Annotated in this window: 100 protein-coding genes, 3 tRNA genes and 12 pseudogenes (2 of these 115 cut by a window edge); 52 read left to right on the top strand and 63 right to left on the bottom strand. The window is 35.7% G+C overall.

All coding sequences use genetic code 11. The features are described 5' to 3' along the window. Positions 1-424, bottom strand: the 5' portion of a protein-coding gene (locus tag AAGD90_RS06900) for a rhodanese-related sulfurtransferase (protein WP_341821900.1). 404 nt of this gene lie to the left of the window's left edge; the window shows 424 of its 828 coding nt (coding positions 1-424); the start codon lies at positions 422-424; its stop codon lies beyond the left edge, outside the window. Between the two features lie 129 nt (positions 425-553). On the opposite strand from AAGD90_RS06900, the gene AAGD90_RS06895 reads away from it, so the two are divergent. Then, a complete protein-coding gene (locus AAGD90_RS06895) occupies positions 554-2152 on the top strand; it encodes an ABC transporter permease (protein ID WP_341821899.1) in 1599 nt (532 codons plus the stop codon). A gap of 10 nt (positions 2153-2162) precedes the next feature. On the opposite strand, the gene AAGD90_RS06890 is transcribed toward AAGD90_RS06895, so the two are convergent. From AAGD90_RS06890 to AAGD90_RS06860, 7 genes and pseudogenes are all read right to left on the bottom strand, one after another. After that, positions 2163-2921 carry an Rpn family recombination-promoting nuclease/putative transposase gene (locus AAGD90_RS06890; RefSeq protein ID WP_341821898.1) on the bottom strand — a complete coding sequence of 253 codons (759 nt, stop codon included), beginning with the start codon at positions 2919-2921 and terminating at the stop codon, positions 2163-2165. Continuing rightward, positions 2918-4465 (bottom strand): group II intron reverse transcriptase/maturase, encoded by a 1548-nt coding sequence (gene ltrA, locus AAGD90_RS06885; protein ID WP_341821897.1) that lies wholly within the window; start codon positions 4463-4465, stop codon positions 2918-2920. Before ltrA ends, AAGD90_RS06890 begins: the two co-directional genes overlap by 4 nt. Before the next feature lie 633 nt (positions 4466-5098). Next, positions 5099-5344 (bottom strand): annotated as a pseudogene (locus tag AAGD90_RS06880) (PD-(D/E)XK nuclease family transposase); the annotation flags it as partial. Positions 5345-5621: 277 nt separating this feature from the next. Further along, positions 5622-6785, bottom strand: coding sequence for a 1-deoxy-D-xylulose-5-phosphate reductoisomerase (gene dxr, locus AAGD90_RS06875; protein WP_341821896.1), 1164 nt, complete (start codon positions 6783-6785; stop codon positions 5622-5624). Between the two features lie 82 nt (positions 6786-6867). Continuing rightward, positions 6868-7365, bottom strand: coding sequence for a hypothetical protein (locus tag AAGD90_RS06870; protein WP_182367341.1), 498 nt, complete (start codon positions 7363-7365; stop codon positions 6868-6870). A gap of 320 nt (positions 7366-7685) precedes the next feature. Further along, positions 7686-8387: an ABC transporter ATP-binding protein gene (locus tag AAGD90_RS06865; protein WP_006279859.1), complete on the bottom strand. Its 702-nt coding sequence runs from the start codon at positions 8385-8387 to the stop codon at positions 7686-7688. Then, complete coding sequence (locus AAGD90_RS06860; protein WP_015589313.1) at positions 8380-9162, bottom strand: MlaE family ABC transporter permease; 783 nt, start codon at positions 9160-9162, stop codon at positions 8380-8382. The genes AAGD90_RS06865 and AAGD90_RS06860 overlap by 8 nt, the downstream gene beginning before the upstream one ends. A gap of 553 nt (positions 9163-9715) precedes the next feature. Here AAGD90_RS06860 and rpmF point away from each other — a divergent pair. The 3 genes from rpmF to AAGD90_RS06845 are packed head-to-tail and all read left to right on the top strand — an operon-like array spanning position 9716 to position 11895. Continuing rightward, positions 9716-9898, top strand: a complete 183-nt coding sequence (gene rpmF, locus AAGD90_RS06855) for a 50S ribosomal protein L32 (RefSeq protein WP_082860917.1) — start codon at positions 9716-9718, stop codon at positions 9896-9898. 10 nt (positions 9899-9908) lie between these two features. Continuing rightward, the gene (gene plsX, locus AAGD90_RS06850; RefSeq protein ID WP_341822199.1) at positions 9909-10946 is read left to right on the top strand and encodes a phosphate acyltransferase PlsX; all 1038 of its coding nucleotides are present in this window, start codon (positions 9909-9911) and stop codon (positions 10944-10946) included. Beyond that, the gene (locus AAGD90_RS06845) at positions 10939-11895 is read left to right on the top strand and encodes a beta-ketoacyl-ACP synthase III (protein WP_341821895.1); all 957 of its coding nucleotides are present in this window, start codon (positions 10939-10941) and stop codon (positions 11893-11895) included. Before plsX ends, AAGD90_RS06845 begins: the two co-directional genes overlap by 8 nt. Here the strand turns inward: AAGD90_RS06845 and AAGD90_RS06840 are convergent. Then, positions 11863-12039, bottom strand: coding sequence for a hypothetical protein (locus AAGD90_RS06840; RefSeq protein WP_341821894.1), 177 nt, complete (start codon positions 12037-12039; stop codon positions 11863-11865). The genes AAGD90_RS06845 and AAGD90_RS06840 overlap by 33 nt on opposite strands. A 520-nt stretch (positions 12040-12559) precedes the next feature. Here AAGD90_RS06840 and AAGD90_RS06835 point away from each other — a divergent pair. Next, positions 12560-12736, top strand: coding sequence for a hypothetical protein (locus tag AAGD90_RS06835; protein WP_179945717.1), 177 nt, complete (start codon positions 12560-12562; stop codon positions 12734-12736). A 251-nt stretch (positions 12737-12987) separates the two neighbouring features. On the opposite strand, the gene AAGD90_RS06830 is transcribed toward AAGD90_RS06835, so the two are convergent. From AAGD90_RS06830 to mnmE, 3 genes are all read right to left on the bottom strand, one after another. After that, positions 12988-14004 carry an NAD(P)/FAD-dependent oxidoreductase gene (locus tag AAGD90_RS06830; protein WP_341821893.1) on the bottom strand — a complete coding sequence of 339 codons (1017 nt, stop codon included), beginning with the start codon at positions 14002-14004 and terminating at the stop codon, positions 12988-12990. 168 nt (positions 14005-14172) lie between these two features. Then, positions 14173-14260, bottom strand: a tRNA-Ser gene (locus AAGD90_RS06825). A gap of 47 nt (positions 14261-14307) precedes the next feature. Then, positions 14308-15636: a tRNA uridine-5-carboxymethylaminomethyl(34) synthesis GTPase MnmE gene (gene mnmE / locus AAGD90_RS06820; RefSeq protein ID WP_341821892.1), complete on the bottom strand. Its 1329-nt coding sequence runs from the start codon at positions 15634-15636 to the stop codon at positions 14308-14310. 131 nt (positions 15637-15767) lie between these two features. On the opposite strand from mnmE, the gene nuoI reads away from it, so the two are divergent. From nuoI to infC, 4 genes are read left to right on the top strand one after another with little or no spacing between them, the layout of a single operon-like run. Then, positions 15768-16250 carry an NADH-quinone oxidoreductase subunit NuoI gene (gene nuoI / locus AAGD90_RS06815; protein ID WP_038199316.1) on the top strand — a complete coding sequence of 161 codons (483 nt, stop codon included), beginning with the start codon at positions 15768-15770 and terminating at the stop codon, positions 16248-16250. 60 nt (positions 16251-16310) lie between these two features. Next, positions 16311-16559 (top strand): hypothetical protein, encoded by a 249-nt coding sequence (locus tag AAGD90_RS06810; RefSeq protein WP_341821891.1) that lies wholly within the window; start codon positions 16311-16313, stop codon positions 16557-16559. Beyond that, on the top strand, positions 16552-18453 hold the full coding sequence (gene thrS / locus AAGD90_RS06805) for a threonine--tRNA ligase (protein ID WP_341821890.1): 1902 nt from the start codon (positions 16552-16554) through the stop codon (positions 18451-18453). The genes AAGD90_RS06810 and thrS overlap by 8 nt, the downstream gene beginning before the upstream one ends. Before the next feature lie 12 nt (positions 18454-18465). Beyond that, positions 18466-18984, top strand: coding sequence for a translation initiation factor IF-3 (gene infC, locus AAGD90_RS06800; RefSeq protein ID WP_006279610.1), 519 nt, complete (start codon positions 18466-18468; stop codon positions 18982-18984). Between the two features lie 28 nt (positions 18985-19012). Here the strand turns inward: infC and nuoF are convergent, their stop codons facing one another. Continuing rightward, positions 19013-20266 (bottom strand): NADH-quinone oxidoreductase subunit NuoF, encoded by a 1254-nt coding sequence (gene nuoF / locus AAGD90_RS06795; protein ID WP_010962959.1) that lies wholly within the window; start codon positions 20264-20266, stop codon positions 19013-19015. 19 nt (positions 20267-20285) lie between these two features. Beyond that, positions 20286-20358, bottom strand: a tRNA-Lys gene (locus tag AAGD90_RS06790). Between the two features lie 341 nt (positions 20359-20699). Here AAGD90_RS06790 and AAGD90_RS06785 point away from each other — a divergent pair. The 3 genes from AAGD90_RS06785 (at position 20700) to AAGD90_RS06775 (ending at position 23516) form a co-directional block, all read left to right on the top strand. Then, positions 20700-20775 (top strand) — tRNA-Ala (locus AAGD90_RS06785). 212 nt (positions 20776-20987) lie between these two features. Then, the gene (locus AAGD90_RS06780) at positions 20988-22490 is read left to right on the top strand and encodes a magnesium transporter MgtE N-terminal domain-containing protein (RefSeq protein WP_341810263.1); all 1503 of its coding nucleotides are present in this window, start codon (positions 20988-20990) and stop codon (positions 22488-22490) included. A 591-nt stretch (positions 22491-23081) separates the two neighbouring features. After that, complete coding sequence (locus AAGD90_RS06775) at positions 23082-23516, top strand: hypothetical protein (protein WP_209472434.1); 435 nt, start codon at positions 23082-23084, stop codon at positions 23514-23516. 70 nt (positions 23517-23586) lie between these two features. Here the strand turns inward: AAGD90_RS06775 and ccmE are convergent, their stop codons facing one another. The 8 genes from ccmE to AAGD90_RS06735 are packed head-to-tail and all read right to left on the bottom strand — an operon-like array spanning position 23587 to position 30540. Continuing rightward, complete coding sequence (gene ccmE / locus AAGD90_RS06770) at positions 23587-23979, bottom strand: cytochrome c maturation protein CcmE (RefSeq protein WP_174515681.1); 393 nt, start codon at positions 23977-23979, stop codon at positions 23587-23589. Beyond that, positions 23963-24100 carry a hypothetical protein gene (locus AAGD90_RS06765; protein ID WP_209472432.1) on the bottom strand — a complete coding sequence of 46 codons (138 nt, stop codon included), beginning with the start codon at positions 24098-24100 and terminating at the stop codon, positions 23963-23965. The genes ccmE and AAGD90_RS06765 overlap by 17 nt, the downstream gene beginning before the upstream one ends. Then, the gene (locus tag AAGD90_RS06760; RefSeq protein WP_209472430.1) at positions 24097-24969 is read right to left on the bottom strand and encodes a biotin--[acetyl-CoA-carboxylase] ligase; all 873 of its coding nucleotides are present in this window, start codon (positions 24967-24969) and stop codon (positions 24097-24099) included. The genes AAGD90_RS06765 and AAGD90_RS06760 overlap by 4 nt, the downstream gene beginning before the upstream one ends. 4 nt (positions 24970-24973) lie before the next feature. Then, positions 24974-26359 (bottom strand): NADH-quinone oxidoreductase subunit N, encoded by a 1386-nt coding sequence (locus AAGD90_RS06755; RefSeq protein ID WP_341821889.1) that lies wholly within the window; start codon positions 26357-26359, stop codon positions 24974-24976. Further along, positions 26356-27798 carry a NuoM family protein gene (locus tag AAGD90_RS06750; RefSeq protein WP_010962955.1) on the bottom strand — a complete coding sequence of 481 codons (1443 nt, stop codon included), beginning with the start codon at positions 27796-27798 and terminating at the stop codon, positions 26356-26358. Before AAGD90_RS06750 ends, AAGD90_RS06755 begins: the two co-directional genes overlap by 4 nt. A gap of 3 nt (positions 27799-27801) precedes the next feature. Next, positions 27802-29649, bottom strand: a complete 1848-nt coding sequence (gene nuoL / locus AAGD90_RS06745; protein ID WP_022626390.1) for an NADH-quinone oxidoreductase subunit L — start codon at positions 29647-29649, stop codon at positions 27802-27804. Positions 29650-29653: 4 nt separating this feature from the next. Further along, on the bottom strand, positions 29654-29962 hold the full coding sequence (nuoK, locus tag AAGD90_RS06740; RefSeq protein WP_264373713.1) for an NADH-quinone oxidoreductase subunit NuoK: 309 nt from the start codon (positions 29960-29962) through the stop codon (positions 29654-29656). Beyond that, entirely contained in the window at positions 29953-30540 is a 588-nt protein-coding gene (locus AAGD90_RS06735) for an NADH-quinone oxidoreductase subunit J (protein WP_341821888.1), read from the bottom strand. Before AAGD90_RS06735 ends, nuoK begins: the two co-directional genes overlap by 10 nt. Before the next feature lie 212 nt (positions 30541-30752). Here AAGD90_RS06735 and AAGD90_RS06730 point away from each other — a divergent pair, with 212 nt between their 5' ends. Both AAGD90_RS06730 and AAGD90_RS06725 read left to right on the top strand, forming a co-directional pair. Beyond that, a complete protein-coding gene (locus tag AAGD90_RS06730; protein WP_010082321.1) occupies positions 30753-31181 on the top strand; it encodes a hypothetical protein in 429 nt (142 codons plus the stop codon). A 127-nt stretch (positions 31182-31308) separates the two neighbouring features. Next, positions 31309-33225 (top strand): ATP-dependent helicase, encoded by a 1917-nt coding sequence (locus AAGD90_RS06725; protein ID WP_264338041.1) that lies wholly within the window; start codon positions 31309-31311, stop codon positions 33223-33225. A 223-nt stretch (positions 33226-33448) separates the two neighbouring features. Here the strand turns inward: AAGD90_RS06725 and AAGD90_RS06720 are convergent, their stop codons facing one another. From AAGD90_RS06720 to AAGD90_RS06685, 8 genes are all read right to left on the bottom strand, one after another. After that, entirely contained in the window at positions 33449-33592 is a 144-nt protein-coding gene (locus AAGD90_RS06720) for a Putative reverse transcriptase (RefSeq protein WP_022626389.1), read from the bottom strand. Positions 33593-33754: 162 nt separating this feature from the next. Beyond that, positions 33755-33991, bottom strand: coding sequence for a hypothetical protein (locus AAGD90_RS06715; RefSeq protein WP_238513961.1), 237 nt, complete (start codon positions 33989-33991; stop codon positions 33755-33757). Between the two features lie 17 nt (positions 33992-34008). After that, the gene (locus AAGD90_RS06710) at positions 34009-34137 is read right to left on the bottom strand and encodes a hypothetical protein (protein ID WP_255317429.1); all 129 of its coding nucleotides are present in this window, start codon (positions 34135-34137) and stop codon (positions 34009-34011) included. 33 nt (positions 34138-34170) lie between these two features. Beyond that, the gene (locus tag AAGD90_RS06705; RefSeq protein WP_007549940.1) at positions 34171-34374 is read right to left on the bottom strand and encodes an IS5 family transposase; all 204 of its coding nucleotides are present in this window, start codon (positions 34372-34374) and stop codon (positions 34171-34173) included. 91 nt (positions 34375-34465) lie between these two features. Beyond that, the gene (locus AAGD90_RS06700; RefSeq protein ID WP_341821886.1) at positions 34466-35632 is read right to left on the bottom strand and encodes an aspartate kinase; all 1167 of its coding nucleotides are present in this window, start codon (positions 35630-35632) and stop codon (positions 34466-34468) included. A 92-nt stretch (positions 35633-35724) separates the two neighbouring features. Continuing rightward, positions 35725-35925, bottom strand: coding sequence for a hypothetical protein (locus tag AAGD90_RS07275; protein WP_010962949.1), 201 nt, complete (start codon positions 35923-35925; stop codon positions 35725-35727). A 133-nt stretch (positions 35926-36058) separates the two neighbouring features. Further along, the gene (locus AAGD90_RS06690) at positions 36059-37525 is read right to left on the bottom strand and encodes a hypothetical protein (RefSeq protein WP_341821885.1); all 1467 of its coding nucleotides are present in this window, start codon (positions 37523-37525) and stop codon (positions 36059-36061) included. 65 nt (positions 37526-37590) lie between these two features. After that, the gene (locus AAGD90_RS06685) at positions 37591-37713 is read right to left on the bottom strand and encodes a hypothetical protein (protein WP_341821884.1); all 123 of its coding nucleotides are present in this window, start codon (positions 37711-37713) and stop codon (positions 37591-37593) included. A gap of 155 nt (positions 37714-37868) precedes the next feature. Here AAGD90_RS06685 and AAGD90_RS06680 point away from each other — a divergent pair, with 155 nt between their 5' ends. Together AAGD90_RS06680 and AAGD90_RS06675 are read left to right on the top strand one after the other, a co-directional pair. After that, on the top strand, positions 37869-39215 hold the full coding sequence (locus AAGD90_RS06680; protein WP_341821667.1) for an IS110 family transposase: 1347 nt from the start codon (positions 37869-37871) through the stop codon (positions 39213-39215). 72 nt (positions 39216-39287) lie between these two features. After that, complete coding sequence (locus AAGD90_RS06675; protein WP_010082345.1) at positions 39288-40562, top strand: APC family permease; 1275 nt, start codon at positions 39288-39290, stop codon at positions 40560-40562. Positions 40563-40825: 263 nt separating this feature from the next. On the opposite strand, the gene AAGD90_RS06670 is transcribed toward AAGD90_RS06675, so the two are convergent. Both AAGD90_RS06670 and AAGD90_RS06665 read right to left on the bottom strand, forming a co-directional pair. After that, positions 40826-41685, bottom strand: a protein-coding gene (locus tag AAGD90_RS06670; protein ID WP_156518142.1) for an IS630 family transposase whose coding sequence is annotated in 2 segments (ribosomal slippage) — positions 40826-41361 and positions 41361-41685 — 861 coding nt in all. Because the reading frame shifts where the segments join, the coding sequence is not laid out codon by codon here. A 236-nt stretch (positions 41686-41921) separates the two neighbouring features. Further along, positions 41922-42956, bottom strand: a complete 1035-nt coding sequence (locus tag AAGD90_RS06665; protein WP_010962945.1) for an aspartate-semialdehyde dehydrogenase — start codon at positions 42954-42956, stop codon at positions 41922-41924. Positions 42957-43096: 140 nt separating this feature from the next. On the opposite strand from AAGD90_RS06665, the gene AAGD90_RS06660 reads away from it, so the two are divergent. From AAGD90_RS06660 to AAGD90_RS06640, 5 genes and pseudogenes are all read left to right on the top strand, one after another. Beyond that, positions 43097-43549, top strand: coding sequence for a hypothetical protein (locus tag AAGD90_RS06660; protein WP_015589289.1), 453 nt, complete (start codon positions 43097-43099; stop codon positions 43547-43549). 424 nt (positions 43550-43973) lie between these two features. Beyond that, a pseudogene (locus AAGD90_RS06655) lies at positions 43974-44358 on the top strand (IS110 family transposase); the annotation flags it as partial. A 69-nt stretch (positions 44359-44427) separates the two neighbouring features. Next, positions 44428-45048: a transposase gene (locus tag AAGD90_RS06650; RefSeq protein WP_341822198.1), complete on the top strand. Its 621-nt coding sequence runs from the start codon at positions 44428-44430 to the stop codon at positions 45046-45048. Beyond that, positions 44970-46024: pseudogene (locus tag AAGD90_RS06645) on the top strand (IS481 family transposase). Before AAGD90_RS06650 ends, AAGD90_RS06645 begins: the two are co-directional and overlap by 79 nt. Position 46025: 1 nt before the next feature. After that, positions 46026-46628, top strand: coding sequence for a transposase (locus AAGD90_RS06640; RefSeq protein WP_209472971.1), 603 nt, complete (start codon positions 46026-46028; stop codon positions 46626-46628). Positions 46629-46753: 125 nt separating this feature from the next. On the opposite strand, the gene AAGD90_RS06635 is transcribed toward AAGD90_RS06640, so the two are convergent. Continuing rightward, positions 46754-49552 (bottom strand): WPE palindromic element domain-containing protein, encoded by a 2799-nt coding sequence (locus AAGD90_RS06635; RefSeq protein ID WP_341822197.1) that lies wholly within the window; start codon positions 49550-49552, stop codon positions 46754-46756. A gap of 99 nt (positions 49553-49651) precedes the next feature. Here AAGD90_RS06635 and AAGD90_RS06630 point away from each other — a divergent pair, with 99 nt between their 5' ends. The 7 genes and pseudogenes from AAGD90_RS06630 to AAGD90_RS06600 all read left to right on the top strand — a co-directional run bounded on the left by AAGD90_RS06630 (position 49652) and on the right by AAGD90_RS06600 (position 58640). Continuing rightward, on the top strand, positions 49652-52651 hold the full coding sequence (locus AAGD90_RS06630) for an AIR synthase-related protein (protein WP_341821883.1): 3000 nt from the start codon (positions 49652-49654) through the stop codon (positions 52649-52651). A gap of 95 nt (positions 52652-52746) precedes the next feature. Beyond that, positions 52747-53259, top strand: coding sequence for a hypothetical protein (locus AAGD90_RS06625; RefSeq protein WP_006279733.1), 513 nt, complete (start codon positions 52747-52749; stop codon positions 53257-53259). Positions 53260-53893: 634 nt separating this feature from the next. Next, positions 53894-56689 (top strand): excinuclease ABC subunit UvrA, encoded by a 2796-nt coding sequence (uvrA, locus tag AAGD90_RS06620; protein WP_341821882.1) that lies wholly within the window; start codon positions 53894-53896, stop codon positions 56687-56689. A 27-nt stretch (positions 56690-56716) separates the two neighbouring features. After that, on the top strand, positions 56717-57079 hold the full coding sequence (locus AAGD90_RS06615; RefSeq protein WP_341820091.1) for a hypothetical protein: 363 nt from the start codon (positions 56717-56719) through the stop codon (positions 57077-57079). Further along, positions 57080-57346, top strand: a complete 267-nt coding sequence (locus AAGD90_RS06610; RefSeq protein WP_244663111.1) for a hypothetical protein — start codon at positions 57080-57082, stop codon at positions 57344-57346. It abuts the gene before it with no gap. A gap of 121 nt (positions 57347-57467) precedes the next feature. Next, a pseudogene (locus AAGD90_RS06605) lies at positions 57468-57716 on the top strand (double zinc ribbon domain-containing protein); the annotation flags it as partial. A 64-nt stretch (positions 57717-57780) separates the two neighbouring features. Beyond that, positions 57781-58640, top strand: a protein-coding gene (locus AAGD90_RS06600) for an IS630 family transposase (protein ID WP_341821861.1) whose coding sequence is annotated in 2 segments (ribosomal slippage) — positions 57781-58105 and positions 58105-58640 — 861 coding nt in all. Because the reading frame shifts where the segments join, the coding sequence is not laid out codon by codon here. Between the two features lie 85 nt (positions 58641-58725). On the opposite strand, the pseudogene AAGD90_RS06595 reads toward AAGD90_RS06600, so the two are convergent. Continuing rightward, a pseudogene (locus tag AAGD90_RS06595) lies at positions 58726-58998 on the bottom strand (transposase); the annotation flags it as partial. 133 nt (positions 58999-59131) lie between these two features. On the opposite strand from AAGD90_RS06595, the pseudogene AAGD90_RS06590 reads away from it, so the two are divergent. Next, a pseudogene (locus AAGD90_RS06590) lies at positions 59132-59953 on the top strand (IS982 family transposase). Positions 59954-59994: 41 nt separating this feature from the next. Further along, entirely contained in the window at positions 59995-60234 is a 240-nt protein-coding gene (locus AAGD90_RS06585; protein ID WP_341821881.1) for a transposase, read from the top strand. Between the two features lie 344 nt (positions 60235-60578). Here AAGD90_RS06585 and AAGD90_RS06580 read toward each other — a convergent pair whose 3' ends face one another. The 4 genes from AAGD90_RS06580 to AAGD90_RS06565 form a co-directional block, all read right to left on the bottom strand. Next, the gene (locus tag AAGD90_RS06580) at positions 60579-60965 is read right to left on the bottom strand and encodes a cytochrome c-type biogenesis protein CcmH (RefSeq protein WP_015589263.1); all 387 of its coding nucleotides are present in this window, start codon (positions 60963-60965) and stop codon (positions 60579-60581) included. Next, positions 60949-61989 carry a hypothetical protein gene (locus AAGD90_RS06575; RefSeq protein ID WP_341821880.1) on the bottom strand — a complete coding sequence of 347 codons (1041 nt, stop codon included), beginning with the start codon at positions 61987-61989 and terminating at the stop codon, positions 60949-60951. Before AAGD90_RS06575 ends, AAGD90_RS06580 begins: the two co-directional genes overlap by 17 nt. After that, entirely contained in the window at positions 61982-62347 is a 366-nt protein-coding gene (locus AAGD90_RS06570; RefSeq protein ID WP_341821879.1) for a ferredoxin family 2Fe-2S iron-sulfur cluster binding protein, read from the bottom strand. Before AAGD90_RS06570 ends, AAGD90_RS06575 begins: the two co-directional genes overlap by 8 nt. A 96-nt stretch (positions 62348-62443) precedes the next feature. Beyond that, positions 62444-62566: a hypothetical protein gene (locus AAGD90_RS06565; RefSeq protein ID WP_007549233.1), complete on the bottom strand. Its 123-nt coding sequence runs from the start codon at positions 62564-62566 to the stop codon at positions 62444-62446. Positions 62567-63340: 774 nt separating this feature from the next. Here AAGD90_RS06565 and AAGD90_RS06560 point away from each other — a divergent pair. The 4 genes from AAGD90_RS06560 to AAGD90_RS06545 all read left to right on the top strand — a co-directional run bounded on the left by AAGD90_RS06560 (position 63341) and on the right by AAGD90_RS06545 (position 66850). Then, positions 63341-64894, top strand: coding sequence for a UDP-N-acetylmuramoyl-L-alanine--D-glutamate ligase (locus AAGD90_RS06560; protein WP_341821878.1), 1554 nt, complete (start codon positions 63341-63343; stop codon positions 64892-64894). A gap of 6 nt (positions 64895-64900) precedes the next feature. Further along, the gene (locus AAGD90_RS06555; RefSeq protein WP_264373704.1) at positions 64901-65491 is read left to right on the top strand and encodes a COQ9 family protein; all 591 of its coding nucleotides are present in this window, start codon (positions 64901-64903) and stop codon (positions 65489-65491) included. A gap of 223 nt (positions 65492-65714) precedes the next feature. After that, positions 65715-66574 (top strand): IS630 family transposase gene (locus AAGD90_RS06550; RefSeq protein WP_156518142.1). Its coding sequence is split into 2 segments (ribosomal slippage): positions 65715-66039 and positions 66039-66574, totalling 861 coding nucleotides; the frame shifts between segments, so codons are not numbered across the junction. A 15-nt stretch (positions 66575-66589) separates the two neighbouring features. Continuing rightward, positions 66590-66850 carry a hypothetical protein gene (locus tag AAGD90_RS06545; RefSeq protein WP_341821877.1) on the top strand — a complete coding sequence of 87 codons (261 nt, stop codon included), beginning with the start codon at positions 66590-66592 and terminating at the stop codon, positions 66848-66850. On the opposite strand, the gene rsmD is transcribed toward AAGD90_RS06545, so the two are convergent. From rsmD to AAGD90_RS06505, 8 genes are all read right to left on the bottom strand, one after another. Beyond that, positions 66808-67356 (bottom strand): 16S rRNA (guanine(966)-N(2))-methyltransferase RsmD, encoded by a 549-nt coding sequence (gene rsmD / locus AAGD90_RS06540; protein ID WP_182319544.1) that lies wholly within the window; start codon positions 67354-67356, stop codon positions 66808-66810. The two genes, AAGD90_RS06545 and rsmD, sit on opposite strands and share 43 nt — an antisense overlap. A gap of 122 nt (positions 67357-67478) precedes the next feature. Then, on the bottom strand, positions 67479-68111 hold the full coding sequence (locus AAGD90_RS06535) for a hypothetical protein (protein WP_010082417.1): 633 nt from the start codon (positions 68109-68111) through the stop codon (positions 67479-67481). Continuing rightward, positions 68101-71829, bottom strand: coding sequence for a type IV secretion system protein (locus AAGD90_RS06530; protein ID WP_341821876.1), 3729 nt, complete (start codon positions 71827-71829; stop codon positions 68101-68103). Before AAGD90_RS06530 ends, AAGD90_RS06535 begins: the two co-directional genes overlap by 11 nt. An 89-nt stretch (positions 71830-71918) precedes the next feature. Next, complete coding sequence (locus AAGD90_RS06525; RefSeq protein ID WP_341821875.1) at positions 71919-74897, bottom strand: type IV secretion system protein; 2979 nt, start codon at positions 74895-74897, stop codon at positions 71919-71921. Further along, complete coding sequence (locus AAGD90_RS06520; RefSeq protein WP_341821873.1) at positions 74894-77281, bottom strand: type IV secretion system protein; 2388 nt, start codon at positions 77279-77281, stop codon at positions 74894-74896. The genes AAGD90_RS06525 and AAGD90_RS06520 overlap by 4 nt, the downstream gene beginning before the upstream one ends. A gap of 9 nt (positions 77282-77290) precedes the next feature. Then, complete coding sequence (locus tag AAGD90_RS06515; RefSeq protein ID WP_341821872.1) at positions 77291-79855, bottom strand: type IV secretion system protein; 2565 nt, start codon at positions 79853-79855, stop codon at positions 77291-77293. Next, on the bottom strand, positions 79848-82253 hold the full coding sequence (locus AAGD90_RS06510; RefSeq protein WP_010962886.1) for a VirB4 family type IV secretion/conjugal transfer ATPase: 2406 nt from the start codon (positions 82251-82253) through the stop codon (positions 79848-79850). The genes AAGD90_RS06515 and AAGD90_RS06510 overlap by 8 nt, the downstream gene beginning before the upstream one ends. A gap of 9 nt (positions 82254-82262) precedes the next feature. Continuing rightward, positions 82263-82559 (bottom strand): type IV secretion system protein VirB3, encoded by a 297-nt coding sequence (locus tag AAGD90_RS06505; protein ID WP_341821871.1) that lies wholly within the window; start codon positions 82557-82559, stop codon positions 82263-82265. 108 nt (positions 82560-82667) lie between these two features. On the opposite strand from AAGD90_RS06505, the gene AAGD90_RS06500 reads away from it, so the two are divergent. Together AAGD90_RS06500 and AAGD90_RS07270 are read left to right on the top strand one after the other, a co-directional pair. Next, positions 82668-84203: a lysine--tRNA ligase gene (locus AAGD90_RS06500; RefSeq protein ID WP_010082403.1), complete on the top strand. Its 1536-nt coding sequence runs from the start codon at positions 82668-82670 to the stop codon at positions 84201-84203. A gap of 618 nt (positions 84204-84821) precedes the next feature. Then, a complete protein-coding gene (locus tag AAGD90_RS07270) occupies positions 84822-84983 on the top strand; it encodes a hypothetical protein (RefSeq protein WP_410529978.1) in 162 nt (53 codons plus the stop codon). A gap of 280 nt (positions 84984-85263) precedes the next feature. Here the strand turns inward: AAGD90_RS07270 and alaS are convergent, their stop codons facing one another. Continuing rightward, positions 85264-87897 carry an alanine--tRNA ligase gene (gene alaS, locus AAGD90_RS06490; RefSeq protein WP_341821870.1) on the bottom strand — a complete coding sequence of 878 codons (2634 nt, stop codon included), beginning with the start codon at positions 87895-87897 and terminating at the stop codon, positions 85264-85266. A 165-nt stretch (positions 87898-88062) separates the two neighbouring features. Between alaS and AAGD90_RS06485 the strand changes: the two genes are divergently transcribed. The 5 genes from AAGD90_RS06485 (at position 88063) to purH (ending at position 91701) form a co-directional block, all read left to right on the top strand. Further along, complete coding sequence (locus AAGD90_RS06485) at positions 88063-88506, top strand: PAS domain-containing protein (protein WP_341821869.1); 444 nt, start codon at positions 88063-88065, stop codon at positions 88504-88506. 98 nt (positions 88507-88604) lie between these two features. Beyond that, the gene (rpmI, locus tag AAGD90_RS06480; RefSeq protein WP_007548610.1) at positions 88605-88811 is read left to right on the top strand and encodes a 50S ribosomal protein L35; all 207 of its coding nucleotides are present in this window, start codon (positions 88605-88607) and stop codon (positions 88809-88811) included. Positions 88812-88831: 20 nt separating this feature from the next. Continuing rightward, positions 88832-89197, top strand: a complete 366-nt coding sequence (gene rplT / locus AAGD90_RS06475) for a 50S ribosomal protein L20 (RefSeq protein WP_006279340.1) — start codon at positions 88832-88834, stop codon at positions 89195-89197. Positions 89198-89209: 12 nt separating this feature from the next. Continuing rightward, complete coding sequence (gene fmt, locus AAGD90_RS06470) at positions 89210-90109, top strand: methionyl-tRNA formyltransferase (protein WP_341821868.1); 900 nt, start codon at positions 89210-89212, stop codon at positions 90107-90109. Between the two features lie 80 nt (positions 90110-90189). After that, entirely contained in the window at positions 90190-91701 is a 1512-nt protein-coding gene (gene purH / locus AAGD90_RS06465; protein WP_341821867.1) for a bifunctional phosphoribosylaminoimidazolecarboxamide formyltransferase/IMP cyclohydrolase, read from the top strand. A 246-nt stretch (positions 91702-91947) separates the two neighbouring features. On the opposite strand, the gene AAGD90_RS06460 is transcribed toward purH, so the two are convergent. From AAGD90_RS06460 to AAGD90_RS06425, 8 genes and pseudogenes are all read right to left on the bottom strand, one after another. Continuing rightward, positions 91948-92085: a hypothetical protein gene (locus tag AAGD90_RS06460; RefSeq protein ID WP_341821866.1), complete on the bottom strand. Its 138-nt coding sequence runs from the start codon at positions 92083-92085 to the stop codon at positions 91948-91950. Between the two features lie 195 nt (positions 92086-92280). Next, on the bottom strand, positions 92281-92688 hold the full coding sequence (locus AAGD90_RS06455) for a transposase (protein ID WP_264329790.1): 408 nt from the start codon (positions 92686-92688) through the stop codon (positions 92281-92283). Between the two features lie 19 nt (positions 92689-92707). Further along, positions 92708-93229 carry a transposase gene (locus AAGD90_RS06450; protein ID WP_341821865.1) on the bottom strand — a complete coding sequence of 174 codons (522 nt, stop codon included), beginning with the start codon at positions 93227-93229 and terminating at the stop codon, positions 92708-92710. Positions 93230-93394: 165 nt separating this feature from the next. Then, positions 93395-94942, bottom strand: a complete 1548-nt coding sequence (locus AAGD90_RS06445; RefSeq protein ID WP_341821864.1) for a UDP-N-acetylmuramoyl-L-alanyl-D-glutamate--2,6-diaminopimelate ligase — start codon at positions 94940-94942, stop codon at positions 93395-93397. After that, positions 94917-96150: pseudogene (gene metC / locus AAGD90_RS06440) on the bottom strand (cystathionine beta-lyase). The gene AAGD90_RS06445 and the pseudogene metC overlap by 26 nt, the downstream one beginning before the upstream one ends. Positions 96151-96157: 7 nt before the next feature. After that, positions 96158-96442, bottom strand: a complete 285-nt coding sequence (locus AAGD90_RS06435; RefSeq protein WP_077188332.1) for a BolA family protein — start codon at positions 96440-96442, stop codon at positions 96158-96160. Between the two features lie 70 nt (positions 96443-96512). Next, entirely contained in the window at positions 96513-98435 is a 1923-nt protein-coding gene (gene dnaK / locus AAGD90_RS06430; RefSeq protein ID WP_341820438.1) for a molecular chaperone DnaK, read from the bottom strand. A gap of 86 nt (positions 98436-98521) precedes the next feature. Beyond that, on the bottom strand, positions 98522-100285 hold the full coding sequence (locus AAGD90_RS06425) for an Rne/Rng family ribonuclease (protein WP_341821862.1): 1764 nt from the start codon (positions 100283-100285) through the stop codon (positions 98522-98524). A 149-nt stretch (positions 100286-100434) separates the two neighbouring features. Here AAGD90_RS06425 and rpmG point away from each other — a divergent pair, with 149 nt between their 5' ends. From rpmG to AAGD90_RS06410, 3 genes are all read left to right on the top strand, one after another. Then, a complete protein-coding gene (gene rpmG / locus AAGD90_RS06420; RefSeq protein WP_010082633.1) occupies positions 100435-100635 on the top strand; it encodes a 50S ribosomal protein L33 in 201 nt (66 codons plus the stop codon). A gap of 25 nt (positions 100636-100660) precedes the next feature. Beyond that, positions 100661-100936 carry a helix-turn-helix domain-containing protein gene (locus AAGD90_RS06415; protein WP_010082632.1) on the top strand — a complete coding sequence of 92 codons (276 nt, stop codon included), beginning with the start codon at positions 100661-100663 and terminating at the stop codon, positions 100934-100936. A gap of 308 nt (positions 100937-101244) precedes the next feature. Beyond that, entirely contained in the window at positions 101245-102186 is a 942-nt protein-coding gene (locus AAGD90_RS06410; protein ID WP_264373782.1) for an IS5 family transposase, read from the top strand. A 232-nt stretch (positions 102187-102418) separates the two neighbouring features. Here AAGD90_RS06410 and AAGD90_RS06405 read toward each other — a convergent pair whose 3' ends face one another. Further along, a complete protein-coding gene (locus AAGD90_RS06405; protein WP_010962934.1) occupies positions 102419-103300 on the bottom strand; it encodes a zinc ABC transporter substrate-binding protein in 882 nt (293 codons plus the stop codon). Here AAGD90_RS06405 and AAGD90_RS06400 point away from each other — a divergent pair. The 3 genes from AAGD90_RS06400 (at position 103292) to AAGD90_RS06390 (ending at position 106682) form a co-directional block, all read left to right on the top strand. Continuing rightward, positions 103292-104032: a metal ABC transporter ATP-binding protein gene (locus AAGD90_RS06400; RefSeq protein WP_038199232.1), complete on the top strand. Its 741-nt coding sequence runs from the start codon at positions 103292-103294 to the stop codon at positions 104030-104032. The two genes, AAGD90_RS06405 and AAGD90_RS06400, sit on opposite strands and share 9 nt — an antisense overlap. After that, on the top strand, positions 104029-105459 hold the full coding sequence (ubiB, locus tag AAGD90_RS06395) for a 2-polyprenylphenol 6-hydroxylase (RefSeq protein ID WP_070356945.1): 1431 nt from the start codon (positions 104029-104031) through the stop codon (positions 105457-105459). The genes AAGD90_RS06400 and ubiB overlap by 4 nt, the downstream gene beginning before the upstream one ends. Before the next feature lie 363 nt (positions 105460-105822). Further along, a protein-coding gene (locus AAGD90_RS06390; RefSeq protein WP_341821861.1) for an IS630 family transposase occupies positions 105823-106682 on the top strand; the annotation gives its coding sequence in 2 pieces (ribosomal slippage) (positions 105823-106147 and positions 106147-106682; 861 coding nt in all). A gap of 55 nt (positions 106683-106737) precedes the next feature. Here AAGD90_RS06390 and AAGD90_RS06385 read toward each other — a convergent pair. The 6 genes and pseudogenes from AAGD90_RS06385 to AAGD90_RS06365 all read right to left on the bottom strand — a co-directional run. Further along, positions 106738-107570 (bottom strand): annotated as a pseudogene (locus AAGD90_RS06385) (IS5 family transposase). 177 nt (positions 107571-107747) lie between these two features. Further along, positions 107748-108059, bottom strand: coding sequence for a transposase (locus AAGD90_RS07265; protein ID WP_022626381.1), 312 nt, complete (start codon positions 108057-108059; stop codon positions 107748-107750). Between the two features lie 191 nt (positions 108060-108250). Continuing rightward, a complete protein-coding gene (locus AAGD90_RS06380; RefSeq protein WP_341821860.1) occupies positions 108251-108559 on the bottom strand; it encodes an IS630 transposase-related protein in 309 nt (102 codons plus the stop codon). 216 nt (positions 108560-108775) lie between these two features. Then, the gene (locus tag AAGD90_RS06375) at positions 108776-109276 is read right to left on the bottom strand and encodes a hypothetical protein (protein WP_341821858.1); all 501 of its coding nucleotides are present in this window, start codon (positions 109274-109276) and stop codon (positions 108776-108778) included. 32 nt (positions 109277-109308) lie between these two features. Then, the gene (locus AAGD90_RS06370) at positions 109309-110493 is read right to left on the bottom strand and encodes a hypothetical protein (RefSeq protein ID WP_341821857.1); all 1185 of its coding nucleotides are present in this window, start codon (positions 110491-110493) and stop codon (positions 109309-109311) included. Between the two features lie 157 nt (positions 110494-110650). After that, positions 110651-111058, bottom strand: a pseudogene (locus tag AAGD90_RS06365) (IS4 family transposase); the annotation flags it as partial. 216 nt (positions 111059-111274) lie between these two features. On the opposite strand from AAGD90_RS06365, the pseudogene AAGD90_RS06360 reads away from it, so the two are divergent. The 3 genes and pseudogenes from AAGD90_RS06360 to AAGD90_RS06350 all read left to right on the top strand — a co-directional run. Continuing rightward, positions 111275-112141: pseudogene (locus AAGD90_RS06360) on the top strand (IS110 family transposase); the annotation flags it as partial. 211 nt (positions 112142-112352) lie between these two features. Beyond that, positions 112353-113297 carry an IS110 family transposase gene (locus AAGD90_RS06355; RefSeq protein WP_265022222.1) on the top strand — a complete coding sequence of 315 codons (945 nt, stop codon included), beginning with the start codon at positions 112353-112355 and terminating at the stop codon, positions 113295-113297. Positions 113298-113507: 210 nt separating this feature from the next. Beyond that, positions 113508-113618 (top strand): annotated as a pseudogene (locus AAGD90_RS06350) (IS110 family transposase); the annotation flags it as partial. A gap of 193 nt (positions 113619-113811) precedes the next feature. Here the strand turns inward: AAGD90_RS06350 and AAGD90_RS06345 are convergent. After that, positions 113812-114794 (bottom strand): annotated as a pseudogene (locus tag AAGD90_RS06345) (IS4 family transposase); the annotation flags it as partial. Between the two features lie 122 nt (positions 114795-114916). On the opposite strand from AAGD90_RS06345, the gene AAGD90_RS06340 reads away from it, so the two are divergent. Beyond that, positions 114917-115054 (top strand): hypothetical protein, encoded by a 138-nt coding sequence (locus AAGD90_RS06340; protein WP_209452472.1) that lies wholly within the window; start codon positions 114917-114919, stop codon positions 115052-115054. Then, a protein-coding gene (locus AAGD90_RS06335; protein ID WP_341821856.1) for an IS5 family transposase crosses the window boundary here: on the top strand, positions 115039-115343 show its beginning. It continues 586 nt past the right edge of the window; the window shows 305 of its 891 coding nt (coding positions 1-305); the start codon lies at positions 115039-115041; its stop codon lies beyond the right edge, outside the window. Before AAGD90_RS06340 ends, AAGD90_RS06335 begins: the two co-directional genes overlap by 16 nt.

The raw sequence follows: 115343 nt of genomic DNA, 5'->3' as shown, positions 1-115343 counted from the left end.
TAAACTTGCCTAATTTCACTTCATACTCATTTCGTGCATCTATTACTAAAACGTCAGGTTGAGAAGTAAAATCATCCCAATGCTCTGGATCAACATATTTACCCTTAAGGGAAATATCAAGATTGCTTACACCAAGATTCACAATCTCTCTTTTTAATTTTACCTTCATCTTGCTAAATGGTTGATATTCTGCTGCACTCTCTTTCCATGTAAGGTCCCTTAGCCTATAATCAGAACGTAGAAAATCGAATATTTTATCAATTGCGTTTCTTTCACCAGATATTGTTGCATTAACACCCTCTTCTGCAAGGAGTATAGTGCCCTTTAACTCAACGTTGTTGCATGTAGCTTTTATTTCGTCTTTCATGTCATAATAATTAGAAAGTTCTACAAAATGATAGAAAGTTGCAATGACGAAGCTCATGATTATTCACTTATCAACTAAAAACATGATATACAAAATTATAAAGATATTCAATAGTACGGCTGTTAATTACTGGATATCTTCAGTTTTTACATATAACATTTTAATATAAAATATAGATTCAAATTAATGTTTTTAAGAGTATTTAAAAATATATTCTTATTTCTAGTAAGTATATTATTCGTCTGTCCAATATTATCATTAATATCAATTCTATTTACAGATACAGCAAATTCCGGATGGGTAATCAGCACACTTTTCCCTGAATATATACTGAGTACGTTAATTTTGATGGTAGGAGTAGGGGGAATATCTTTCATATTTGGAGTAATTCCAGCTTGGCTCACCACATTTTTTTCATTTCCTGGAAGTAAAATTTTTGAGATTGCTTTGTTCTTTCCGATATCGATTCCTGGATATATAGTAGCGTTCGTCTATGTAAATACGCTAGAGTTTTCAGGTCCGGTGCAGAGCTTATTAAGAGACATTTTAGATTGGAGCAAAGGTGACTATTGGTTTCCTGAAATAAAATCCCTAGGTGGTGGAATATTAGTAATGGGATTCAGCCTATATCCATACGTTTATATGTTAGTCCGCTCAAGTCTAAAGAATGTTAGTAACTCAGTCACTATTGCGTCAACACTTGGGTTCTCCTCATTGAAGAGCCTGTTTTCTGTCATCATACCCTCCATACGCCCATCAATTATAGCTGGGTTGTCTTTGGTACTAATGGAAGTAATTACAGATTTCGGCACACCACAGTTTCTTGCTATCGATACTTTCACAACAGGAATATATCGCACCTGGTTTTTACTGCATGACAAATATTCAACTACTGTTTTAGCAGTTGCAGAATTGATTTTCGTTGTAACACTAATAGCTATCGAAAAAAAACTACAAAAAAAAGGAATATCTTACTCTTCAATCAACACTAATGCAGATTATCACAACAAACGGGGTGTAAGTGGTGCTATACCGTTAATTTGCACTTATATTATGTGTGCATTACCAATATTGATAGGTTTTGCTTTGCCAGTGATCCCACTTATATATTGGAGCATAGAGAAGGGGTTGTTCATATACGAAGCAAGATTCTATAACATAATAGCAAATAGCATTAGTTTATCAGTTATTACCGCACTAATCTCAATTAGCATTGCAATAATGATTGGATATACGGCGCGTAAAAATAAGGTAATCAATAATGTAGCACGTCTCATTTCTTTAGGCTACGCAATTCCAAATGCAATTATCGCAATTAGCATAATAATATTTTTAAGCAGAATATCCTCTTTCATTACTCAATATATTGTGGAAATTAGCTTGGTAGGAACTATTGGCGCATTAGTTTACTCATATTTATTTCGTTTTTTTGCTATATCTTTCAAGGCGGTAGAGTCAGGGCTCAAAAAAACACCAAATGAAATTGAGTGGACTGCATATACTATGGGTCATGGACCTATTTCCACATGTTTGAATGTTCATATCCCTCTCATCAAGAAGAGTATATTATCGGGATTTTTGCTCGTATTTATGGATACTATCAAAGAGCTCACAGCAACACTTATTATAAGACCATTTAATTTTGAAACTATATCAACTAGAATATATGAACTTGTAAGCGATGAGCGCTATAGAGAAGCTGCCCCATTTTCGTTAATAATAGTTATAATAGGCTTAATCTCTACAATAACCTTATTTACACTTGATGATAAGGATAAAAAATAAACGTAACCGTTCACAGATTTCCACTTAATTCTTCAATCTCACTAATAGAAAGGCCAGTAAACTTGACAATAGTGTTGACATCAACATTATTAGCCAGCATTGCTTTTGCGACTTCAATTTTCCCTTCCTCTTTACCAATTTTTTTGCCTTTTTCAGTAGCAAGATCAAGTCTGTATTCAAGAATGGCTTCTTCTTTCCGTAGATCCATTATCCTTTCTTCGTAAGCTACTAAATCTTTTTCGTTCCAACGAAACTTGTCTAATTCATCATATGCTAGCTTTATTATTGGCGCTTTTTCTGCTATCTCTTTTAAGTCCTCTTCTGTTGTTTCTTCTGCGTATTTAAAAAAGAAACACCACCTTTCTACTATACTTTCTAACTGCTCTACTTTATTTTTTGCGAATTTAGGCAACTCAATAAAGACAAACTGAAAATCTTTTAAGTAATGGCCGTTAGTTTTTATATCACGTATATTGTGAGTAGAAATATAATCAACTTCTTCAGGAAGTAAGTTACAATTTGATATAGCAATAAAGAAGACTTTCTTTAAATCAATGTAGTTGCCAGATTTATCTAATTGTCTTGAGTAGGCTTTAGCGGCATATAATTGAGCGCGTTTTTCGAAGCCCTTGTCTCTAGCGAGCTGGTCAGGTAAGGAAGCAGTATTACTACTACCCCCTCCCTTAGAAACGCAGCATGCAGGTTTCCCAACACTACGCTTGAGCCCCTTATCTAAGTTCTTCTTTTCTAGAACCGGCTTGTCCTTCATGATTCCTCAGGAAACATCATTCTTAATGGTGACACCAACAGTAGAGAACCTTCTCTTGAGAAAGAGCTTGCTAACATTCTTGTTCGTTTCACTCTCTCATCAAAATACTTTTTCCATTTTAAGTCAAGGGGATTTGCATCCGCTCTGATTTTAACATGTCGTCTGATAGGTATATCAATCAGCTTAAGCAGTCTTAAATACCGTATCTCTTTTGGTTTGTTCTTGCATAGGGGTGCAGCAAAAACCCATTGGCGTTGACCCATTACTTTGAAGTAACGATTCTTTATCCAACGTAATCCTTTACGAGGATGTCTTTTCTTTGCCCATTTCCATAAACTATGCCAAATTTCATTGTCGATCTTTCTAAACGCTTTTTTAGCACACACATGGTGATAGTAATTTCCCCATCCTCTCAGTAGAGAGCTGAGTGACTTAATTACTATAGCCTGAGTGTTCGCTATATTTGCTTTTATCAATGTACGTGCTTTATTAAGAAGTCTTTTAATACTTTCTTTCGAAGGTTTAATAATTAACTTCTTATTATATCTACGTACATTACAACCAAGAAAGTCAAACCCTGTTGTGATAGATGTAATCTTTGTCTTCTCTTCTGACAGAATTAAACCTCGCTCATGAAGAAAAGATGATACTAAAGGCTTAACTTCCTTTTCCAGTACTTCATGTGTGAAACCTGAAATAATAAAGTCGTCTGCGTATCTGATTACATTCACTCCACTTCTGATTTTGTTTCTTTTTCTACTGCCGAGTTTACCAAATCGACTTTCCAATAACTTTTCAAGTCCGTTTAAGGCTAAATTGGCTAGTATTGGAGAAATTATACCACCTTGCGGGGTACCTGCAGTTGTGGGATACAGAGTTTTTGATTCTAGGAAGCCAGCTTTTAACCAACTATGCAGAATTTTTTTCTCCATAGGAATATGCTTCATAAGCCATTCATGATTAATGTTGTCAAAGCATCCTTTGATATCACCTTCAAGTATCCATTGTAGTTGATTACGACTTGCCAGTAACAAATGACAAGCTACTGTAGCATCTGCACAGGATCTTTTAGGTCTAAAGCCATAGGAGTGACGATCACTGATCGTTTCAGCTATCGGTTCCAGAGCAAACAGATATAATGCTTGCATGGCTCTATCTTTTATCGTGGGTATTCCAAGAGGTCTTCTTTTGCCATTAGATTTACTGATATAAATCCGTTTTAGCGGAGAAGGTTTATATCCTCTTTGCTTTAACTGCTTTATTCCTTGAAATTTAGCATTGCAAGTTGACCATAGTTGACGATCTACACCCGCTGTGTTTTTTCCTTGGTTTTCAGTTACTCTCTTAACAGCCAAAGCTTTTCCGCTAAAAGAGCGTGTGAGAAGATGTTGTAAAGTTTTTACCTTACCCCATCTTCCTTCTTGGACAGCCTTAACAATACGTCTTTGTAGCCTCACAATAACTTTCTGGCATTTCTTCCATGGCAACTGCTTCCATGCTTCAAAGCTTTTGGTAGATGCACTTACAGGTTTACTTGTAATCATCTGCTTTCCTACCTTAAGTGGTTAACAAAGTTTCTTGTCACGAGGGACCAAACGGAAGTCTGCTCGTTTTCACGCGAATTAATGTTACAAATTCTATCCATTTCGTTACAAAATGGCATTCGCTTTCTCCATTCTCCTTTACCTGCACTTCCATCAGCATTCCTTGCGGTTTGCTTGCCATGTAGGCGAAAATACAGGCTTACCCTGTTTCTCCAGTCATACAATAGTGGGTTAGGTGGCTTCTCTATACCGGTGGAGTTATTATTTGCGTACATCTAGAAATGAAAAATGTAACTTATCCACATTACCTTTTGGTCAGAGCTTATCAGCATCTTTAGCTCTTTCATCGTATCGGTACTTATAAAGCTTCACTTACGTTCACCATACCACTAGCCTAGCCCTCCAACCACATGATGCTTGCAGTTTATGCCCCTCTCACGATTGAGCATCTTCTTTTTCAAGAGGAGGTTCATTGTCCGCATCGCTTGGCACCAACCGGTTGCCCGATTCGCACTGATGCGTAGACTCAGACGGCAAAACATCTGGTTTAATAAGTTTTAGAATCCTTTCAGTTTCTTTCTGAATGAATTCCTCTCCTTTTAAACAATATGACCGAAGACTTTCAGGTCGCACCATTTCAATCACATACCTAGCCCCACTAGAGTCCCTGCAAAGAACATCAACTATACTTTGCTTATCAGAGGCAATTTCAGGATCCATTATAGTACTGAGGAATTCCACTTCTTGTATAGTATTTATCTCGGTAAACCCTAAAATATCATTCAAAAAATGTATGAGAATATTCTTATTTTTTTCAGTGCCAAATATTTTTTTGAAGGTTAAATCCAGCTTAGGGTCGAGAAACTTAGATAAAGCCATAGCCAAAGTGCTTAAAAATATTAATAATTATACACTATTATTAACAATTATTCAACCATATTTTTGAAGATAGCTATACCGCCGCGGTATCTCAGCCGCTAACAAGAGATCCCGCTAACAAGCAGCGGGATGACGAGCTTATCGTCATGCCGCCGCGAACCGTCATACCGCGATTCATTCGCGGTATCTCGGCATAGATTCCGCTAACTAGTAGCGGAATGACGATTGTGTATCGTGTTTTGCTAAAAATCACAGAATGCAGTCTGGTTACATTACTCTAGCTATACGCAACAACTTTACTTTCAACAATTTTGTGAGCAATAATACGACTTTCATAATCAATATTTATTATATCAGATAGTGAATTAATATCAGTATAACTACCAAAACTTTCCATTGTTGATTCCACTACCTCTACTATTTTTAAAAAGCCGATTCGTGACTTCAAAAATTCATTAACAGCTATTTCATTTGCAGCATTGAGCACAATACTGTTTGTTTGTGGAGCAGAAGAGTTTAACACTGCCATGCTAAGCTTTAGAGCAGGAAAACGCTTATGGTCTGGTTCTTGAAAGGTCAATTTTCCTTGCTTTGTTAAATCTAATTTACGATTTAAAGCTGATCTTTCCGGCCAAGATAGAGCATATGAAATAGGAATTGCCATGTCAGTTTCTGCAAGCACAGCAAAGTTGAACCCATCCTTATAAGTTACAATTCCATGTACTATTGACTCAGGATGCACTATTGCTTCAATTTTATCCGGGCTGATATTAAACAAGTTATGTGCTTCTATTATCTCTAGTGCCTTATTCATCATTGTTGCGCTATCAACCGAGGTTTTCTTTCCCATATTCCAAGTGGGGTGACTAAGCGCCTTATCTACCATAACATTTCTTAATTGCTCAAGGCTATAATTTAAGAATGGTCCACCAGAAGCAGTAAGTATGATCTTTTCTACGCATTTGTCGTCATTTTGCAAAATTTGAAAAATTGCATTGTGCTCAGAGTCAATAGGGATTATTTGTACATTTTTTTCTTTAGCTTTTTTGAGTAATAACTTTCCACCGCAAACAATGCTTTCTTTGTTTGCCAATGCAATGACTTTGGTACCGCTTTCTATAACTTCCATAACTGGCCCAAGGCCTGCAATGCCAACTATTGCAACAACTGAGAGATCAACAGGTATGGTAGCAATATTTGTAGCACCAATTGCTATTTTTACATCTGTACCAAGTAAACTTTCTTTCAAATCTTTGTAAAGCCTTTCATCGGAGATAGCAACATATTTTGCATTTAGCAGTTTTGCTTGGTGTGCCAGTAGAGCAAAGTTCGAATGGGCACTTAGTGCTTCCACTTGGTATTCTTCTTTTCTCTTTGAGAGCAAATCTACAGTCTTTTTTCCAACACTTCCTGTTGACCCTAAAACTGAAACCTTTTTCACTAAGACAAACTCATGTTAATTATAACAACAGCAACTTTTCTTATTAGGCCTTCTCGCATACTATTCAGCAGTTTTTAAGCGTTTAACCAAGTTCATGCCCGTGGTCATCACCAACAGATGGTGAAGGACCAGGTGAAAAAGATTGACCATGGTGATCACCTGCATCATGCATGTCTTGCAAACCATCAGCATTATGAGCCATTTCATTATTGGCATGAGGGTAATCATCTGAGTGAGGTCCCTCATCACCATGAGCCATATCCATTCCTTCTGATGGCATATCTTCCCCACCTCCACCTGAAAAATATTCTGCAAGGCCTTCAAGAAATTTTATGCCAAACATATTACCTGATTTTCCAAACAGCGTTACTAGACTACTACCACTCACCAAACCTTCAAACACGTTACTATAAGCAGCAATTGCTCCTTCATGAAAGTTGAACAACCATTTCATTCCATCCACGACTGTTGAAACAGAGTCACTATGACCAAGACCAAAACCACTTTTCTCACCAGCAGCCTCTTGGTGTTGCTGCTGCGCTTGCCATTCTGCAATATTTGGACCTTGAGCTTCACTCATAAATTTTTACTCTCAACCTTAAGCTATTATTTTATCACAAATATTGCAAAATATCAATAGAGCTTTTGAATATAGCTAATACAAACAATTTCTGTCATCCTATATATAGCTAAACTGACTTACGACAATTTGAAAAACGACAAATTCGTCATTCCGCTACTAGTTAGCGGAATCTATGCCGAGATACCGCGAATGAATCGCGGTATGACGTGTTAGCTATAGGATCCAGTTTGAAAAAAATCTGAATTCCAATGTCCACTACCTTTTACAAAGTTAAAACTTAAAAATATGACTGTTAGCAATAGTGTATATATCTTTAGCTATATATAATGAATGAATTTTTTTATATATTCGTTATTAGTATTTTGTATTTCCTGAACAGTTCCATGGGAAATGATCTCCCCTTCATATAATACTGCTATTTTATCAGCTATTTTAAATGCGCTATGAATATCATGTGTAATCGTGATAATTGTAGGGTTAAGATCTCTAGATAATTTTATTATTATCTCGTTTACTATATCTGACATAATTGGGTCCAATCCTGAAGTTGGTTCATCCAAAATAATGATTTCTGGATTGTGTGCAATCGCCCTTGCAAGTGCCACTCTTTTTTTCATTCCACCTGATAGCTCTATTGGAAACATATCTGCTATGCTTTCCTCCAGTCCAACATCATTTAACTTCTCGATTGCTAGCTGTTTTGCCTCTTTTTTGCTGATATTAAAGCGCTTTTTATAATTAAAAGATATATTTTCCCACACTGTAACGTAGTCAAATAAAGCGGAATTTTGAAATAAAACCCCAAATTTATTTTTGCTTTTACTATTTATTTTAACAGACCCTGAGTCTGGAGCAAGCAAGCCGATAATTGTTTTTGTTAATACAGATTTGCCGCTTCCTGAGCCACCAAGTATGACTAATGATTCCCCTTTTAATATATCAAAATTTAGATCCTTTAGTACTGTCCTATCATCAAAAGATAAGCTTAAGTTCAATATTGATATTATGGGGTTACGCATGTATCAAAGTAATCATGTAGTTTGCTAAAATGATCAGTATGGACGATAAAACAACAGTTGATGTTGTAGCAACACCTACTCCTCGTGCACCTTCTTTGCAATGGTAACCGTAATAGCAGCTTGAGACAGAAATTATGGCGCCAAATACAGTTGCTTTTATTAGCCCAGTTATAAAATCATACGTATTAAAGAACTGAGCTGTGTGTTTAATGTATATATTTAAATTGTGGTTAAATTCGAAGACTGCAGTGATACATCCTCCAAATATTCCTATTAAATCTGCACATACTGTAAGTATGGGAAATACTATGATTGACGCTAAAATCCTTGGTGCAATTAAATATTTAAAAGGGTTGATGTTCAAGGTTGTAAGTGCATCTATTTGCTCGGTGATGCGCATTGTACCAATTTCTGCTGCAACTGATGATCCAACCTTTCCTACCATTATTAAGCTGATCAAAACTGGTCCTAACTCTTTAATGATAGTGATCGTAACAAGTTTGGGTATTATCTGTTCTTGGTTAATTAATGGGTCACTCAAGCTACTTTGTAAAACTATTGCCGCTCCTATAAAAACTCCAGTGAGCCCAACAATTGGCAGAGAGAAAAAGCCTATCTCTATAATTTGTCTTGCTATGTTGCTAAAATAATATGGTGGCACAAGGCAGTGGTATAGAGATTGAATAAAAAATATGAATGCACTACCAAGCCTTAACAAAAAATTGATAAAGTACCTACCAATTATTCTAACACTATTTATATCAAAAAAGCTCACTTTGTATTCATTTTAGCTAGAGTTACTGATTTTATTAAAATTTTTATTAACTTTATCGCAAAGTATAGCTGAGATATGTTTTAAGTTCAATATACTTGATGTTTTAATTTAAAGCTTAACCCAAGAAAGGTTTCCCTACGTCATACCGCCACGGTATCCACAACTGTACGAACGTTGTAGTTTGGGCCACCAGTGGGCCAGTGCCCAGACACTGGTTCTATGCAACTTAATTAAAAACGTTTGTTTTAGCGTAAGACAACTACCTTTAGCTCATCAGCTCAGTTATAAGCAAAATTTCTGGATTCCAGACTGGAATGACATCATCTGTTGTGCAATTTACCTTCAAAAATGAATGTTCGTACAGCTATGCGCGGTATAGATTCCGCTAACGAGTAGCGGAATGACGGTTTTTCAAATTGTAGGTAAACCTAAGCCACTTTAGCTATAGAACTCAATTACATAAGCAAACCTTACTTATTTTACTATCCCTGTTTACTTCCTGTAAAAAACATGTTACTAATGTATTGTATTTTGTAGTAGAATGGAGGAAGTTTTGGCAGTTCCAAAAAGAAAAAAGTCAAAGTCAAGGCGTAATATGCATCGTTCTCATCATGCTATTCAGCCTAAGAATGTTGTGGTGTGTTCAACAACTGGGGAATTCATGTTGCCTCATAACGTAGCAGTTGATGGCAGTTACAAAGGAAAACGGGTTTTCATTAAGCAACAGGCAGAATGACTATTATGATATGTTATCTACGGTCAATAATAATATAGTTATTGCACTTGACGCTATGGGGGGCGATTTTGCGCCTCTTTCCGTAATTCAGGGTGCTGGTTTTTTTTTAGACAACCTTGTTGACCCAGGCATTAAAGTTTTTTTTCATATTTATGGAGATAAGGAAGAAGTATCTCCTTTGCTTTCAAAATACAAAAAAGTAAGTAACAATTCTGAGTTTACTCATTGTTCTGACAATGTCCTTGCAAATGATAAGCCATCTTTTGCACTGAGACATCGTAAAGACTCAAGTATGAAAGCTGCAATTGTTGCAGTGAAAGAAGGTAAAGCTTTCGGAGTGGTATCTTCAGGCAACACCGGAGCATTGATGGCAATTTCCAGATTTATTTTAGGAACATTACCAAATATTTATCGTCCTGCTATTGCCTCTATCTGTCCAACTAAGACAAAAAGCTTTGCTTTGCTTGACCTTGGTGCAAATGTTGATTGTAATGCCGACTCATTATTTCAATTTGCGTTAATGGGTAGTATATTTGCAAAAATAGCATTAAAAATTGACAATCCTGAAGTTGCTTTGCTAAATATCGGCACAGAAGAAGTTAAAGGTAATGACTCAGTGCGCGGCGCTTTTGAGTTGCTTAAAAACGCTCCAGGCATTAATTTCAAAGGGTATATAGAGGCAAGTGAATTTTTAGAGGGTAATATAGATGTGATTGTTGCTGATGGTTTTGTTGGCAATGTAATGCTCAAAACGGCTGAGGCAACCGCTAGTACCTTTATCAATCTAATAAAGCAGGAAGTATTCAACTCGTGGATAGCGAAAATGCTTGTTGGTATATTGTTAAAATCCAAACTAAATAAAGCATTAACGCGTTTTAATCCCCAAATGAGAAGTGGAGCTATGTTTTTAGGGCTGAATGGTATCATCATTAAAAGTCATGGAAATTCTGATGCTATTTCTTTTGCCCATGCCATAAAATTTGCAGTAAATGCAATTAGTGAAAATTTAAATCAAAAGATAATTAACGGGGTAAGTCATATTGAATAAAAGTTTCATATTAAGCACTGGATCTTACCTACCAAGAAAAATGTTGAGTAACAACGAAATTGCATCGATAGTTGAGACGAGCGATGAATGGATAAGGCAGAGAACAGGAATAGTTCAAAGGCATATAGCAGATGAAGGAGAGTTAACATCAGACTTAGCTGTAAATGCAGCAAGAAATGCTATAGAAAAAGCTAAAATTTCAGTAGATGAAATTGATTTAATCATAGTTGCCACAACAACGCCTGATAAAACTTTTCCTAGCTGTGCAACGATTGTACAAAGTAAGTTAAAATGTAAAAACGCATTTGCTTTTGATGTACAAGCAGCATGCTCTGGTTTTATATATGCAGTTACAGTTGCTGATTCGCTCATAAAATCTAACAATAGAATTAAATATGCGCTCGTTATTGGTGCTGAAATAATGTCTAGGATTGTTGACTGGGAAGATAGGTCAACTTGTGTACTCTTTGGTGATGGTGCTGGTGCAGTGATAATAAAATCAGAAATGGGTAGCAGCGGCATCATATCAACAAACTTATACTCTGACGGCAATGTGGACATACTATGTACGAACGGAGGGATATCCTCAACTGGTGATTCTGGAAAAATATACATGAATGGAAGAGAAGTGTTTAAACATGCAGTGGATAAGTTAATAGCCTTAATAGAGGAAACTCTGAAATGCAATAATTTGAAAATTACTGATATTGACTGGCTAATTCCCCATCAAGCAAACATTCGTATTATTGAAGCAGTAGTAAAGAAGTTAGATTTCCCTATAGAGAAAGTGATTAATACCGTTGATCAACATGCAAATACTTCAGCGGCATCAATCCCACTAGCACTTGATTATGCAATACAAAAATCAAAAATAAAATTAGGAAACCTGGCACTGCTGATTTCAATAGGTGCAGGCCTAACCTGGGGTTCTGTGTTGCTGCGTTATTAGACTTCCTGCATTACCTCCTGTCACCCAAGTACCCTCTCTTGTCATTCCAGTACCTCTTTCTCCTGTCATCCCAGTGCCCCCTTTTGTCATCCCAGTAGCCCCTTCGGTGTCATTCCAGTCTGGAATCCAGTTCTTATTGTACATTCACCTGGTGTAAAGTTAAGTTTCCTGGATCCCAGTGGGCTTTGTTGCATCGCTAGCTATGATGGATTAAAGATAAAAAAGGTGGAGAATATCAGTAGCTTATTATTCTGGTATTTATAACAAGAACGGTCAGTGAATACCTAAATTTGAGTAAAAGAAATTTCACTACCACTCACTAATCTGGCTAAAATTCAAGAATTTCAATGCTTTAGCTATTTTCAATAGAATTAAATTTATTAATATAAATAACAAATTACTATTCTTAAATTTGATCAGATTGATTGCAAAAAAACAAGATTTTCAATAAGTTGCTTATAATCCTAATTATAGTTAGCCTTTCATAAGTAGCGATGCAACAAAGCCATCCCAGTGTCAGCTACTCGGATGACAAAAAAAGGAGCACTGGAATGACAGCAGTCCTACGTCATACCGCGATTCATTCGCGGTATCTCTAGATCCCGCTAACAAGCAGCGGGATGACGGTTGTCGTTTAGCCACAAATATTTAAGAAATTTACCAAATGAAAAAAAAGGCAAAAGAAGCCCTGGGGTTATTATCCGCTTTAAAATATTGGCGTTTTTTATGTTTTAAACGCTTGACAAGCGAGATTAAGCTGCTTTTAATTGCAACTAACTTACGCTGCAAACGTTTAAGAAATTTACTAAGCAGAAAAAAAGACAAAGAATCCCCGAGTTAGCTAGTCTTTTACTATCTCTGTCGAGTATTGGCATTTTTTGATGTCTTGTAACGCTTTGTAAGCGCGTTCAGCTTATTTAGATAAAAATCTAGATGTAGATGAAGTTTTGTAAAGACATACAGTATCTATATACTGCAAAAAATTGAACATAAGACGCCGATACATTAAGTAATCCTTACCTTTTAATCTGCAGATTGGCGAAAGCAAATACAATAGCTTCAGTTTCATGATAAGGGAGCTGGCGAGGTTTGTCAAGGAAGTTTTTCTTTCCCGTGAATTCCCTTTGAAGTTGAATATTGAAAATTGACTGGAGAGTTGTGGATTACTTTGTATATGTCATAACAAGCCATGGCGCTCTCAGCAAAACCATTTAGTATTAATTTTAGTTTGCCTGAATAAATAGCTATATCTCCGATTGCATATATCCTATCTCTACTGGTTTTAAGTGTAGCTGGGTCGACAACTATGCGGCTATGTTCTAACTGTATACCCCAATTGTTTATTGGACCAAGATTCATTGACAATCCAAAAAATGGCAGCAAAAAATCAGCGGATATTTCTTTTTCTTCCTTAGAGGCAATGTTTTTTACTATCACTGCGCTCAACTGCCCATTACTTCCTGCTAGTTCGTGTAATTGATATGGCACTACCAGTTCTATTTTTCCATCAATTTCAAGTGATTCTAATTTATTTCTAGTTTCAGGAGTGCAGCGAAATTCCTTTCTCCTATGTATCACATAAATTTTCTTTGCAACTTTAGAAAGTTCTACAGTCCAATCAGCCGCAGAATCACCCCCACCTGCAATGACTATAGTTTTATCCTGAAAATCAGAAATTTTATTTACACTGTAAAATACAGATTTATTTTCATATTCTAATATACCACTTAAGGGTGGACGGTTAGGTTCAAACATTCCATTACCTGCAGCAATGATAACAGCTTTGCATTTTACCTCTGTACCTATGTTCATTATGATAGTAAAGTTTTCACCTTCGTTATTTGAAATCTTTTCTACTTTTTGACTTAAATGGTAAATAGGCTTAAATGGCGAAGCTTGCTCCATTAGCTGCTCAATTAATTTTTGGGCAGTAATTACAGGATAACCAGGTATATCGTATATTGGCTTTTCTGGGTAAAGAGCTGTGCATTGTCCTCCTGCTTGATCCAAAACATCTATTATATGACATCTCATATCAAGCATTCCCGCTTGAAAAGCAGTGAATATTCCAACAGGTCCTGCACCTATTATTACTATATCGGTTTTCATATTCAGATGGTGATCTATTTATAGATATTAGCTTTCTTTGCTAACAAGGTCAATTTACAAAGGGATGTATTTTTAAAAGATGTGGCTAGATTAGACAAGATTTCCAGCGTTATGAACCACATAGTCCAAATAAGCTCTAAAAATCAGCTAGCATAGCGAGATGCTGTGCGGACGGAATGGGATTCGAACCCATGGTACGCTCATCACGTACGTCAGTTTTCAAGACTGGTGCCTTAAACCGCTCGGCCATCCGTCCATTTCTTTTCTATCACAACATTTGATTTTAAGCAATCTATAAAAGCTTTACTTGCCCACGCAAAAGTTGCTAAACACACTACTCAATATTTCCTCAACATTAATAATTCCAATCACCGCACCAAGTTCAAATGCAGCAAGCCTCAAATCTTCAGATATCAACTCAATTGGATTATCGATATTAAAACGTTGTAAATGTTCCAGTGCTTTCTTCATGTGATTCCTATGTCTTTGCCGAGTGATTACAGGAGTTTCTCTATCATGCCCAAATTTTTCCTCTGCCTTCTCTTTTATGAGAGAGATCAATTTGTTTGTACCTATTCCCTTTAAAATAGAAATAGGTAGAAAATCTATGCCATTAATTTTTATATTGTGATTATTGATAACATCGTCAGCTTTGCTCAATACATAAATAGTATCGCTATTTACAACGTTGCAATTGATATTATGACGCTGTTCAAAAGGAAATAGTTCTATTCTTAAATCAGCTTCAAAAGACCTCTTTTTCGCTCGACTTATACCTTCTGATTCTATTGGATCTGAACTCTCACGAATTCCAGCAGTATCAGAGAGAATGATTGGGTATCCGCCAATGTCAATATGAGCTTCAAGTATATCTCTTGTTGTGCCTGCATATTCAGAAACAATAGCAATATCACGCTTGGCTAAGAAATTAAACAGAGTTGATTTACCGACATTTGGTTCACCAGTTATTACAATATGTAAACCCTCACGCAACCTTTCGCCCCGTCTATTATCATTTAAATGCTCTTGTATCAACTGCACGAGAGATTGCACTTCATTATTAATTTTTTCCAATTCACTTTTTTCTGCCCAAATGTCCTCTGGAAAGTCTATATATGCTTCGATTTTGGATTGTATCGTTATTAATCTTTGCCTCCAATTGCTGTATAGTCTCTCCAATTCTCCTGATATCTGCTTAATCGCTTGTTTAGCTTGCATTTTCGTCTCAGCGTCAATTAAGTCTGCAATTCCTTCTATTTGAGTTAAGTCAAATTTACCATTTAGAAAAGCCCTAAGTGAGAATTCTCCAGGCCTGGCCATAACGAAAATTTTTGATAATTCCTCCAAGATGATTTTTATGACTGCCTTACTTCCATGCACTTGTAACTCTATAACATTCTCGCCAGTGAAACTGTTTGGAGCAGGGAAATAGATGATTATTCCATTATCTATCAATTGATTGAAATCATCATATAGATCAACTAAAGTAGCAAATCTTGGTTTAATTTCTTTCTTAATATGAAAATGATTTAAAGCTTTAAGCGCATAGTTGCCTGAAATTCTAATTACTGCAACTCCTGACTTACCAAATACGGTCGATAAAGCGAAAATAGTTTCATTTGTGTTTGTCATTATTTATATAAACTACTTAGCAATATTACACTTAAGAAACCAAAATACCTAAAAAGTCACCCAGGTGAAAATATTTATTTTGAAAACTGATAATATGATTTATAATGACTGACACAAGTTTTAAATATTTTATGCTCAAGAAATTAGCTTGGTACTGGTCTTTTGTAGAGTTAATTAAAGGGTTTGTTATTACATTAAAATATATGTTTAAGCCAAAGGTTACTTTGAGGTATCCTATGGAGAAGGGCCCTTTAAGTCCAAGGTTTCGTGGTGAGCATGCGTTGCGTAGGTATCCAAACGGTGAAGAACGATGCATAGCTTGTAAATTATGTGAAGTTATCTGCCCTGCTCAAGCAATAGTTATTGAAGCAGAGGAAAGAGAAGACGGTAGTCGCCGCACCACGCGCTATGATATTGATATGACAAAATGCATATACTGCGGACTTTGCCAAGAGGCATGTCCAGTTGATGCAATTGTTGAAGGTCCTAACTTTGAATTTGCTACTGAAACAAGAGAGGAGCTAATGTACAATAAAGAAAAGTTATTGCGTAATGGTGAAGTTTGGGAAGACGCAATTGCACTCAGGTTAAAAAAGAATAGGCCTTATTATTAATGTTCAGAGCTTATAACCCTGTTATCCATTATGATTTAGGGGCAGTGCCCACTAGGGGTGGTGTCATCCCAGTGCTTGACACTGGGATCCAGTAAAATTGATTGTGAACAAGCACACTATGCAACATTTTCAATGAAATTACAAAAAAGCTGGATTCCAGTGTCAAGCACTGGGATGACACCATTTGCTGTGCAATTTACCTTCGAAAATGAATGTTCGTATGGCTATGTGCGTGACACTGGGATGACACCGTTGGAAGAAGCAAACCGCCTTCAAGCTACATGTCCGTATAGGTTTATTTATGGTTAGGGTTACTTTTTCAACCGAACAAAAAGTAAAAGAATACAGTGGTAAAGTCACTGGCTTTGATATATTACAACCGGATGCTTTGAAAGAAGTAGTTGCATTGAAAGTAAATGGTGAGCTATATGACCTCTCACGTGAAATTGAAGCTGATGCAGAGATAGAGGTGATACAACTGAGTGACGAAGTGGGTTTAGATATAATAAGGCATGATGCTGCTCATATAATGGCGCAGGCAGTGAAAGAGCTATTTCCTAATACTCAGATTACTATCGGCCCAACAATTCAGGACGGTTTTTACTATGATTTTGCTACAGATCGTACCTTCACTACGGACGATCTTACCGCAATAGAAAAGAAAATGAAAGAGATTGTAAAAAGTAACCACAGATTTGTTCGAGAAGTTTGGACTCGCAAGCAGTCAGTTGATTTCTTTAGTGGTATAGGCGAAAAATATAAGGTTGATATTATCTCATCCATACCAGAGGGTGAAAACCTAACTGTTTATAGGCAAGGTGATTTTGTTGACCTATGCCGTGGTCCGCACTCACCATCAACCGGTAGAGTTAAAGCGTTTAAACTTATGAAAGTAGCGGGTGCATACTGGCGTGGTGATTCTAAGGGCCCAATGTTGCAGCGAATATATGGCACAGCATGGGGAAATAAGGATGAATTAAACGCTTACCTTGAGTGCCTCAAAGAAGCAGAAAAACGTGATCACCGCAAAATTGCTAAGGATATGGATTTATTTCACATTCAAGAGGAAGCTGTTGGGCAGGTTTTTTGGCATGAACAAGGATATATTCTATATAATGTTCTTGAGTCTTACATCAGAAAGAAGCTAATAAATAATGGCTATTTTGAGGTAAAAACTCCTATTTTAGTAAGTAAAGAGCTGTGGGAAAGATCTGGACATTGGGATAAGTTTCGTGAAAATATGTTTATTGTTGACGAATCTGAGAATAAAAAGTTAGCAATAAAACCCATGAATTGTCCTTGTCATGTGCAGATTTTTAATTCTCACACCAGGAGCTACCGTGATTTACCAATACGTATGGCAGAGTTTGGCACATGCCATAGAAATGAAAGCTCAGGCTCATTGCACGGACTGATGCGAGTGCGTGGTTTTACGCAAGACGATGCACACATTTTTTGTATGGAAGAACAAGTGAATTCTGAGACTATAAAGTTTTGTGACCTTTTAAAAGAAGTATATTCAGAGCTTGGATTTAATGAAATTTCTGTGAAATTTTCAGACCGTCCAGATATTAGAGCAGGTAATGATGAAGTGTGGGATAGAGCTGAAAAAGCGCTGCTTGAAGCCGTTAAAGAAGCGGGCTTGAGTTATAAACTTAACCCTGGTGAAGGTGCATTTTATGGTCCAAAGTTAGAGTTCGTTTTGAAAGACGCAATAGGCAGAAATTGGCAATGTGGAACATTACAAGTTGATTTCATTTTACCAGAACGTCTGGGAGCTTTTTATATAGGGGCAGATGGGCACAAGCATCACCCTGTCATGTTACATAGGGCAATTCTTGGGACTTTTGAGCGTTTTATCGGAATTTTGATAGAAAATTATGCAGGAAAATTTCCAGTTTGGCTTGCTCCAACGCAACTTGCTATTCTGACCATTACAAATGAAGCTGACGGTTACGCCACAGAAATTAGCAATATTTTAAAAGAACAAGGTGTGAGAGTCAAGACTGATTTGACCAATGAAAAAATTAGTTATAAGATACGTTTGCATAGTTCAAACAAGGTTCTTATATTGTGGATTGTAGGCAAAAATGAAGTTACAAGTAAAACTGTGTCAGTAAGAAATTTAGGATCGGAAAGACAGGAGTCTTTTTCTTTGGAAAAGGCTAATGAATCGCTGTTAAAAAGTATTAATTTGAATTAAGGGAGTTAAAGTTTGCAAGTTAAAAAGAACAATAAAAACAGAATTAATGGATTTATCACAGCTAAGGAGGTACGCTTAGTTGATCATAGTGGTGAAATGGTCGGAATCGTGCCAATAGAACGAGCTTTGGAATTTGCACAGGGTGTTGGTTTAGACTTGGTGGAAATTGCACCTGATTCAACCCCTCCAGTATGTAAAATTCTGGATTATAGCAAGCAAAAGTATGATATAAAAAAGAAAGCAAGTGAAGCAAAAAAGAAACAAAAAACATTAACTATAAAAGAAATTAAACTGGGTCCCAATATTGGTGATCACGATTACGGAACAAAATTGCGTCAAGCAAGAGACTTACTTGCCCACGGACATAAAATTAAAGTCACAATGAGATTTAGAGGGAGAGAGCTTATAAACACTGAAGTTGGACTGGAAAAATTAGAACGGCTAATTCGAGACACTGAAGATATCGCAAAGGTAGAATTGGCACCTAAAAGAGAAGGGAATCAATATTTTTTAGCTCTGGTTGCTAAGTAGCAAAACGGCTTAAGAAGTATAAGTAAAGTTAAATTATCGCTCTCTCTTTGATAACATGGCGAAAATGTCTTATTAATCCTTGAATCGGCCAAGCTGCAGCATCGCCAAGTGCGCAAATTGTATGTCCTTCTATTTGAGTTGTAAGGTCAAGCAGCTTATCTATTTCATCAGGCTTAATATCTCCTGCCACCATCCTCTTCATAATCCTCCACATCCATCCAGTACCTTCACGGCATGGTGTGCATTGTCCACAGGACTCATGCATATAAAAGTGTGATAACCTCTCTATTGCAGCTATTATATCAGTTGATTTATTCATCACTATTACAGCAGCAGTACCAAGCCCTGATTGTGCAGTTCTTAATGAATCAAAATCCATTTCAATAGTATCACATATAGATTTTGGAATTAATGGCACTGAAGACCCACCAGGTATTACAGCAAGTAAATTATCCCAACCTCCTCGCACTCCACCTGCGTATTTTTCAATTAATTCACGTAATGGAATTCCGAGCTCTTCTTCAACATTACACGGGTTGTTTACGTGCCCTGAAATACAAAAGACCTTGGTACCAGTATTATTTGGTTTACCAAGAGATGCAAACCATTCTCCTCCGCGATTCAGAATATCTGGAACCATGGCTATAGTTTCAACGTTGTTTATTGTGGTTGGGCAGCCAAAAAGTCCAACACCTGCGGGAAATGGAGGCTTCATGCGAGGAAAGCCCTTTTTTCCTTCAATTGATTCGAGTTGAGCTGTTTCTTCCCCACATATGTAAGCTCCTGCGCCCCTATGGATAAACACATCAAGATCATAACCTGATTTGCAGGCATTTTTTCCAATTAAACCTTCTTTATAGGCTTCCTCAAGTGCTTTTTTTAGAACTAAATATTCATTATAAAATTCACCCCTGATATAAATATATGCAACTGATGCGCTGATCGCTTTGCCGGCCAGGAGAATTCCCTCAAGTAACTTATGTGGCTCATATCGCAATATATCTCTATCTTTACATGTACCAGGTTCTGACTCATCTGCATTGACTACTAAATATGCTTTTGGGAGATTTTTGGGCATAAAGCTCCACTTAAGGCCGGTGGAAAATCCTGCACCCCCTCGACCTCTCAAACCAGATTTCTTTACTTCATCAATGATCTTTTCTGATCCTAAATCCAGTAATTCCTTTGTTTTTTGCCAGCTACCACGTTTTTTTGCACCCTCAAGTAGTGGAGTTCCTTTACCATTTAGGTTGGTGAATATTTTGTCTTGTTCTTTTAGCATGTTTTTCAAAATTTGTGAGTGATCCCGACGCGATTCGAACGCGTGACCCACTGATTAAAAGTCAGTTGCTCTACCGGCTGAGCTACGGGATCATTTCATTTTTCAGCTATACTAAACATCAATACAGTTTTTATCCGTTTTAATCAAACTAAAATTTTCATGTGTGGTTAAATAAATTATATAATATACTGCGTTAGTGATAATTTAGTTAAAAAATCTATGAATAATTTAAAAAAATTTCCAAAGGAAAACTTCTTGTTAATTTTCAGTTCACAGATTTATTTGGATGGTGTGACGTATAACGCTAAGGAGACAAAAAAATAGAGAAGTGTGTACACCCTGCAGAATTTGTACACTATTTAGCAATAGCCTAATAGATAAATATTTCTTGCATTTCAGCCTGAGTGATTTATGCTTTAAGCAAGAATTACCTGGGGGTATAGCTCAGCTGGTAGAGCATCTGTTTTGCACGCAGAAGGTCAGCGGTTCGATCCCGCTTGCCTCCACCAGTCTATACAGCTCTAGCCGCCACAAAACCTGTCAAAGCAGCTTATTTTAATCTATGAGGATTTTATACTATTTCCCTGAAAATCTCTATTTCTTTTCGTAACTTTTCTCTACACAAGTAATGTTGGTTATTACAATTGTAATATATACTAACTTAACAATAAATTAATCAATAAATGTTAGAATACTAACAATTAATTTATTGGTAACGCCTATGAGTGGAAAAAAGCATGTTTTTAAGATGATACCTGGAAAAGAGGTGTTTAGAAAAACCCCGACTACAAGGATAAAGTGGCCTGAAGGTAATGATCCTACAATGCCTATTAAAAAAGTTGAGCTTGTATCGCTGGATGATAAAAACGATGTAGTACTAGGCTTATTGCCTATAAAACTTTGCAGCAGTTCTTGCCTAGACAGTTACATATGTCTGGAGGAAGAAAATGAAGGAAATCTGGTAGCCAAAGATTATAAAAGTGATTCTAACTTAGATTATGTAAAAAGTAACCATACATTTGTATATTACGGTAATGAGTTGGCTAAGTTATCATATACAAGAGAGCTTGTGCAGCCTTTCAAAACTATGTGTAGCAGTTCTATTAAATCAAAAAAATTGGAATACAAATATGTAACATGGGAAGATTCAGATACTGGCAACAATAAATATTATTTTTCAGACGAGGCAGGAAATATAATCGATTCACCTGACAATGAGGTATTACAAGACATTATGTTATACTACGGTGAGAGACATATAAGAGATGTGCTACTGTTGCTATCAAACGCGTTTACTAAAGTTTTTATTCAGGGCCTAACAGACGGCCAACTAAAAACTCTTGCCAATACTCTTAGTAACGAGCAACTGCAAAAAATAATTCCTGAACTGAGCTCAAGCCAGTTGCAGGCCTTAGCAGAGAACTTAACAGATGAACAACTCCAAGCTTTAGTGGATCATCTAACCAATCACCAGCTAAAAACCCTCGCTCAGGAACTAAATCCAGAAAAGTTACAAATAATTGTTCCTATTTTAAATGATACTCAGCTTGAAGCTCTAGTGAGAAAATTAAATTCAGAGCAAGTAAAAGAAATTTTACCTCACTTAAAAGTGGATCAGTTCAAAGCACTTATTAAAACTTTAAATGACGAGCAATTTACAGTGCTTGCAAAAGACTTGGCTGAGCACCACTTGACAATACTCTCCAAAGAATTAGAAGGTGATCAGTTGAAAGCTTTAGTAAATAGTCTGCAAGAAGACCAACTGAAAGACTTAGTTAATAAGCTTGATCCTGAGAAACTCGAAGCAATTGCTCAGGATTTAACTGATTCTAATAGGATCCAGATTATCATTAAGTCTTTAGTTGATAACCCAGACAAACTTCAAGCTTTTGCTCGCAATATGTCTAATGAGCAGTTTAAAGAACTTTTGGATAACGTAGGTGCAGAAGAGCTTAAAGAGATTATTCACAAACTGCCTTATGAGAAAGTGACAGCTGTGATTGGTGATCTCAGCAATCAAGATCAGTCTAAAGCTATTATTGATGCATTAAAAGGGAAACTTGATGAACAAAATGAAAAACAAAAGGAAATCCTTGAGCTGATTAAGAAACTTGGAGATTCTGCTGATGAACCTAAATGGGAGGGCCCTCTTCAAAACGCCAATGCTGAACTAATGGTAATGGAAGAGTACTTTCAGACTGGATACGAAGTATTGTTGAGCTAAATATTTATGGGTTTGAAAAGAGCTTTTTATATTTCTATAGTTGATTTTATTTGAAATTTTAAATTTTAATGAGGTAGTTTATATGGCCAATGAACCAAAAATTATAAGTAAAGTTACCCTTGCAAAACCGACAAATTACGAAACGAATAAAGATAAAAATGCGAAAGTTAGTTATACTCATAGTGTTATTGATAAACTGATTGAAAGTATGAATGACGGACTTGTTGTGCAAGTATAGCCTTTCTTATAATAGTCCGAATGCGATAAGATATGTGTTTATGGCTATAGCAGGCCAGTAGCATATTACGGTCTGTTCGGATTATTGTAAAAAGAGCTATAAATACTAACTTGCATGGAGAACAAGAAAAAGTCAATCAACTGATTGAAGACGTTGGTAATGTAGATAGTGGTTTAGTACAGAGCCTGAATAACTTACAGACAAGAGTAAAAGAATTAGAAGACAATACCACTAGTGAACCAGATTGGGGTTAAACTGGAAAGAGTAATAGTCTCTAGGCTATTACTTTCTCCACATACCATTTCAATGTAGCTGAGTTGATTTTAAAAGTATAATTTTTTATAGAAGTTAATATGAGTAATTACAGTGTAAAAGAAAGCGAAAGCAACTTTGAATTAATAAGCGAAATAGGCGGAGATAACCCTAGAGTAATAGACGACATAGAGGTCAAAATTAAGCCTAAATCTTTTGAGAGCGATAAAGAAAAGAATGCATCGGTCAATTACGTTCACAAAATTCTAGATAAACTAATCGCAGATTTAAACGACACATTTGTTCCTAAATTGAATAATGAGCTGAAGGATCGTCAAGATGAAGTGGATCTATTGTATAAAGATTTAGATAGGCTTGAGATGATAGCTATAGAGGCTGAGAAGGATTATAAAATTTTGGAAGGAAACCTTAACAACCTAAAAGAAGAGGTTGAAAAATTAAAAACAGGAACAATTGGTGGTGATAATATGATGAATGGGAAGCACCAACTCACTCTGATATATTGTAGTAGTTAGGAAAGTCACAGCTTGCTAGCAGGCTGTTACTCTCTCTACATACTATTTCAATATAGCCAGATTAGGGAATCTATTTTAAAACTTTCGGCATATAGTTCTCATCATGTTTTGCAAACACCGTATCTGCAAGAAAGGTATTATTATCAGACATTTTACCTTGCACAACAACACCACTTTTTTCTGAAAACATCGGTGGAAGTATTCCCTGGTATTTTACCACAACGCTTTTGTTAAAATCTGTCATTTGAAAAACTACTTCACTTTCGCTCCGTATCACACTATCTTCAACAACCATTCCACCAACACGGATTGGCTTTTGACTATTTGGTAAAACTATTGCCTCACTTACTGTATAGAAAAATGAGATATTTTCTTTGAGCGTTGTTAAAATAAAAAAGACTATGCAGCTTAAAAAGCAGAAAATTCCTGAAGTTATAAGTAATCGCTTATGTTTCTTCTTCATTATTATCTTTCAGGCTTTCTAGAATTTTTTTACTTTTAGTATAGCAAGAAATGGTAAAAATTAGCTCTCCAACAATCAGCGTGAAACTAATAAGGTAAGCAAAAATTACATATGTATTCATAATGCACTGCCAATAAATAACTCACCTGCATCAAAATAAATTAAGCTTCCATCCTTTTGCTGCAACACCAATTTACCACTTTTATCTATATCAGCAAAAATTCCTTCATACAATTTGTCAGCTAACTTTACACTGATTTGCTCATTCATTTTGAATGCTTTTTTTAACCACATTTCTCTTATAGCATAAAACCCATCAAATAGCCATTGCTTTCTTAGCTTATTAAAATTTATTATTAATTCCTTTAACAGATCTATGTTAGACACAGACTCACCGTAATTGCTAATGCACGTTGTTCCTGGAAGTGGTGCATGACTGACATTAATTCCAATTCCTATAATGAGCCAATTCGAATTGGATCTTTTTTCAAGCAATATTCCACTTATTTTCTTGCCATCAATAAGGGCATCATTTGGCCACTTATACTGGAGATTTAGACCATTTATAAATGACAGTATAGTATTTCCAACAGCAAGAGCAGTAACAAAAGTCAATTCTGTTAATTTGCTAACATCCGCAATTTTATTCACCAAACCCTTCTCTGTCATCCCAATGCCCTCTGATGTCATCCCAGTGCTTGACACTGGGATCCATTCTTCTTTTTTTCTAGATTCCAGCGTCACGCGCTGGAATGACACCGAAAGCTGGCTTTCATTCAGATAATCGTTAAAGAGGTTTATCACCAAACTCGCATAAAAATTACCCTCTGGAGAAACCCAACTTTTTCCGGTGCGCCCCCTGCCTTCTGTTTGTTTATCGGCAATAATAACGGTTTCATTTGATATTCCTTTATCAATTAAATCCAACGCTTCTTTATTAGTGCTTGAAACTTCTTTGTAATGATGAATATGAAAGCCCTCAGGAATCACCTTGTCAGCCCTTTAGTTCAATGAGTGAGTAAAGATCTTCTACATACAAGAAAAGAACGAGGTTGATCAGTGAAGCCACTGAAGTGATAATGAATAGACCCTTAGAATAAGCAACCTTATTACCACTAGCTTTATCAAAATACATAACTTTCATGATATTTAAATAATAGTAGCATGATATCACACTCGCTATTACAAGGATCAAGGACAGGCTGATAAAGCCAGAATTTATTAAACTTTTGAATATAAAAAATTTAGCGAAAAACCCAGCAAGTGGAGGTATTCCCGACATTGAGAGTAACAGCACAGAAAGATGAAATGCTACAATTGGGCGTTTCTTCCCTATACCAGATAAATTTGCAATATCACAATCGTCATCGTCAATTTGTACGAGATATGAGAATAGCCCTATGCTTGTGATGATATATATCACCAGATACATTAAGGCACTATCTGTTCCTGCTTGTGTAAAAATAGAAAGTGAAGCAAATATAAAACCAATGTGACCAATTGAACTGTAAGCAAGCAGCCTTTTTAAGTTTTGCTGACGTAAGGCCCCAAAAGCTGAGATAAGCACAGACAATGCTGAAACGTATAAGAAAATAGGCTGAACATAACTTTTTACATTTACTAACTCTTCATTCATCAATCGAATTAAAAATGTTACAAGTGCAGCTTTTGGGGCCGTAGAAAAAAACGCAGTTACTATGGTAGGTGCACCTTGATAGACATCTGGAGCCCACATATGAAAAGGAGCAATAGCAAGCTTGAAACACAAACCAATTAGGACAAAGACTAACCCAAAAACTATTCCATAAGTTATCTGATGGTTTTGCAAGAATGAACCGAGCTCAGAGAAATTGACTTGTCCTGTATATCCATAAAGCAGCGACATTCCATATAGCATAATGCAGGAATATAATGCACTGAGTGTAAAATATTTCACTCCTGCTTCACATGAATAAATCGAATCTTTATTAAAGCTCGCAAGAACATACAAAGATATACTCATCAACTCAAAAGCTAAATAAAAAGAAATCAGACTATTTGCTGAAACCAAAGTTATCATGCCAAATAGCGCAAAAAGAATCAGCATTGAAAATTCATACTTATAGTCATATTTTGATAAATTCAGCATCAAAAGTATTAAAATTCCTGTGCTGAGAATTAACCCTTGGGCTGACCTGATGTATAAATTGAGTTTTAACAACGAATTAAAGAGAAAAATTTCATTGTTTTCTGCCGAAAGAATTAAAATAATCAAAGTTACCACTGTGCAGCCAAGTGCTAATAAGCTGATAGTTCTGCGGTTAAATATAATCCCAAGCAGCAGCAACACTAACGAGGAGATAATAGAGAACGTTTCCGGCAATATCTGTATATAATTCATAGCGCATTATATTTGACTAACAAATTTGCCATACATGGCTTCAAATAATTCAGTGCAAGGGTTGGGTAAAATCCAAGCAAAATAACAAACACTGCAAGCAGAATTAAGACAGAAAATTCTATGCTATCCAAACGGTTATTTAATAATTTAGAATAGCTAACCCCCCATATTATTTGCTTACATAAATTCAGCATATAAACTGCGCTTAAAATAGTGCCAAGTGCGATAAATCCTGTAAAAAACCCTATGCTCTTAAACATTCCAACCATAGCCAAAAACTCACCTGCGAACCCAGATGTTCCAGGTAGCCCTATTGAAGCCATTGAAAATAAAATGAACATAAAACCAAATTTTGGCATTGTGTTTACTATGCCAAAATATTTTGCAATCTCCAAAGTTCCAGTTCGAGTATATAGCATTCCAACACATAAAAATAAAGCAGCAGAAATAAGGCCATGACTAATCATTTGAAATATGCTACCCAGTACTCCTTCCTCACAAAATGAAAAGAGGCCAGCAGTAACGATCCCCATATGTGCTATTGAAGAATAAGCTATTAACTTCTTTATATCATCTTGAGCAAACGCAACTAGAGAAGCATATATCACCGCAATAATGCTCAGCACAACAACGAAATTTGAAAAATACAAACTTGCCTGAGGAAGCATTGGAATAGAAAACCTTAAAAATCCATATCCCCCCATTTTAATAAGCAAGCCAGCTAAAATCACAGATCCAGAAGTTGGTGATTGCACATGTGCATCAGGAAGCCAAGTGTGAAATGGAAACATCGGTACTTTTATTGCAAAAGAAATAAAAAATGCAATCCACAGCAATGACTGCACTTCAAGATCAAGGCTTGGCACTAATGTAGCTAATTTTTGTATATTAAACGTTCCAAAAATGTTATAGATGTAAACCAATCCAAGTAGAAATAATAATGAGCCAGTTAATGTATAAAGAAACAACTTAAACGTTGCATATACCCTGTGTTTTCCTCCCCAGATGCCAATAATAAAGAACATTGGTATTAAAACAGCTTCAAAAAACACATAAAAGCTTATAGCATTCAGTGAAACGAAAAAACCGACTACAAAACTCTCAAGCAGTAGAAACAATGCCATATAGGCTTTTAGGGTCGTATAACTCATTTTGCAGTTGTAGAGTATACAAATTACAAACAAGAAAGTTGTAAGCAGAAGGAAAAGCAACGATATACCATCTATCCCTATTCCAACATTTCTAATTGGGTAGCTGACAAACTGAAAGTCCGCATTGTTATAATCAAATTCTATACAAGCTACAATGCTAAGCAAAAATGGAAGTACAGCAAAAAATAGAGCAAGGAATCTTAAGTGTATAGATTGATGATTAATCCTGATTAAGGATAAAATCAACGCTCCTATCAGTGGAAGCAAGAATATACTAAGTAACAACACCTTCTATTTAATTCCAATAATATATAAAGCACCGATTATTAGAGTAACAAACATAATAAATGCATAATCAAATATATAACCAGTTTGTAACTTTATAGAACTTTTTGAACATTCATTAACCAACCTTACAACACCATTTGGTCCAAATGAATCAATAGCCTTAACATCAAACTTCCATAGAAGCCTAGATATAAACCTTATCGGTGCAATTATAACAAACTCATACACCTCATCAAAGTACCATTTATTCTGCAAAAACTTAAGTAAAAATTTACTCTTAATTTGCCTAATTACTTGATATTGGTAAATTAGGTACGCAAGTGCTATTCCACTTAGGCTTGCTAAGGTTGGCAGTAGTTTTATAAAGAAATTATGAACTCCATGCTCATCAATCATCACTAAACTTGATTTCCAAAACGCATTACTAGTTATGTTCAAAATATTTGCTCCCCATATTCCAGAAAATACTGATCCAAAAGCGAGTATCAGTAATGGTATAAGCATAATCTTTGGTGCCTCATGTATATTAATTTTACTTTGTTTTTGGCTGTGGAACACAAGAAGCAATAACCTCCAAGAGTAAAACGCTGTGAAGAATGCAACAACTAAGCTTATTACAAAAGCAAAGCTATCCGTGCTATAAGCATGTTCAATTATCAAATCCTTTGAATAAAAACCTGCAAATGGGAATATCCCAGAAAGCGCAAGAGATCCAATCCACATGAGAGCGTAAGTGCAAGGGATTTTCTTCCAGCAATTTCCCATTTTCTGAATGTTTTGCTCATGATGCATTGCATGAATCACATTGCCAGCACCAAGAAATAGTAGAGCTTTAAAAAAAGCGTGTGTCATTAAATGAAAAATAGCAACATTGTAAGCAGAAAGCCCACATGCCATGAACATATAACCAAGTTGACTGCAGGTTGAATAAGCAATTATTTTCTTTATATCGTTCTGAGTAATTGCAACGGTGGCTGCAAAAAAAGCAGTGAGTGCTCCAACGATAACTATTAATTCTCGTGCCACATTTGATAACTCAAACAATGGAGAACACTTTGCTACTAAAAATATACCTGCTGTTACCATCGTTGCTGCGTGAATAAGTGCAGAAACAGGAGTTGGCCCTTCCATTGCATCTGGCAACCAAACATGTAAACCAAGCTGTGCAGATTTACCCATACAGCCAATAAAAAGTAATATGCATATTATATGAGTTACTTTGAATTCACAGCAGAATGCCCTAATGTTCTGCGTGCCAAGAAGATCAGTTGTGTCAAAAACTTCAGTAAAATTCAAAGAGTGAAATGTATAATAAATAAGAAAGATTCCAATCAATAGTGCAAAGTCTCCTACCCTATTCACAACAAATGCTTTAATTGCTGCATTATTTGCAGAATATTTTTGGAACCAAAATCCTATGAGTAAATAAGAACATAGGCCAACCCCTTCCCAGCCAAAAAAAAGCTGCACGAAATTATCGCTTACAACCAGCACAATCATGCAAAACGTAAATAGCGATAGGTAAGAAAAAAACCTCGACTTCCCCTTATCATGCTCCATATAACCGATAGAGTAGAGATGTACTACCAGTGAAACGGTGGTAATAACAATAAGCATTAAGGATGAGAGAGCATCCACACTAATTGCCCAATTTACTTTTAAGATGCTCAATGAAAACAAAGGAAATAAACTCAAGTGATAATTTTCAGAGAAGGTGAGAAAAACATACCAAGATAAAACTGCAGATATTCCAATCCCTGCCGTTGTAACTAACTGACTTTTTCTAAAAAGTGCTGCAAATAGCGAACCAAAAAGTGGCAAAAATACTATTAATTTCAGTATATCCATCATACTTTCATTCTTTCATTAAATTTGCTTGTTCAACATCTATATTGCCACGGCTTCTATAATATACAACCAATATTGCAAGCCCAACTCCTGACTCTGCTGCCGCAACAGTCAACACAAACATCACAAAAATTTGCCCAACTATATCATTCATAAAGGCAGAAAAAGCAACTAGATTGATGTTAATCGCCAACAATAATATTTCTATTGATAACAATATATTGATTATGCTCTTACGGTTGATGAAAATACCGCACACCCCAACAGTGAACAAAATAGCAGTAACTATCAAAAAATGATTTAATCCTATTTCCATTCCACTCCTTTTCCAAATTTAGCCTTAACCAATTTTACAGATGAAGATTGCGTCAATTGCTTTAATACATTCTGTTTTTTAACTCCTTTTTTCTTGTCCTGCAAAGTAAGAGCAATTGCACCGACAATTGCAACAAGTAGCAAAATTCCAGAAAGATGAAAAGCGTACATGTAGTCAGTGTAGAGCAAATTACCGATAGCTTTCACGTTATTGGCATTATAGTTTATAACATTACTTATATTCAGCGTTGAGCTGCGGATTACAAAACTGATAATCAAAAAAAACACACCACACAATATAGCACCAAGAGTGAAATGCTTCGCAAAACCCTGGTGCAATCTTATGTAGTCAATATCGAGCATCATAACTACAAAGAGGAACAACACTGCAACTGCACCGATGTATACTATCAGTACCATCATAGCGATGAATTCAGCTCCAAGGAGAATGAAAAGCACTGCAGAGTTAACGAAGGTGAAAATTAAAAATAATACTGCATGCACAGGATTTCTTACACTAATTACGCATACAGCAGATAAAATGCTAAGAATTGCAAAAAAATAAAAGAAAAAAGGCATTGATACTTTAACTGCAACAATAGTTACTAATTTAAAGTGACTATCGTTGTAAAGTCAATATTATATTAAACGTTTGAAAACATTGTACTACAAAGCTCCAGCTCCATTTTAAATTATTATACAGAGCGCTTTCTAAGTGCTTAATCAATACACTAAGTCCTTAATTTATCAATATATAATATGTGTATGTTAGTAATTAATGGCGGCTCAAAATGTACAACATATTTGGTTATTTTAAAAGCAACAATAGTTCTAACGCACAAAGTAGCAGACTAGATGGAGAAAGTTATCAATACACCACAAGAGACTATATGACAATTTACTTTAATAACACACTAGCAAGTTTCAGTAGATCATTGAGAGAATTTAAAGAAAAAGCGTATGGATTTATGTATGATATCGGAACTTGGTTGAAAGAAACATATGAAAATCTCACTGAACGACCTGCAACGCATAATCGCTATACCCCAAAAGAAAAACCCCTTGTTGAAGTTGAAGAAATAGAAATGAAGGAACTAAACCGTACATATAAGCCATTCCAAACTCCACTTATCCACCCAACAAGCAGAAGTTCTGGTGCCAATACCTCAAATCAAGTTGTTGTTACTCGACATACACCTGAAACTACTAAAACAAAATAGATGTAAAACCTACGTTTAAATATGTAGTACTTGAGTGAAGCATTCTTTAACTGTTCTATTCAATAAAACCTTTACAATATTTCAATCATAGGTTTAACTTTACGAAGTTATAATCTATAGGGCTACGATGAACGATTATCTCTCACTGCTAAATCCAGAACAACAATCAGCTGTAACTAACATAGATGGACCAGTTTTGATACTGGCAGGAGCCGGGACAGGAAAAACAAGAACGATTACTTCAAGAATAGCACACATAATTAGAAACGGTCACGCTTATTCTGATGAGATATTAGCAGTTACATTTACAAATAAAGCAGCAAATGAGATGGTATCAAGGGTACTTGAGCTAACGGGCACAAACATACCATGGCTTGGCACTTTCCATGCAATTGCAGCAAAAATCTTGCGCCTGCACGCAGAAATTGTGGGCTTAAACCCCAATTTTACAATCATTGGTGTGGATGACCAATTACAGGTAATAAAAAATATTATCAATGAAATAAATCCTGATTACCTATCAGAAAAATGTAAGACCATTATGAATATTATTCAGCAATGGAAAGAGAAGTGCTTATTGCCATCTGAAGTGGAAGATATTCAATCATTTAGGCCAGTATATGTAACTGCACTCAAAGTCTATCACCAGTATCAGGAAAGGTTGAAATTCCTTAATTCTGTCGATTTTGGTGACTTATTGCTATATAACATACAGCTCTTTAATCAAAAGACCGAAGTTCTGTCCTACTACCAAAACAAGTTTAAATATGTTATGGTAGATGAATATCAAGATACAAATGCGATACAATATCTTTGGCTAAAATACCTTGCAAAAGAGCACTCAAATATTTGCTGTGTAGGAGATGATGACCAGTCGATATATAGTTGGCGTGGTGCAGAAGTTGAAAATATTTTGAAGTTTTCTGATGATTTTAAAAATGCAAAAACCGTTAAACTAGAGTGTAACTACAGGTCAACATCCCACATACTTGCAACTGCGTCATATGTTATCAATCACAATAAGACTCGCTTAGAAAAAAAATTGTGGACAACAAACATTGAAGGGGAAAAGGTAAATCTAATAAAATTATGGGATGGGAAAGCTGAAGCAAGGTTCATAAGCGAACAGATATTGAAACTCAATAAATACAGATTTAGTGACATTGCAGTGCTGGTAAGGGCCACTTTTCAAACTAGAGTTCTCGAAGAGTATTTTATAAAATATTCAATTCCCTACAAGATTATAAGTGGCGTAAAATTCTACGAACGTCAGGAAGTCAGGGATATAATTGCATATTTAAGACTTGTTACAAACAATAACGATGACTTAGCTTTCGAAAGGATAGTAAATCGGCCAAAAAGAAGCATAGGAGCTACAACTCTAAAGAAAATATACACGACTGCTCAGGATAACAAAATTTCTTTTTTTGAGGCAGCAAAAATATTAGTTAATAGTAATCAGGTAACCGAAAGAATTAAACTCTCACTCAACGATTTTTTAAATAAAATTAAAGCTTGGGAAGAAATAGTAAGCGTAAAACCACTGCATGAATTCGTTAAAATCGTAGCAAACCAATCAGGATATATTGAAATGCTTGAAAATGAGGAGGTAACAGGCTTAGCACGAATAGAAAATGTTAAAGAGCTCATCTCATCTTTAAAAAATTTCGATAATGCCACAACTTTCTTGGAGCATATAAGTCTGGTGATGGAAGTGGATAATATGAATAACGATGACACCGTATATGTTATGACTCTTCATGCAGCCAAAGGACTTGAATTCCCGTGCGTGTTTCTACCTGGTTGGGAAGAGGGATTATTTCCTCATCAAAGATCTTTTGATGACAAAAGTGGTAAAGCTTTAGAAGAAGAAAGGAGACTCGCATATGTTGGCATAACCAGAGCCAAAGAAAGGTTAATCATTTCATGTGCAGATAGGAGGGAAATTAACAACCAGTGGCAACCGATGCGCACTTCTCGGTTCATTAAAGAATTGCCAAGAGAAAATGTTGAGGTAATTAAAAGCAACATTGCCTACTGTTGAAGCTATAATTGCAGATAAACATATCTTACAAATCTGAATTACCTTAACTATATGTTTCTCCTGGCAAAAATTCTGTAACCGTTCACACTTAATTCTTCAATCTCATACCAATTTCTATTACATAACAAACAAATAGACAATAGAAGTGAGAAGGTTATACTAAGGCAGTATAATGATGGAGTTTTGGAATGGCATTGGTATCAGGTTGCAATTTTAGCTTACATTATGCCAATCTTTCTTCAATTGCTGCTCGCATAAATTCTGCCTGTCTTTTAGTTCTGCAGTGCACTATCGCATCATCCACATATCTTTCAAATGGTACTGTTGGGTGATTTTGTTTCATCCATATATCAAATGCATGGTGCATAAATATGTTTGAAATGATTGGGCTTATTGAACCTCCTTGCGGAACTCCTTTTTTCCCTAACTACCTTACTGCCATCTGCTTGCTGAATAGGGGATTTCATCCACCTTTCAACATACAGTATGACCCATTTGCAGTCTGTGTGCTTCTTGATAGCCTGCAGTGCTAAATTGTGGTCCAGATTGTCGAAAAATCCTGTAACATCAACAGCTTTCTTGGTAATCGTATCCTGTCTCCAATAAACAGCGGTTTTGCTATGTATCCTTGATCAGCAAAAAACTTACGTAAAGTTGGAGCCTTGTATTTAGCTTGAGTGAAAAGATTTAGAGCACCATCACGATCTTGAACACTTGCACTATGAACATCAGCCGCAATAATTAAGCCCACTGTATCTACAACAATATGACGTTTTCTACCCTTTATTTTTTTTTCAGCATCATATCCTCTGGATCCCCTTTTTGAGTGGTTTTTACTGATTGACTGTCAATTATTCCTACTGAAGGTGTTTCATTTTTACCAAACATTTTTCTTACCTCTTTTACTAGCATATTATGTACTTTTTCCAATTTGCCATTACTACGTCACCTGAGAAAATAGTCATACACCGTCTTCCATGGAGGAAAATCTTTCGGCAGCATTCTCCATTGACAACCACCTCTCATTATATACCTTATTGCATTAATAATTGTTCTGATATTGTGCTTTCTTGGCCTCCCTATCTTTCCTTGTGCAACATGTGGCTCCAAAATTTCCCATTCCTTATCACTTATATCACTTGGATACAATTTTCCCTCCTATTTTTTACTTACACTATCATATTTTTTTCCTCATTCCTTTTTAAGACATACTCTTAGACAACTGGACGTCAAGCCTATCCTAGTGCTGCATATCAAGCTCATACTCAGTATGTAAATCTTTGACTAAAGCTACAGCGCATTCTTTTTGAACAATTATACTGATTTTGATTTCAGATGTTGTGATAGCAAGTATTTCTATCTTTTTTTCGCTTAAAACCTTGAGTGTGCGGTGCATCACTTCAGTGTTAGACATAACACCAATACCAATTATTGAAATTTTAGCTACATTATCGTTTATAGCATAATTTTCATTCTTATTCAGTAACTTTTCCATTAAATCAATATCAAATTTGGAGATAACAAAACTTGACCCATGTATCATATCAATTTTAACGTTTGCTCCTGCTATATCTCTTAAAGTACGCAAGTTATTTGCAAGGTTAGTGAAAGTTACAAGAGCTTCATTAGTGCTATAAGTTATTCCAGTAATTAAGTATCTCTCTAGTACATCCCTTTTGTGTAGCACTGTGGTGCCTTCTACTTGCTTAAAAGTGGATAGCACTTGCACTTTAATGTTATGTTTCATTGCAAGTTGTACTGAACGATTATGCAGTATTTTAGCACCAGATGACGACATTTCCAACATTTCATCGTAAGAGATAAATTTGAGCTTGCGTGCCTTTGGAACAATTCTCGGGTCTGCTGTATATATTCCATCAATATCAGTAAAAATTTCGCAAGTTCTAACACCAAAGGCTACCGCGAAGGCAACTGCTGATATATCAGAGCCTCCTCTTCCAAAAGTAGTGATTCTATCATCATTTATACCCTGAAAACCAGCAATGATCGCAGCAGTATAACCCTCAGCAAAAGATCTTTTCACACGTTCAATCTTTATTGTTTTTATTTTAGACTCAGAATAAAAATCATCAGTTACAATTGGTAACTGCCAGGCAAGCCACGATTTAGCATTAACTCCGATCGATTGGAGAGTGATAGCTAATAGACCGCAAGAGATTTGTTCTCCTGCTGAAAGCATAACGTCATACTCTGATAACTCTTGTCTATAACTTAAATTTGAGATTTGCCTAGCCTGAAAAACCATTTGGTCAGTAAATCCTGCAACAGCAGATACAACAACGATTACATTACAACCTTTCTCAATATCGTTTTTTATCAAATTTGCAACTCGGTTTAAATCAGTTAGCGAAGTCCCACCAAATTTTTTTATGATTATTTTGTCCATAGTTACAATATAACTCTCTTCTGAAGAAAAATATAGTTTTTGTAGAGATAGCAGCTTGCAAGCCATTCAGAAAAGGGAAGACAAAGCTATAGCTAACGCGTCATACCACGATTCATTCCATAGCTGTACGAACATTCATTTTTGAAGGTAAATTGCACAGCAAATGGTGTCATCCCAGTGCCTAGACACTGGGATCCAGAAGACTTAATTTCAACCAAGTGGCTGCATAATAAAGGCTGGATTCCAGTTCCAAGCACTGGAATGACACCCTCCCTTGTGGAAATTGCTCTCAAATCACAATGTTCGTACAGCTATGGATTCATTCGCGGTATAGATTCCGCTAACTAGTAGCGGAATGACGAATTTGTTGTTTTAAAATTGTCAGTAAATCTAAGTCAGTTTAGCTATATAGCACGAACTAAACCACTAAGCAGCAGAAGACCTTGCATGACCTCCAAAAAATGTTTTTACTCTTTCAAGATAAGTAAGTGGTTCTGCAGGAATTTCTATCTCGTCTATCTTATAAGATATTGCTGCATCTATGACTTCATCTGTTATTAATTCTCTTAGCCTTTGTTTTATTTGCCCTCTCCGAATATGTTCTCCATAGTCGTTATAAAACTTTACATATAATTCCTTAAACACAAATTCTTTTATAGCATCTCTTGTATAAGAAATGCCATCCTTTACTTCATCACTCACGCTGCTCAAATCCACCCCAGAACTTGGTGAATACAAATTATCAAAATTTTCTTTCAAAACTTTTATTTTATGGTAGTGCTTATCCACATATTTCTCAAGAAATCTTTTAGTAGCATCACTAGCCAACTTTCCTATTGGCTGAGGCTCTAGTTGAGCTGCAAAATTATTTTCCGCTTTAAGACCACTTAATGCATAAATGATACGGTTGAGCATTCCAGGACCACATTGGCGATTACTTTCCTCAAAGCGAACCAGTAATATAGACTTCAATAATTCTATATCTGCATTTTGCTTTCTTGCCGCAATTAAAACTAAATTTATAGCCTGTGTCAATGTCAATCCGGTTTGTGAATCTGCCCAATTTACCCACTCCCCAGTTTCATAACCATCCAATCTTAGATAAGTTTCTATCATTCGTTTTTGCTGACTTGTTAAACCGCTTATATAACTTTTAAACTCTTCATCCAACTCATTTAACGGCGTACCATGTTCTTCCTTTAATTTTTTGGCACATTCAATAACGCTTTGCTGAAAACTTCTAGTATGAACGCTCTGACTACTAGTACCCACATCACTTACATTAAACAAAAAGCTTAGCTGCTTTACATTCAAACCCAAAGGTGAAAAGAGTTTTACTGATGGATATTTTATTAACTCAAGAAGTGCTACTGGAATTAGCAGTGCATAATTTAACAATAATAAACCAAAATTAAATATAAGAAACCCACGTAGAGCTGATACCTTTGATGCAATATACAAAAATGGAAGCTGTAGGTAATATATCAAGTGTATACTGAAGAATAAGATTTTGTCCTTTAATTTTATTGTTGGATCTTTATCAACCTCAAACAACATGCTATTGCTATCAATATTGTTGTTTTTAAAGGAGGTATAGTTGTTTATGATCTTCTCTTGCAAGGGAAGAAGCATTTTATTCAGGCAAATAAACGCAGCAATAACAATAAAACCTGTAGCCAAAAATGCTAGTGCAGGGCTAGAAGTGCTTGTAGATAAATAGGCATAAAGACCATCAACAATTAAGTTTTTGTATAATCTTTCAAAGGGACGAACTAGAATCGGGTCAAGGATATAGTTAACAAGAAGATTTAAATAATACACGAGAAACAAAAGTGCAATCAAAAATGCAATAATACTACAAACAACCAAAAATGCTTTTAATCTCGGATTCATAACCCCCTCTTAATAATCTGTTAATATAATCTATTTTAGGAATAAATTGAAAAAAATGCAAGTTTTTATGTTAAAAGCCCAGAACAGATAAAATCTGTAAAACCAAAAAGAAACTCCCTCTTTACTTTATGTTCTTTGGGTATAGTGTTATGAAGAAGCGCTTCTGCAGCTATAACCGAAACAATCAATGGTGCTATAAATGCCCGTTTGAAAGCATGGTTTTGGGGGAAATGGTAAAACCATTGATGGAGTTCTTTTTGGGCTACCTCGTTTAGAAGATTGTATAACCTAACCGTCCCAAGCTGAAGTGCTTCTTATCATAATAATATAGGAGGGATTTTATATGGCAGAAGCAAAAAGTAAATTAAAAACAATAAACCTTGATGCAGCAGGGATTGATATTGGCTCGACTGTACATTATGTATGTGTACCTGAAGGAAGAGATGAACAACGTATCCAAAAATTTGGGTGCTTTACAGTAGATCTACACAACTTAGCAAAGTGGTTAAAAAAGTGTCAGGTTAGAACTGTAGCCATGGAGTCAACTGGAGTATATTGGATTCCCTTATTTCAAATATTAGAATCACATAAATTTGAAGTAAAATTAGTAAATGCGCGACATGTCAAAAATGTGCCTGGTAGAAAGTCTGATGTTCAAGATTGTCAATGGCTGCAACAATTGCACAGCTATGGACTGCTTCAAGGATCATTTAGACCGGATAATCAAATGTGTGTACTGCGTAGTTACGTTAGACAACGTGCTAATCTAATTGAAAATGCAGCTAAACATACTCAACGTATGCAAAAAGCGCTAATTCAAATGAATATTCAATTACACAAGGTTATTAGTCATATTACTGGGATAACTGGTATGAAAATCATTGAAGCTATAATTGAAGGCGAAAGAGATCCTGAGAAATTGGCTAAATTCAGGGATGCACGAATAAAAAATGATCAGTCTACTATAGCAAAAGCGTTAGCTGGTGATTATAGAGAGGAACACTTGTTTGTGCTAAAACAAGAATATGCAGCATATACTTTTTTTCAAGAGCAAATAACGGGATGTGATAAAAGTATAGAAAATTACTATAAAACATTTGAAACAAAGTCGAATGAGAACAGGGCATTGAATAAGACACGAAAGAGAAAACAGAAGAATAGTCCAGATTTTGCCGTAGATGAAGATTTATATCGAATAACGGGGATGGATTTTACTAGAGTTCCAGGACTTGATGTATTAAGTATACAGGCTGTCATTTCAGAAACAGGTATAAATCACAATAAATGGAGGACAGAAAAGCATTTTTCTTCCTGGCTCGGATTAAGTCCTGCTAATAAAATTACAGGAGGGAAAATTATTGGAACAAGAACTCGTAAAGTTGTTAATCGTGCTGCAACTGCCTTGCGACTTGCTGCTCATTGTGTATCAAGAAGCAACACTGCACTTGGTGCATACTGCAGGAGGTTAAAGAAGCGACTAGGGATACCAAAAGCGATCACTGCTACAGCAAGGAAATTAGCATGTATTTTTTATAATATGCTAAAATATGGACAAGAATATGTAGAAAAAGGAATGAACTATTATGAAACACTCTACAAAGAGAGAGTAGTCAAAAATTTGACTAAAAAAGCAAAGGAATTTGGTTATATACTAATGAAAGAGGAGCCGATAGATGAAGAAGGTTCTTAGGAGTTTCTTAGAAGATCAATTGAAATTTCTGAGTTTAGGGTATATTGTTAATCTATTTAGATAAGAATTATTGTGTCAAATAAAATAGGTTTTTGGGCTATTTTTGCCTTAGTGATTAGCAGCCAAATTGGCTCTGGAATTTTTATGCTTCCAATTAGCCTTGCTCCATATGGCATGTATAGCCTTATAAGCTGGATAATATCAGGGCTTGGTGCTATATCTCTTGCTTTAGTTTTTGCCTCACTCTGCGCAAAATTTCCGGAAACGGGTGGCCCTCACGTCTATGTAAAGCATGCTTTTGGCCCTGCTGCAGCTTTTTTTGTTGGTTGGACGTATTGGGTGATCTCATGGGTTAGCACAACAGCCGTAATAGTTGTGGGTGTTGGTTATCTTACACCATTTTTCCATGAAGATATTCAAAACGTACATCTGTTTTTAGAGATGTTATTACTTACAATTATTACACTAATAAATTTTAGAGGAGTAGCTACTGCTGGACGTGTTGAGTTTTTATTGACGGTGATAAAAATTTCTGTATTGCTTGTAATACCTATAGCAGCATTGTTTTTTTTTGATAGAAATAACTTCATCATAAGTGAAGAAATATCAAATCTTACAACATCGCAGATTCTTGCCCGTTCTACACTTATTACTCTATGGGGTTTTATTGGAGTTGAATTGGCAACAGCACCTGCAGGGTCAGTTGATAATCCAGCTAGAACAATACCAAGAGCTGTGGTACTTGGAACAATCTCTGTTGCTGTTGTGTATTTTATCAACAATCTTGCAATTATGGGATTAATAAATGGCAATGATTTAGCAAGTTCAAGAGCACCATATGTTGACGCAATAAAAATTATGGCCTCTGGCAATTGGCACTTGATTATTTCTATAACTGCGTTCATTTTTTGTGTTGGTACTTTAAACGCTTGGGTACTAGCTAGTGGACAAGTGGCCCTTGGCCTTGCAAAAGATAAACTGATGCCACAGTTTTTTGCTCAAAGAAACAAGCACGGTTCTCCTTTCTGGGGCATAACAACTAGCTCAGTTGGAACTGCAACTTTACTAATCCTCACTTCAAGCAACAATTTTGCTAAGCAGATCACATCAATTATCGACTTTTCTGTAGTTTCATTTTTATTTGTTTACCTTGCATGCAGTCTTGCTTTTCTCAAAGTTATTGTGCAAGAAAAGAGTTGTTACAAATTTTTAATTGGCAGTATAGCAACAACCTTTTGCTGCTGGGTAATATTTGAAACTTCTGTGAATACCTTGCTGATCGCAAGCTTATTCACTGCAAGTGGCGTACCTCTTTATTTATTTTGGTATCGCAGAGTTTCTGTATAGCAAATGTTATGTATCTGTTCAGCAGAGTGGCAAAATAAGGTAGACGAGAAAAGACAACTATAGGAAGAAATGGGTGTCATGCCAGTGCGTGACACTGGCATCCAGTTCTTTCGCGCAGTTCCATCAAAAACGTTGTAAAGGATTAATCGCTTTCGTGTTTACCAACTTAGTGCCCAATCTGGATCCCAGATACTGTCTCTGCTGTCAAACAAATTATCCAACAAAATTACAATTATAGCATTTCTCATAATAGTCCGAATAGGTCATAGGAAGGCAGAATCAACAGCACGACGAAAGGATTCGAATAGAGGAATGTTTTTCCTGGCTCTGTTTTTTATAGCAAACCAATGATGCTCAATTTTGTTAAAATCTGGAGAATAAGGCGGCAGATACAAAATTTCTGCACCGACTCCTTTAGCGAGCTTGATAAGCTTATCAGACTTATGAAAAGTAGCATTATCAAGAATGACAGTTTGTCCAGGTTCTAAGATCGGTGCCAAAAATTGCTCAAACCATCCATTAAAAATATCCATATTACAGTGGCCTTCAAATGTTAATGGAGCAACTATCTTTCTTCTACTTAAGGCTGCAACCATGCTGATTCGTTGAGTTTTTTTTCCAGATTTTAGGGCATAAAATCGCTGTCCTTTCTGGCAATACCCATATGGATAGTCCTCCGTGTTATCAATCCCAGACTCATCTATATACACTAAGTTTTCTGGTTCTTTTGTTGCTATAATTTTTAAGAATTCAGCACGTTTTTCTTCGTTCCTTTCCTTGTATCCATATGTCTTTTTTTGCGCGTAAATCCAATTTTTCTGAGAGCTCGGTGGATCGTTTGGATACTAACGTTGCCCCAAAGTTTAGCCATTTCCGACAGAGTTTTTCTACCGTGTTTTTTAGCAAATTCGATAAACTTATTCCAGTCGATAATTTTCTGATTGTAACCTCCATTACCGAGTTTTTTTGACTGAAAGTCGCCTGTTTCTTTTTTTCTTTGCTGCCACTCCCACAAAGTAGTTCGTCCAATTTTAAATCTTGCTGCCACTGCTTCTCTGCTTTCCCCTTCGTCTAGTGCTTCCATTGCTTTTTTTCTTAAATCATAACTATATGCTGCCGGCATCCAACCTCCTTATCGCCATCTATCCTTAATCTTATCATATCCGGACTTCTGTGGAAAGAGCTATACTATTCTTAAATTTGATCAGATTGATTGCAAAAAAAACAAGATTTTCAATAAGTTGCTTATAATCCTAATTATAGTTAGCCTTTCATAAGTAGCGATGCAACAAAGCCATTCCAGCGTCACGCGCTGCCATGTGATATACAATTTCCTTCGAATTACAACGTACGTGCGCTCTATATGCACTTGATTGACAAATGCTCTCTTATCAAAATCTCAAGAATCTGCACTATATTTAATGCTGCGCCTTTGCGCAGGTTGTCAGCCACTATCCACATATTTAATCCGTGCTCAACAGTATTGTCTCTTCTAATACGCGATACATATACAGCATTCTCCTGTACAACATCAATTTGAGTTATGTATTCACTATCTTCACGCCTGTTGTACACTAAAACTCCACTATCTTCGGCTTCACTTAGCACTTCACGAGCTTGTTCTTCAGTGATATGTTGATCAAATTCCACATTTACTGCCATAGCGTGACCGATAAAGACGGGTACCCTTACACAAGTTGCAGTAACTTTTATATCTTCCTCTAAAATTTTTTTTGTCTCCTCTTGCATTTTCCATTCCTCTTCTGTAGAGCCATTTTCCATGAATTCTCCTACATGGGGAATGCAATTGAATGCTATTTGCTTAGAGAATATCTTGGGTTTTTTAGCTTCGTTCATAAAGATTTTTTTTGTCTGGTCATAGAGCTCATCCATTGCTGCTTTGCCTGCACCAGAAGTTGATTGATAAGTTGAAGCAACGATTCTCTTTATTTTTGCTTTTTGGTGTAATAGATGTAGTACTAGCAGCATCTGTATTGTAGTACAGTTTGGATTGGATATTATGTTGTGGTTTTTATATTCCATAATTTTTTCTTTATTAATCTCTGGAATAATGAGTGGCACACCCTCTTTCATTCTAAAATGGGAACTGTTATCTATCACGATGCATCCAGCCTGTGTTGCAATTGGTACATACTCTTCAGAAACATGAGATCCAGCACAGAAAATGGCTACATTAGTTCCAACGAAGTCATAATCCTCAAGGCATAAAACTGTTAACTCTTTGTCACCAAAGCTCACCTTCTTCCCTTCTGATTTTTTCGATGCAAGTGCAATAACGCAATCTATCGCCTCATCTTGAAATTCAGCAAGCGTGCTTAATACCTCACGCCCTACTCTTCCGGTTGCTCCAATAACAGCAATTTTGTATCTCATATAGATGAACCTCTAATTTTAAAGTTCTATTATATTTTTACTGACAAAATTTACAATTGTTTTAATATTTTTACCTTGCAATTAATTGTAATTTAGCTATTATTATGCAATATTAGTAATATTACATAATGAAATGAAAGATGAGTAAGGAATACGATGAAACTAAGGTTAAACCTGCAATGTCTACACCTCAAGGGCCTGAAGGAACCAATGGATCAAAGGCCCAAAGTGTTCTTTCGAATAAAAGAAAGCCTACAATAAATTTTGATGATAAAAAGTATGGTGTAAAAACCTCTAAAATAGACCAACAGTCTCTAAACAAAAGACAAGAATCTTCAAAGCTAAGAGATCTCTTAAGGTCAATACCAATAATAAGGAGATTTTTAGCAAGGATTTTCACACCTGAAAAAATAGAAATCATCAGTAACCCTATATATGACAACATGGAAGCATATAAAAAATCGCAGGAAGATTACCCTAGTAAGATAAAAGATGAAACTAGTATAGATGATGAACACACAAAAGAAGTAGATAGTAAACTTGAGAAGGGTAATGTTGAACAAGTGGACAACAAGAAAAGTCGTAGTTCATAAATATCAATCATTTAAAAATTATCTCTAGTTATAGCTCTTTTTACAATAATCCGAACAGACCGTAATATGCTACTGGCCTGCTATAGCCATAAACACATATCTTATCGCATTCGGACTATTATAAGAAAGGCTATATAACATTGTATCTGTTCAGATGCATGGCTCATGTACAAATATTGAAACAAAAATTCCAGTGCTCCTTTCTCGTCATCCCAGTGCGTGACACTTGTATCTTTATGATGTGAGGCATTAGAGCTAAAATACCTCACAGGGAGGGTGAAGCTGATGCGACACTAATGCCATTAAGCCAGATTTTGCTTCCCTCCCATAGAGTTAAAGACTGAACAGTATCTTTTGGAATTATATCCCGTATTACAAGGTTAGTCTAAACTCTCAGTTTATTTATAGTCTTGGAGGCAATTTTATGCAAGTAAATGCTATTTTGGGTGTGGATATTTCAAAAAAGAAATTTGATGTTTGTTTGTTAGTGGACAGTAAAAAACGACACAAAGTCTTTCAAAATAATCAAGATGGTTTTGCAAAACTTGTAGTTTGGTGCAATGGCCATGGAGCAAATCTTACTCATTTATGTCTTGAAGCAACTAGTTGGTATGGAGAAGATTTGGCTACTTTTATGCACGATTTAGGACATAATGTCAGTATAGTAAACCCAGAAAGCTTTTGGCAAAAGTGAGCTGCTCAGAAATAAGACAGATAAATCAGATGCAGCTATGATAGCTAGATTTTGTATCGCCAACAAACCTGCTCTTTGGAAGCCCATTGCACCTGAAATGAGGCATTTGAGGGAGCTTTACCGTTGCATGCAATCGCTAAAAGATGATAAGGTGCAACAGACAAATCGCTTGGAAAACAAAAATATGCATTCCAGTTGCAAAGAAGCTATATCTAAAGTAATTTTGGCAATAGAGGAGCAAATTATTGTTCTCGAAAAAGAAATTAATGAGCATATAAATAACTATCCACATCTAAAAAATATGGTGGAAAACCTTAAGACTATAAAAGGTATAGGATATCTTACTGCTGTTGCTGTTGTCGCAGAAATGCCATCAGTTGATAACTTTGACAATGCTAAACAATTTACAGCTTTTGCTGGTCTAAATCCAGGACATTATCAATCGGGATCGTCAGTAAGTAAGAGAAGTTGCATATGCAAAATAGGATCTGAGCGTATTCGAAAAGCTCTTTATATGCCAGCTATAGTAGTCAAAAACCATAATAATCATTTTCAAAAGTTTTGTCAGCGTCTAGCAAGTAAAGGCAAATGTCCAAAAGTCATAGTTCTTGCGTTAATGCGAAAATTAATGCATGTCTTTTTTGGTATTCTTAAAAATAATCAACCATTTAGATGTATGGTCCCAGAGAGTGATGGTATACTATCATCATCATTTAAGGAGTCATTATGGGACAGATATTACATGGGTGCGCCAAAACAACACAGACGATTCGTAGAGCAATACAAAATAGAAAAGAGAGCATAGCAAAACTCTCCAAGCATTATAACCTTAATCCAAAAACTATTATTAAGTGGAGAAAACGTTCATTTACGAAAGATGCTGATATGGGTCCAAAGCATCCAAGATCAACTGTTTTAACGCTAGAAGAGGAAGCTATAATAGTTACATTTCGCAAGTATACACTACTGCCACTAGATGATTGCCTTTACGCTCTGCAGTCTACAATTCCGCATTTGACTCGCTCTAGCTTGCATCGTTGTTTACAAAGACACAACATTAGCAGATTACCAACTGTTGATGGAGAAGTTAAGTCAAAAAAGAAATTCAAACAATATCCTATCGGTTACTTTCATATTGATATTGCTGAAGTTAGAACTGAGGAGGGCAAATTACATTTGTTTGTTGCTATTGATAGGACATCCAAATTTACCTATGTTGAGTTGTGTAACAGTGCTACAAAACCCATAGCTGCTGAGTTCTTACGTAATTTGATTAGAATTTTACCGTATAAAATCCATACTATTTTGACAGATAACGGTATACAATTTATAGCCTTTCTTATAATAGTCCGAATGCGATAAGATATGTGTTTATGGCTATAGCAGGCCAGTAGCATATTACGGTCTGTTCGGATTATTGTAAAAAGAGCTATACAAACCAGAAGCGTCATAAGTATGCTTTCCAACATATATTTGATAGAGTTTGCGAAGAGAATGTTATTGAACATCGTTTGACAAAAGTTAGCCATCCTTGGACGAATGGGCAAGTCGAGCGTATGAATAAAACTTTAAAGGATGCTACAGTTAAGAAGTATTACTATCAATCGCACCAGCAACTTAAAGAACACCTTTATAACTTTGTTATGGCTTATAATTATGCAAAGAGACTCAAAACTCTTAAGGGTCTTACTCCTTATGAATTTATATGTTATCAGTGGACACAGTCTCCAGAATTATTTATACTAAATCCACACCATCACACTCTGGGACCATACATCTAATATGGAAGATATCGAAATTGCTATAGACAGTACAGGAATTAGTATATACAACAACACTCCTGGTCACAGCAAGGAAAATAGCACTGACAGAAAATATCGTGGCTATGAGCAAACGAGAAAATTGCACGTAATGTTGAATATAAACAACAAAAAAGCCATAGCTGTAAAATACAGTAACGGTGTCTACTCTGATCACTATGGAGCTTGTGATTTGCTAAAAGAAGTTGATTTTCAGCATGCCATAAAAGCACTATATGCAGATAGAGCATGTGATAGGCACAAGTTTTATAAGTTGTGTAACGAATATGATATAAAGACAAAAATTCCACCAATAAACAATGCGGCAGAACATCCAGAAATAGATTATATGTCTGACAGGAATGCTGCTATTAGGTTAATAAAATTATACGGTGAAGATGGCATGAAAGAATGGAAAAAAGAAGTAAATTATGGGAAAAGATCTTATATTGAAGGGTTTTTCTCAAGATTAAAGCAAATATTCGGATTTAGTTTTAGGAATAAATCTGAGATAAATCGAGAAAAAGAACTAAATGCTATTTGCTTAATAAATTCACTGATATTGGTATGGCTAAATTTGAGATAGTTACATGAATTTACCATAAATCACCATCTCATAAAGTGTGATGCAACAAAGCCATCCCAGTGTCTGGGCACTGGGATGACACCCTTTTGGATGGAAACCAGTGTCAGGTACTCGGATGACACCATTTACAACCACTCTCCTACCCTTTCTAGCTGTTTATAGCTGTTAAATCTCAGGAATTTATCAAAATATGGAGAGGCAATAAAGGGTGTGGAATTACTTAAATAGTTAGATAAAAAACCAGGCAGATCATTTTTTAATTCTTGCATTTTGTATCTATAATTTTGTATAGAAATAACTTTTATTTTATCATAATCAAGTTTCCAATAAGCAAGTTCTGAGACTTCTCTTTTTGTTATATGTTCTACCGCTAAGGCTTGTAAAATTAATTGCGGAAAAAATCCCGACATTACTTCTTCATTGGAAGGTGGTGTACCAAGCTTATAGTCTATAATTGCCACTTGCCCACTTGGTAGATACTCAACTCTATCACATCTTGCTATCAGTGAAATTTCTTGTGGCTTATTTGTCATCCAAGCAGTTTCATACTGATCACAAGAACCAGTGTCACGCGCTGGAATATGAAATATCGGACAGGAAAAGTTCTTTTCCAACTCAACATAATTGCTTCGAGTTTCATCAAATTCGACAAAAGATTGAATTATCCTTTGCAGTCTTACCCACCACATATTTGAAAAATTAAACTGACTAGTCGAGAATGCTTTTCGTGCAATGCTCATTGGCGATTTTTTGTTGCGTAAATATCTTGCAAGAATGTTGTGTACCATAGTGCCAAATTCCAATATCGATGGCTTGAAATTCAAGTCTCTTAATTGTTTAAGACCCAGTATATATTCAACGTAAAATGAATAAGGATTACGAATTAGCTTTTCTATTGCACTGCAAGACATCACCTGCATTTTTTCTTTTCTAACTTCGGTTTGAGGTTTTGGCATAGGCTGAGTACATGGAACAGTACATTCAGGCGTATTTAATATCCTTAGCCAATCACGATACGGCTGCTTCCCCTCCTTGAGTAGAATTTCCAAACGCTGCAATAGAATTGGCTTTCTATGGCTTAGCGATCTTGTAATATAAACCTTACTTGCACAAAACAAATTGTGTAAAGTATAAAAAAAATACCCCTGCTCTTCTTGCACAGAAGGAAGATTAAATTTTTCTCTCGTAAGTGCATTCAAAAGCGGACTTTGAAAGCTTGGCGCTTCATTAAATCCAGCAAGTATTACAACTTTGTTGTGATATAAGCTGAATTTATTCAAGTCACTTGCTACAAAGAAAAACTCTTTCTCTAAAAATAAGGTCAGAATTTGGCTATATAACTCTAAGGAGCATTTAATTCCTACACCCTCACATGCATTTGAGAAATTACAGGTAAAATTACCTATTTCACTATTTAGCTCTGAAAAATTTATACCAGATAATATATTAATACACTGCAAATGAGTTGCTACCACATCGAAAATAGAGCAATTTATAGAACGAAGTAAAGGATTAAATATAACCTCTAACTTACTGATAATAAGTAATATATCTTCTTTGTATTTTAGCTTTTTATGGGCATTGATAGCATTTATAATATCGCTCAGACCATTTGTACTAAAGTTGCGTAATATCTCTATTTCAAATTCAGATAAAATCCGAGTGTACTCTTCTTGAGTGTAACCAAAAGTCACTAGCCTATGTTTAAGGAGCGAAAGTAATGACACACTGCTCCAATTTGAGGTCAAAACTTCGATACTATAAAGCAGAAGCGTTATATAAGGGTAATTTTCCGGTATGGCACTGTGTTGCCTTGATAAACATGCTATACGAGCTGCAAGTAATTTATCAAAGACGACCAAAGAAATGTTTTCATAACCTTCATTTTCTATAATTAATGATGTCACTTGTGCTTCTTCCTCTCTGGAATCACAAGTGATGACTTCAATATTGCCAACATGTCCACTACTAACTTTGCTTAGATCGGCAGTTGTATCAAAGACGTAATCTAGATATTCCTCAGGACTTCCTGTTATCCCAGCCCTTTCTTCTGTCATCCAAGTAGCTGACACTGGGATCCAGTTTTCATTATACAGCCACCTGGTGCGCTCATTTAAAGTTAAGTTTTCTGGATCCCAGTGTCTGGGCACTGGAGAACACGCTTCTGGCAGAAAACTAACATCCCTTCTATCCACTTTTAAATAATCGAGCAGATCTTTCAGGCAATATTGATAATGTTTTTTATCAAGCGATTTCCAGTCTTTCTCTTTAATTTTCAAATTCAAGTTAGGCAAAATTATTTTTCCAAATGGCAGATCATATATAGCCCTAATTAACGACTTATCCTTTCCAATTCCAACAAAGATTATATATTGGTCTTTTTGTAAAGAGATTATCATATTGTTTATGTAATCACTCTTATGTTTTAATATATCTACTACTTCTAAATCTTTTAAAGTTTTACTCCAAGTCTCAGTGAGTAAGCTTATGAAATTCTCTATTTTTTTTGAATGTTCATCAAATTGATAACAATCCGTTGTTTGGGTAGATTGAATTTTATCAAGCAGTGATGGCAGGCTATAAGCTAAATCAATTGGAAAATTATCATTATTTTTTCTATTCCACTCCAATATGAATTGAATGAGTAGCAGTGTCCTTTTTGTTGGCTTGATAACTTTAACCCTATCAAGATTTAATATTAAATCTTCCTCATCAATATTCTCTAGCGAAACTATCTCTGGCAAAATTATGCATTTTTTAGCGTTATGATTCTTGAATGCACTCAGCAGCGCTATCACATCCCTCTTGCAAGGAAGTATGATTTTTACTTCAGGAATTTTTTCTCTTTCATATTCAGAAAATATGTGCTGAACCAGCACATCAAAAAGAGATTCATCCACATTAACGGTAAAAACTCTTCCCACTAACAGTAACAATTAATACAATATTTTATTGTATAGAAATTATTCAAAATATAAACGTGCTTGTATGCTATTATATATTAAAATTTTTTATAACATTACATGGCAAACATTAGAATAGAAGTTTTAAATAAATGCGAGCAAATTGGCCGCAGATGGTTAGTCAACGTTTACTCGATTTACATACGCAAAGGATTACCATCCAAATTATATGAAGAAATTTGCGGGCTATTTTATAATAAAGTCATACAAGACTGCCGTTATTATTCCTACAATGAAAACCTTGAAGAAGTTCCGTATGATTTCATAGAACCACAAGCAAAGTGGGGCTTGGAAATAAGCTTCTTACCTGGCATGACCGATAATGTAGGCAACACAGTGAAACAAATTGTTAGAGAATATTTAATAAACAAGAACTACATTGATGAAAATGTTTATATCAAAGCAAGAAGTTCAAAATTGATTCTAAGTCAAGGGAATTTGCCAACTGAAGATGATATAAAGCAAGAATTCAACCCTATCACTGAGTATTGCACACTTATCTGTAAGAACTATAGCTGGAAATATTATGGTAAATCGAATACCCCACCTGGTGTCATCCCAGTGCCCAGACACTGGAATCCAGAAAACTTCAAGCAATTGTATAATGAAAACTGGATTCCAGTGTCAAGCACTGGAATGACAGGAAAGGGTATTGGGATGACAAGAGAGGGCACTGAGATGACAGAGGGTAGTACTAAACCTGTTAACCTAAATGTGAGTGACCAAGAGCTTGAAAAAATTAGTAGAGATGGAATCGATGGCAATGGCACTTTAGGTCTCTCCCTTGCAGCAATGAAGGATATAAAGGATTACTTCAAAAAACTCGGTAGAAATCCATATGATATTGAACTTGAATCTCTGGCACAGACTTGGTCTGAACATTGTAAGCACAATATCTTTTGCTCTCCTATTGATGAAATAAAAGATGGCCTATATGCACATTATATCAAGCGTGCAACGCGTGAGATAAATTCTGACATATGTGTGTCAGTTTTCTCTGACAACGCAGGAGGAATAATTTTTGATGACGATTACTTGATTGTAGATAAAGTTGAAACCCACAATAGCCCTTCAGCTCTTGATCCATTTGGTGGAGCAATGACTGGGGTACTTGGAGTAAATCGTGATATAGTTGGTTTCGGGAAAGGCGCGGAGCCTATAATGAATACCTATTACTTTTGCTTTGCCAAAGAAGCAAAAGGCAAATTTTATAGGGATAAAGAGCGCACTGATGAGATCTTACCGCCAAAATATATAATGAAAAAAGTGATCCATGGTGTTAATGTTGCTGGTAATTGCTCTGGTATTCCAACACAACTTGGATCGGTATATTTTGACGATAGATTTTGTGGCAAGCCGTTAGTTTTTGTTGGCAGTGTCGGAATTATTCCGCGCAACATAAATAACGCACCTTCACACATTAAAGGACCAAAAAATGGCGATAAAATCGTAATTATTGGTGGAAGAGTTGGAAGGGATGGAATTCACGGTGCAACTTTTTCTTCAGAGGCATTGTCGGGAAACAGCCCTTCAACAATTGTGCAAATTGGTGACCCTATAACACAAAAAAAATTATCCAACGCCGTCGTAGAAGCAAGAGATCTTGGTCTTTATAATGCAATAACGGATAATGGAGCAGGCGGTCTATCATCGTCCATCGGTGAAATGGGGAAGGACGGATTCGAAGTTGATTTGAGCAAGGTTCTCCTTAGAAACGATGGTATGGCTCCGTGGGAAATATGGATATCAGAATCACAAGAGAGAATGACCTTAGCAGTGCCAGAAGAAAATCTTCCTATGTTTAAGCAAATCATGAAAAAACATGATGTGGAGGTTTGTGTGATTGGAGAGTTTAATGAGAGTGGTAAAGCTGTTGTTAAATGTCCTGAAGGGACAGTAATAATGGATATGGAAACCGAGTTTCTGCATGACGGTAATCCTAAAGTGCATTTACAGACAAAGCCGTGGACTGGAGGGTGGATTCAAGCGTCAGCTACTTGCATAACATCAAGCCAAGAAGTCGAACTAAAAGAAATGCTGAGCAGACCAAACATACGCAGTAAAGAGTTCATAGTGGTGCAATATGACCATGAGGTTCAAGGGTCGTCAGTGCTGAAACCACTGCAGGGCAAGGGAAGAGTGTGCAGTGAAGCTATTGTTTCAAGACCAATCCTTTCTTCAAATAAAGGTGTTGTAAAATCGCAAGGATTTGGCTCAAGTTATGGAGAAATTGACACCTACCACATGGCAGCATGTGCAATTGACACCGCGATACGCAACTATGTAGCCGCAGGAGGAAATATAAATCATCTAGCGTTGCTCGACAATTTTTGTTGGTGTGATGCTTATAATCCAGAAAGGTTGTGGCAACTAAAGAGAGCTGCAGAGGCTTGTTACGACTTTGCAACTGCATTTAAAACACCATTCATATCCGGAAAAGATAGTATGTTTAACGACTTTAAGGGATATGATGAAAATGGCGAGAAAGTGATGATATCTGCACCACCTTCATTACTCATTTCAGCAATTGGAATTATAGAAAATATTGAAAATGCGGTATCGCTTGATGTGAAAATGCCGGGAGACTTGATATATGTACTTGGAGAAACACTTGATGAACTTGGTAGATCTGAATATCAATTATACAGTGGAATAGGTAATAACAACGTACCAAAAGTTGATGCAAAGAGCGCTAGGAAGTTGTATGAGCGTTACAACCAAGCAATAAAAGATGGCATAATTGCCTCTGCAATTGCACCAAACTTGGGCGGATTAATTATTGCTCTGGCAAAATCGTTAATTGCAGGAGATCTCGGTGCTGAAATCGATCTTTCACTAGTGCCAATAGGAGAAACACAAAATACAGACATAATAAACAAAATAATAATGTTTTCTGAATCGCAAAGTAGAATTTTGGTTACTATTGCACCACAAAATCAGAAGAGGTTTGAAGAATTGTTTGAAGGTGCAGTTTATTCATGTATTGGCAAAGTAACAGAGAAAAAGGTGCTAAACATAAAGGATGTTTTAAAAGTAGATCTGAAAGATGTGGCATGCTAATATAAAATATTTTTCTTATTATGCTAAATAACTCTTTTACTATATGTAATGTTTATTTAGAATGAATGTATGTTATTAATTTTGGGTAGGTAATTATGTCTATTTTATCGATACTCCTGTTTATCAGTCTTTCTTTACTCAACACTTCAAATAAATTGATGATATGTGCTGCCTTATTTGTGGGAGCTGCTTTAGTTGTAAATTCAATGGTTGAATTTTATGGCAGAAGCAAAGCTACGTACAACTTAATAGTGTGTACAGCGCTATGTTGTGTTTTTAAATGGCAAAGTTTTAATTTGATGATATTGATTTCATATACTGCAATTTTAGTATCTCTTCTCTCAAGCATAATTATTTTTGAAAAATTGAAGTCCAAGTTGAATTTTCATATGGCAAATTTCATTACTTTAATTATAGCATCAGTGGTTGATAGTGCCGTTGTATGTGTTGGATTACTATACAAATTTTCTGCAGGTAAATGCTTATCAATATACATTAGAGATTTAATTTTTAAGTTTTCTTATGTGTCAGTATTGAGCATCTGCTTGTTTGTAGGAATGTATTTATTTTGCTTGGCGAACAAGAAGTATTTTAAGATTTCCACATAACCTGTTTTCTGATATAGCTAAACTGACTTTGGGTCCTGGGGGTGTATTTGGTGGTCCTAATACGTAACAACAGTTTAGAATTTATAGGTAGCCTAAACCCACAACTGTACAAACACTATGATTTTAGCCTATCAGGGGGGTGTCATTCCAGTGCCCAGACACTGGAATCCAGAAAAAAGAATGGTGTCATCCCAGTGCTTGACACATAGCTGTACGAACATTCATTTTTGAAGGTAAATTGCACAGCAAATGGTGTCATTCCAGTCTGGAATCCAGAAATTTTGCTTATAACTGAGCTGATGAGCTAAAGGTAGTTGTCTTACGCTAAAACAAACGTTTTTAATTAAGTTGCATAGAACCAGTGTCTGGGCACTGGCCCACTGGTGGGAATTGCTCCTAAACTACAACGTTCGTACAGCTATGTGCTTGACACTGGGATGACATCATAGGGGCACTGGCCTACTTAACCGTCATACCGTCGCGGTATCTCAGCCGCTAACAAGTAGCGGAATGACGATTTATCAAACGCTGCTTAATTTTCCGTAACAGTTGAAAAAATCAATAGAAAATCAATATATCACTATAAATTCACGTATTTTGAGGCTATAATGGTTAATACGCTATATGGTATAATATGGACGATTTTATCAGAGTTAAGGGCGCAAGGGAACATAATCTGCAAGGTGTAGACGTCAATATACCGAAAAATAAGCTAGTTGTTATAACTGGGCTAAGTGGTTCTGGCAAGTCTAGCCTTGCATTTGATACGATTTATGCAGAAGGCCAACGCCGGTACGTTGAAAGCCTGTCAGCTTACGCGCGTCAATTTCTCAACATTCAGGATAAACCAGATGTTGAGTCGATTACAGGTCTCTCTCCTGCAATATCTATCAACCAGAAATCGATCTCAAAAAATCCAAGGTCAACAGTTGGAACTGTTACCGAAATTTACGATTACTTGCGCTTAGTATATGCACGAATAGGAGTTCCTTATTCACCTGCAACTGGATTACCAATAACAAAACAAACGGTGTCTCAAATTGTAGATACTATAATTGCGTTACCTTTAGAAACTAAGATATATATACTTGCCCCTGTTGTGCGTGGTAGAAAGGGAGAACATCTTAAAGAGATATTGGAAATTAAAAGACAAGGTTACGTAAGGTTCAAAATAGATGGTGAAGTGTACAATGTAGATGACTTGCCTAAACTCGATAAGAACAAGAAACACGACATTTTTGTGGTTGCAGATAGAATATCAATATTGGGCGATATAGGAAATCGACTGCCAAGTAGTATAGAATCCGCACTAAAACTTGGTAATGGTCTAATGTATGTAGAAATAGTAAACCTACCTGACAACCATAATTCCGAGTATAAAAATGGTCAAATTCTGACTTTTTCAGAGAATTTTGCATGCCCCGAGTCTGGTTTCACTCTTGAGGAAATAGAACCAAGATTATTTTCTTTTAACAGCCCTTACGGTGCATGTGGTTCGTGTAATGGGCTTGGTAAAAAGCTGGCTATTGATGTGAAGCTGATAGTGCCAGATGAAACTCTTTCAATATCTGAAGGCGCTTTAAAGCCAGTGGGATCAATGTTCCGTCAAGTGCACACAGGTTATGGATTTTTAAAAAGTGCAATTCTATCACTGGCTGAAAATTGTAAATTTAGCCTTGATGTTCCGTGGAAGAACATAGATCAAGAAGTAAAAGATATGATGCTCTTTGGCTTCGGTAAATTTCAAGGTTTGGTCAGTATCTTAGAAAACCAGATGGATTATGATGAAACGCTTGTTGAGCGATATTGCTCTGTTACTCACTGCAGAGAATGCACTGGCTATAGATTGAGAAAAGAAGCGCTTACAGTAAAAATTGATAGCAAACATATAGGTGAAATATCAGGGCTTAGTATCGATGAATCCCTTAAGTGGTTTGAAAATTTGCCAGACAAGCTCACAGAACAACAGAAGCAAATCTCAAATAAAATACTAAGTGAAATAATCAAGAGGCTAACATTTTTAAAGAATGTAGGGTTGAATTACCTAACGCTTGATCGAGAATCTAGCACTCTCTCTGGCGGCGAGAGTCAGAGGATCAGACTTGCTTCGCAAATTGGCTCAGGATTAACGGGGGTTTTATATGTTCTTGATGAACCCTCGATTGGCCTTCATCAATGTGATAATGATCGGTTAATTGCCACACTAAAAAACTTAAGAGACATGGGTAACACTGTAATCGTTGTTGAGCATGATGAAGATACAATAATGGCTGCTGATTATGCGATTGATATTGGTCCTGGAGCTGGCGTAAATGGTGGAAAAGTTGTTGCAGAAGGAACACCAGACCAGGTGCAAAGAAATTCGGGGAGCATAACAGGGCAATATTTGAGTGGAGAGAAAAAAATTTTAATTCCAAGGAGAAGAAAGCAAGCAACTCAGTTCATAAAAGTAATAAATGCATGTGAAAATAACTTAAAAAATGTGAACGTTAAATTTCCTATAGGGAATCTTATTTGTGTTACTGGAATATCAGGAGGGGGAAAATCAAGTTTAGTCATAGAAACGTTATATAAATATTCAGCACATAAGATACATCATTCGTCTGCAAGGTATGGTCAGTGTGATAGAATAGAAGGCCTTGAATATATAGATAAAGTTATAGAAGTTGATCAGTCGCCAATTGGTAGAACTCCTGCGTCAAATCCAGCAACATATGTTGGTATGTTCACTCATATAAGAAATTGGTTTGCAGGTCTTTCGGAGTCAAAAGCAAGGGGATATAATATAGGCCGGTTTTCATTTAATACCAGAGGGGGAAGGTGTGAGGCTTGTAAAGGTGATGGGCACTTAAAGATAGAGATGCATTTTCTACCGGACGTTTATGTGAAGTGTGAGCAATGTAAAGGGCGAAGGTATAATCGGGAAACATTGGAAGTTACTTATAAAGAAAAATCAATCTCTGATGTCCTTGATATGACGATAGATCAAGCTTGTGATTTTTTTGAAAACCTTCCAATGGTAAAAGAAAAGTTGATTTCTTTGCAGGAAGTGGGGCTTGGCTATATAAAACTCGGACAGTCGTCAACAACGTTGTCTGGGGGTGAAGCACAACGAATAAAGCTGTCCAAGGAGCTATCAAAACGATTTACCGGAAGAACATTGTATATTCTTGATGAGCCAACAACTGGATTACACTTTGAAGATATAAATAACTTACTAAAAATACTCCATAGATTAGTCGATCTGGGAAACACTGTTATAGTTATCGAGCACAATTTGCACGTTATAAAAACTGCAGATTATATAATAGACATCGGACCAGAGGGCGGAATAAAAGGCGGAGAAGTGATTGCTACTGGAACTCCAGAAGAAGTGGTAAAAATTCCAGAAAGTGTTACAGGCAGGTATCTTAAAACGTATTTATTATAAACTATTTCTTAATTATATTAGGCTAGGTTGCATATTTATGATTTGGAGATAAGAATGTCAGTATATCGATACTTTAGAAGGTACGTTGAATATGGAGTTGTACCTGCTAAGAAAGCAGAAGATAACACACTAGTTCCAGAAAATAGTTTCTATAAATCTGTACGTTACGTTGATAATGTGCTAGGACCTGTGAAAGATGTAATTTGTGGAGTTGAGAGTAAAGACAATTATAACAAGTATTATCAAGATAATGATAAATGTGAATACGTGGGCCACAGAGCAGAGGGAGTGTATTCATTGTGTACACTGGGTGCTGTTTTAGCAGCCAACATAATATTGCAACCTTTATTTTTGATAGTGGCATGTTTGTCATACTTTCCAGTCAAGTGATTGTCAAAAATAACAGGGGACTATTGTTTAAAAGCAAGTACAAAGTCATTAGTTGATCATTCAAATGCATTTTTAAGTGCTGGGCAAGATTGTGCTAATGCAGTAGCTAGAGTATTTAACAAGATTGTAAGTTATGCTTGCGCTGCTATCGTTTGGGCTGCCGCGTCAATCATAACGCCACTTGTGTGGGCTTGTGACAAAGTGCAAAGTAAGTTGAGTGAAATACAGGAACCAGAAAAATATCAGCGTTTATCTACTGAGTTATAAGTTCTGCTTTTTCAGCAGTGGCTTAGTTTGAACTATATTGAGATGAAATAAAAAGTGAAAGAGTGTAAGCACAAGTTACTTTAGCTATACTATATAAATTTTATAATATATTTAATGAATTGTGAACCTTCTCTTACTAAACAAAGCTACAAATCTCATATTTCCAAACGTATGCGTAAGTTGCGAGTGTATCATTGATGAAAATCTTAATCTGTGTAGTGAATGTAACAAAAAAATCAATTTTCTAACTAAGCATTACTGCAATGTTTGTGGCGTAGTAATCTTAGACAATATTTATACGTGTGGTAAGTGCATCATCAATCCTCCACCGTTTAAAGTATTAAGATCAGTTTTTGCTTATGATCAACATATAGCTCTTTCCACAGAAGTCCGGATATGATAAGATTAAGGATAGATGGCGATAAGGAGGTTGGATGCCGGCAGCATATAGTTATGATTTAAGAAAAAAAGCAATGGAAGCACTAGACGAAGGGGAAAGCAGAGAAGCAGTGGCAGCAAGATTTAAAATTGGACGAACTACTTTGTGGGAGTGGCAGCAAAGAAAAAAAGAAACAGGCGACTTTCAGTCAAAAAAACTCAGTAATGGAGGTTACAATCAGAAAATTATCGACTGGAATAAGTTTATCGAATTTGCTAAAAAACACGGTAGAAAAACTCTGTCGGAAATGGCTAAACTTTGGGGCAACGTTAGTATCCAAACGATCCACCGAGCTCTCAGAAAAATTGGATTTACGCGCAAAAAAAGACATATGGATACAAGGAAAGGAACGAAGAAAAACGTGCTGAATTCTTAAAAATTATAGCAACAAAAGAACCAGAAAACTTAGTGTATATAGATGAGTCTGGGATTGATAACACGGAGGACTATCCATATGGGTATTGCCAGAAAGGACAGCGATTTTATGCCCTAAAATCTGGAAAAAAAACTCAACGAATCAGCATGGTTGCAGCCTTAAGTAGAAGAAAGATAGTTGCTCCATTAACATTTGAAGGCCACTGTAATATGGATATTTTTAATGGATGGTTTGAGCAATTTTTGGCACCGATCTTAGAACCTGGACAAACTGTCATTCTTGATAATGCTACTTTTCATAAGTCTGATAAGCTTATCAAGCTCGCTAAAGGAGTCGGTGCAGAAATTTTGTATCTGCCGCCTTATTCTCCAGATTTTAACAAAATTGAGCATCATTGGTTTGCTATAAAAAACAGAGCCAGGAAAAACATTCCTCTATTCGAATCCTTTCGTCGTGCTGTTGATTCTGCCTTCCTATGACCTATTCGGACTATTATGAGAAATGCTATATTTTCAGGTACCGGTGGTCAATATGACATTTTTAAAATAAAGATTTAGAACCTGTTTAAAATCTTCTCAATAGAAGAGAAATGAAGGAAAGAACGACCATTTGTAGGCTAGTGTTAAGTTTTCGCTCGCAATTTTTCCACAATCGTCTGCATTTTTCTAACCAAGCGAAAGATCGCTCTACAACCCATCTTTGTGGCAATACAGCAAAGGAATGTAATTCACTTCGTTTTATTACTTCTACAGTTGCTCCAATAATCGTTTTTATTTGAGTTGCAAAATTTTCTCCTGTATAACCTGCATCGACCAGTATATTTTTAACTTCCGAGAGGTTTTCTTTTGCGCTTTCAACCATTCTCACAGCACTGCTAACCCCAGTTGTAAATTAGAAAAAATAGAAAAGGTAAGGAAATAGGGTAAACTCCGAGGTATTTGATATTCATTCCTAAAATAGGAGGTTACCAATGAAAGAAAAAGTAACAGAAATCTTTTGTATAGTCGATGATTTTTGCAATACAGTCGATGAAAATTTTGCAGAAAAACTTCTACCAAGTGGCAAAAAACCAACCAGGACGCCAGAGATTACGCATTCAGAGATTTTTACCATAATATTGCTATATCAAGTGCGACAATTTTAAAATTTTCTATGTGCATTATTTGAAATTATTATACGAATCAGCGTTTCCAAAATTGCCATCCTATAGTAGGTTTATCAGGTTAAAATCGCGGGTTTTATGGTATTTAGCGCTCTTAATGCAATGGTTTTGCGAACAGTCAAAAGTGACAGGGATTTCGTACATAGATGCAACATCTATCGCTGTTTGCCATCCAAAAAGGACCTCGAGAAACAAAGTTTTCAAAGGGTTGGCAAAGATTGGAAAGACTACTTATGGGTGGTTTTTCGGTACATCTAGTAATCAATGAAACTGGCGAAATTCAAGGGGTTACGGTGATAAAAGGCAACGTTGATACCTGTGCCAAATTTAACTAAGAAATTGACTGGATTATTGTTTGGAGATAAAGGATATATCAAAAAAGATCTTTTTCACGAATTATTCGATAGAGGGTTAAAGCTTGTAACCAGTATAAAAAAGGGTATGAAAAACTCATTAATGGCGCTAAATGAGAAGATTTTGTTAAGAAAAAGATCGATTATTGAGACAGTTTTTGGCTCTCTGAAAAACAAATTTGAGATTGAGCATACTCGCCATAGATCACCGATAAATTTTTTGGTACACATTTTTTCTACGCTTGTTTCATATTCCATGCAGCCGCTGCATTTCTAAGCTTTACTTCGTTGGCTAATCCGCAACTGGGGTATATAGGGTTGACACCAAGGCAATATTCTTCTGGAGAAGTTGATCGGCATGGCAGCATATCAAAGATGGGACCAGCGGAATGTAGAAGTATGTTGTATGAAGCTGCACAAACAATGCTTACAGTTACCAAGAGGACATTTAGAGGTTGTCCGGAAACTAGTAAATTCAAAAACTGGGGTTGCGAAGAAAAAAGGAATGAAAAAAGCAATTGTAGCAGTAGCAAGAAAATTAGCTGTAATTATGCATAGGATGTTGGTTGATAAAACAGAATTTTATTATCAATAAACATCAAAAGAGCATAGGACAATAATTTTATTGAAAATAAAGATAGCAATGCCGATGGAAGGGACAAGCAAGAACTTAGTTAGACTTCGTGGTAAACATGTTGCCGTCCACTTCCGCCTAACAAGTATGATGCGGCTTGACAAATTTATTGTCATCTCAGACCGCGGAGAGAACCATATGCTACTTTTAACTTATGTAAAATTACCAAGGATTATGGAGAAGATATGCTGTTTTGATTTGTGTGAAAATTATTGTTGACTTATGTGCAATTAGAGAACCTAAGTCACTTTAGCTATATATAAAAGGTTTAAGTGGTTGTATTGATGTATCTTTGTATTAAAAAACACCCAATAAGCAGAGTTGTAAGTGGAATAAACCACAAAATGTAAGTGCTAGATTTTATAGGTGGTACGATTATAATTGAATTGCCGTAAGAATTTTTTAACTCTGAGATTATCTCTTCATCTGTGTATCCATCATTGATTTTTTTACGAATTGCTTCTCGCATATCATACGCGATCTGAGATCCAGATTCAGACAATGATTCGCCAGAACATATTGGACACCTTATTATTTCAAATAAACTTGTTGCTCGTTTTTCCATGCTTTTATCTCTGAGTTTATTATCCAGAGTAAAAGCGTTTACGCCTGAGTGGAATATCAATATGAAAAGTAAACTAACTACTGCTCTCATCCTTGATTAATTGGGTTATTTTACTGAGCTGGTTCATAAAATCAGTGGTGGATAACTTTCCAATAAAGCTTGACCCTACATCATCATCGTACTTTATTGAAAATTGAATGCCATCATCAGTTGTTTTTTCTGATAAGGAAGACATTAATTTTTTAAACGCATCTGAAGTTTTTGAGTCACCAATCATAAACGAGATTAATTCTTTATAATTTGATATAGCCACGTTGATTTTGTCTTTAAATGAAGACGTAACCAAATTATAATTTCGCACTCCACCATCTGCAGCAAGAGAAAAATTATTACTTTGAATTAAAAATTTCTCTATGTTGAAATTAATTCTGGAAGCTGAGATGTGGTTTACAAATTCGTAATCAAATTTAGTGTCGATACTAAGGTAACTTTCAGGACTTGCAGTATTTTTATACCGATAAGTATAAAAATCAAATCCTAGTTTAGTATTTCCACTTGGTTCTTTATCGAGGTGAAATTGAATGTAATTGCTTTTATCATTCACTTCAGTTATAACACTTTGCTGATTTTCTAAAACATCACATTTTAATCCATAATCTTCGTAACGAAGTGTATCTATATAGTCTATCACGGTACTATTTTTGTTGAATCGCAATGAAGATGGTAAATCGTTTAGTCTAACAACAAAGTGGCTGCTATCGTTTGTGTGGCATTTTATATTCTTTTTCTCATCATCATGAACAGCAATGTTGACTTCATTGCTTGGTATGTAGATATATACTGATTTATCAAACAATCTATTTTTTATCAATAAAGCATCAGATGAGATGGTTAATTGCTCATTGGAAAATTTTGGGTTTGTCACACGAAAAATTAGGTTAGAAGGAAATCCACTAAAATCATGTGAAATATCAAATTTTTCGTCGTTAATGTATAGTATTGTTTCAGCTAAAAGATTTTTTACCTTACATGCAGAAAAATACCAAAAACCACTATACGCTACAGGAATAAACAAAAGTAAAGAGATGATAATATAGATAAAAATCTTACGCATGATTCCCCTGTTTATCTAATGATATGTTTCTTGTACCCCTTGGTATGGTTACACACAAGCCGTCGATATCTTTTGTGATTTTTATTTGGCATCCAAGCCTCGACGTCTCTGTTAAGCCGAAAGCTAGGTCTAACATATCATTTTCCTCATCAGATATAGGGTTATGTATTTCTACAGCATTATAAAACTTTGGATCAACAATAATTACATGGCATGTAGAGCAAGCAAGAGAACCTTCACATGCACCTTCAAGCAGATCTGGATCACTTCTGTGGGCTAAATTGAGCAGAGTTTCTCCCTCTGCAGCTTCATAGCTTTTCTTACTCCCATCAGGTAAAATAAAAGTAACAGATGGCATATTATTCCTATTAAAATCCTTACTAATTTCTTTATATCCTACAGGTAATAACTAATATTTGCAAACTCTTTACAATTCCAGTACCTATATTTCTTGTTATCCAAGTAGCTCTTTGTTGTCATCCGAGTAGCTGACACTGGTTCCTTTATGACGGCAGTGCCCTCTTCTTGTCATCCCAGTGCCCTGATTACTTGGATCCAGAAAAAAGAATGGTGTCATGCAAGTAGCCTCCTTCTCCTGTCATCCGAGTAGCTGACACTGGGATGACACCCCACTTAACCGTCATACTGCCGCGGTATCTCTTAGCCGCTAACAAGCAGCGGGATAACGAGCTTATCGTCACGCCGTCGCGAACCGTCATACCGCCGCGAACCGTCATACCGCGATTCATTCGCGGTATCTCAGCCGCTAACAAGAGATCCCGCTAACAAGCAGCGGGATGACGATTGTCGTTTAGCCATAAATATTAAGAAATTTACCAAATGAAAAAAAGGCAAAAGAAGCCCCGTGGTTATTATCTGCTTTAAAATATTGGCGTTTTTTATGTTTTAAACGCTTGACAAGCGAAATTCAGCTGCTTTTAATTGCAACTAACCTACGCTGCAAATGTTTAAGAAATTTACCAAGCAGAAAAAAAGACAAAGAATCCCCGAGTTAGCTAGTCTTTTACTATCTCTGTCGAGTATTGGCATTTTTTGATGTCTTGTAACGCTTTATAAGCGCGTTCAGCTTATTTAGATAAAAATCTAGATGTAGATGAAGTTTTGTAAAGACATACAGTATCTATATACTGCAAAAAATTGAACATAAGACGCCGATACATTAAGTAATCCTTACCTTTTAATCTGCAGATTGGCGAAAGCAAATACAATAGCCTCAGTTTCATGATAAGGGGACTGGCAGAGGGTGTCAAGTAAGTTTTTTCGTTTCTATTGAATGACAGTTGTAACCTACGAAAGAAGTCTGTTGTAATTTGTACGATATCTTTATAAAATGGTTCGCATAAGTTATCTAGCAGTGCAACTAAACAAATACAAAAATCAAAACGTTGCGGTTTTTGGTCTTGGTAAAACTGGTTTATCCGCCATTAACGCTCTAACAAAGAGTGGTGCAAGAATATATGCATGGGATGATCATGAAGAGCAAATAGCAAATGCAAAAATGATGTATAAAAAATGTAATTTTATTCATCCCAAGGAATACAATTGGCATGAGATCAGTGCATTGGTTTTAAGCCCTGGAGTGCCAACAGAGCCACATTGGATAGTAAAACTTGCAAGGAGATTTGATTGCAAAATAAAATCAGACATTGAGCTATTTCTTGAAGCTAAAACTACGAACCAGAAGGTAATAGGCGTCACAGGAACAAATGGTAAATCAACCACTACATCACTAATAGGGCACATATTAAAATCTACAGGGAAAAAAGTAGCTATTGGTGGAAATTTAGGCGTTCCTGTTTTGGATCTAGAAAGAGATGCAGAAATTTATGTAATCGAACTCTCCTCTTTTCAATTGGAGTTGATGAATGAAATTAACGTGGACATTTCAGCACTGCTCAATATTACACCAGATCACATAGATAGGCATGGAAGTATGGAGAACTACATAGCAACTAAATTAAAACTGATAAACGGTAGTGAGGTTGCCGTAATAGGATGTGACAATGAGATTACTGCTGATATATTCAACAAATTCACTGGAGACAAAATTCCAATCTCAGTAACATATTCCCCGATGTCATTCCAGCGCGTGACGCTGGAATCCAGAAAAGAAAAACCATTGCCAACTACTCAGATGACAGAGGGTGGTGCAAGAGATCTAATATCATTGGCAGGTAACAATTTGCTTGATTATAGTGAACAGATTACTGGTATAGATCGAAATTATCTGGATCCCAGTGTCAGCTACTTGGATGACAAAAGGGGCACTGGGATCCAGAAGATCTCGTTAAAACTAGAGAATCATAGCTTATCAGTAAGCGACGTGAAAATAAACCTAATATCCAACGCAGAAAACATAGCAGCCACATATGCCGTATGTAAGGTACTTGGAGTAGATAGCAACACTATTATCAATGGAATCAAGTCCTTTTCAGGACTGAGGCATAGGAATGAACTGCTTGGCAAAATAAGAAATGTGTTTTTCGTGAACGATAGCAAAGCAACTAATGCAAAATCGAGCGAAAAGGCGATCTTATCTTATGAAAACATAAATTGGATCGCTGGTGGAAGAAGCAAAAAAGGTGGAATAGAATTATTAAGCAAGCATTTTACAAGGGTTAGAAAAGCTTTTCTTATTGGAGAATCAACCGAAGCTTTTGCAAATGTTATGGAGAATAAAGTAGATTATGTTAAATGTTGCAATCTAGAAGATGCATTCAGATTGGCTTTTGAAGAGGCCTTAAATAGCGCAGAAGAAGTAACAATATTACTTTCTCCCGCGTGTGCTTCTTTTGATCAATGGAAAAATTTCGAGGAACGTGGTGAAGCATTTTGTAGAATGTTTGAAAATCTCAGGTACAATCACACATGCTGTTTAGTATGATGTTGCGTGGAACAAAAGTTAATAATAGATAAGCTAATTAGGGTTATTCCATTTGAAGGGATAAGCGATGAAACCCTATTAAAGGTGTGCACTGACCTTAATCTAGCTAATAGCTTTTGCAAATTTCAGAATGGAATATATAGCGCTTTGGAGCACATAGCAGAGGACTTAAATAGCTCAATGGAAGCTGAATTAAGAAATTCTAATTTAGAAGATATGAAAGTGCGAGAGCGAGTAAAGTTAGCTATTCAAATACACCTTTCAAACTATGCTAAGCTACCGAATTATAGAGAACTTTTAAAAAATGTTTTATCATTCTCCGTATCACCAAAAAATACATATTTTTCTAGTAAACTTTTATACAGAACTATTAGTGCGATTTGGTATGGCATTCATGACCAATCAACAGATTTTAACTACTATACAAAAAGAGCAATATTAGCTGGAGTGTACTTAAGTACGATACTTTTTTTTATCAATGATTATTCAGAAGATTTTGTGGATACTTTATCGTTTCTTGATAACCGTATCAACAATGTCATGACATTTCAAAAATTCAAAACTCGCTTAAAAGGAATCATAGAAAATTTCTTATAAGCTATTGATTGTTGGTAGAAAAGTACTTGAGCACGATCCTGAAAAGGTTTGTGAAAATAAAAATATTCATGCTGATCATAAAGAACATTTAGAGGTTGTCCGGAAACTAGTAAATTCAAGCATATTCCCTCTTTAACATAACCCTACTCATAGCTAGGTATAGCTCTTTCCACAGAAGTCCGGATATGATAAGATTAAGGATAGATGGCGATAAGGAGGTTGGATGCCGGCAGCATATAGTTATGATTTAAGAAAAAAAGCAATGGAAGCACTAGACGAAGGGGAAAGCAGAGAAGCAGTGGCAGCAAGATTTAAAATTGGACGAACTACTTTGTGGGAGTGGCAGCAAAGAAAAAAAGAAACAGGCGACTTTCAGTCAAAAAAACTCGGTAATGGAGGTTACAATCAGAAAATTATCGACTGGAATAAGTTTATCGAATTTGCTAAAAAACACGGTAGAAAAACTCTGTCGGAAATGGCTAAACTTTGGGGCAACGTTAGTATCCAAACGATCCACCGAGCTCTCAGAAAAATTGGATTTACGCGCAAAAAAAGACATATGGATACAAGGAAAGGAACGAAGAAAAACGTGCTGAATTCTTAAAAATTATAGCAACAAAAGAACCAGAAAACTTAGTGTATATAGATGAGTCTGGGATTGATAACACGGAGGACTATCCATATGGGTATTGCCAGAAAGGACAGCGATTTTATGCCCTAAAATCTGGAAAAAAAACTCAACGAATCAGCATGGTTGCAGCCTTAAGTAGAAGAAAGATAGTTGCTCCATTAACATTTGAAGGCCACTGTAATATGGATATTTTTAATGGATGGTTTGAGCAATTTTTGGCACCGATCTTAGAACCTGGACAAACTGTCATTCTTGATAATGCTACTTTTCATAAGTCTGATAAGCTTATCAAGCTCGCTAAAGGAGTCGGTGCAGAAATTTTGTATCTGCCGCCTTATTCTCCAGATTTTAACAAAATTGAGCATCATTGGTTTGCTATAAAAAACAGAGCCAGGAAAAACATTCCTCTATTCGAATCCTTTCGTCGTGCTGTTGATTCTGCCTTCCTATGACCTATTCGGACTATTATGAGAAATGCTATAGTTTATCGTGAGGATAATAATGGTACAACAAAATACACCAGTTACGAAGAAAAAGAAAATAAATTTATTGAAGAAGCACATGAATATTTAATAGACTCTGAATTTAATAAAAATTTTGATCTAGGGCAGTACAGAATAAGTAATTTCTCCGGAAACTTGACGAAAATAGAACTGGAACTCATCAATGAAAAGTATATGCAAGTTCAAGTTAATAGAGAAAGAAAAATTATTCTCGCTATACCGTAGGTGCGTTCCAAGATTATACTGAAGTTTTTATTGCACTCAAAATCTTCGTTTTTCCTAATCTCTAGAATTATCAATGCATCATCACTTAACCAGCCTGAGTGAGCTAGTCCATTCAACGTTGATTCAACTAGATTGCTATTGTAAGGTGGGTCTATAAAAACTACATCGCACTTTGAAATAGGTTGTGGCAATTTGTTAGCACTACAACAAATTAGCGTGACATTGTTCGTAATTCCAAAATCTTCTGCTGTTTTTTTAGGCAGTTGCAAATTGTAATAATCTGAATCCACCATGAATGCATGTTTAGCGCCGCGAGAAAGCGCTTCAAATGAAAAAGAACCACTACCACAGAATAAATCAAGTACATTCAAGTTATAAATAGGTTTTCTTGAGGAAAGCATATTAAATATTGCTTCTCGGACAATACTCATAGTTGGCCGTGCAGCTAAATGCTTACCTGTAGTTATTTTTCTTCCGCGATATTTGCCTGCAATGATGCGTAGCATATTAAATAAGCTCCAAAATAATTAATTATTTATACTATATGATTAATGTCAATATGGCTTTAGCAGTTTAATAGAGAGAAGCTATCGAGTCGCTTGTAAGAAAAACACAAACACAAGACTCATCAGTTATCTTTTTCTGATTTGCCTGCTGCATTAATTGCTTGACCAATCTCATCTTGTAAATCATCATGATCATTTTTTTCATCATGATTTAGCCCTTCAATTCTGCTTTCTAACTCTAACTTAATTATAGTATTGATTTTATCTATATTATCAAGAAAGCCTCTACATTCTTCTTCACTATACTCTTCACCAGATGCTTTTTTTTCAATAAATAGGTTTTTAAATCCTGCTAGATCAGAATTCTGATCGGTATTTAGTACAACATTTCTCTCTATGAAGCTAAGATCTGACAGCAGTAAGCTAACCTCTAACAGATCTTCACTTTTCACGCTTTTAAGGTCTTCAAGACTTTCTAAAATACTAAACACCTTAATCCTTTCTTGTACAATCTCTTTGTCTTCCTTATCAAATTCAGACAATAAACTATGATTATCTACAAATTTCTCACTCAAAGCTTTATTCAATTTAGCAAAATTGACATCCTTGTCAAGTGATGTGTTATCCCGCAACAAGTCTACCCTTGCCCTACGCGCATTTAAAATGTCGTCGTAGTCATTTAACTTTATGTTGCCATCTTTGTCTTGCTGCAATTTATAATAATCAAGGCCTTTGAAATTTTTATTAGTCTTCATCTTCAATCCTCTTCTCATCTCCTTTTGCATCTGGTTTCCTCATTGGTTCCGGTAATTTCCTTTTACTGTCTTCTCGATTTCTTTTTTCCTCTCTTTCAGCACGTTTTTTTATAGCTTCCTGGGTATTCATTTCAAAAAGTGCCTTAACGTACTCTTCTGGATTTTTTGGTTCTTTAAATAAAGGCTTAAGATTATAAACTTCGTCTTTTCGATCTCTTTCTTCTTTTCTTCTAGCTCTTTCAGCACGTTTTTCTACAGCTTCTGGAGTGTTCATTTCAAAAAGTGGTGAGAGGTTGTAAACTTTATCTTGATTTCTTCTGCCTTCTCTTTCAGCACGTTTTTCCATACCTTCAAAAGCAGATCCAAAATCATCAATTTCATCTGAACCTTTTGGTTCCGTGCCTAAATTTCGTGTCACTTCATTTGATTGATCAGGCTTATCTTCTTCTGTTGGCTGATCATGCTGTAGTTGATTAGGCTTGTCTTCTTGTTCTGTGCTTAGTTCTCGTACTACCTTATCTGGCTGACCTCCCCCTCGTAGTCGAAGAGGGTCGCCTTCTTCTAGTGGCTGATCATGGTTATCTCTTACTAGTTCCGTGCCTAACTCTCGTTCTACCTTATTTGATTGATCAGGATTGTCTTTTTCTGGTTCTCTCTTACGGCCGATAGTGTAATCATGAAGCTTCTCTAAGAAATCTCGCCTATATTCTTTTGCTCTATAGAGTAGGTTATGATCGTAGCCATGCTTTCCTATAGAGTCAAGACCATGCTCCCAAGTAAACTTCATAGCATCTTCTATTGTATAGCCCAAATGTGATCCTACGTATCCTTTATAATAATCTAAATATTTACCGATCCTTCTGTGTGTAATATCTTCCTTATCAACTCCAAATGCCCTGTAAATTTTTTCCTCGAGCTTATCAACATCATTTTCAGGCGATGTTGCAAACTTCGTTGCTTCAATAGTAGCACCTACAAATTTACGTGGCACATCAATAGCGTATTTCAGCACTCCTCCAACTCTTGGTACTCTCCCCAGCAGATTAGCTGCACCTCCGGCTAATCTATCCGGTAAATGAGTAGCCCAACTGCCTAAAGACTCAAGTCCTCTACCAGCAAAATTTTGCCACTGCTGTTTGAATCCTTCCATTATGCCAGTCAAAGGCGATGCCTGATACATACTAGATATATTGTAAACGCTGAATCCACCACCAGCGATACTTGAGCCCATTTGTTGTACGAACGTGCGTAAGGAGAACATTAAAAATGAAAGCAAGAATAGTATAAAGATTTCCCCTGCATTGATTAAATAACCTCTCTGTATGTCTTGCACCCTTTGGTAATCGCTATTTTCTTGATAATTTTTGCAATCCTCACAATCTTTACATTTCTGACAGTATTCACTGTCGGGATCCTTATATAAATCATGAAGTTTCAGTATTCTACAACCTTGTTTTTCTACCGCACTCCGCACTAAAGATCTTATTTCATTAATTATTTCCCTATAACTATTGCATTTATTTATATCTTGACAGTAGCGTTTTATTATTTCACTAACATCACCTATCCTTTTCTCTATATTGTTGATCAGTAATATAATGTCAGCCCTCTCTGATGCATGAGATAAACTATTTGTTAAGCGCACTAGATCTTTTTCACTACAGCCATTACTAACTACCATATCACTTTCTGCAATATAGTGGTCTGCTGGATTATCTTTAGTTCCAGGAATTGGATTAAAGAAAGGATAATCTATATAACGAAACCCTTTTATATGTTCACCATTTTTATCTTTAGGGTAATCTGGTGGAAGCGGGATATATCCAGCACCACCAGTAAATTTTATTGTACCACCTTCTCTGCTTATCTTTTCTATACCTTCTATACTTTTATCTATGTTAAGAGAAGAAGCTTCTCCAAGAGTGTAAGGTACAAAAATTTGCCCTGGGGTCCAACCAAAGTACTGCTTATCAACGATACAAAAACCGCCAAACACCCATTTTGGAGCACATAACTTTACCTCGAACCATTTATTGTAGCATACAGTAAAACCTAGTTGTCTATAAAAGGTGTTCATTATCATTGAAGCCAACAATGACAAGAGAGTAAATATCATAATCGATTGTAAACAAAAACTGATGCAGAATTTTATCCAACCTTCAAATAGACTTTTCAGCGGTGAAAATAAAATAGAAATTAGAAACAGTGGCATGATAGCTATAAGAAAAGCTATACCCATAAAGCCAGAGAGAAATATTATGTAAGCATACAAGCACAACAAGAAGTATAGTACAATCCCTATGAAAATTGCCGGTATCATAAGAAGGCTTGCCCACATTTGGTAATGTAAAAACGCTGCAAACTTTTTCCAAACAGAATAAGCAAAAAATTTATTGAACATGTCCTCCATGAAGCTAAACAACTTAGCTTCATCTCCTTGAGCAATACTTCCGGTGTTCATGTTGGGAGCAAAGTTAGTAATTACACTTATCAATTGTTCAAGACCTTTAACGAATAAAACAAGAAAATGATCATAGAAAAATCTAAAACTTCCAGGAGATATAAGCACTATTACTAGAGTGATTTTCATCATTCTGATGAGCATATCATGCTTAGTTTCTCGTATCATGCCAAAAAGATAAAGAAGCGATGAAATCATTACAAATAGAACAAGCAAGGAAAGAACAAAATTGTGAAAGCTCGTACTTTTTTCAGCTATATTTTCGAACATAGCTTGTGCAACTGCAGGATCATTGCTATTAAAATGTTCTTTGCAATTTTCGTTAATCAATAATACACATTTTAGATAGTTATAAATGTAATCAAAAAACCCAAAACTACTTGGCTGCTGCACTCCACTTAAGAACTCAAAAGAGTAGCCACCTACATTATCTAAGTAATATCTATCTAATATTTTTACATATATTTTCCATCCCTTTTTTAACTTCAACTCATTACAATTTCTGTCCTTTAATTTAGTGTTATCTCTGTCTAAAGTAAAAAATCCATTGTCGCCCTCTGCTGTGGAGTTATAACCTAGATGTACAGTAGGATATTGAGGATCGCGCATTAACTTTAGATTTTCGTTAGGATCATCTTTCCCCGTTTGAAACAAAAGATAAGCACCATGACCATTGGTAAACCAACATGGAGCACCACGTGATACTGTATTTGCGCTATCATCTTCATTAATGCACTTGCAATTTACAGTGCAACTTGTATCAGACTTACTTGAAAATTTTTGTATGCTAGGTTTATAATCATTACAAACTAAGTGAAAATTAGGTAAACTATTATCACTTTGTTTACCTTCAAATTTAGTTGCATATTTTAACTGCTCCAAGCTTTGTAAGGTATAACTGCCTTTTTTAGATTCCTTCTTGTTATTATTACTCCAAGATGTCCATGCACCATTAACTCGCACTTTTAAACTATCTCCATTGGTTTCGAGTCCGGTATCCTCCCACTTCACCACTTGGTTATGGTGAAAACCATAATTAATTTCGCCAGTTTCAGGATCAATAACTTCTCCATCTCCTGGAATAAACGCATCGTGGTCGCTTGAAAAATGAGCGCTTACTGCAATAGGTTTAGGACCAAAATAGTCAGCAGATATACACCTTGGAAAAGGCATATCGTTTTTACTACAACCTGTGATCAGCACATAAGCTGCAAGAAGTAATACCCTAAACCAACATTTGCCTAAACGTGATTGCATATCTAAACTTTTTCCAAATACAGAATAAATTTCTAAAACTTTACTTAAAATATCTTTTTAATTAGTTACTCCATAATATCATTTATATCTTACTCCTCTCCATTTTCTTCCTTGTTTTTAGCTTTAGCACTAGGATCACTTCTTATTGTTTCATCAGAATTTTTTTGCTGATCTGATTGTTTTAATGTTTTAGGTCTATCACTCGTTGTTTTATCAGAACTTCCTTTAGAATCTTCTTTTTTGTCTGGTTGCTTTGGTGTGTTAGGTAATTTAGCCTCAATTTTTCCCCGATCTTCACTCATTTTCTGCTTGATACTCTGTATCATACTTTGGGTCTTATCATCAAGGCCAACGGTTGACAGCATAGCTTGCGATGCGCTCTTAGCAACTGTACCAACACCGCCAGTAACTCCATAACCAGAGCTAAATAGTGTTTGTACCATAGTTTCCGATATAGAAACAAAAGCTTCCATTGCACCGGCAATAATGAGGTATATAAACGCCTGGATTAGGTCTATAGGTAATGCTGCAAAGTGTCCACCAGCCCTTTCTCCGGTACTGAGTGCAACATCAACGCTAGTGCCAGGACTGTATCCAAGAGGCAGTATTGATTTCATCAAGCACAGATCATACGATAAGAAATTTACGCTAATTAAACATTGATAGCATGCAGAAAAATTTGTGAGGTTATATAAAACTGAATACATCAACTGATTTAAAAGAGATAAAAATGAAAATAAAATGACTGGTTCTAATGAAACATGAGCCAACGTTTTTATCCAATTATCAAACAAGGGTTTAGTCTTTTGAAATAGAATAAATACGATAAATAAAGGTGTTAATGACAGTAAAAACGCCACTAGAACAGTAGATATTACATATTTAAACGTAGCGCTAATAATGCATTTTAAGAACATAAAAGTAGCATAGAGTATTGCCAAAAATGCAATAAAGCCAAAAGGACCAGAGAGCATCAACGATAAAAACTTTAGCCAAGTTTCTGTTGTGAATAATACTCCTGCTGTCAAGTCTAAGAATGCAAATTTTCTCCCCCCTTCCCCTATATAGCCAGAAAAGCTATCAACTAAATAAGTGCTACCATCTACAAAAAGTCTGGATAAAGTTGTACCAAAGAGTTCCCAGCTTCTATCGCTAAAGGCAAAAGCTATAAATGCTATCTTGAACATCCTTACAATGAAATCAAATTTACTTAGCTGTATTGTTCCAAGCATATAGCCAATGACAGTAAATATAACGTATAGAGTAAGTAAAGCTCTTACCCCCTGAAGAAGACCTCTTGCATATCCTTTGTATGAATCTTTAACGCTGTCCCCAATTACTTCTTCTTTTATAAATTTAAATACCCCGTTTACATTCGATGAAATAAAATCATTAATTTTTCTTTTGACAAATAAAGTTACACTATACTTATTGTTTTCGTAATATTTGCCATTTTTGTCCGTAATGTCATCTTTCTCTACGTTGCTTACATTGATGCCGAAATATATCTTCTTAGGTTTGCATTCATCTGTTATAGGTTTTTTGTCTTTGCATTCATCTGTTAAAAGACCTCCATCTATTATATAATATACCTTATCCTTTGTTTTATCTAAGTGCTCTACTTTTTTGAAATCATTAGTCTTTGGAGCAGATGGATCCCCTGGCGGGTTATCACCCAAATACACATACAGTTTTTCACCATTGATATATTCACACGATCTAGTCACTTTAACATAGTACCCGCCCCTATTAGCTCCATAGTCACCATAATCTGCTATAGCAAGCATCACACTACTACCATATTTTACATTGTCATTTACTGCATAGTCACTATTTAATTTCAGAGAAAAATCCTCGAAATTGTCACTAATTTGCGAACACACATTATCCTTTCTTGCACCTACTTCATTATCTGGAAGACATTGCATACCTTTATCAGTATCTTGATCACCAAGATCACCAATTTTTGCAACAAGAGCCTCAGCCCAAGATTTATCATCTTCAGTAAAACTACCTGCTTTAACATTCCCTTCCATTTTTTCTAGATAAGAATACATATCACATTTATTTCCTTTATCGTACTTCTTATACCTTATAGAGGAGACACAGTTCCGTTCTCCTGCTCGACCTGAATCATAGCTCCATATACCTTTTCTAGTATAGCATATATTCTGATAGTAACAATTAAGCTCATAAGAACTGTACTTTTTTTTCTCATCCAAACTACAGTTTTTTCCATCACATAACTCATTCAATCCTATTTTAGCTCGGCGTAAATCGAACAGCGAGCCATGTATCCATGGTTCGTTGTTTTTAACATAACCTTTATTAAAATGTACCTTATTATCATATGGAGTGTACCCATTGCCAACTAGCACTTTGCTTTCCTTTGCTTTTGTTTTATCAAGAGGTAAAAATTTTATTTTATTTCTCTTTCCATCCTTGCCCTCACAAAAAAATTCCTCTCCCTCTTGCTTGCTAACATTCAATATTTCACTTGCTGACACTTTTTCACCTCCTTCTTCAGCTCTATAACAATTGTCATCAAAGCTGATACCTTTCCCTCCTGGATTGTCATAATCAATTGTTATTTTTCTGGGAACTAAGCTAAAGCTTAACTTATCACCAGGATTTACTTTAATTCCAGTGTCTACATAACGTCTATTGCTGCCAAATCCTTTACCACCGCACAATTCGTTTTTATTTACGCCTTTTTCATCAACGCCATAATTATTAGGCACATCGTTAATATTTGCAGCTTTACTATAATTTGGTTCTGAGCCATCAGCACAAAAGCTAGCTGGCACAAGTACTTTCCTTGGATTTTTGTCTTCTTTAAAAGGGCAAAAATTTACTGATCCATCGAGGGTGAATTTGATTTCCTCACCCTTACTAATTACTTGACCAGAATCAACCCAATGAATTTTAACTTCTTCACCAGCTTTATGAACTGGAACATCCACGTTAACACTAGTGTTTCTGCTCTGCAACCCAGGTTCGACACAATCCATGTTACAACCAGTGATTGCAAGACACAGTATCAACAATAGTGATCTTTTACTTATCATTGCTGTCTTCCTGGTGGTGGTATCTGAGGCGTTGACCTTTGAGTCCCTTGTGGTATTTGAGGTCTTGACGTACCTGACTGTTGAGAAGCACCTCCTCTTTCCCTTCTTTGAACGCTTTGTTCATCTAACCCTACTGTTCCCATTAAGCTTTGTTGATACTGTCTTCCAGGTTCGCTTGCTACATAAGCACCAAACAACGAGTCAGATATTGTCGAAGAAGCTTCAACTAAAGCTTTCATAGCGTGTCCCAAAATAACAAAAGCCATCATAGCGGTAATATTAGGTGTATATTTGGAAGCATAACCATAAAAAATACAAGGGTTAAAAATCTTTAAGTTAATATTAAGTATACATGTAGAGCAGACCTCAAAATCAAATACTGAATACACAATATAATCCATAACCTGGCTTATCAGTGATATAAAAATTAAAAGCACTACTGGATGAATCGCAAATCTTGCTAAATTTTTAACCCAGTTGTGAAACATCTGCCTAGTATACGCAAATAAAAGACAAATAATAAAAATAGGTGCTAAAGAAAGCAATAACGCAACTATTGCTATAGATGTAATAAAAGAAAATAAGGCATTAAAAATAGATAAGCTCACTGTGATTAAACCCCAAATCACCAAGCAAAAAGATACAATGCCCAAAGGGCCAGAAAATATAAGAGATACTATTAACAATACTGAATGCGATGACAAGAACCTATTGAGCGGCAAATCAAGAAACTCAAAAACATTTGAAGTAGTGCCTCTAAAATTTGCTATTTCTATTAGTTGTTTTGGAGTGTTAATAAATATAGAGAATGCGTTGTTATAAAAAAAGTCCCAGCTATTATCCTGCAATAGCTGGGCGATGATTCCTATCTTTACGCATATAATTAAAAACTCATATATAGAAATATGAGTTAATCCAAAAAAGTAATAAAGAGTATATAAGATTATATATAGTACTAATAGTGATATTATAGTAGATCTAATGGTATTTGTTCTGCTTGATTTTATAAAACTTTCGTAAAGAGACTTTACAGGACTAGTATCAGAGTGAATTGCGTTAGGGTCTTTATAATTAGAGCCGAAAAATGCAGTTTTCACTTTTTCATCAAAGAAATTATATATTGCACTAAAAGTTTTTGTAGGTGGCTCTTTAGTTGTTAGGTTAATACTAAATTGACCTTCATTTTTGTAATCGCAGCCATGGTCTCTTATTCCGTAATATATGGTGCCTGTTTTGTCTTTTAATTTTCCTTTCAAGTTTTCCATGTCATGAACTTTGCTGATATCTACAGATATATCCGCTTGATTTTCACCAGGCTTATGCTCAGGGAATTTATCGGAAACACTTATATACAAGCTATTTTCCAGACTATGGTTCTTCGTTACTCTTATGTTGAACCCGCCTTTGTCATTTGTATTGTAGCAGCTCTTGTCATTTCTGCTACATAGACTAAAAGTTAAACTTGGTATTTGATGGTCATTCTCCATCTTATGATCACAACTAGTACATAAACCACCACCTGGAATGTGTTCAAGAGTTTCATTATCCATACCAACTTTTAGAAATGTAATGTCAGTTTTTACCTGTTTTCCCTTTAATACGTTACTAATAATTTCAGCAACAACAGATTCACCACTAGAATTTAAAGCATTGAATAGCTCAATTTCTATATTATTATATTCAATATACACGCAATCCTCGCCTCTACGACCAGAAGAAAATTTACATATACGTCTACAGAGTGAATTTAAAATGTGCGTATCTATCTTACTTGCACTGCTCTCTGAAAGCTTACTGCAATCTATATTCTCTCCTTGTTTTATAGAGTTAATAATATTTTCAATTTCCTTTTTTCTTTCATCTTGATCTAACTTCGAAAACCAGTACTCTCTTCCACTCAACCATTGCGCATCGCCTATTATATATTTATTAGGACATATCCCATCCTTGCCACCTTGGCATTTCTCTTGATTTAAAACATGTGCAAAATGTTCCGTTTCTTGCTCGCTACACTTTTCGTCGATTTTCAAATACCTGATTTTTGTCTCACTCTCTTTATCTTTACACACTTTACTTCCAATCACACTAAAGCTTATCGTATCGCCTTTTTTAAGTGCAAATGGTAATGCAACGTCATTTCTCCCAGGCCCAATTGCAAAATCTGCATACTGCTTAGGACAAAAATCAACCTTACTAGGCACTATATCAATCTCTGTTACTCTTATTCTATCTGAGATATTAACACCAGAATCAACCCATTTCTGCTCTGTTGACACTATATCTAGTTTTTCACGCAAACCTGATAAATTTTCTGGCTTAATACAGTGATGTTCCCCGCAGCCTGACAGAAAAAAAAACGGTATTATCAGCAAAAATTTTAGCATAAATCCAACTCATTCAGTGCTTTTGTTAACACTCTCGGAGCTACTAGAACCAGAACCTCGAGATTTACTCTTGTCTCCACCACTCAACTTCTTAGCAGCAGCACCAGCAACTCCAGCAACACCCCCAGCAGCAGCTTTGGCAGCAGATAAAGCTTTGCCCACCATTTGTCCAGGTGTCTGACCTGAGCCAAGTGCTGCTCTATGGTTACCAGCAAGTTCAGCAGCCATGCCAGGAAGAATGTTTAAAAAGTGGTAAAAGAGGAATAATACTAAACACAATTTTAATAATTCTCCGATGAGAGAGCTGCCAAACTCCATGTATGTAAAGTCGAATAGACCAAGTATGCTGCTCTTTTTAAAGCTATAATTTTGCATCATACATGCAAGAGTAGTTTCATTTTTATCACATTCCCCATCTTTCAATTTAAACCACTGTTTTTTCTTACTATATGAGATTTCTGCTTGTTTCTTTTCATATGACTTGTCCGGTTGTTCATTTTTATATGACTCGTCCAGTTCAAAATTTAAATTTTTAAAATAGATTTTATCACATGCTATGAACATAAAGGACAAAAACGCAAAAAGGATAACCGGGTATAAGCTATAGGTAATCAACTCTTTCACCCAGCCTTCAAAATATCCTTTGGTGTGTTGGAATAAAACCATAGGAATGAACAAAGGTGATAAAATGATGATTACACTTAAAGCAACTAGAGATAAAATAAATACATAGCACAGCCACAAAATAACCATCATCATCAGAACGGCCATAAATATACAGACAAGAGCTACTAAAATTTGTCCACCAGCAAAAATAATACCGATTACCGAACCTGCAACTAATAAGACAGGAGCAGCACCAAGGAAGACTGCTAACGTTGCAACACCTCCAGTACCAATTTTGCCACCAATTCCATCTAAAGGGGCACCTAAATAAAATAAAATTCTACAATCAAGCCTATCCCAAGGTGCAAGATAACTGTAAGATACCCTCTTTCCTGCACGAGTATATTCATAATCTGTACCTGCTTTATAATTACATATGCCTTTACTTTCAGATGATGCTTTTAGCACTATCTCTGACAAACCATTTGAGAGACGAGTTAATTCTCCATAATAATGAGACATGGTACTGCCTGTTGTGAAGTAAATCACTAAAGCGAATTTTATGATCAACATATACATTTCTTGAGGCCTCTGAACTCCACCAGACATGGCTTTTATAGAGAACAGTATTAAAGCTAAAACTAAAACAGCAGTTACAGTGTTTTTCAGCCTTTTCTGTGCTACAGATATAAAACTCTCACCATTTGGTGCACCTTTACCTGCAACTAAATTATCTAACGATTCCTTAATGCATTGCACTATCATAGAAGTTACGGGAATAGGAGCTAATGATTTACTCCCTGCCTGGTTATAACAAGCTTCAGAAACATACGAGCTAAAACAGCCAGCATTATCATAACCTACAAAAATTTTCCCCCCTTGTCCGTTGAGTCTTTTTTCTTTAGATCTGATAATAGTTTTATAGTCATCATTATTACCAATAGGAACTTTTTCCTCTCCTGTACCATCTTTATTTTTGAATATCATCACAGATTTTTCACACATAGGAGCAAGTGGGTCAGGTGGCAATTCCGTGCACCCCATATCAACCCCTTGCGGCCAAGGAGTCATTTCGATACCAAGCATGCTAACACTGGCTAACTCCACACATAATCTGCCCGTTTTTCTCACTGCTTTGAATGTAGCTCCATGTATGGGTTCGCTCTGTCCTGCTTTGAGAACTCTACATTCCAGACCACCATCAACCTTCGAGGACCATGACCCATCTACGTATCCAGTGTCTTTCTCCCTGACATCAAAGTCTATGTATCCAGGTTTTCCTCTGGAATTAAAGTCTACCTTATTAAAAAGATTACCAAAAGTTAAAGGGTTTCGATGACATACTTCTATATATTCACTGTATTGCACACCATTTTTTGGCCAGTAATAACTCTCTGTACTCTCCTGAACGTTAGAATTTAAGGCTTCTTTTTCTGCTCTTTTCCCGTCATAATCTTTTTTGTTCACGTCTTCCCGAGCTTTATTTTGCAAACAAGAAAAATATTCCTCTTCTGTTTGGTAATTTTCATTGGTGCAGCCACTATAACCTGTGTCTTCTAATTTAAAATTTTTGTATTTTCCATCATGATCACGTGCAACTGGGTGTTTAACAAAACTATGTTCACAAACAACAAGCCCTCCTATCGCTTTCCAGACTCCAACAATTGCAGCTATCATTCCAACAATAACAAGAGCGGTAAACAAACCAGCAGAAGAAACGATCAAAACAATGCCAGTAAATATTGCGCCAACAGCAATCGCTATTCCAGCAAGTGCTGCAGCTGTTTTAAACGCTCCACAATCAGGATTAGAGGCACGACTAAAACTGCCAGTGGAATTAAATCTGCTAACAAATTCTGTCTTGTCAGTACCACTTACTCCATCTGCAAGCACTGGATATGAGAGTAAAAAGTCTATATTTAGTAAAAATATCGCAATTAATAGCAATGACAGCTTAGTCTTAAACATTTTTTACCTTCTGATAAAATATAGGCAACCATACTTTTGGGTTGTCCCCAACTTCATTTAATATATCGTGTAACAATAGAACACTTTCTGCACGTCCGGATAATACGTTGATTATATCATCCAGGCCTTTTAAGTCTATTCTAGCTACTACAGCATTGACTCCTTGTTTCACCAAAAAGAATCTAGTACTCGGATCTGTGTGCTTAATTAATATATATTCACGTTCAGTTAACATAAAAACATCCCGATAGACACTAGTAGCTTTCAGATTTGGTAAAAAAATCTGTGTCGCTGTTTGTTGTACAAGCGTATCGCTAATAGTACTTTTACTTGCATCCTCAACACTCTGAGTAGCAAAAATCACAAAAGCATTTAGTTTTCTCAGTACCTTCAACCAGTCTTTTATCTTGGGTGCAAAAACTGGATTATCTATTAACGCCCATGCCTCATCAAGAACGATAATAGATGGAGTGCCATCAAGAGATATACTAATCCTATGAAATAAATAAATCAAGACCGGTCCAAGAGCAACAGGATCTTTGAGCAAGCTAGCCATCTCAAAACCAAATACTCTTGCTCGTGAAAAATCTAGCAAATCTTCTTTATTGTCAAATATTGCAGCATGAGAACCATTATCATGCCACATAGATATTGCCCCAGCTAGAGTATCAGGACCTGCAAGCCCTAAAAACGGTACGAGGTTTCTCAAGAATCTGTCTTCTTTTCTTAATTTAAAATTTCCTTCAATTGCATCATTAATTCGTGCAATATCTTCTGAAGTAAATTTATCATTATATACCGAAATTAAAGACTTTATCCACTCCATTAAAAATGTTCTATTATCAGAGGTATCATCAAGTTGTAAAGGATTAAAATTTGTTTTAGTTCTTGGTTCTATTACAGTATAGATACCACTAAGTGCTCTTAAGAAAATCTCTGCACCGCGATCTTTATCAAAAAAGAATATCCTTGGAGAAAACTTCATCGCTTGGGCACACAGGAAATTCATTAAAACAGTTTTACCAGCACCAGTTGGGCCAATTATCATAGTGTGTCCAACATCCCTTATATGAAAGTTGAAAAAAAATGGAGTACCAGATGTCGTGTCAAAAACTGTAACGGCATCTCCCCAGTGGTTATTGAATTTATTACCAGTAGGATAATTATGTTGAGATGCAAATCCAGCCAAATTAAGACTACTTATTGTAGCTTTTCTCACTATATAATCGAAATTACCAGGAATTTGCGCCCAAAATGCTGGTTCAAGGTTAACTCTCTCACGTATAGGGTAAACACCGCAATTAGAAAGCTCTGATTCTACCAACGACAGAGCGTTATCCAATGATTTAGGACTTTTTTCTATACATAAAATAGTCAGGTGATGTTGACCAAACGCAATCTTACCACTCATTGCATCATCAAGCGCTTGAGAAATTTCTGCTATTTGAGAAATAGCTTTATCTGCAGACTGTATCATTCGATTTTGCTGTATCTGCATTTTTCCAATCGCCATTTGCCTGTTTATAAATTGAAAAGATTGCGTAATTATAAACTCGTAAGGAAGTTGTAAAAACGAATCAAGCATTCCTGCAGAAGTATGATTTCCATATTCTTTGATACTAATTATTCCAGCATATTTACTCTCATTATGAGTCACAACCTGTATCATCTTACGGCCAAAGAATAACCTATGTACTGGTAAGTACCTTGATATTTCAGTTCTTAGCGGAAAAAGCGTATTTGTAACGAAGCCACAATTTACGATTCTAGATAGAAACTCCATTATTTCGCAGAACAAACCATCTGGAGTTTCTTTTACTCCAAGAATTTTAGGCGAATAATTTCTAAGGCTTGTCACTACACGATTTGTCGTTTCCTCTAAATCTTCATACGTGGCACGTATATCACTTTCCCAAGCATGTTTTGAAGTTACATGTCCGAATTTTTTTAGTAGATGTGACAAAAATTCTACTCCTTTTGTGTCCGCTCTACGGATAATCGTAATGTATAGGTCATTAATAAATGATTGCCTTGTTGCGTGTTTTTCTCTCCATTTTAGATTTACGTGATTAGCGAAAAAATTCGGCAAACCTTGACTTGCAAATTCATCAGAAAAAATATTTTTCTTACGTCTGATAGTATGAAAATACAAACTAAATGCCGGAGATGAAATGCTTCTTAGCATCTGATTCCTGATGTTGTTCTGTATGACTAAATCCTCGTCATCGGCAGTTTCAAATGCAAAACCACTTAATTTTATAACCTTAACCAACCAATTTTCTTTTGTCATCAAGGTTGTGCTATTCCAATAGCAAGAATAAGGAATAAATTCAGCAGCGTGAACTTCCCTGTTCAGAGTAGATTTATTCTTTGATTGAATAGCCCTAAACCTCAGCATCACACAACGTTAAGCAATATCATAAGAATTGGCTCCATGGTAAAAACGATTTAAACATTTCGAGCACTTTACCAATTTTACCATAAATAATTCAATAAACAACGGTTCTTTTGCAGAAGCTATATAACCAAGTCCATGTATACCTGGTAACATTAAGAGAATCACTCTTAAATCATTTGAATTAATGAAAATTAGCATGCAAATCAGGACGTTTAATATTGCAAACATATAACTCACACCAAAGAGCATTGCAGGTCTTGTAAGACCTTTAAATAATTGATCTGTTTGTATACTACCTGTGGACATATCTTTAACCTTCTAATAATAGCTCTAACACTAATACTATATCAGTATATTAAAAATCCATTGAAACTAGTAGCACTTTAAGTTAAGATACATTATTTAATCCCGATAATGACAAATTGGCCATTTCAAGAAGCAGAAAAAATATTGCAAGAGTTTCCTAATAAAAAAGAAATAATATTTGAAACTGGTTATGGACCCTCTGGTTTACCCCACATAGGAACCTTTGGAGAGGTTTTCCGCACTACAGTTATTGTAAATGCATTAAAAAAAATAGCTCCTGGTATAAAAACCAAAATCATTGCAGTTTCAGATGATATGGATGGTTTGCGAAAAATACCAGATAATGTGCCAAATCAAGAGATGCTAAGAGAGCACTTAAATAAACCATTGACTATGATACCTGATCCATTTGGCACTCATCAGAGTTATGGTCATCATATGAATTCATTGTTGTGTAAATTTCTTGATATGTTTGAATTTGAATACGAGTTCAGGAGTGCAACAGAGTGTTATAAATCTGGCGTTTACGATGAAAAACTTTTACTCTTACTGAAAAATTATGATAAAGTGATGGACGTAATGCTTCCATCATTTCGGGAAGAAAGACAGCAGACTTATAGTCCATTCTTGCCAATATGCCCAAAAACTTCTCAAGTTTTACAAGTTCCAGTAATTGAAACAAATACAGAGAAAGGAACAATCACATATGAAGACCCAAACGGGGAAAAAATAGAAGTTCCAGTGACAAAAGGAAAATGTAAACTGCAATGGAAACCTGATTGGGGAATGAGGTGGGCCGCATTTGGAGTAAATTACGAAGCTCACGGAAAAGATTTAACTCCATCTGCTGTGCTTTCAAGTCAAATATGTGAAATACTTGGAGAAAAGCCACCACTTCTGTTTTGCTACGAGCTTTTTCTTGATAAAGAAGGAAAGAAAATATCAAAATCAAAAGGAAATGGCATTTCAATTGAAGAGTGGCTAACTTACGCACCAACAGAGAGCTTAGCATTGTACATTTTTCAGAGTCCTAAAAAAGCTAAACGTTTATATTTTGATGTGATACCAAAATCAACTGATGAATATTTAGAATTTGTAAAGCGTTATCATGAGAACAAAGAAAAGGATATAAATAATCCTGCTTGGCACATTCACCAGGGCAATGTTCCCAGTATAGAAACTTCAGGCATAAATTTCTCACTACTTTTAAACCTAGCAGCAGCTTGTAATGCTGAAAACAAAGAGATCCTATGGGGTTTTATATCCTCTTATGCACCAAACGTTACACCAGAAAATAATAAAATGCTTGATAGACTTTCAGACTTTGCAGTAAAGTATTATCACGATTTTATCAAGCCAACAAAATCATATAAAACTCCAAATGAAAAAGAAAAAGCAGCGTTACTAGATTTGAAGGACACTTTACATTCTCTATCTACAACTGCTACTGCTGAAGAAATTCAATCTCAGGTATTTTCTATTGGAAAAAAATATGATTACACCAACTTACGTGACTGGTTTCAGCTATTATATGAAACGTTACTTGGCCAAAAAACCGGTCCAAGAATGGGATCTTTCATAAAGCTTTACGGAATAGGTAATACGATTTCTCTCATAGAAAGCGCTACTAAATGTATACTTTAGAGTTTACCTCCTTTCATTTGAGCTCTTTAGTTTTAATAAGAATTCCTTGACAAACTCCGCTAGCCCCCTTATCATGAAACTGAAGCTATTGTATTTGCTTTCGCCAATCTGCAGATTAAAAGGTAAGGATTACTTAATGTATCGGCGTCTTATGTTCAATTTTTTGCAGTATATAGATACTGTATGTCTTTACAAAACTTCATCTACATCTAGATTTTTATCTAAATAAGCTGAACGCGCTTATAAAGCGTTACAAGACATCAAAAAATGCCAATACTCGACAGAGATAGTAAAAGACTAGCTAACTCGGGGATTCTTTGTCTTTTTTTCTGCTTAGTAAATTTCTTAAACGTTTGCAGCGTAAGTTAGTTGCAATTAAAAGCAGCTGAATTTCGCTTGTCAAGCGTTTAAAACATAAAAAACGCCAATATTTTAAAGCGGATAATAACCACGGGGCTTCTTTTGCCTTTTTTTCATTTGGTAAATTTCTTAATATTTATGGCTAAACGACAATCGTCATCCCGCTGCTTGTTAGCGGGATCTCTTGTTAGCGGCTGAGATACCGCGAATGAATCGCGGTATGACGGTTCGCGGCGGCATGACGATAAGGTTTATACCTTGTCATCCCAGTGCTTGACACTGGGATCCAGCTTTCTTTATAAATTCGCCAAAAGTGCTTCATTCTATAACGCAAAACCCATACTCACCAAATCCAATGCATTACTTGCAATTAAGTTTCCTGGATCCCAGTGTCTGGGCACTGGGATGACACCATCATAAAGGAATCAGTGTCAGCTACTTTCATGACACCATTCTTTTTCCTGGATCCAAGTAGTCGAGCTACTTGGATGACAGCTAGCCTGACAACCGTCATCCCGCTACCTGTTAGCGGGATCTATGCTAAGAGATACCGCGAATGAATCGCGGTATGACGGTTTGCAACGGTATGACGGTTCGCGGCGGCATAGTAATTCGTCATCCCGCTGCTTGTTAGCGGGATCTCTCGTTAGCGGCTAAGAGATACCGCGAATGAATCGCGGTATGACGGTGTAGACGATGGTTAAGTATCCCGCTGCTTGTTAGCGCCGCGGCGGTATGACGGTTCGTGGTGGTATGACGTAGAGTGCTTAGAAGCTGTTATTTTGCTATAAATGGCTGTAATGGCATCATCTATTTTATTGCTATCACAGCCTTTTTGTGCAAGTTCAGCATTCCCACCACAGTTCTTTTTAACTGCTATGGATATTAGTTCTTTTGCGCTAATCTTATTGATTAAGTCTTTACTTACTTTAATAATCAAGACTGTTTTATCTTTTTCTGTTGCCGTAAAAGCTATTACCGTTTTTGGTTTTTGTTGCTGCAAAACAAACTCTCTTATTACATTTGCTGGAATATCAGTGAAAGTGTGGCTTACAAAATTTATTCCATTTATTTCGGTGCTTTTTATATTCTCTGCACTCACAAGCTTTTTATATAGGTTTTTTATTTTGGTTTCGGATTTTTTGTGTTCTTGACTTAAAATACTTAATCTGCTTGTTATTTCACTCACTGGCGCTTTTACGAATTCTGCAACTTTTTTTAAGTTAATTTCATTATCACGTACATAATTGATTGCTTCCTGACCAGTTAAAGCTTCAATTCTCCTCACTCCAAAAGCAACAGAACTCTCTGTTACTATCTTAAATAAACCGATTTCTCCAGTATGTTCAACGTGCGTGCCACCACACAGTTCCCTTGAATCTCCAATCTTCACTACTCTTACTTGATCGCTATATTTTTCGCCGAATAACGCCATAGCTCCTTCGTCTATTGCCTGATTCATGCTTTGAATTTTTGTAGATGCGGAAAGATTTTCTCTGATTAGAGAGTTTACCATATCCTCTACCCAAAACAACTGATCTTGAGTCATTTGAGTGTTATGGCTGAAGTCAAATCGTAACTTATCCGGTGCAACTAGGGAACCTTTTTGAGTGACATGATCACCCAAGATTTTTCTTAATACAAAGTGCAAAAGGTGTGTAGCTGAATGATTTCTCCTTAAGGTTTGCCTTCTTTCCTTGTCAATGCTTGCTGCAACTGTGTTACCTTTACAAATTGAACCGAACTTAACTATGCATCTGTGCAAATATAGGTCATTAACCTTATTGGTATTCTCGACTATAATAATACTTCTATCAGATTTGATCAGACTGCCAGCATCTCCCACCTGTCCACCTGACTCGCCATAAAAAGGTGTTTTATCAAGTATAATGGTTATCTTTTCTCCCTCCTTTGCAGAATCAATTACTTCATTTTTAGAGGAAACTATAGCTAGTATTTTCGCATCACTTACTTCATTGAACTCATAACCAACAAATTTTGTTTTGCCAAATTTATTGATCAAATCAAACCATACTTGCTCAACAGATTTTTCACCAGATCCAGCCCATTTAGCACGTGCTCTCTCTTTTTGTTCTCCCATTGCATCATCAAAACCCTTCTGGTCAAAATTTATTTTTTTCTCTTTTAAAATATCGAGTGTAATATCCAAAGGAAATCCGTAGGTGTCATATAGCTTAAACGCTGATTCTCCAGGCAAAGTATCGCCTGGTTTTAAATCTGCAGTGAATTTCTCCAGGAGATTGATACCTTTCATCAAAGTGTCTTTAAAGTTTTCTTCCTCTGATTTTAACGTCGTTTCTATTAAGCTTTTAGCTCTGACTAATTCAGCTCCCATATAAGCCGAACTCGTGCTATCTATCAACACTGGAAAAATACGATGGAGTAGGGAATCATTATATCCAAGCAGGTGAATATAACGCGCGGCTCTCCTAATTAATCTGCGTAATACGTAATTCCTGCCCTCATTTCCAGGAAGCACTCCTTCTGCGATGAGAAATGCAGCCGCGCGAAGATGATCTGCTACGATCTTATGCGCTATTTTATTTTCCGTTCTTCCACAGTACTCCCGTGATTTACTTATCAAAGCAGAAAATAGATCAATATCATAGTTATCATGGACGTTTTGCATAACAGCCGCTATTCTTTCAAGGCCCATTCCAGTATCGATGCATTTTTTTGGCAATTTGTGTAAATTACCTTCTTCATCTTTGTTAAACTCCATGAATACCAGATTCCAGATTTCAACAATTCTATCGCCCTCTTGTAAATTAGGACTCCCATGGTCATAAAAAATTTCAGAACATGGACCGCACGGACCAGTGCTTCCCATACTCCAAAAGTTATCATCCGTTGTAATTCTTATGATTTTATCACTTGAAAAGCCACTTATCTTACGCCAAATCTCGTACGCCTCATCATCAGTATGGTAGACGGTTATGGATAGTCTGTTTTTATCAAGAGATAACTCTTTAGTGATAAATTCCCACGCAAATTCTATCGCAGTTTCCTTAAAGTAATCACCGAAGCTAAAATTTCCGAGCATTTCAAAAAATGTGTGATGCCGAGTTGTATAGCCAACATTTTCCAGATCATTGTGTTTACCGCCTGCTCTTAGGCACTTTTGACTTGAGACAGCACGTTTCATTTCAGTTTTTTGAGCACCAGTAAAAATATTTTTAAACTGCACCATACCAGCATTTGTGAACATGAGCGTTGGGTCATGTTCTGGAATCAAAGGAGAAGAAGAAACCTGCTCGTGGTCATTATTTACAAAAAATTTTATAAATCTTTCTCTGATTTCGTTTAGCTTCATCGTTTTTATTGAGGTTATCTATAAATAATAAGTTGTAATGGAAATAAAATCAATACCACTCTCTAGATCTCAGAACTTCTAGTGACATGCACCTTGTGGTAAGAAAAAATCAATATATTCACGATAAATTTACCTCATATCTGTGTTTTATATGTGGAAATTGGAATGGAAATTTATGTAGGCAAAGAAAAAAGAATAGCAAATGTGGTGACTCAACACTGGAATGACATAAAAGGATCAGACAGAGATTGGCCAGAAAGGCATGAAATAGACACTGCAGAAATAATGGAATCATGGCAGCATTGTTTTGTCATTGAAGTCAAGGATCAAGGTTATATTTATGAAAATGCAGGAGAAAAGGCTGTTGAATTCTATGGTTTTGAGAAAAAGACGCGCATTGATAATAAGTATGCAATTGATGCACCATTTTTGCGACTATATAAAATAGATGCAGTTATTGATAAACTTGATACTGTAATAGAGAGTAAATGCCCGATCAATGAAGAGGAAGAAAGTGAAAGTGTTAAAATGAGGCAAGTATTGTTGCCACTTGGGAATAAAGAAGGTATAACACACATATTGGGCGTAATTACTTTTAAACTCCTTTAATATACAATTTTAATTTGATTCTTTAATAAAATTATTTATACTAATGCTTAATTACTATTAAAGAACTCAATAGTAGTGCTTGTAAATTTATTTGGAATATGAAGAAAATAAAATTAAAAACCAAATCTTCTGTGAAAAAGCGCTTTCACCTTACAGCTAAGGGTAAAGTTATTTCTACTCAGTCAGGCAAAAGGCATGGCATGGTAAAGAGAAGTAAATCTAATATTCGTAATCAGCGCGGTACAACGATTCTTGGTAAATCTGACTCGCGTATAGTTAAGCTTCATATGCCTTACGGTATTTAACAAAATGGAGGTAAAATAAAATGGCTCGGGTAAAACGTGGAGTCACTACTCACGCTCGTCATAAAAAAATATTGAAACTGGCAAAGGGTTATAGAGGGCGCGCAAAAAGTTGTTATAGAATTGCATTACAAAGAGTTGAAAAAGCACTGCAATATGCTTATAGAGACAGAAGAACCCGTAAACGTGATTTCCGTAGCTTATGGATAATACGTATTAATGCAGCAGCAAGAGAGCATGGGCTTACTTATGGTAGGTTTATGCATGGTCTTACACTTGCCGGCATTGATTTAAATAGAAAAATTCTTGCTGAGATGGCAGTTAATTATAAGGATGATTTTGCCAAATTAGTAGAAACTGTAAGTGGTAAATTAGCGGAGAATTCTTAAAGCAAAAACACCATGAGAATTATTTTCATGGGATCACCAGGATTTGCTGTTAATTCTCTGAGCTTGTTACTGAAATCAAAGAGCGAAGTGGTGGCAGTATACACCAAGGCTCCAAAACCTTCGGGGCGTGGACAGAAGCCAACGAAATCTCCAGTACATGTTATCGCTGAAGAAAGTAACATAGAGGTATGTACTCCTATCTCTCTAAAGTTTTCGGCAGAGCAAGAAAAATTTAGAAATTTCAAACCAGACGTTGCAGTTGTAGTCGCGTATGGGTTGATACTTCCAAGAGAAATTTTGAATATTCCAAAATATGGTTGTATTAATATTCATCCTTCATTACTACCAAGGTGGCGTGGTGCAGCCCCGATACAGCACACAATTTTAGCAGGAGATCAAGAAACCGGGGTTAGCATTATGCAATTGGATGAAGGATTAGATTCCGGCCCTATTTTAAAACAGGAAAAATTTCTTATCGAAAAGAACGATAATTACAAGACATTGCATGATAAATTATCTAAGCTAGGCAGTGATTTACTGCTGAAAGTGCTAAACGAAATTGAAAAACAGCTTCCCTTAAAACAGAACGATAACAATGCATGTTACGCTGACAAAGTGGAAGACTATAAAATTTATGCAAGTGATGCCTGTGAAGTTGCTTATAGAAAGGTTAAAGCGTTTTACCCAAAAGCATTCATTAAGATAGAAAATAAACGTATCAGGATACTTGATGCTGACTTTGAAGCTCTCGCTTCAGAACAAGGTAAGATTGTTAACGATAATATGCACATAAGTTTAAAAGGTGGCACTTTAATTCCTAAAGTTGTACAAATGGAAGGGAGAAATCCTTGCAGTATTGAAGATTTTATTCGTGGCTTGAAATCAAGCATGGTAAAAAAATTTATAGAATAGACTGCTTTAAATTAGTGTAGAAATGTAATAGCTAAATTTCCTTTTCTTAGATATAATCTTAAAAAACTTTCCATATAAAAATGAAAATAAAAAGAGCTTTAATATCAGTATACGATAAAACGAATATAATTGATCTTGCATCGTTTTTAACGCAGCAACAAATAGAAATTCTTTCAACGGGCAATACTTATAAAGTGCTATCTAGTGCAGGAATAAAAACACAAGAGGTCTCAGATTACACACAATTTCCAGAGATACTGGGTGGTAGAGTGAAAACTTTACACCCTAAAATTCATGGAGGAATACTTTATGATCGAGAAAAGCATAAAAAGGAAGTGCAAGATCTAGGTATTGAGCCAATAGACCTGCTTATAACTAACCTATACCCATTTTGGGAGACAGTAAGTAGCGGCTCAAATGAAGAGCAAATTATAGAACAAATTGATATCGGCGGAGTGGCGTTAATTAGAGCTGCAGCAAAAAACTTTCGTTTTACTTCAGTTATTTCTAGCATTCAAGACTACGAAGCACTAAAAGCTGAGATGATAAAAAATAACAATGAAACAACATTGAAATATAGAAAATATTTAGCAACCAAAGCATTTGCTCTCACTGCACACTACGATTCTAATATTCACAGTTGGTTTTTATCCCAGAGTAAAAATAATGAGTTGCCAGAGTTTTTCGCACTATATGGGCATAAAGCACAAGAATTAAGGTATGGTGAAAACCCTCATCAAAAAGCTGCATTTTATAGCAATCAATTCACCAAATATCCGCTGGAAAAAATACATGGAAAAGAGTTGAGTTATAATAATATAGTAGATATAGAGTCCGCACTTAACATAACTTCTGAATTCGAAGAGCCTGCAGCAGTGATAATAAAGCACAATAACCCATGTGGCGCTGCTGTTAGTAATAATGCTTTGGAGGCATATGAAAAGGCTCTATCATGTGATGAAGTAAGCAGTTTTGGTGGCATAGTTGCCTTAAATCGGGAGATAGATTTAAAGCTAGCAGAAAAATTAAACGAGATATTTTTGGAAGTAGTGATAGCACCATCGGTAAACAATGAGGCACTAAAAATTTTACAAAGAAAGAAAAATTTAAGAGTGATTATTCATAAATCTTTTCAACAAAATGTGAAATACCAAACTAAAAATGTTGTTGGTGGGTTTTTGGTGCAAGAAAATAATGACCACACAATAAAAGCAGAACAAGTAACAGAATGCACTGCAACAGACAAAGAAAAAAAAGATCTTATTTTTGCCTGGAAAATATGTAAGCATGTGAAATCCAACGCAATAGTTATAGCAAAAGATGGTTGTGCTATTGGCATCGGTGCAGGGCAAACAAGCAGAATAGATAGTGTGAACATTGCAGTGAAAAAAGCAGGTGAAAAATGTAAAGGTGCAGTGCTTGCTTCAGATGCATTTTTTCCATTCCCAGATAGCATAGTAGAAAGCGCAAAACATGGAATTACAGCTATAATTCAGCCCGGTGGCTCGCTAAAAGATCAAGATGTGATAAAAGCTGCAAATGAAAATAAAATTGCTATGTTTTTCACTGGCGTTCGCAGTTTTTTCCATTAGGCTTTGTGTCTTATCGTCATACCGCCACAAACCGTCATACCGCGATTCATTCGCGGTATCTCTCAACATAGATCCCGCTAACACGTAGCGGGATGACGGTTGTCAGCCAAGTAGCCCCCTATGATGTCATTCCAGCGCCCCTATGATGTCATCCCAGTGCCCCCTGTAATGTCATCCGAGTAGCTGACACTGGGATGACACCCTCCTAGTAGAAACGCTTTTGTAATTGCAACATTCGTGCAATCTTTAGCCATAAACATTAAGAAATTTACCAAATAAAAAAAGGCAAAAGAAGCCCCGTGGTGGTTGGCTATTTATAGCCTTTCTTATAATAGTCCGAATGCGATAAGATATGTGTTTATGGCTATAGCAGGCCAGTAGCATATTACGGTCTGTTCGGATTATTGTAAAAAGAGCTATAGCTTGACTACTTGGATCTATTTTTTTCTAGATTCCAGCGCCAGCGTCACGCACATAGCTGTACGAACATTGTTTGCCAAGGAGGGTGTCATCCCAGTGCTTGACACTGGGATGGCTTTGTTGCATCGCTCTTCGGATAGTAGGTAACGCACAATAAATTTATGAAGCTATCTCAAATTTAGCCATACCAATATCAGTGAACTTATTGAGCAAATAGTATTTAACAAGTAGTTCCTTCTCTCTATTTGTCTCAGATTTATTCCTAAAACTAAACCCGAATGTTTGTTTCAGTCGCGAGAAAAAACTTTCTATATAAGATCTTTTTCCATAACTCATCTCTTTTTTCCACTTCTTTATACTATCTTCATCATATGACTTTATGAGCTTGACTGCAGAATTTCTCTCAGCCATATAGTCTAACTTTGGATGCTCTGCTGCGTTGTTTTTCGGAGGAATTTTCGTTTTTATACCATATTGATTACACAGCTTATAGAGCTTTTCTCTGTCATATGCCCTATCTGCATATAGTACTTTTATGACATACTGAAAATCGACTTCTTTTAGCAAATCACAAGCTCCATAGTGATCAGCCGTTACTGTATTTTACAGCTATGGCTTTTTTGCTGTTTTTATTCAACATTACATGCAATTTTCTTGTCTGTTCATAGCTGCGATACTTTCTATCTTCGCTATTTTCTTTGCTATGACCAGGAGTGTTGTTGTATATACTAATTCCTGTACTGTCTATAGCAATTTCGATATCTTCCATATTATTTTTATCAATTCTGCAATCATTGATCTTAATATTGAGTTTCTTAAACCTTCTTGATGATTGTGAATAGCTGATAACTTGCAAATTTTTCCCAATTTGCTCAAGGTATCCTGCTATAAACCCAACTGTTTGCCTCAGGCCTATTCTAAATAAACAAGTTATTATGTGCACCAAAATTACAATTTTATCGCTATAAATATTGTTGCCACCTGGTATTTTTGGACCATTCTCGTACCACTTTTCTATGGCTTCGTTGATATAATGAAAAATATTTCCTCTTTTTTCTAGAAATTTGTTATATTCGCTATGGTTACTGACCCTCATTTTTTGTGGCATATTTTTTCTTTCAAGGTTAAATGGCTATTTTATAATGAATTTTGTCAGTAGCCACCAGATTTTTTCAGTTGCTATGCAACAAAGCCATCCCAGTGTCAAGCACTGGGATGACATCACTTTTGCTTCAATATTCGCACATTAGCGGAGGTAAGCCCATTGCGAAAATCAGTATGTTAAGGCATGATTTTTAATAACCTCAACATCGCTAAATTCAAAAGTTTGGTTGCCTATAATTTGAAATTTCTCATTTCCCTTTCCTGCAACTAGCAGAATCATACCCTCGTTATAGGCAATATCTACGCCTTTCTCTATAGCTTCTCTCCTACCTCCTATCTCCAGTGCATCAGGGCAATGTAGCAAAATATCGTGGCGAATTTTTGCCGGATCTTCATCACGCGAATTATCATCTGTAATTATTACTTTATCTGCATACATTTGTGCTATTTTGCCCATTTCTGAACGTTTCGTCTGATCGCGATTTCCACCGCATCCAAAAACTAGAATTATTTTTTTGTTGATATGCCATTTTAAAGACAATAGGGCTTGTTTAAGCGCACTTGGAGTATGAGCGTAATCCACGAATGCAAAAGGTTTCACTTTTTCCATTCTTCCTGGTGGAGAAACGAGTTTTTCTACGCATATTTCTCTGTAATTTAATCCAGATATACCAATTGCACATAGCAGATTATATGCTTGAAATTTTCCTAAAACTGGGAAAAATGTATTGTAAATTTGGTTATCAATTTTTACTGTAAGATGTTGACCATTAGGGGTTGATGTTTGCTCTAATAAAGTAATATCAGAGCCTTTTTTTCCATAAGTCACAACTTTATTACTGCGTTTTTCAGCTATTTTAAGCAATGCGCCGTATTCATCTATATCCGCATTTAAAATCGCTGTTTTTCCTTCTGGTAATACTTCGTAAAATAACCTTTTTTTAGTTTCTAAATATCCACCAAGACTTTTATGGTAATCTAAATGATCTTGCGAGAAATTAGTAAAAGCTGCAGCACTCAACTTTAATCCATGGATTCTGTATTGATCAATCCCATGACTTGATGATTCCAACACTAAGTGTTCTACACTTATACCACGCAATGTTGCGTAAAGGTCTTCTGCACCTGGAGTGGTAAGGCTGTTGCTATTACCTTTTCTGCCATTATTGATGCATGTTCCAAGTGTTCCAATAGACGCAGCATTATAGCCAGAGTTTTGCCAGATCTGGCGGCAAAATTCTACTACTGAAGTTTTACCATTTGTACCAGTTACAGCAGCAACATATTTGGGCTGTTTGAATTGATAAAACCTGCTGACTATTTCGCTGTATATTTCTTGAGGGTTTGGGTGTTCAAGCACTGCAAAGCTCGAAGTATCTGTCATTCCAGTGCGTGACACTGGAATCCAGTTTTTATTATACAATTGCCTAGTGTGCTCATTTGCAATTAAATTTTCTGGATCCAAGTAGTCAAGCACTGGGATGACATCTCTCTTGGCCCCTTGTATCACAACGTCTACATAGTTGTGTACGTAACACTGTGATTCAGTAGGAAGGATATGGATTCCAGTATCGCATGTTGCGTATTCTTTACTCCTTTCTGACACACAAACAAAAAGATAACCTTCCTTGACTCTCTTGGGATTACATGTAACGCCCTTGATTTCAATATCAAAGTTAACATCAATAATGTTATGCAGTAATTCTCTCAGTTTCATCTGCCAGCTTTGATATTCAAACATGGCAGTCTTGCTAGTGCAGCATTTAAATCAGAGATCAAATCCTCAGAATCTTCTAGTCCACAAAATATCCGCATGAAACTTCCACCATAATCTGAATTCATTACAGATCTTGACATAGATCTACGATCTATTGGTAATATCAAACTGTCGCACCCTCCCCAAGAAGCACCAATACTAAAAATTTTCATATGATCAACCATGCAGCTTAGTTCTTCACATGAATATTCTCTATCCAGTATTATACTGAATACGCTACTTGCTCCTTTGAAGTAACTTTTCCATAATTCGTGTTGAGGATGGGAGGGAAGTGCTGGGTACAAAACTTTTTTGATTTTTAAATGTTTTTCTAGCCACTTTGCCACTTCCATTGCTGTATTTTGGTGCCTTTTTATACGTGTGTGCAGTGTTCTTAGTCCCCTATGTGCAAGGTAGCAGTCGTGCGATTGAATGGTTACTCCATAATTTTTATAGCTCTCATAAAGCAATTTAAAAGTTTCACCTTCAGCAACCATAGCTCCCATCACTAAATCTGAGTGACCGGCTAGATACTTTGTCACCGCATATAGTGCAACATCAACTCCATAATCAAGCGGCTTAAATAACAAAGGAGTGGCCCATGAATTGTCACAAACGGTCACAATTTTATGTTCCTTAGCAACTTTTACTATATGCTCTATATTCGAAATCTCAAACGTTACAGAACCAGGAGTCTCGATCATTATCAATGAAGTATTACTCTGAATTAAATCAGTTATATCCTGTGTTGGATCATAAAAAGTTACTTCTGTTCCTCTTTTTGGTAGCTCATTTTCTGCAAACCTCCTAAGCCTATAATAACTATTATCTTGAATTAAAACGTGCGAGCCTGCTTTAGCGAAAGTTAGAATAGCAAAAGTAAGTGCAAATAGTCCGGAAGGATAAATAAGCGCTTGTCCACTCCCTTCAATTTCAGCCAGTGCATTTGAAAGATAATGAACAGTAGGAGTACCAACATTACTGTAGCTATAATCCCTTGCAACACCATCATTGATTACATCGTATATACTTTCTCCATTTGCTGCATTTAAGTAGTCCTTGTAAGTAGGGAATAATATGGTAGAAGAATGATAAACTGGCGGGTTCATGGAACCTTTATAGTCATTAAATTTTCTTCCTGCTTTAACTAATATAGACTCTTCCTTCACATTTTTATTATTTATTTTTTAAATTGTACTCATCTTGCGTATACAAGTGAAGAGAAATTGCATGTATTAGCTCTATCTCACCCTTCAATAACTCATAAATCAACTTGTGTCTTTTTAGAACGCTCATTCCAATAAAGCCGTCAGATATTAATATTAATTTAATGTGCGAAGGTAATGTTGAAGATGAAGCAAAATAATGATCAGCATGCTTTGCTGATTCATCGATAATGTTGATATCAATTACATCTATCGAATCGCGTATCTTTTCTTCTATTGTTTTAATAATATCCATAATGGTTTCTTTAAGCAACAATATGCTCCTCTTGTCATCCCAGTATCAGCTACTTGGATGACAATCGCAATTACTTATTCTCTTCTTTATTATCTATGTCTTGATAATCAGAATCTACTACTTTTTCCTCTTTATCATTTGGATTTCCTTCTGATGAAAAGCCATTTTCAGCACTATTTTGTTGAGATGCTTGATACATAGCTTCTCCAAGTTTCATAGATAATTGAGAAAGATTAGTGACTTTCTGCTGTATTGAATCAGCGTCATCAATGTTATCAGATTTACTAACTTCTTTTAATTCGTTAACTGCATTTTCAATAGCAGATCTATCTTCTGGTGAAACTTTATCACCATACTCTGTCAGAGACTTTTCTGTAGAATGGACTAAGCTATCCGCTTGATTCTTCACTTCAATAAACTTTTTGCGCTTTTCATCTTCTTGCGCTTTTTCTTCAGCTTCTTTTACCATGCGATTTATTTCATCATCAGATAAACCACCTGAAGATTGAATGCGTATTTTTTGCTCTTTTCCAGTAGCTTTATCTTTTGCAGAAACGTGTGCTATTCCATTTGCATCTATATCAAATGTCACTTCAATTTGTGGCCTTCCGCGCGGAGCAGGAGGTATCCCTTCCAAACTAAACTGACCGAGTAGCTTATTATCAACTGCCAGTTTTCTTTCACCCTGATGCACCTTAATTGTAACAGCTGTTTGGTTATCTTCTGCAGTTGAAAACACCTGAGATTTTTTAGTAGGAATTGTAGTATTACGCTCAATAAGTGGAGTGAATACTCCTCCTAGAGTTTCAATACCAAGAGAAAGTGGGGTCACATCAAGTAGTAACACATCTCTTACATCACCTTGAATGATCCCCGCCTGTATTGCAGCTCCAATTGCTACAACTTCATCAGGGTTAACTCCTCTATGTGGATCTTTGCCAAAGAATTCTTTAACTTTCTCTATGACTTTTGGCATACGAGTCATGCCACCAACAAGAACCACTTCGCCAATTTGACTAGCAGATAAACCAGCATCCTCAAGAGCTTTTTTACAAGGAGCCATAGTTCTTTCGATTAAATCATTCACTAAGCTTTCAAGTTTTGCTCTCGTTAATTTCATATTTAAGTGTTTTGGACCACTTGCATCAGCTGTAATAAACGGTAGATTTATTTCCGTTTCCATTGCACTTGATAATTCAATTTTCGCTTTTTCAGCAGCTTCTTTGATTCTTTGCATAGCCATTGGATCATTTTTCAAATCAATGCCATTACTTTTCTTGAATTCATCTAGTAAATAACTCACTACTCCATTATCAAAGTCTTCACCTCCAAGATGGGTATCACCGTTTGTTGCTTTCACTTCGAAAACTCCATCACCTATTTCAAGTATTGAAACGTCAAATGTACCACCACCAAGGTCATATACTACTATTGTGTGCCCATGTTTCTTATCAAGACCATAAGCAAGTGCTGCAGCAGTCGGTTCATTTACTATTCTGAGTACATTTAATCCGGCAATTTTTCCTGCATCTTTTGTTGCTTGACGTTGAGAGTCGTTGAAGTATGCTGGCACTGTTATCACAGCATCTTTTACTTCCTCTCCAAGATAAGCTTCTGCTGCCTCTTTCATGTTTTGTAGTATAAATGCACCAATTTGACTAGGAGAATATTCTTTATTATCAGTTGTTTTAACCCATGCATCACCACTTTTTGCTGCAAATACTTTGTATGGTACACTTAGATTTTTCACCTCAGGATCACTATATTGACGGCCTATTAATCTCTTAGTAGCAAAAAAGGTATTACTTGCATTGGTGGTTGCTTGCCTTTTTGCTGGAGCACCAATCAACCTTTCTCCTGAAGAAGTCAATGCAACTATAGATGGAGTAGTTCTTGCCCCTTCTTTATTTTCTATTACCTTTGTATCCTTGCCCTGCATTATTGCAACACAAGAATTTGTTGTTCCGAGATCTATGCCTATTGCTCTTCCCATAATGAGTACCCCATTGTAAATATTATCTGATATAAGAATATATAAGTATAGGGCTCATTAATTACAAGCCCAATTTAGGTTTCTAATTAGTTATTAGAACTTAAAAGGCGCGAAAGCCACTTAGTCAGCCAAAAATTGCCTCGTAGTTTATTTGAATTATCAGCTTCTTCATTGCTGCTATCCCCAATTTGGTATCCAGAGTTCTGTAATGGCTTATAACCGTTTAAATTAACATCATCTCCTTGTTTTAAAACAAATGTATTTACATCTAAACTGTTATCAATACTAACGTTCAATGTAATATTAAACTCTTTTTCGATTGTAGAAACTGTATTGCGTTTGTTATTAAAAATGTGCGCTATAACTGCACTGTGTGCTACTAAATCAAAAGACTTATTTCGATTCTTGTTAGCAATATGTTGTAAATCCCTTAGTATTGATGAAACAATTACTTCGTTTGATTTTACTCTTCCAGTACCTTTGCAGTGTAAACACTCTGTAGTATTAATTTCTTGTATGTTTGGTTTAATTCTTTGTCTTGAAAATACCATTAAACCAAAGTCATTTATGTAGCTAAATTGAACTTTAGCTTTATCATCTTTAAACGCTTGCTTTATAGCAGACTCAACAGCTCTGCAATACTGATATTTCAACATATCAATAAAATCGACTACTATTAATCCTGATAGGCCCCTAAGATTCACCTGTCTTGATATTTCAGGTACTGCTTCCATGTTGGTTCTATAAGCTGTTTCTTCTATGCTATCTTCTCCTGTCATCTTTCCTGAATTTACGTCTATTGAAACAAACGCCTCAGTTAAAGTTATTATCAAAGACCCACCAGATGGCAATTCTACTCTATTGCTATATAACTCAGAAATTTGATCTTCGATTCCGTAGCAAGTAAAGATCGGAGCATAACCTCTATACAATCTATAGCGCAACTTACTACCTTTTAGTGCATTGTTAGCATATTGCCTAACTGCCTCAAAAGCTTCCTTTCCAGACACTATAACTTCTATACCATCGCTACAAAAATCACGAACAGATCTCATAATTACATCTGCTTCATTGTAAATTAATGATGGAACGTTTACAGAGAAGGCATTTTTTTGAATGCTCTGCCATAATGAGGATAAGTAATTGTAATCCTGCTCAATTTCTTTCTTATTTTTTCCTGAACCAACAGTTCTTACTATTAAACCTGATCTTTTTGGCAAGTTTATTGAACTCAGTATCTCCTTTAACTGCTTTCTGACATTAGCATCTTCAATTCTGCGGGACACTCCACCTTTGCTCATGGAATTTGGCATGAAAACACAGTATCTACCCACTAAAGTTATGTATGTTGTAAATGAAGCTCCTTTATTGCCTCGTTCCTCTTTAGTTAGCTGGACCAATACTTTTTGATTTACTGAAATAACATCTTGTAATTTGTATTTTTTATATAAAGGTACCTCTCTTACAAAACCACTACCTGATCCGTTGACATTCTTACTAGCTGCAGAATCTGAAGAAACATTTGCTGAGGCTTCTTCTATACAATCGTCATTTGAGTAGCCCTCAAAGATAGTTTCCTTTTCTTTTTCTGGAATGTTGAAGTAATCTAGAGATATCTCGGAAAAAGACAAAAAACCTTGCTTATTTTTCCCATATTCAATAAATACGGCTTGCAAAGAAGGCTCTATACGCTTTATATAAGCAACGTATATATTACCTCTTAATTGTTTTTTTTCCTTGAATTCTTGTTCAAATTCTACAACCTTGTTATTAATTGACAAGGCAACTCTTACCTCATTAGAACAGATAGAATTTTCTATCAATAATACCCTTTTACCACTATTTGTCACTTATTTACCGTTTGCTTTTTATTCTGAAGTTAACTTTATGCTACTTAATGCACTGTTGATTGTCAAGGATTTTGCAATCTGCATTATTCGATTGACTTTTAGTATTTTGCGTAATAAACTCGCATAGAATTTATTATATCATTATAAGTATGGCGAAAAAAAATGCTTCTTTGCTCGTTAAGTTAGTCAGCACTGCAATCAAGATAACAAAAACTGGTGAAGAAAAATCAACTGGCTATTTTTATGTAAAAAAGCGTAATCCAAAAAAGCTCACCAAAAAACTGGAGTTTAGGAAGTATGACCCAGTAGTCAGAAGGCATGTGTTATTTAAAGAAGAAAAACTAAAGTAATTTTTTTATAAGGAATTTTATTATTATGCAAAATTTACAATTAAGTTATCCTATAATAGTAGAGTTGGGGGATGTGAAAGATACAAAACTGAAATTAATAAAGGTCATTGCACAATTAATAAGTAAGAAGTACACAACACAGAAAAAAGCAGCAAACGCTCTAAAGATTGATCAACCTAAAGTATCTCAAATCAATAGGTCAAAAATCGAAGGGTTCTCCTTAGAATACTTGCTTAACTTATTGATTGTATTGGGCCAAGACATAAACGTAAGAATAAAGCATAATTCTAAACCTGCATAATATGGTATCCGTTCAGCGGAGTGGCAAAATAAGGTAGACAAGATAAATCAATCTCGGTGTCAAGCACTGGGATGACAAGGTATAAACCTTATCGTCATGCCGCCGCGAACCGTCATACCGCGATTCATTCGCGGTATCTCTAGATCCCGCTAACAAGTAGCGGGATGAAGGTTATCAGGCCAGCACCCCTACGATGTCATCCCAGTGCTTGACACTGGGATGGCTTTGTTGCATCGCTCAAGTGAAAAGAACTGGCAGTTACTGACAAAATTCATTATAAATAGCCATTTAACTGTTGAAGAAAAAATATGCCACAAAAAATGAGAGTCAGTAACTGCCATGAATATAACAAATTTCTCCAAGAAAGAGGAAGCATTTTTTGTTATATCAATGACGCCATAGAAAATTGGTACGAGAATTGTCCAAAAATGCAGGGCGGCAACTATATTTATAGTGATAAAGTTGTGATTTTGGTGCATATAATCGTCAGTTTCTTTAGAATTGGTTTAAGACAAACAGTCGGGTTTATAAAAGGGTATTTGCAACAAATAGGAAGAGATTTGGCAGTTATCAGCTATTCACAAGCATCAAGAAGGTTTAAGAAACTTAATATTAAGATAAATGATTGCAGAATTGATAAAAATAATATGGAAGATATCGAAATTGCTATAGACAGTACAGGAATTAGTATATACAACAACACTCCTGGTCACAGCAAGGAAAATAGCACTGACAGAAAATATCGTGGCTATGAGCAAACGAGAAAATTGCACGTAATGTTGAATATAAACAACAAAAAAGCCATAGCTGTAAAATACAGTAACGGTGTCTACTCTGATCACTATGGAGCTTGTGATTTGCTAAAAGAAGTTGATTTTCAGCATGCCATAAAAGCACTATATGCAGATAGAGCATGTGATAGGCACAAGTTTTATAAGTTGTGTAACGAATATGATATAAAGACAAAAATTCCACCAATAAACAATGCGGCAGAACATCCAGAAATAGATTATATGTCTGACAGGAATGCTGCTATTAGGTTAATAAAATTATACGGTGAAGATGGCATGAAAGAATGGAAAAAAGAAGTAAATTATGGGAAAAGATCTTATATTGAAGGGTTTTTCTCAAGATTAAAGCAAATATTCGGATTTAGTTTTAGGAATAAATCTGAGATAAATCGAGAAAAAGAACTAAATGCTATTTGCTTAATAAATTCACTGATATTGGTATGGCTAAATTTGAGATAGTTACATGAATTTACCATAAATCACCATCTCATAAAGTGTGATGCAACAAAGCCCACTGGGATCCAGGAATTTTATTAAGTTAGTAAGCATAAAAGCAGCCATTTTATGTTAAAATACAACGTTTTGATGATTATGAAAAAGCTGGATTCCAGACTGGAATGACACCATTTGTTGTAAACTCACTTCTTCTTGATTTGTAGAACAATAAAACAGTAAGCTAAAAGGGAACTTATTACTCAACAAAACAAGACTTAAAATTTTGTGCAATGCTATTGATTATAGCTAGATATGCATCTTTTCCAGGCTCTATGTCTGATCCAATAGGATCAAGAACTACCATTTTTGCGTCATTAGAAAGGGCGTTAGGCTTTATGCTATCTTCCTGTGAATGAGCAAATATACATTTAACGTTTTCTTCCTTCATTATCTTTTTTAGCTTCATTAAACTCTTCATACCTATGTAAGAATCCTCTTCTATGGAAAGAATAGCGCTTGGATGATTTAGACCGAAATATTTTTCAAAATATTGATAAGCATCATGAGTAACGATGTATTTTTGATTTTTAAAATCATTCAGTTCTTTCATGATTTCTTTTACTTCTTGGTCTATTTTTTTTATAGCTTTTGTTGCATTAGAACTGTATCGATGGGAATTTCCTTTATCTATGTCAGACAATGTTGCACTTATAGAAAGTATCATGCTCTTTGCATTTTCGGGACTCAGCCACATGTGTAAATCTTTTTCATCTTGAATGTGAGTGATTTTTCTAGAAAATGAATGTGGCCGAGTAGGAAGTAGGTTGATTGCCTTTGACAATTGCACTAGTTCTTTATTATTTTTGGCGAAAGTTTGAACAAACGTCTCTAAGTTATCGTCAACATAAAATATAACGTCACTTGATTCTAAATTACTCGCATCAGATGGCTTTAATATATAATTATGTGCAGATGTTGCATAGCCAAGCAATTCCGGTTCTAAAATCCCTTCTGTAACAGAAGCTACAAGTGAGTGGATAGGTTTGATTGTAGCTACAACTTTTAAATTGGATGAAAAGGCAATATTATAGTATAGTGTAAGTGAAAGTAATAGAAAAAAAGCCAGTAAATGTCTCATATAAACGTTGAGAAGAAGTTAAATTTTGTCAATAAATTGAATAATGTCAATAATCGTGTTCTAAAAATAGAAAATCTTGCTCTCGCATATGATGGTAAAAGAATCCTTGACAATATCAATATGTTCATGGAAAGAGGAGACATAATTACAATACTTGGTCCAAATGGTGGAGGTAAAACCTCTTTAGTGAAAGCAATTGCTGGTATAAATAAAAATTATACTGGAAATATTGTGTTAGCTGAGAACACAAAAATTAGCTACATGCCGCAAAATTTTAGTATTAGTAATTTGATGCCAATAACAGTTGAATATTTTCTTTTAAATAGCTCCTTGAAAAGACTAAAGAAAAATCAATCCATTATTACAGAAACGATAGAGTTGGCTGGTATCGGTAACATTTTGAAAAATCAAGTGTTAGAAATTTCTGCAGGGCAAACACAATTATTACTGCTTGCACGTTGTTTAATTGCAGAGCCTGACTTGATCATTCTAGATGAACCAGTTAGTGCAATGGATATTAACGCGCGGGCTAAATTTTATGATATTATAAATAAAATAGCAAAAAAACGATTGGTATCGATTCTTATGACTTCTCATGATCTTAACTCTGCTCTACCATCCTCAGATTACATAATTTGTATAAATAATACTATCTATTGCCAAGGCAAGCCTGATGAGATTATGAAAAATAGAACCCTAAATGAAATATTTAGCAGTTACGCAGCGAAATGATTCAAAATATTTTGCGTCTTCTGCACATAACTACGGTGCTGACGCGTTACAATATATTACCTTATTTACTTCCACCATCAAAAAAATCAATAAATAAAATACAAGGCCACAAGCTAAAGTGTGCTCTTGAAAAATTAGGTCCGGTGTTCATTAAGTTTGGGCAGTCTATCTCATCACGTACTGATGTTTTAAATGAGGATATAACAAATAACTTGTTATTGATATGTGATAGATTGCCATCATTTTCACATAAAATAGCAGTTAAAACTATAGAAAGTGAGTTTAATTGTAAATTGAGCGACATTTTTTCAAGCTTTTCTGAAAAGCCAATTGCAGCAGCATCGATTTCTCAGGTGCATAGAGCGGTTACAACTGAGGGTAAGGAAGTTGCTGTGAAGGTTTTAAGGCCAAATATTGAGAAAACATTCTCAAGGGATATAAAAATGCTTTCTTGGCTTGCAGAAATTGCAGAAAAATTTAGCGAACAATCAAAAAGGCTGAGGCCAATTGAATTAGTCAAAACTTTTGCTGAAATTTGCCGATTAGAGTTAGATCTACGTTTTGAAGCTGCTCACTCTTCGGAACTAAAGGAAAACACAAAAAATGACAGAGGTTTTTACGTACCTGAAATAGATTGGAATAGAACTTCGAAAAAGGTTTTAACATTAGAATGGATAGAAGCAACGCCAATATACGAAGTTGAAAAACTGAATAATCGTAAGCAAATAGCTATCAATCTTATAGAATCGTTTTGCAATCAAGTATACAGGGATTGTTTTTTTCATGCTGATATGCATCCTGGAAATCTAATGGTTGATAGTAATAACAATATTATTGCCCTGGATTGTGGAATCATGGGTAGAATAGATCGTGAGACATGCTATTACGTTATAGAGATACTCAAAGGCTTTTTAAATCGGGATTATGATCACGTTGCAAAAATGCACTTTAGGGCTGGTTATGTTTCATCACAGCATAGAAATTTTGTCACAGCTTGCAGGGCAATAGGTGAACCCATTATTGGGCAGCCTATACAGAAGATTTCATTTGCTAGTTTACTTGCTCAGCTATTAAAAATAACTGGTGATTTTGATATGAAAGTTCAAACACAATTGTTATTGCTGCAGAAAACTATGATTTTACTGGAAGGGACATGTAGAAAGATCTACTCAGAAATCAATATGTGGAAAGTAGTTGAAGCGTGGATAAGCAGTCAACATGAAAATAAAATAGGGTATAGGGAAAAAATTAGAAGTTCTTATCCTGTAAAAACAATCCAAGGGATATTTAGCCTTATAGAAAAATTAAACCTAATAGCTGATAAAAAATTAGAAAACATCCAAATTAAAAATAAATCAAATGGAAAAGTCTATTTTTTATTGTGGTTTGTAATTATAATTCTAATCGTTAAACTTTTAATTTCTTAAACTATGGGAAAAAACTGCGTCAAATCCAATTTTTATTCAACTTAATTTTTAATCTGCAGGAGCCGAGTTGAGAATGTCCAATTTTCCACTTTCTTTATGTATCTGTTCAGCAGAGTGGCAAAATAAGGTAGACGAGAAAAGACAACTATAGGAACAAATGGGTGTCATGCCAGTGCGTGACACTGGCCTCTTGTTTCAATGTTAAACAAAATACCATAGAATTCAAAAAGACAATTCCTAGAAAATTTCTACATCCAAAAAAGGCATAAGTTATGTTAATGCTGTTTGAATGAGATGATATAGCTCTTTCCACAGAAGTCCGGATATGATAAGATTAAGGATAGATGGCGATAAGGAGGTTGGATGCCGGCAGCATATAGTTATGATTTAAGAAAAAAAGCAATGGAAGCACTAGACGAAGGGGAAAGCAGAGAAGCAGTGGCAGCAAGATTTAAAATTGGACGAACTACTTTGTGGGAGTGGCAGCAAAGAAAAAAAGAAACAGGCGACTTTCAGTCAAAAAAACTCAGTAATGGAGGTTACAATCAGAAAATTATCGACTGGAATAAGTTTATCGAATTTGCTAAAAAACACGGTAGAAAAACTCTGTCGGAAATGGCTAAACTTTGGGGCAACGTTAGTATCCAAACGATCCACCGAGCTCTCAGAAAAATTGGATTTACGCGCAAAAAAAGACATATGGATACAAGGAAAGGAACGAAGAAAAACGTGCTGAATTCTTAAAAATTATAGCAACAAAAGAACCAGAAAACTTAGTGTATATAGATGAGTCTGGGATTGATAACACGGAGGACTATCCATATGGGTATTGCCAGAAAGGACAGCGATTTTATGCCCTAAAATCTGGAAAAAAAACTCAACGAATCAGCATGGTTGCAGCCTTAAGTAGAAGAAAGATAGTTGCTCCATTAACATTTGAAGGCCACTGTAATATGGATATTTTTAATGGATGGTTTGAGCAATTTTTGGCACCGATCTTAGAACCTGGACAAACTGTCATTCTTGATAATGCTACTTTTCATAAGTCTGATAAGCTTATCAAGCTCGCTAAAGGAGTCGGTGCAGAAATTTTGTATCTGCCGCCTTATTCTCCAGATTTTAACAAAATTGAGCATCATTGGTTTGCTATAAAAAACAGAGCCAGGAAAAACATTCCTCTATTCGAATCCTTTCGTCGTGCTGTTGATTCTGCCTTCCTATGACCTATTCGGACTATTATGAGAAATGCCATATGAGGTTGTCCGGAAACTAGTAAATTCAAGCATATTCCCTCTTTAACATAACCCTACTCATAGCTAGGTATATGAAATTCTCAGTGGATGTTGTGAGTAAATCATACTCCTTCGATAGCCTTCTATTCCTATTAACCCAAGCAAAAGTCCTTTCTACAACCCATCTTCTTGGCTGTACTTTAAACCCTTGTTCTCTTGTTGGTAGTAGCTCAGGTGGCGTATCTTTGTGCACCCAAAATCTACATGGAGGCCTTTTAACAATTTCAATATCTATGTCATATTCTTCCTTTATGTGATTCTTTAAATTTCTTCCTTGGTATCCCATGTCAGCCCACATTTTTTTAACTTTAGTATATTTTGTTCTCATATTGTTTAATGCTATTTTAATACCATCTCTATCATTTTCGTTAGCAGCGCCTACGTAACAACCTAGTATAAAACCCTGAGTGTCTGTAATTATATGCCTTTTTCTACCCTTTACTTTTTTACTTCCATCATAGCCTTTGATCCCCCCTTTTCTGTAGTCTTTACAGATTGACTATCTACTATACAGGCACTCGGCTGCTCATTCCTTCCTATTTTTCTTCTACTATATTTTGTAATTTCATAATTCATTTTCTCAAAAATTCCCTGCTTCTTCCATTGCCTGAACTGCTCATACACAGTCTTCCATAGCGGAAAATCATTTGGTAAATACCGCCATTGACACCCTGTACGCAATACATAGAAAATTGCTTCTAATATTTCTTTTTTGCTATACTTTTGCGGCCTTCCTCCTTTCTTGTATGATACTCTGAAGTGTTTTTCTATTCTTGCCCATTCCCTTTCGCTTAGATCTGTTGGATACTTTTTTCTCATCTTTACCACGTACTAAAATTTCAGATATTATAGCCTTTTACTTGTTTCCGGACAACCTCTATAAAGATAAGCCAAATTTTTACAAAGAAAACATTTCAAGCAGCAAGACACCTTTGATTGAAAGAGAGCACCAAATTTATGGGGTGAGTAACTGCGCTATTTCAACTATAGTATTTTCTAAAACGAATGATAAACGTCTAAAATGGTATTACCAACTAAAAGGTGTAAGTCTGTACATTGATGCATTAGAGGTCTGAGGCAACTTTTGATGGTGTGCCAACAATGCTCTATCGGATTTAGATCAGGTGAATATGTTGGAAGATAAAGCAAATGACAGCCAAAAGACTCTATTAATGACTTTGTTTTGGGAGTTTTATGGAATGTAGCATTATCCATAACTATGGTTGTATCACGCTGTAATTGTGGAAGTAATCTTCGCTCTAACCATACATTAAATATATCTTTATTACACCCTCCTGTGAAGGTCATTGGTGCAATAAACTTCTCATCCACCTATTATACTCACTCTTTCCCGCTTTTTTCCTGGAACATCAGCATATATTTTTTCTCCTCTTGGAGCTCGTGCATATTCTCGGTATAGTCTATTATCAACTCCTGCTTCATCTATATATAAAATGCTACAGTGGTCTATTTTTGAGACTTTATCGATAAATTGCTGCCTATCTTCTTGATTGCGCTCTTGATAGAATGTGACTTTTTTTAAAGGTTATTTTTAGCTGTCTTAATCTATACCAAATTGCACTTATCCCAAAGCCAAGGTTTTGTTTCATTTCTGCTAGTGTGTGATCTGGGTGTTTTTTGACATATTCTTTGAGTATTTCTGGATCTATTTTTCGAATAAAACCAGTACTTTTTACCGCTTTGAGACCTTGGCCAGTAGCTTTCTTTTTTAGCCATCTATATAGTGTTGCTATCCCTATCTCAAAAACCTCTGCAACTTCAACCTTTGACTTTCCTTTTTCTACCAAAGACACTGCTTTTTCCCTTAAATCTACACTATATACCATCGCTTTCCCTACTTTAAAAAAACATATTATACCTTTATCATTCGCTTTTGAAAATACTATAGTTAGCGGAATGACGGTTTTTCAAATTGTCGGTAAATCTAAGTCAGTTTAGCTATAATTTCCTAAATTTGCTCACAATCTCTTGACTTGACACATATGTTTTTTTCCCAAATGTTACTATCTTCCTCCTTTTCCTTTCTCAATTTGTGCAACCATTTCCTTTACATTTGCATGCGTGAGAAGGGAATTTTTGCTGACATGAGATTTTGGATCAGATTTTGCTGTTACGTGTTTCGTTGCAGATCTTTTATTCTCTGTTAGAAATGAATGAGATTGTTTTTTCTTCACACCGATATCCGCTTGTGCTGCTGGAGTGGTTTTGCTTTCAGCAAGCTGTACATTAGCATTTCCTTTTGCTTGATTTTGCTCAAATTTTTCTTTTAATGCCTTTACTTTACTGCCCATCTCGCGATTAGCTCCTCCTTTCATAGTAGCTGCTGCTACTTTTGGTATCGCCTTACCAGCAGCTTTTTGTGCTGATTTCCTATTGTCTTGATTTTCAGATTTTAGTGGTACTCTTTCAGCTGATTTTTTAAGAATTACTCCTACTATAGCCTTTCTTATAATAGTCCGAATGCGATAAGATATGTGTTTATGGCTATAGCAGGCCAGTAGCATATTACGGTCTGTTCGGATTATTGTAAAAAGAGCTATACTTTTGGCTCTGTGCTTACTTTTTGATTAGCACGGCTTAGATTTTTAGGCTTTGGCGGTACTGCAGGTTTATCTTTGATTACCACTTTCGATTCTTGTCTAACTTCTTGACCAGTAGTAAACATTTTTTTTGGCACTTGCGGTGGTTTTGGTGGTACGAGGGATTGAGGTTGTTGTTTCTGCTTACGTTCTCTTTTTGCTTCTATATGTTCTTTAGGAACTGTTGCATAAATTGGCTCTTCTTTGGGCGATTTTGAACTCTGCGAATTTTCTATTAAAATTTTACTCTTCTTCTCTTGATAATTTGATATCTCTTTGTATACAGACTCTTCATTTAATGAACTTCCATAGCCTGAATCTTCTCTCTGCTCATATAAAGGATTTTCCTTTTGCTTTTTCTCTTGATAATTTGATATGTCTTCATATTCAGACCCCTGATCTAATGAACTTTCATAGCCTGAATCCTCAGAAGGATTTTCCTTAGCATCAGGCATACTAAAACTATTAGCTCCTTTTAGTAAAGAAGATGTAGACTTTGCCTTGCTTTCTCCATCTGAGGATATTTCTGATTTAAAGCGTACCTTCCTCGAATCTGGAGCAGCCGGAGGTGCTGTTGTTGGTCGCTTTATTTGCCTCATGCGATTACCACCTAATTTTTCTTTCGGCTGTTCTTCTTTTCGCAGCTCAAAAGTACCTTCCTTTTGCTTTCTACCTTCCAAACTCACTTCGTGTGATCTATCTTTTCCTTGACTCTTTTCACTTTGTTCTAAATTTAAAGAATCTTTTAAAATATTATTTTTTCTGAAATCTTTTTCTAATTGTTCCAAGAGATCAATTTTTTTTAAAATTCTTGTATACTTAGCTGCTGTTTCTAAAGTGAAACTTGACAACTCATCATTTACAAAATTACTTATACTACTGTTCTTGGTTGGAAAATTTTTTCCCAAAATTCTATTCATTAATGTTTTAAAAAGACCTAATGGCTGTTCTACATAATTGTTCAAGTCAGTATATATAACAAACTCAGCTATACCTTTTGCCTCACCTGTAAAACCTTCTAATGCATGAGATAAATCCCTTAACGTTTTGTTATATTGTTTCTCTGCATTTCCTAGCTTTACAGCTTTGATCAGAGAATCGAGATTTTTTTTATAGTTCTCACTTTTAAATGGATTATTCATACTAATTACAGCTCATTATTTATTAAAATATAGATCTAAAATATTAAGATCTAGTAAATATTACTTTTGTAATTCATGTAGAACTATAGCTATAATAAGTAAGATTTCCCTACGTCATACCGCCGCGGTATCTCCAGATCCCCCTAACAACTTACTATTACCCACAAATATAAAGTTCGTGAGCAAGTCGCCATCCTTCTGCTAAATCAAAGAGACGTTTATATCCTTTCCAAAGAGTAATTGGTCCTGGTTTTGGGTCATTTTTTCTTGCTAAATGGCCTCCAAGTTCATGAAACAGCTTCTTTTATGTTGGGAACTACACTTGGACATGGTTTTCTGTGTATTTTAACGTATAAAACTTTCCATTCTTCTTCAGCTAATAAGGTAGTACATGGTAATGTTGGGTTAGCTCTTGCAATTGATGTAATAAAGAAGATCCTCCAAGCAATAATACTCATAACTGTTAGATATCTCATTAGTCTTTCTGCTATTCCAAGCCTACATTCTTCAACTTTGAGACCGGATTTAAAATTTTATGTAATATCTCTATTTTCCATCTAAGGCAATTGTAAGTTAAAAACGTGATATAAAAGAGATAAGAGAGAAAGATAACCCTGCTCACTAGGAATAGCGGGCGTGCGCGACCGAAAGGAAATTGGTATTACAACCGTTGGTATCAAGGTACGCTAGCCCTATCTCTCGATACGTTTGAATAGTTGCTTGGGACATATATATGCACCCGTTTACAATCTTAAATTAACTAAAACTATCGAGGTTTATTATGGTTACATCTTATCAAAATTTTATTGGCATTGACATCGGAAAATTTAAAAATGTCGTTGCAATTCACAAACAGAAGAATGCTGTCGAATTTGATAATAATGCTTCTGGTTGGCAACAATTATTTCAAGAGTTTTCAGATATTCTACCTAATGCTTTAGTGACTTTAGAAAATACAGGGAAATATGAGCTTGGCTTATCACATTTTCTTACCGACAAAAATATTGCCGTGCATCGAGCTAATACTCGTAAAGTAAAAAGCTTTATTTTATCTCACGGAACTTTAGCAAAGTCTGATAGATCAGATGCAAGAGCTCTTGCTCAATATGGATTTGAACGCCATAGAACTATCTCTCTATTTGTACCTACCTCTACAGAACAATCAACTTTGGCTGCACTTTGTCAACGTCGTGATGATATTACGCAAATGAGAACTCAAGAAAAATGCAGACTTGAAGCACCGGAAAATGACCATATAAAAGAAAGCTGTCAAAAGACCATTGAGTTTTTCGATAGTCAAATAAACGAACTCAATGATACTATACAAAAGATTATTGATGAAAGCCGCGAATTACAACAACACCAAAAAATTCTTAAAACAGTTCCTGGAATAGGTAAAAAGTTATCACAAGATTTTTTGTGTTTAACGCCAGAGCTTGGTTACTTAAATAGAAAAGAAGTAGCAAGTCTTGCCGGAGTTGCACCGTATCCAAAAGAAAGTGGTAAAGCTGTTGGTTACCGAAGGATTACAGGTGGTAGAAGTAACGTTCGTTCAAAGCTCTTTACAGCCGCTATGGCTGCTACAAGGTCAAAATCTATACTTGGCGCCTTTTATTCTAAGCTTGTTGAAAGTTGTAAGTTAAAAATGTGATATAAAAGAGATAAGAGGGAAAGATAACCCTACTCACTATAGGAATAGGGCTATCACGGGCGTGTGCGACCGAATGAAAGTTGGTATTACAACCGTAGCCATCAAGGTAAACTAGCCCCATCTCTCGATACGTTTGAATAGTTGCATGGGACATATGTATGCACCCGTTTACAATCTTAAATTAATTAAACTATCGAGGTTATTTATTATGATTACATCTTATCAAAATTTCATTGGCATTGATATCGGAAAATTTAAAAATGTTGCTGCAGCTTATAACCAAAGGAGCGCTATCAAGTTTGACAATGATGCTACTGGTTGGCAACAGTTGTTTCAAAAATTTTCAGATATCCTACCTAATTCTCTAGTAACTTTAGAAAACACTGGAAAATATGAGCTTGGCTTAGCACATTTTCTTGTTGATAAGAATGTTGCTGTACATCGAGCTAATACTCGTAAAGTAAAAAGTTTTATCATATCACATGGAACTTTAGCAAAGACAGATCAATCAGATGCAAGAGCCCTTGCTCAATATGGTTTTGAACGCTATAGTGCTCTATCTCTATTTGTGCCTATGTCAAAAGAACAAACCGCCTTAGTTGCACTCTGTCAACGTCGTGATGACATTACGCAAATGAGAACTCAAGAGAAATGTAGGCTTGCAGCACCTGAAAACGACTATATAAAGGAAAGTTGCCAAAAAACAATAGACTTTTTTACCAGTCAGATAAATGAGTTCAACGATGCCATACAAAGAATTATTGATAAAAATCCAGAGTTACAAAAGCGTCAAAAAATCTTGAGAACAGTGCCAGGAATAGGTCTCAAGTTATCACAAGTTTTTGTGTGTCTAATGCCAGAACTTGGCCACCTAAACAAAAAAGAAGTTGCAAGTCTTGCTGGAGTTGCTCCACATCCAAAAGAAAGCGGTAAAACTATTGGTTACCGAAGGATAACAGGTGGTAGAAGCAATGTTCGTGCAAAGCTTTTCACAGCTGCTATGGCTGCTGCAAGATCTAAATCTGCACTTGGTGCTTTTTATTCTGATCTTATTGGTAGAGGTAAAAAGAAGATGGTAGCTATAACAGCTCTAATGCGAAAAATCATAGTAATTGCCAATGCAAGACTTAAAGAAGCAATTAATATGAAATAAAAAAAAATCTGCATAGAAAATAGGTTAACGGATATGTGCGTCTACACACATTTAAAGCACATATTCGTTAACCATAAAATCTAAGCAGTGGTTGCTGTTTGATATAAATTTCTTTCTGTATAAACTAGGATCTTTGTTACCAAAATACATTTTTCAATTGAATAAAAATACAAAATTATCAACAAATGAGACTAAATTCAAAAAATTTTAAAAAACATAGTTGATGGTAAGAAGAAGATGGTGGCTATAACAGCCCTAATGCGTAAAATTATAGTAATTGCTAATACAAGACTTAAAGAAGCAATTAATTTGCATACTTAAAAATCTTCACAACGGTAACTGAAATTGGCTAATGAATATGTGCGTCCACACAGACTTAAAGCACATATTCATTAGCTTAAGCAGAAATTGCTGTGGTAGCTGTTTGATATAAAATTCTATTTCTATGACAAACGGGTTTTTATTGCCCATATAATTTGCAAAATTACACAAATAAAAAAATTTTTAAAAAACATAGTTGATACCAACTAATTTTTTCAACAGCTTCATCGAAAGTATTAACTGAAAGATTCGTTAATAGCATCCATTCTAGCGGTTTTTTTTAAGGGAAGGGGAGTTTTCTCAACAACATAAACTGCATAAAGTGGTAATTTAGGTAGTTCTTCCGTCTTATGCCTAATATTATTCTTAGATGGATTCATCATAAACTTTCCAAATCTAACTTCCAAACGTGCTGTTCTTTTTGGCTTATTATCTTTTACAGGAACTTCAACTTCTACCGTACCTGCACAATGAGAGGATTTAATAAATGCCCATAACTTCTGCTCACCTTTTTCAGGATATCGAGATTTTCTATTTACTGCTCTATCTCTGCATGCTCTAACTAGCACTGCCGAATTAAGATTATGTGCAAGCTCAAAAAAGTCATATATATCTGCTTCTCTATCGCATACAGTTATAGTCTCAGTTTGAGTTGGATCAATAATATTATTTGTTTTTCTTAAAGTTTCCAACCACTTTACGCTTTCTTTATCTTCAATGCGATCGCTCTTTTTTTTAAGGTTCTCAGTTTCTTCAGGTCTTGAATAAACTTTTTGATCTAGTATCCCTAGTACCAAACCTTCTATACTAACGGCAAGAGCTGTATGCATTATAATACCTTTTGCAGTATCATAACTGGACAAATTTGCTAATCCGCTTGTTTTTTTATGGTTATTATATACAATGTAACTGGTATCTTGAATGACAAGAACCCTCTTGTGAGCTTTTGTTCTCTCAACCGTCTTATTAATATGTGTAGCTAAAATATCACTTTCTTTTACATTCTCATTTTGAAAAAAACGTTATGCTGTTTTTGCTTCTGACCAACTTTCACATGCTTGATTAATCTAACTTTCAGGTAATTTTGTCAAACATATCAGCAATCTTTACTAATCGCTCAGTTAACCTTTTATCTCCAAATTCATTTTTAGCCCATTCACTACTTTTACTTGCCATTTTACACCCTCAATATTTGCAAACTTTAATATTGTAATATTTTACTTTTTAGTCCATTTATATTTGTGGGTAATAGTAAGGAATGACACCGTCTTGGATGGAAACCAGTGTCAGCTACTTTCATGACACCATCACAAGGTGAAACTGGATCCCAGTGGGCTTTGTTGCATCGCTCAAGTGAAAAGAACTGGCAGTTACTGACAAAATTCATTATAAATAGCCATTTAACTGTTGAAGAAAAAATATGCCACAAAAAATGAGAGTCAGTAACTGCCATGAATATAACAAATTTCTCCAAGAAAGAGGAAGCATTTTTTGTTATATCAATGACGCCATAGAAAATTGGTACGAGAATTGTCCAAAAATGCAGGGCGGCAACTATATTTATAGTGATAAAGTTGTGATTTTGGTGCATATAATCGTCAGTTTCTTTAGAATTGGTTTAAGACAAACAGTCGGGTTTATAAAAGGGTATTTGCAACAAATAGGAAGAGATTTGGCAGTTATCAGCTATTCACAAGCATCAAGAAGGTTTAAGAAACTTAATAT

The sequence above is a fragment of the Wolbachia endosymbiont (group A) of Ischnus inquisitorius genome, assembly GCF_964026985.1.
Classification (GTDB): Bacteria; Pseudomonadota; Alphaproteobacteria; order Rickettsiales; family Anaplasmataceae; genus Wolbachia; species Wolbachia pipientis.
Note: the sequence above shows the minus strand (reverse complement) of the source record. Positions and strands in the feature narration are given on the sequence as shown.

Bases quoted from the DNA above. Each gene is read 5' to 3' on its own strand.
- AAGD90_RS06485 (WP_341821869.1), top strand. From the start codon at position 88,063: ATGGAAATTTATGTAGGCAAAGAAAAAAGAATAGCAAATGTGGTGACT.
- AAGD90_RS06560 (WP_341821878.1), top strand. From the start codon at position 63,341: ATGGTTCGCATAAGTTATCTAGCAGTGCAACTAAACAAATACAAAAAT.
- AAGD90_RS06580 (WP_015589263.1), bottom strand. From the start codon at position 60,965: ATGAGAGCAGTAGTTAGTTTACTTTTCATATTGATATTCCACTCAGGC.
- AAGD90_RS06435 (WP_077188332.1), bottom strand. From the start codon at position 96,442: ATGGATATTATTAAAACAATAGAAGAAAAGATACGCGATTCGATAGAT.
- AAGD90_RS06835 (WP_179945717.1), top strand. From the start codon at position 12,560: ATGAAAAAAAAGGCAAAAGAAGCCCTGGGGTTATTATCCGCTTTAAAA.
- mnmE (WP_341821892.1), bottom strand. From the start codon at position 15,636: ATGACAAACACAAATGAAACTATTTTCGCTTTATCGACCGTATTTGGT.
- ccmE (WP_174515681.1), bottom strand. From the start codon at position 23,979: ATGAAGAAGAAACATAAGCGATTACTTATAACTTCAGGAATTTTCTGC.
- AAGD90_RS06500 (WP_010082403.1), top strand. From the start codon at position 82,668: ATGACAAATTGGCCATTTCAAGAAGCAGAAAAAATATTGCAAGAGTTT.
- AAGD90_RS06570 (WP_341821879.1), bottom strand. From the start codon at position 62,347: ATGCCATCTGTTACTTTTATTTTACCTGATGGGAGTAAGAAAAGCTAT.
- AAGD90_RS06700 (WP_341821886.1), bottom strand. From the start codon at position 35,632: ATGGACAAAATAATCATAAAAAAATTTGGTGGGACTTCGCTAACTGAT.
- AAGD90_RS06630 (WP_341821883.1), top strand. From the start codon at position 49,652: ATGGCAAACATTAGAATAGAAGTTTTAAATAAATGCGAGCAAATTGGC.
- AAGD90_RS06780 (WP_341810263.1), top strand. From the start codon at position 20,988: ATGAGTGGAAAAAAGCATGTTTTTAAGATGATACCTGGAAAAGAGGTG.
- AAGD90_RS06830 (WP_341821893.1), bottom strand. From the start codon at position 14,004: ATGAAAACCGATATAGTAATAATAGGTGCAGGACCTGTTGGAATATTC.
- AAGD90_RS06535 (WP_010082417.1), bottom strand. From the start codon at position 68,111: ATGAAGACTAATAAAAATTTCAAAGGCCTTGATTATTATAAATTGCAG.
- nuoK (WP_264373713.1), bottom strand. From the start codon at position 29,962: ATGGAAATAGGATTAAATCATTTTTTGATAGTTACTGCTATTTTGTTC.
- nuoI (WP_038199316.1), top strand. From the start codon at position 15,768: ATGCTCAAGAAATTAGCTTGGTACTGGTCTTTTGTAGAGTTAATTAAA.
- AAGD90_RS06525 (WP_341821875.1), bottom strand. From the start codon at position 74,897: ATGATAAGTAAAAGATCACTATTGTTGATACTGTGTCTTGCAATCACT.
- AAGD90_RS06375 (WP_341821858.1), bottom strand. From the start codon at position 109,276: ATGCTACTGGCCTGCTATAGCCATAAACACATATCTTATCGCATTCGG.
- AAGD90_RS06515 (WP_341821872.1), bottom strand. From the start codon at position 79,855: ATGTTTAAGACTAAGCTGTCATTGCTATTAATTGCGATATTTTTACTA.
- AAGD90_RS06690 (WP_341821885.1), bottom strand. From the start codon at position 37,525: ATGAATCCGAGATTAAAAGCATTTTTGGTTGTTTGTAGTATTATTGCA.
- rsmD (WP_182319544.1), bottom strand. From the start codon at position 67,356: ATGCTACGCATCATTGCAGGCAAATATCGCGGAAGAAAAATAACTACA.
- AAGD90_RS06755 (WP_341821889.1), bottom strand. From the start codon at position 26,359: ATGAATTATATACAGATATTGCCGGAAACGTTCTCTATTATCTCCTCG.
- AAGD90_RS06545 (WP_341821877.1), top strand. From the start codon at position 66,590: ATGAGAAATGCTATAGTTTATCGTGAGGATAATAATGGTACAACAAAA.
- plsX (WP_341822199.1), top strand. From the start codon at position 9,909: ATGTTATCTACGGTCAATAATAATATAGTTATTGCACTTGACGCTATG.
- AAGD90_RS06575 (WP_341821880.1), bottom strand. From the start codon at position 61,989: ATGCGTAAGATTTTTATCTATATTATCATCTCTTTACTTTTGTTTATT.
- ltrA (WP_341821897.1), bottom strand. From the start codon at position 4,465: ATGATTACAAGTAAACCTGTAAGTGCATCTACCAAAAGCTTTGAAGCA.
- alaS (WP_341821870.1), bottom strand. From the start codon at position 87,897: ATGAAGCTAAACGAAATCAGAGAAAGATTTATAAAATTTTTTGTAAAT.
- AAGD90_RS06765 (WP_209472432.1), bottom strand. From the start codon at position 24,100: ATGAATACATATGTAATTTTTGCTTACCTTATTAGTTTCACGCTGATT.
- AAGD90_RS06520 (WP_341821873.1), bottom strand. From the start codon at position 77,281: ATGCTAAAATTTTTGCTGATAATACCGTTTTTTTTTCTGTCAGGCTGC.
- AAGD90_RS06405 (WP_010962934.1), bottom strand. From the start codon at position 103,300: ATGAGACATTTACTGGCTTTTTTTCTATTACTTTCACTTACACTATAC.
- AAGD90_RS06725 (WP_264338041.1), top strand. From the start codon at position 31,309: ATGAACGATTATCTCTCACTGCTAAATCCAGAACAACAATCAGCTGTA.
- AAGD90_RS06400 (WP_038199232.1), top strand. From the start codon at position 103,292: ATGTCTCATATAAACGTTGAGAAGAAGTTAAATTTTGTCAATAAATTG.
- AAGD90_RS06565 (WP_007549233.1), bottom strand. From the start codon at position 62,566: ATGACACCATTCTTTTTTCTGGATCCAAGTAATCAGGGCACTGGGATG.
- AAGD90_RS06890 (WP_341821898.1), bottom strand. From the start codon at position 2,921: ATGAAGGACAAGCCGGTTCTAGAAAAGAAGAACTTAGATAAGGGGCTC.
- AAGD90_RS06730 (WP_010082321.1), top strand. From the start codon at position 30,753: ATGTACAACATATTTGGTTATTTTAAAAGCAACAATAGTTCTAACGCA.
- dnaK (WP_341820438.1), bottom strand. From the start codon at position 98,435: ATGGGAAGAGCAATAGGCATAGATCTCGGAACAACAAATTCTTGTGTT.
- purH (WP_341821867.1), top strand. From the start codon at position 90,190: ATGAAAATAAAAAGAGCTTTAATATCAGTATACGATAAAACGAATATA.
- AAGD90_RS06895 (WP_341821899.1), top strand. From the start codon at position 554: ATGTTTTTAAGAGTATTTAAAAATATATTCTTATTTCTAGTAAGTATA.
- ubiB (WP_070356945.1), top strand. From the start codon at position 104,029: ATGATTCAAAATATTTTGCGTCTTCTGCACATAACTACGGTGCTGACG.
- AAGD90_RS06340 (WP_209452472.1), top strand. From the start codon at position 114,917: ATGACACCATCACAAGGTGAAACTGGATCCCAGTGGGCTTTGTTGCAT.
- AAGD90_RS06450 (WP_341821865.1), bottom strand. From the start codon at position 93,229: ATGCCACAAAAAATGAGGGTCAGTAACCATAGCGAATATAACAAATTT.
- AAGD90_RS06505 (WP_341821871.1), bottom strand. From the start codon at position 82,559: ATGTCCACAGGTAGTATACAAACAGATCAATTATTTAAAGGTCTTACA.
- AAGD90_RS06680 (WP_341821667.1), top strand. From the start codon at position 37,869: ATGGCAGAAGCAAAAAGTAAATTAAAAACAATAAACCTTGATGCAGCA.
- AAGD90_RS06720 (WP_022626389.1), bottom strand. From the start codon at position 33,592: ATGCACCATGCATTTGATATATGGATGAAACAAAATCACCCAACAGTA.
- AAGD90_RS06355 (WP_265022222.1), top strand. From the start codon at position 112,353: ATGATTACATCTTATCAAAATTTCATTGGCATTGATATCGGAAAATTT.
- AAGD90_RS06415 (WP_010082632.1), top strand. From the start codon at position 100,661: ATGCAAAATTTACAATTAAGTTATCCTATAATAGTAGAGTTGGGGGAT.
- rplT (WP_006279340.1), top strand. From the start codon at position 88,832: ATGGCTCGGGTAAAACGTGGAGTCACTACTCACGCTCGTCATAAAAAA.
- AAGD90_RS06865 (WP_006279859.1), bottom strand. From the start codon at position 8,387: ATGCGTAACCCCATAATATCAATATTGAACTTAAGCTTATCTTTTGAT.
- AAGD90_RS06775 (WP_209472434.1), top strand. From the start codon at position 23,082: ATGAGTAATTACAGTGTAAAAGAAAGCGAAAGCAACTTTGAATTAATA.
- rpmG (WP_010082633.1), top strand. From the start codon at position 100,435: ATGGCGAAAAAAAATGCTTCTTTGCTCGTTAAGTTAGTCAGCACTGCA.
- AAGD90_RS06410 (WP_264373782.1), top strand. From the start codon at position 101,245: ATGCCACAAAAAATGAGAGTCAGTAACTGCCATGAATATAACAAATTT.
- nuoF (WP_010962959.1), bottom strand. From the start codon at position 20,266: ATGCTAAAAGAACAAGACAAAATATTCACCAACCTAAATGGTAAAGGA.
- uvrA (WP_341821882.1), top strand. From the start codon at position 53,894: ATGGACGATTTTATCAGAGTTAAGGGCGCAAGGGAACATAATCTGCAA.
- AAGD90_RS06530 (WP_341821876.1), bottom strand. From the start codon at position 71,829: ATGCAATCACGTTTAGGCAAATGTTGGTTTAGGGTATTACTTCTTGCA.
- AAGD90_RS06665 (WP_010962945.1), bottom strand. From the start codon at position 42,956: ATGAGATACAAAATTGCTGTTATTGGAGCAACCGGAAGAGTAGGGCGT.
- AAGD90_RS06370 (WP_341821857.1), bottom strand. From the start codon at position 110,493: ATGAATAATCCATTTAAAAGTGAGAACTATAAAAAAAATCTCGATTCT.
- AAGD90_RS06460 (WP_341821866.1), bottom strand. From the start codon at position 92,085: ATGCTACTGGCCTGCTATAGCCATAAACACATATCTTATCGCATTCGG.
- AAGD90_RS06445 (WP_341821864.1), bottom strand. From the start codon at position 94,942: ATGAAACTGAGAGAATTACTGCATAACATTATTGATGTTAACTTTGAT.
- AAGD90_RS06840 (WP_341821894.1), bottom strand. From the start codon at position 12,039: ATGTACAATAAGAACTGGATTCCAGACTGGAATGACACCGAAGGGGCT.
- rpmI (WP_007548610.1), top strand. From the start codon at position 88,605: ATGAAGAAAATAAAATTAAAAACCAAATCTTCTGTGAAAAAGCGCTTT.
- thrS (WP_341821890.1), top strand. From the start codon at position 16,552: ATGGTTAGGGTTACTTTTTCAACCGAACAAAAAGTAAAAGAATACAGT.
- AAGD90_RS06870 (WP_182367341.1), bottom strand. From the start codon at position 7,365: ATGAGTGAAGCTCAAGGTCCAAATATTGCAGAATGGCAAGCGCAGCAG.
- AAGD90_RS06650 (WP_341822198.1), top strand. From the start codon at position 44,428: ATGCATTCCAGTTGCAAAGAAGCTATATCTAAAGTAATTTTGGCAATA.
- nuoL (WP_022626390.1), bottom strand. From the start codon at position 29,649: ATGATGGATATACTGAAATTAATAGTATTTTTGCCACTTTTTGGTTCG.
- AAGD90_RS06735 (WP_341821888.1), bottom strand. From the start codon at position 30,540: ATGCCTTTTTTCTTTTATTTTTTTGCAATTCTTAGCATTTTATCTGCT.
- AAGD90_RS07265 (WP_022626381.1), bottom strand. From the start codon at position 108,059: ATGACCTTCACAGGAGGGTGTAATAAAGATATATTTAATGTATGGTTA.
- AAGD90_RS06660 (WP_015589289.1), top strand. From the start codon at position 43,097: ATGAGTAAGGAATACGATGAAACTAAGGTTAAACCTGCAATGTCTACA.
- AAGD90_RS06640 (WP_209472971.1), top strand. From the start codon at position 46,026: ATGGAAGATATCGAAATTGCTATAGACAGTACAGGAATTAGTATATAC.
- fmt (WP_341821868.1), top strand. From the start codon at position 89,210: ATGAGAATTATTTTCATGGGATCACCAGGATTTGCTGTTAATTCTCTG.
- AAGD90_RS06625 (WP_006279733.1), top strand. From the start codon at position 52,747: ATGTCTATTTTATCGATACTCCTGTTTATCAGTCTTTCTTTACTCAAC.
- AAGD90_RS06510 (WP_010962886.1), bottom strand. From the start codon at position 82,253: ATGCTGAGGTTTAGGGCTATTCAATCAAAGAATAAATCTACTCTGAAC.
- AAGD90_RS06710 (WP_255317429.1), bottom strand. From the start codon at position 34,137: ATGCTAGTAAAAGAGGTAAGAAAAATGTTTGGTAAAAATGAAACACCT.